The sequence below is a fragment of the Halomonas sp. KAO genome (assembly GCF_015595025.1).
In the GTDB taxonomy this organism is placed as follows: Bacteria; Pseudomonadota; Gammaproteobacteria; order Pseudomonadales; family Halomonadaceae; genus Halomonas.
Genome location: NZ_JADNRL010000010.1, coordinates 92348 through 173701, shown reverse-complemented (window position 1 = coordinate 173701; position 81354 = coordinate 92348). Strand labels below are relative to the sequence as shown.

The following is an 81354-nucleotide window of genomic DNA, read 5'->3' as shown; positions in this document are numbered from 1 at the left end:
TCCCTCAAGCTGGTGTCACCGTGCAAGCACTGCTGTGCCACCAGCAGCTTGAAACACTCGTCGTATCGGTTACTCATAAAAACACCCCGAAGGTTGGATGTGGGTGTCCAACTTTCGGGGTGCAGTTCACTGTCGCGGAGGCGTTTTCATGAAGCGGCGAGGCTTCTTACATATTCGGATAGTTCGGCCCGCCGCCGCCCTCGGGTGCCACCCAGGTGATGTTCTGGGCCGGGTCCTTGATGTCACAGGTCTTGCAGTGCACGCAGTTCTGGAAGTTGATCTGGAACATCGGCTTGCCGTCATCGCCCTCGATCACTTCGTAGACCCCGGCCGGACAGTAGCGCTGAGCCGGCTCGGCATACTCCGGCAGGTTCTCGCGGATCGGCAGCTCCGGGTCGGCCAGCTTCAGGTGACAGGGCTGGTCCTCCTCATGGTTGGTATTGGAGAGAAATACCGAGGAGGGCTTGTCGAAGGAGAGCTTGCCGTCGGGCTTCGGGTATTTGATCTTCTCGAACTCGCCGGCCGGCTTGAGTGCGGCATGGTCCGGGGTGGTGTCGTGAACATTGGGCAACTTGCCACCCAGCAGCTGGTTCATGAAGTTGTAGGCGCCGCCGCCGACGGTGCCGTACTTGTGGATCGCCGGGCCAAAGCTGGCGCTCTCCTTGAGCTCGGCATATGCCCAGCTCGCTTCCCACTTCTCGTTGAAGGCGCTCAGCTCCTGGCCACCCTCGTCGCCCTTGGCGACCGCCTCGAACACCGCCTCGGCGGCTACCAGGCCGGACTTCATGGCGGTGTGCAGCCCCTTGATCTTGGCGAAGTTCAGGGTGCCGGCATCGCAGCCGATCAGCAGGCCGCCGGGGAAGGTCATCTTCGGCAGGCAGTTCAGCCCACCCTTGGTGAGAGCCCGGGCACCGTAGGCGACGCGCTTGCCACCCTCGAGATGCTTGGCCAGCACCGGGTGGTGTTTCATGCGCTGGAATTCATCGAAGGGGGAGAGCCAGGGATTCTGGTAGGAGAGATCCATGATCAGCCCCACCACCACCTGCTGGTTGTCGCCGTGATAGAGGAACCAGCCGCCGTGGGTGTGCTTGTCCAGCGGCCAACCGGAGCCGTGCAGGATCAGGCCGGGTTCGTGCTGCTCGGCGGGCACGTCCCACAGCTCCTTGAGACCGATGCCGTAGTGCTGGGGGTCCTTGCCGGCGTCGAGGTCATACTCCTGGATCAGGCGCTTGCCCAGATGACCGCGGGCGCCTTCGGCAAACAACGTGTACTTGGCGCGCAGCTCCATGCCCGGCATATGGCCATCCTTGGGGGTGCCATCCGCGGCCACTCCCATGTCGCCGATCAGGATGCCCTTGACCACGCCCTCTTCGATGATGGTTTCCTGGGCGGCAAATCCCGGGAAGATCTCCACGCCCAGTGCCTCGGCCTGTTCGGCCAGCCAGCGGCACAGGTTGCCGGCGCTGATCACATAGCGGGTCAGGTCGCCACCGGTGTTATGCATGGTCCGGGGCACCAGGGCATTGGGTAGCTTCTGGCTCTTCTCCGCGTCCTTGAGCAGGTAGAGCTCGTCGCGGCTGGCCGGGGTGGTCAGCGGGGCGCCGCGCTCCTCCCAGTCGGGGAAGAGCTCCTGCAGCGCACGGGGCTCGAAGATGGCGCCGGAGAGGATATGGGCGCCGACCTCGGAGCCCTTCTCCACCACGCACACCGTCAGTTCCTGCTCCGCCTCGTTGGCCTGCTGCATCAGCCGGCACGCGGCGGCCAGCCCCGAAGGGCCGGCGCCCACGATAACGACATCGAACTCCATGGAATCGCGTTCGACTTGTTCTTCCATCTGCTCTCTCCTCACTGCCCGTGTCGACGTTGAGCGCCATTACACTAACATCGATAAGTTCCACTAACGTCGATAAGATTTAAAACGGTCGTTTGCTTCTAGCCTGCCCTCATGATAGGCATAATAGAACAACAAGGTCACCCCCTGCGATCATGCGACTTTGGCGCCATGTTGATCAGGTGTCTCGCCCAAGGGGCGATAATGGGATTGTTGCCCTGTGTATGGGTGTGGCACATTGAGACAGTTTTTTCGATGCGGCACCTATCAAACGCTCGCATGAAATCGACAAGAGCATGCCACGCCGTTCCAAGCGGCCAGTGACAGGAAGGTGCTGACGGCAGTGTCGCACCATTGGATTCAAGACGGTTCAACACCGAGAACCAAGCGAGGAAATCATGAAAGTACTCGTCGCGGTCAAACGCGTCATCGACTACAACGTCAAGATCCGCGTCAAGCCGGATCACTCCGACGTCGACCTCACCAACGTCAAGATGGCCATGAATCCCTTCTGCGAGATCGCCGTGGAAGAGGCGGTACGCCTGAAGGAGAAAGGCGTGGCCAGCGAGGTGGTCGCGGTCACCGTGGGGCCCAAGGCCGCCCAGGAGCAGCTGCGCACCGCCCTGGCGCTGGGCGCCGATCGCGCTATCCATGTCGAGAGCGACGAGCGTGTCGAGTCGCTGGGTGCCGCCAAGGCGCTGGCCAAGCTGGTCGAGGAGGAGCAGCCGGGGCTGGTCATCCTCGGCAAGCAGGCCATCGACACCGACAACAACCAGACCGGCCAGATGCTCGCCGCGCTGACAGGCCTGCCCCAAGGCACCTTCGCCTCCGAAGTGGTGATCAGCGGTGACGGGGCCGATGGAAAGCTGCAGGTAACCCGTGAGATCGACGGCGGCCTGCAGACCGTCGAGCTCAGCCTGCCGGCCATCGTCACCACCGACCTGCGCCTGAACGAGCCGCGCTACGCCAAGCTGCCCGATATCATGAAGGCCAAGAAGAAGCCGCTGGACGTCAAGAGCCCGGCGGATCTCGGCGTCGAGGTGGCGACCCGGACCAAGCTGCTCAGGGTCGAGCCGCCGGCCGAGCGTCAGGGTGGCATCAAGGTGGGCTCCGTGGACGAGCTGGTCGACAAACTGAAGAACGAGGCGAAGGTGATTTCATGAGCATCCTGGTACTTGCCGAACATCATGACGGCGCCTTGGCCGGCGCCACCGCCCATGTGGTCGCGGCCGCCAAGGCCATCGGTGGTGATATCGACGTGCTGGTGGCAGGCGAAGGCGTCGCCGCCATCGCCGAGGCCGCCGCCAAGCTGGACGGCGTCAACAGGGTTCGCGTGGCCGACAACGCCGCCTATGCCCACCAGCTGGCCGAGCCGATGTCGGCGCTGATCAATGAGCTCGCCGGCGACTACAGCCACGTGCTGGCCGCCGCCTCCACCACCGGCAAGAACGTGTTGCCGCGGGTCGCCGCGCTCAGAGACGTGGCGCAGATCTCCGAGATCATCGCGGTGGAGTCGCCCGATACCTTCAAGCGTCCCATCTACGCCGGCAACGCCATCGCCACCGTGCAGAGCGACGATGCCCTGAAGGTGATCACCGTGCGCACCACCGGCTTCGACGCCTGCCCTGATAGAGGGAGCGAGGGCGGCAGCGCCGGCGTGGAAGCGGTCGACTTCGTCGCCGACAACAGCCAGTCCACCTTTATCAAGGAGGAGCTGGCCCAGTCCGACCGTCCGGAGCTGGGGGCCGCCAAGGTGGTCATCTCCGGTGGCCGCGGCATGGGCAACGGCGACAACTTCAAGCTGCTCGAAGGGATCGCCGACAAGCTGGGCGCCGCCGTGGGCGCCTCGCGCGCCGCCGTGGATGCCGGCTTCGTGCCCAATGACATGCAGGTGGGGCAGACCGGCAAGATCGTCGCGCCGGAGCTCTATATCGCCGTGGGCATCTCGGGTGCCATCCAGCACCTGGCGGGCATGAAGGACTCCAAGGTGATCGTGGCGATCAACAAGGACGAGGAGGCGCCGATCTTCCAGGTAGCCGACTATGGCCTGGTGGCTGACCTGTTCGAAGCCCTGCCGGAGCTCGAGCAGAAGCTCTGATAACGATCGTGATCTTCCAGGTCGCGCCCTCAATGAGCTGCGGCCTGGTGGCTGACCTGTTCGAAGCCCTGCCGGAGCTTGAGCAGACGCTATGATAACGATCGTGATCTTCCAGGTCGCGCTCTCGATGAGCTGCGGCCTGGTGAGGGACCTGTTCGACGCCCTGCCGGACCTCGAGCAGAAGCTCTGAGACTCTGCTTGTAGCGACTCGGTAAAACGCCGGCTCCATTAGGAGTCGGCGTTTTGCTACTGGGGCTCCTGCTGGACGGCTTCACATCGTCTAGAGTAGGGTGAGTCGACGTACTGGAGCTGCTGCTCAAGAAAAATCTGGTCGAGGTGGTTGAAGTTACCGACCGATGGCCGCACCTCTAGTCATTGCAGGACAAGAATTGCAGTGTCTGCAAAGCCACCAAAAGGAGATGATCAACATGGCACATACCCTCCCTGACCTTCCGTATGCCTACGATGCGCTCGAGCCGCATATCGATGCGTTGACCATGGAGATCCACCATTCCCGTCACCATCAGACCTACGTCAACAACCTGAACGCTGCCCTCGAGGGCACCGGTCTGGAAGAAGTGCCGGTCGACGAGCTGCTTGCCGATCTGGACAAGGTGCCGGCTGAGAAGCGTCAGGCGGTCATCAACAACGGTGGCGGCCACTCGAACCACTCCATGTTCTGGCAGATGATGTCACCCAATGGTGGCGGTCAGCCCAAGGGCAAGGTAGGCGAGGCCATCGAGAGCGAGCTGGGTGGCTTCGAGGCGTTCAAGGAATCCTTTACTAAGGCTGCCCTGGGTCGCTTCGGCAGCGGCTGGGCATGGCTCAGCGTGACCCCCGCGAAGAAGCTGGTGGTGGAAAATTCCCTCAACCAGGACAGCCCGATCTCCAACGGCAACACGCCGGTGCTGGGGCTGGACGTGTGGGAGCATGCCTACTACCTGAAGTTCCAGAACAAGCGTCCGGACTATATCGCCGCGTTCTTCAACGTGGTGGATTGGGATGAAGTGGAGCGTCGCTACCAGGCTGCCACTGCCTGATCGACCCCTTTCCGGTCTGACAAATAGCGCCGCGGCCCCTGGGGTCGCGGCGCTGTTGTATGGGTACCTTGCCGGGCAGGAGTATCGCCCTGCCTCCCTATCACTCTCATCTCTCTATCTCCTTGAGCCCTTGTGGGCCTTGCTATGCCTCTCGCCCCTCACTCCTCGTCCTTTATTCCTTGCCACCCACTCCTCGTCACCCATTCCTTGCCACCCGAGGCGCTATCGAGTCTGTTAGTCACTTGTGTTTGATATCTCCATATAACACAACATATGGTATTTCAAGGGTGACAGTTTCTATATATGGTGTATCCTTGCCATCGAAATCACCATATATAGTTTCCTTCCTCAGGGAGTGTCGCCATGGAGATCAAGGTCTATACCCGTCCAGCCTGCCCGCAGTGCACGGCCACCTGCCGCACCCTGGAGCGCCGGGGAATCGATTACCGCCTGATCGATCTGGAGCAGAATCCGGAGGCTCGCGATCGCGTCATGGCACTGGGGCACCGCCAGCTGCCGGTCGTGGTAGCCGGCGATGAGCACTGGTCCGGTTTTCGCCCGGACCGACTCGGCGGCCTGACGCCGGCATGAGCGAGGCACCGTTGGAGGGTGTGCCGCCGGAACTGATCTATTTTTCGACACGCTCCGGCAACACCCATCGCTTTATTCAGAAACTGGAGCTGCCGGCCCGGCGCATTCCTCTTGAGCGGGGTGCCCAGGCTCTGTCGGCAACACGTCCCTTCGTGCTGGTGACGCCTACCTATGGCGGTGGTGAGACGAAGGGGGCGGTGCCGGCGCCGGTGATCCGTTTTCTCAACGATTCCGACAACCGGGCGCTGCTGAAGGGCGTGATCGCCGCTGGCAATACCTGTTTTGGCGCCGCCTATGGACTGGCAGGGCGCATCATCGCCGAGAAGTGCGGTGTTCCCCTGCTCTATCGATTCGAGTTGCTGGGCACGGACGATGACGTGACCCGGGTTCGCAAGGGAGTGAGAGAGTTTTGGACACGACAATCCTGACCCAGCCGCCTCGTCAGGCGGAGAGTGATGCGGGGCGCAAGCTGGATTACCACGCCTTGAACGCCATGCTCAACCTCTATGACGATGAGGGACGGCTGCAGCTGGCGCGCGACCGCGAAGCGGTACGCGAGTACTTTCTTCAGCACGTCAATCAGAACACGGTGTTCTTCCACTCGCTGAAGGAGAAGCTCGACTATCTGGTGGAGAACCAGTACTACGAGCCTCAGGTGTTGGCGCAGTACGATGCCGGCTTTATCAAGGCGCTTTTCGAGCAGGCCTATGCCTGGAAGTTTCGCTTCCCGAGTTTTCTCGGCGCCTTCAAGTACTACACCAGTTATACGCTGAAGACCTTCGACGGCCGCCGCTACCTGGAGCGCTTCGAGGATCGGGTCTGCATGGTAGCCCTGGCCCTGGCTCGTGGTGACGAGACGCTGGCCAGGTCGCTGGTGGACGAGATCATTGCCGGCCGCTTCCAGCCGGCCACCCCGACCTTCCTCAATGCCGGCAAGCGCCAACGTGGCGAGCTGGTATCCTGCTTTCTGCTGCGCATCGAGGACAACATGGAGTCCATCGGCCGGGCCATCAATTCGGCCCTGCAGCTCTCCAAGCGTGGGGGAGGGGTGGCGCTGCTGTTGAGCAATATCCGTGAGGCAGGCGCACCGATCAAGCATATCGAGAACCAGTCGTCGGGCATCATCCCGATCATGAAGCTGCTCGAGGATGCCTTCTCCTACGCCAACCAGCTCGGTGCACGCCAGGGGGCCGGGGCGGTCTATCTCAATGCCCACCATCCCGATATCCTGCGCTTTCTCGACACCAAGCGCGAGAATGCCGATGAGAAGATCCGCATCAAGACGCTGTCGTTGGGGGTGACGATCCCCGATATCACCTTCGAGCTGGCCAAGCGCAACGAGCCGATGTACCTCTTCTCGCCCTATGATGTGGAGCGGGTCTATGGCATGCCCTTCGGTGACATTGCCGTGACCGAGAAGTACCGCGAGATGGTCGACGACTCACGGATTCGCAAGACCAAGATCAATGCCCGGGCCTTCTTCCAGACCCTGGCCGAGGTGCAGTTCGAATCCGGCTATCCCTATGTGATGTTCGAGGATAACGTCAACCGCGCCAACCCCATCGCCGGGCGCATCAATATGAGCAACCTCTGCTCGGAGATCCTGCAGGTCAATACGCCCAGCGAGTTCAACGATGACCTCGGCTACCGTCGGGTGGGGGAGGATATCTCCTGCAACCTGGGGTCGTTGAATATCGCCCGGGTGATGGATTCAGGCGATATCGGAGGCAGTGTCGAGGTCGCGGTGCGCGGCCTCACCGCGGTGGCCGAGATGACCGAGATCGCCTCGGTGCCCACGATCGCCAACGGCAACGCCCTGTCCCGGGCGATTGGCCTGGGGCAGATGAACCTGCACGGCTTTCTGGCCCGCGAGCATGTCCATTATGGCACGCCGGAGGCGTTGGACTTTACCAGTGTCTACTTCGCCTGTGTGGCCTATCACGCCCTGCGTGCGTCCAACCGCCTGGCCATTGAGCGCGGTGAAAGCTTCGCCGGTTTCGCGGCGTCGGACTACGCCAGCGGAGTCTTCTTCGACAAGTACACCGAGCGCGACTGGCTGCCGCAGACCGAGCGCGGCCAGGCACTCTTCGCGGATGCCGGCATCGCGCTGCCGACACGCGAAGACTGGGCGGCGCTCAAGGCGTCGGTCATGGCCCACGGGCTCTATAACCGCAATCTTCAGGCGGTGCCGCCCACCGGCTCGATCTCCTACATCAATCATGCCACCTCCAGCATTCACCCGGTGGCCTCGCCCATCGAGATTCGCAAGGAGGGCAAGCTCGGTCGCGTCTACTACCCGGCACCCTATCTCGATGATGACAACCTGGCCTACTACCGGGACGCCTACGAGATCGGCCCCGAGGCGATCATCGATACCTACGCCGCCGCCTCCGAGCACGTTGATCAGGGGTTGTCGCTGACGCTGTTCTTCCCCGATACCGCGACGACCCGGGATATCAACCGGGCCCAGATCACAGCCTGGCGGAAGGGCATCAAGACCCTCTATTACGTGCGCCTGCGCCAGAGTGCCCTGGAGGGCACCGAGGTTGAGGGCTGTGTCTCCTGCACACTCTAAGGGATTGCTTAACATGACGATGACTGCCAAACGACTCACCCGAGTGGATGCCATCAACTGGAATCGCCTGCAGGACGACAAGGACCTGGAGGTATGGAACCGTCTGACCAGCAACTTCTGGCTACCGGAGAAGGTGCCGCTCTCCAACGACATCCCCTCGTGGAACACCCTGACGGAGGCCGAGCGACGGCTTACCATCCGCGTCTTCACCGGCCTGACCCTGCTCGATACCATCCAGAGCAGCGTGGGCGCACCGATGCTGATGCCAGACTCCCGTACCCCCCACGAGGAGGCGGTCTACGCCAATATCACCTTTATGGAGGCGGTGCATGCGCGCTCCTACAGCTCGATCTTCTCCACGCTCTGCACCACCCAGGAGGTAGACGATGCCTTCCGCTGGAGCGAGGAGAATCCGGCGCTGCAGCGCAAGGCGGAACTGGTGCTGGAGCGCTACTGGGCCGAGGACCCGCTGATGCGCAAGGTGGCCAGTGTCTTCCTGGAGTCGTTCCTGTTCTACTCGGGCTTCTACCTGCCGATGTACTGGTCCAGCCATGCCAAGCTGACCAATACCGCCGACCTGATTCGCCTCATCATTCGCGACGAGGCGGTGCACGGCTATTACATCGGTTACAAGTTCCAGCAGGCCATGGCCGAGGCGACGCCGGAGCGCCAGGAAGAGGTCAAGGCCTACGCCTATGAGCTGATGCTGGCGCTCTATGAGAACGAGGTGGCCTATACCGAGCTGCTCTACGATGAGGTCGGACTCACCGAGGACGTCAAGAAGTTCCTCCACTACAACGCCAACAAGGCGCTGATGAACCTGGGCTTCGATGGGCTCTTTCCCCAGGAGGTGTGCGACGTCGACCCGACCATTCTCGCCGCACTCTCTCCCGGCGCCGACGAGAACCACGACTTCTTCTCCGGTTCGGGCTCCTCGTATGTCGTCGGCCGCACCGAGGCCACCGAAGACGAGGATTGGGCCTTCTAGCGCGACTGCCTAGCTCTTCCTGGGTTGGAGGGGTGGGGCTATCTCCCGCGGCTGGCCGGATAACGGTGTGCCTCGGAGGTCTTTCGAGAGCGTGACTTACCCGACGCTGAGCCAGTAGCGCAGCCGCTGCATCGGACCCGGCTGTGAGCGGGCCTGGCGCCCCTCCAGCCTGGCAATGGTCTCCTGCAGCGGCTTTCGGATGGCCTGCAGGTGGTGCTGACAGAGGCGCTTGCCGAGGGCACCCGGGCACTGCGCCATCAGCAGCCCGGCGTGATAGACCGCCGTGCCCAGTGATTCGGCCACGTCGGGAGCCCCCTGGGCATCGCGACGGCAGCGCTCCAGTTCGCTGGTGAGCAGGGTGAGGGTACGGGAATCCAGCCAGCAAGGCGTATCATCACCCTGCGTCTGTGCACTTACCCGCTCCAGGAGTTCCCGAAAGGAGACCTCCAAAAAGATGCAGTGGTAGCGGAGCAGGGAAGAGGCTGACATGATGGACAACTCTTGTTTGATATTAATTATCATTCTCTTTGGGTGTGAGGGTCCTGTCAAGCTGACGTTAGGCTGGGCCGTTTCTTGTGTGAGACTGTCGCAGGCTCCAGCAAGGCCCGCGCTTGCCATTGATATCGGTCCAGCGAAGCGGCGCTAGAGCCGCCGCATCCCCCACATGAAATAGGCGCCGCCAAGCAGTGAGGCGACGATACCGGCGGGAATCTCCTCGGGGAACAGCCATTGACGGCCGATCCAGTCGGCCAGCACCATCAGCAAAGCACCGGCCAGGGCTGCGCCCAGCAGGTGCATGTTCGCCCGGGAAAAGCCCAGCAGGCGGGCCAGGTGGGGAGCGAGCAGGCCGACGAAGGAGAGCGGGCCAACCACCAGGGTGGCGGCGGCGGTGAGCAGGGCTACCAGCAGCAACAGCAGCAGGCGTGAGCGCTTCAGGCCGATGCCGAGTGCCCGGGACGTGGCGGCCCCCAGCGGCAGGATATCCAACCAGCGAGCCAGCGGTGCGGCGACCAGGACCAACAGCAGCGCCGCGGAGGCCACCACTAGCGCGCTGGTCGGGTCGACGTAGTAGGTGGAGCCGGAGAGCCAGGCGATCACCTGCTGGCCGCGGGGGTCGCCGCCGGCCAGCACCACGCCCTTGACCGCCTCGAACAGGGCGGTGATCGCCACGCCGGTCAGCAGCAGTCGTTCCGGCTGGAAGCCGCTCTTGCGGTTGAGGCCCACCAGCACCGCCAGGCTGGCCAGCGCCCCCAGAGTGCCGGCGGCCACCAGGGTCAGGTTGCTCGGGGCGGGCAGCAGGAAGATGGCGCCCATCAGGGCGATGGCGCTGCCGCCGCTGATGCCCAGCACCTCGGGGCTGGCCATGGGGTTGGCGGTCAGACGCTGGATCAGGGTGCCGGCGATAGCCAGCATCACCCCGCAGCCGGCGGCGGCCAGTGCCCGGGGGGCTCGCCACTGCAGCACGTGCCAGTCGCCGGGGGCGGCCCACTGCCAGCCGTTGGCGCCCTGGCCGGCCAGCACCGCGACCGCGCCCACGCCCAGCAGGGCGATGGCGAGCCCGCCGGCCAGTCGAACGGGTGCTGGATGACGCCGACCGAGCGCGCGGGCCTCGCGAGGGGGCGTTTCGCCGGTCAGGCGCAGTCGCGGAATCAGCCACAGCAGCAGCGGTGCGCCCAGGGCCGCGGTGGTGGCGCCGGTGGGAATCAGGGTCGGCAGGTGGCCCGAGACGCGCTGCAGCGCCAGGTCGGTGGCGGCCAGCAGCAGGGCGCCGAGCAGCGTCGACCAGGCGAGCCGAGCGCCCAGGCGCCGTGCCCCGGCCAGGCGCACGATGTTAGGCGCGGCGAGGCCGATGAAGCCGACGATCCCCACCACGCTCACCACGCAGCCGGTAAGAAAGACCGCGAGGCCCAGGCCGGCGAGGCGCAGATGCTTGAGCGAGACGCCGAGGCTGCGCGCGCCGGCCTCGTCGAGGGCGAGCACCGCCAGGGGGCGCAGCAGCAGCCAGGCGAGCAGGCCGCCGGCCGCCAGTCGCGGCGCCAGGAAGGCGACGTCCTGCCAGCCGTTCTGGGAAAGCGACCCCGCCCCCCAGATGAGCAGCCCCTTGAGCTCCTCCTGATGGAAGAGCAGCAGCACCATGGAGAGCGCCCCGAAGTAGAGGTTGACCACCAGGCCGCCGAGCACCACCACCACCGGCGCCAGGCCGCGCCGCCAGGCCAGGGCGAACACCAGGCCCATGGTCAGGCCGCCGCCGGCCAGCGCCACCCACTCCCGCCCCAGCCCCAGCAGGCCCGGGACCATCAGCGAGGCGGCCATCAGCGCCAGGTTGGCGCCGCTGGCCACTCCCAGGGTGGTGGGCGCAGCCAGCGGGTTGCGCAGCACCTGCTGCATCAGTACGCCGGCGAGCGCCAGGCCGCCGCCGGCGAGCAGCGCCATGGCGAGTCGCGGCCACCAGGCGTAGTGCAGGACCAAGCCTGAGGCGGCCTCATCCGTCGCCGCGGGCTCGAGCAGTGCGGCTAACCCGGCACCCACGCCGGGACCGGAGAGCAGATGGTCAAGGGCGAGGGCCAGCACGCCGAGGGCGAGCGGCAGGCAGAGTGCCATCGGCGTCAGCCGGAGGCGCCAGGTGCCGTGGGAGGCGAGGGCATCAGGCGTCATCGTCGGACTCCAGGGCACTCACCAGTTGTTTGGCGAAACGCTCGGCCGAGGGCAGGGCGCCGAAGCTCCAGGTCGGCGGCAGCACGATGGGTACCCTTCGGCTCGCCTCGATAAGGTGATCCCAGAGGCCGCCGTCGTCTAGGCGCTCGCGGACCCCGGCCGGATAGGGCTCCACCACCACCAGCCGGGCATCGAGGCCGGACAAAGCCTCGATGCCCACCAGCGAGAAGCCCCAGGTGTTGGTGGGCCCCTGCCAAGCGTTGTCGAGCGCCAGACGATCGAGCACCGCCTGGTAGAGGCCATTCTCGCCGAACACCCGCACGTGGCGGCTATCCATAAACTGAATGACCACCAGCGGCGGGGTCGTGTCATCGACTCGCTGGCGCAGGGCGTCGAGGCGGGCCTCTGTCTCTTCGATCAGCCGGGTCGCCGCCGCGGGGCGATCGACCAGATGGCCGAGCGAGCGGGTCAACTCGCGCATCTCCGTCCAGGTGTCGCGCCCTGGACGGTAGAGTGGCAGGGTCTCGACCGGGGCGATGCGCTCGAGACGCGGCGCGAGGTTGGCGAACATCGACGAGATCAGGATGCGCTCCGGTGCCAGGCTCGCCAGCAGTTCGAGGTTGGGCTGGCTGCGCAGGCCCAGGTCGACCGTTGCGTCGGGCAGGACGGGTTCGCCCACCCAGGCGTGGTAGGCCTCGACCTGGGCGACCGCCCCGGGCGGCGCGCCGAGGGCGACCAGCGTCTCGGCCAGGGTCCAGTCGAGGGTGGCGAGGCGCGGCGTATCGGCCGGGGCCGCGGCGGCGATAAGCGCGGCAACCAGGCCGGCGAGCCATATCAGGGCGCGTCGAGGGCGGGGCGATCCGGAAAACACGGCGAGCTCCATGGTCAGGGGCAGCGTGACTAGTGGGCGATGGCGACGCGGTGTTCGCCACAGGGGTGGGCCATGACGTGCATGGGAATGCCGTAGATGGCCTGGAGGGTCTGGCCGTTCATTATCTCCTCGGGCGTGCCCTGGGCCAGCAGGCGGCCGCCGTGCAGGGCTACCAGGCGGTCGCAGTAGCGTGACGCCATATTGATATCATGAAGTACGATGACCACCCCGAGGCCGAGCTCCTGGCATAGCCGACGAATCAGCGCCAGTACCTCCACCTGGTGGGCGACATCCAGCGCCGCCAGGGGTTCGTCGAGCAGCAGAAAGCGGCTGCCCTGGGCGAGCAGCATGGCCAGCCAGACCCGCTGGCGCTCGCCGCCCGAGAGAGTATCCACCTGGCGGTCGGCGAAGGGCTCGGTGTGGGTCATCGCCAGGGCTCGGTCGACGGCGGCTTCGTCATCGCGACCGTGGCGGCCCAGCAGACCGCGCCAGGGGTAGCGGCCGAAGCCCACCAGCTCACGCCCCGTGAGGTTATCGGAGGCGGGCAGCTGCTGAGGCAGGTAGGCGACCCGACGGGCGAAGGCGCGATGCCCCCAGGACGGCATCGGCTTGCCGTCCAGCCGAAGCTCGCCCCGAGTGGCGACCTGCTGGCGGGCCAGCAGCTTGAGCAGGGTCGACTTGCCCGAGCCATTGTGGCCGATCAGGCCGTGGATACGACCCTCCGCAAAGGTCAGGTCGAGGGGATGCAGCAGGCACTGGCCGTTGATCTCGAAGGAGGCGGCGCGCGTTTCGATCATGGGAGCATCTCCTCCTCGTTTGGACCGGTGATCGTGAATGAGAGTCGCGGTGGCCGGGTCAGAAGTTGTAGCTGACCGTCGCCTTGACGCTGCGTTCGGCGCCGAAGTAGCAGAAGTTGATGTCGCTGCAGCCGGCGACATAGTCCTCGTCGAGCAGGTTGCTGACGTTGAGCCGCGCGGAGACCCCCTCGAGACCCACCTCGGCCAGGTCGTAGCCCAGGGTGGCGTCGACCAGGGTGTAGTCGGGCACCTTTTCGGTATTGGCCTCGTCGGCGTAGATGTCGGCGTAGTAGCGCACCCCGAGGCCTGCCTCCAGGCCAGTGAGCCCACCCTGCTGGAAGCGGTACCGGCCCCACAGCGAGGCCTGGTGGCGTGGCACCCAGTTGTCGGTATTGCCCTCGTTGGCACCGTCGGTCTTCTCGAGGGTCACGTCGGTGTAGGTATAGCCGGCCTGCAGATACAGGTTCTCGGTCAGCTGGGTATGGCTCTCCAGCTCGACGCCCTGGGACTCGATCTCGCCGGTGGCGCGGAAGAAGGTCTCGCTGGCGCGCTTGGTGGCCAGGTTCTCCTGGGTGATATGGAAGAGGGCCACGCTGTAGCGATCCTGGCTGCCGGCCGGCTGGAACTTCAGGCCCGTTTCCACCTGTTCGCCCTGGGAAGGCTCGATCAAATCGCCGTTCTGGTCGACCGCGGAGTTGGGGCTAAAGGAGGTGGTATAGCTGGCATAAGGCGCCAGGCCATTGTCGAACAGGTAGAGCACCCCGGCGCGGCCGCTGAACTGGGTGTCGTCCAGCGTGCTCTCGATGCCGCTGTCGCGGTCGGTGTTGCTGATATCCACCCAGTCGTGGCGGCCGCCCAGGTTCAACCGCCAGTTGCCCAGCGCCAGCTGGTCCTGGAGGTAGACGCCGGTCTGCTCCAGCTCGCGTTTCTTGCGCACGTCCGGATAGAAGGCGGTGGGCTCGCCGCCGTACTGCGGGTCGAAGGCATCGATGGCGGGAAAGGCTCCGGAGCCCCAGACGACGTCATTATCGCGCTGCTGGTAGTCGACACCGGCCAGCAGGGTATGCTCGGCGGCCCCGGTAGTGAGGCGGCCCTCGAGCTGGTTGTCCACCGCCAGGGCCTCGAGCGACTCGTCGCCGCTTGAGAAGTAGCGGTTGAGCTCGGTGTCGCTGGCCCAGCCGAAGGCATAGACCTGCTCCAGCTCGACATCGGACTCGGTGTAGCGCAGCGTCTGGCGGCTAGTCAGGGCGTCGTTGAAGCGGTGCTCCAGCTCGTAGCCCAGCATGGTCTGCTCGCGCTCGAACGTGTCGAAGTCCTCCTCGCCCTCGAAGAAGGTATTGGTGATGCGACGGCCATTGCGACCTTTCACCGTGCCTTCGAAGGGCAGGCCCGCATGGTAGCCGCCTTCCGGATCCTTGTGCAGGTAGGCGTGCAGGGTGAGGCTGGTGGCGTCGGTGATGTCCCAGCTCAGCTGGGGAGCGAAGGCGTAGCGTTCCTCTTCCACCGGGCTGAACTGGGTGTCGGCGGCCCGGGCCAGGCCGGTCAGGCGGAAGGCGAGGCGACGCTCGTCATCCAGCGGGCCGGTGAGGTCGAAGGCGGCGCTGCGCTGGGCGTTGTTGCCCGCGCCCAGGCGCAGCTCGCCGCTGCGCTCGAATTCGGGGCGCTTGCTGGTCTGGGCCACCAGGCCGCCCGGGGAGGCGCGGCCATAGAGCACCGAGGCCGGGCCCTTGACCACCTCGATGCGCTCGAGGAAATACGGGTCAATGACCAGCGAGCTGAAGGAGCCGCCGTCGCTCATCACCTTGAGACCGTCGAGGAAGGTGTTGCTGACGCTGCCGTCGGTGAAGCCGCGTAGCACCAGGTAGTCGTAGCGGTTGGAGGCGCCGACCTGGTTGGTGTAGACGCCCGGCGTGTAGTCGGCGGCGCGCTGCACCGTCTCGGCACCTCGCGCCTCCCACTCCTCGCTCTCGATAACCGAGATTGACTGCGGCGTCTCGTTGAACGGCGTCTCGGTCTTGGTGGCCGCCTGGGCGGTGACGGTGAGCGGCGCAAGGGTCTCGGTCTGGTCGGCCTGGGCGGTGAGCGCGGTACCTGAGGCAGCAATCGCGACCGCCAGCGCCAGGGGGCGTGGTGTGAGCATGGGAGGTCCTGTGGGATTGAGATATAGCTGAGTAATGAGAATTATTGCTGTTTGTTGGGCGGCATAGGTTTGCGCAATGCGCACGCCGCTATGCGCAGCGCTTAACCTGTTCGATAGAGGGAACTCGGCGCATGGCCGAAGCGACGGCGGAAGGCGGTGGCGAAGTTGCTGGCGTGGCGGTAGCCGCAGAAGTGGGCGGCCTGCTGCACGCTATGGCCCTGGCGCAGATAGTCGTGGGCCAGGCTCAGCCGGCACTCGCGCAGGTAGTCGAACACCGAGCGGCCGTAGGCGGCGCGGAACTTGCGCCTCAGGCTGGCGGGGCTCATGGCGGCCAGTTCGGCCAGCGCCTCCAGACGATGTTCGCCGGCGGGGTCGTGACGCAGGGTGTCGCGGACCCGCTCCAGGCGCTGGTGTTCCTGGGGCGCCAGCGTGGGGGCCGGGGACGGTGTCGGGTCGTCGACACGACCGCCGTGGGCCAGCAGCTGCAGGCTTAGCCCCCCGAGCAGCAGGCGCTGGGCTTGGCCCGGCAGCGGCGCGGTCAGGGCCTGCTCGAGGCCTTGGCGTAGCGGCTCGGGTAGTTGCCAGGCACGCAGGTGGGAGGCGGCAGGCGACGGGGCGCTCATGCCCAGCCGAGCCAGGCAGGCGTCGTCGAGGCTCAGGGTCAGGGCGCGCAGGCGCTGGCCGGCGGGCTGGAAGGCGGCCAGGCCGCGGTCGGCCTCGAGCCGCAGGCTTAGCGCCATGCCGGCGGTGAGGGTGAGCGGGCATTCGTTTTCCAACGCCACCTCGGCCTGGCCCTCCAGCATCACGATAATGGACATCGGCGAGGCCGCCCGGGAGTAGGATTCATAGCGATGCAGCACCTCCACGTCGGAGGCGACCAGCTGCATGCCTGGGTGCGGCGTGAATTCGCGCACCACCCCACGCACCACCGGCGCCTCGGTCCGGGGCGAGAGGCCCGGCACCCGATAGTCGAGCCCGTAGCGCCGGCCGTAGGCGTGGAGGTCTCGCGGGGTGTGCTGGCGCATCTCGGCGGCGGGCAGGCTCATCCGGCTGCCTTCGCCGCCTTGCCGGCGGGCCGGCATGCCAGCGGGCAGTTGGCGCAGTAGCCGAGTTCATCGATCAGGTAGCGGATGCAGCACAGCCGGCGCACCCGGGCGGGCTGGTCCGGCGAGGCGGGCGTGACGTAGCGCACCGGGCGGTAGAGCGGGTTGCGGCGGCCGTCGGGCAAGGTGCGGCGCTCCATCAGCGCCTGGGCGGGCTCAGTCGCGTCCGGTGAGGCCATGGGATGGTCGGCCAGGGCGCTGGCGAAGTATTCGAGGTAGTTGCCCGCGCTGCTCCAGAACACCTTGGGCGAGGCACCGGTGACCGTGGCCAGGGCCTCGATCAGTGGCGTCAGGTGGTTATCGAGCAGGGTAGCGAAGCGCGAATGGGGATCGAGCTCGGCCAACGGCTTGCCGGCATGGCGCAGCACCAGCCCGGTGGTCTGCCCCTCGGGCGACTGCTCGAGGTGCAAGTCGTCCAGCCCCAGCGGTAGGTCGCGTTCGAGAAGCAGGTTAGCGGCCAGGCCGTGGGCCACCAGGGCGCTGAAGTGCCACTTGGACCACAGCGAGGCCACCGCCCGGCGGTCGCCGTGGCCGTACTGGGCGCCAAAACGCGTGAATAGCGCACCCAGGTAGGCCGGGTCGAGCAGATTTCTGGCAGGCAGAGTGCCGGCATCGGGAGCCATTGAGACCCGTGGAGGAGGAAAACTCTTCAACGGGCCAATGTAGAGCGTCAAGAGGGTGCGAGGCATGGTATCCATCGGGAAGGTTGTCGACCATGTCAGGGGTATATCGGCCCTGATAGCCGTAGCGAGACAGCGATACATTTGAGACTTATTATCATTATATTTTAAGGGTTTTCAATGATTGATAACTATTATCACTTGTGAGAGCATCCGTTCGCCATTCGTCACGGAGCCAGGGAGCCTGACGTGAAGAGGATTCGATCCACTCTGTTATTGGGGGCTGCTGGCCTTCTGCTCGTCACCACACCCCTGATGGGGCAGGAGCTGATAGAGGAAGCCAGCGAGGCACAGCGTGTTCAGGCCGAGTTGCAGGTGCGCATCGATGCCGCCGATGACGCCAGTCGCGAGATGCTGGCCGAGCTGCGTCGCCTGGAAGCCGAGACGCGACGCCTTCGGGCGGACAGCGAGAGCCTGACGCCGCGTCTCGAGCGCCAGGCCGAGCGCCTGGCGACCCGCGAAGCGGCCCTGGATGCCCTGGTCGAGACCCGTGAAACCTTGCCGGCGGTTGAGCAGGGGTTGTTGTCGCGGTTGAGGGCCTGGGTGGAGGGTGACCTTCCCTTCCTGAAGCAGGAGCGTCTGGCACGGGTCGAGGGACTCGAGAGTGGCATGGCAGATCCCGACCTTTCCACGGCGCAGCGCCTGGACCGCACCCTGGCCGCCTGGCGCGCCGAGCTGAACTATGGTCGCGAGCTCGATGCCTGGCGCGGCACCCTGGAGGAGGGGGAGGTGCGCCGAGAGGTGGACTTTTTCCGCCTGGGTCGCGTGGGGCTCTATTATCTGACGCCCGATGGACATCAGGGCGCCGTTTGGCGCTCCGACGAGCAGCGCTGGCAGCCACTGGCTGAGGCCGAGCGAGTCGAGCTGCGCCATGGGCTGCGTATCGCCCGCGACCAGCGGGCGCCGGAGTTGCTTACCCTACCGGTCTCCCACCCGGTGACGCCGGTCGACGCGGAGCACGTCTTATGAATACCAGCATCAAGAGCAACCCCAGTCTGAAGCGTGTCGTGGCACTGGTTCTGGGAGCTGTGCTATTGGCGACGATGCTGCCCGCGGCGGCCCAGAGCGATCCGTTGACCACCCTGCGCGCCGAGCGGGAGGCCGCGGAGGCGCGGGATGCCGCGCGGCTGGCCGAGCTGGTCGAGGACCGTGATGCACTGGAAGCGGCCCTGGAGGAGGCGCGGCAGGCTTATGCCGAGGTCGAGTCGCGACATGCCGAGCTCGAATCCCGTCAGGCCGAGCTGCAGTCTCGCCGAGAGGCCCTCGATAGCCGCCAGGCCGAGCAGGGCGACGACCTGACGGCGGTGCTGAAGGTGCTGGCCCGCCATAGCGGAGAGCTGCGTGATGCCCTAGCCGAGAGCTGGCTTACCGTGGGCGGTGCCGAGCTGCCGCCGCGACTGAATGACGTCGAGGTGTTGCGCCCCGAGCACCTCGAGAGTCTCGCCGATTCCCTTATTGCCCTGACGGTCGAGACCGGCCGCATACGCGCCTTCGAGGCTCCGGTGGCTGCCAACAGCGGTGAGATCGCACCCCGCGAGGTCGTGCGGCTGGGGGATCTGGCAGCCTTCGCCGCCGGGGATCTGCTCGAACGTGGCGCCGAAGAGGGCGCACTGGCCACGGTGACGCGTACGCCCAACGAGGTGGCCCAGCAGCTTGCCGCCTTCCAGGCAGGCGAGGGCGAGCGCATCGCCCTGGACCCGACCGGAGGGCAGGTGATCGAGGCCCTGGCACAGCGCCCCAGCCTGCAAGAGCGTTTCCAGCAGGGGGGCGTCGTCGGTTATGTGGTGGTGGGCCTGGGCGCCTTTGGCCTGTTGGTGGCGCTGTTGCAGTATGGCTACCTGCTCAGGGTCAGCGTGGCGCTGCGTCGTCAACTGACGACGCTGGATCAGTTGCGTGATGACAACCCCCTGGGCCGTGTGTTGCTGCGCTTCCGGGCGCTTTCCGATGATCCCATGCCGGAAGCGCTGGAGGCACGTCTCGACGAGGCGGTGCTGGCCGAGCTGCCGCGTCTAGAGAGGGGCCAACCGCTGGTCAAGCTGCTGGCCGCGGTGGCTCCGCTGCTGGGGCTGCTGGGCACCGTCACCGGGATGATCGTGACCTTCCAGGCCATCACCGTCTTCGGCACCGGCGACCCACAGCTAATGGCGGGCGGCATCAGTCAGGCACTGGTGACGACCGTGCTGGGGCTGATCACCGCGGTGCCCCTGCTGTTTGCCCACACCGCCCTGGCCGGCCGCAGTCGTCAGCTGGCCGGCGTGGTGGAGGGGCAGGCCAGTGCCGCCCTGGCCGAGCGACTGGAGCATCGCCGCCCCGCCATTACCGCCAAGGAGAAAGGGCCGCATGCTGCCGCTATGGCTTGAGCCCCTGGCACGGCTGATTGACGCCGGTGGCGTCGTGCTGGTGGGCATCGCCGCCGTGGCGGCGCTGCTGTTCAGCCTGGCGCTGGAGCGGGTGCTGTTCTTTCGACTCACTTATCGGCGTGCTCGGCGCAGGCTGGTCCGGCGCTGGGCACAGCGCGCCGACCACCATAGCTGGAGTGCCCTGACCGTTCGCGAGGTGTGGGCCAGCGAACTGATCGCCCGGCTGCGTCGGCCGCTGCCCTGGCTCAAGCTGCTGGTGGCGCTCTGCCCGCTGTTGGGTCTGCTGGGCACCGTCACCGGGATGATTACCGTCTTCGACAGCCTGGCGCTGAGTGATACCAGCCAGGCACGCGCCATGGCCGATGGCGTGGCTCGGGCCACCCTGCCGACCCTGGCGGGCATGGCGGTGGCGGTGGTGGGGCTGCTGTTTACCACTCGGCTGGAACAGGTCATTCGGCGCGAGGATCAGCGGCTGCATGACCGACTGGCCCGTGCCGTGGAGGAGAACGATGCGTAGACGCCGTACGCTTGCCGGTGACGCCGGGGATAGCGGTGAGATCAATCTGACCCCGATGCTCGACGTGGTCTTTATCATGTTGATCTTCTTTATCGTGACCACCAGCTTTATCAAGGAGAGCGGGGTGGAGATCGACCGCCCCGAGTCGAGTGCCGCCTCGCCCCGGCCGGATGCCCAGCTGATGGTGGCCATCACTCCCGAGGGAGCGGTGTGGGTCGACGGCGAGCCGGTGGATGCCCATCGCGTCGGCGACGCCGTGGCCGGCCTGGTCAGCGATGAGGGGGGCGTGGTGATCCAGGCCGACCGCGAGTCGACCACCGGGCTGCTGATCGAGGTGATGGATCGTATCCGCCAGGCCGGTGTGGACAATGTCGCCGTGGCGGCGACTCGAGGGTCGTCATGAGGCGAGTTCTGCTCTCGGTGCTGGCCGGTGCCGGCATGGCACTGCTGCTGTTCTGGCTGCTGGCGCTGCTGGTCTCTCCCCCTGAGCCGGATATCGAGGTACAGGAGATGCGCCTGACGATGACAGAGCTGGCGCCGGAGCCGGAGCCCGAAGCGGCTGAACCTGTCAGCGAGCCCCCTGCCGTGATGCCGCCTGCCGCCACGCCACCGCCACTGCCGGAGCCGGCACCCGTGCCGAACACCGCTCTGGCCCTGCCCGAGCCGGAGTTGCCGGCCGAGGAGCCGGCGCCAGTCGAGCTGGACAGCTCGCTTCCCGAGCTGGCCGAAGTGTCCCCTGAACCGCCGCCCGAGCCGCGTCAGGAGCCTCGAGCGGAGCCGGCCCCAACTCCGGCCCCCGCGCCTGCCCCCACTTCGACGCCCTCCTCGGCGGCAGCGAGTCCCGCCGAGGCGGTGGCCAAGCCCGTCAGTCGCGAGCCGGTCGACGTGGGCCAGATCGCCCCCACCAGTCGCGTGCCACCCGAGTATCCGTCTCGGGCCCAGCGCCGTGGTCTCGAGGGGTATGTCGAGCTTGCGTTCGTCATTCGGCCCGATGGCAGCGTGGATCCGGGCAGCATCAAGGTGCTCTCGGCGCGACCCACCAGCGTCTTCGACGAGGCGGCGCGCCGGTCGGTGTCGCGCTGGCGCTTCGAGCCGGCCCAGGGGCTTCGGCGGGCACGCCAGCGCCTGGAGTTCAAGCTGAGATGAGTCGCGAGGAGACTCCCATGCGCTACACCCTGCTCTCTTTTTCCGCTTTGCTGTTCTGCTGGCTGGTGGGCGTTCCGCTGGCCCAGGCGGCTCCTCCGCTCAAGGCCAGCTTTATCGACGACCTCCAGCAGCTGGAAGTGGCACTCCAGGAGGGGGAGGCCGCGGCGGTGGAGGCGCGTGCCCTGGCCCAGGCACGGCGCCTGGCCGGGGGCAATGCCGGCGACCGCTGGGCGCAGGCCCTCTACCTGCAGCTAGCCGCCGGCGCGATGATGCAGCAGGAGGAGCCTGTGGCGGCAGCGAACTACCTCGCCGAGGCGCGCGGTGTCGAGGGCATCGAGGCGCAGCAGCACGATCGTTGGCTGCGCGACGAGGCTCGCCTGCGGCTGGCCGCCGGCGATCGCGAACGGGGGAGCGAGCTGTTGGCGGAGTGGCTGGGACGTCACGCGGGCGAGCCGCGCGATTACTGGCAGCTGGCGCGCTCCCTGGCACACCTCGAGCGCTGGGAGGAGGCCGCCGATCGGGTGCAGCAGGCGCGGGAGCTGGCGCCGCAACTCGACGATCGCCAGCGTGCCCTGGCCAGTGTCGTGCTGCGCCGCGCCGGCCGGGACGAGGCGGCGCTTTCCCTGCTCGCTAGCGGGCTGACCGAAAGCCGCGACCCGGCGCGCTGGCGCGAGGCGGCGGCCCTGGCTCAGCGGCTGGGCGATGCCGGGCGAGCGGCCGCCATCTGGGAGGCGGGCTGGCGTGCCGGCCTTCTGAGTGGCGCCGAGGATCTGCGCCGCCTGATCGAGCTGCACCTCGCCGGCGGTACCCCGGCGCGTGCCGCCGAGCACCTCGAGGCGGCACTGGCGTCGGGTGAGCTTGCGGACAGCGAGGCGAATCGACGGCTGCTGGCCCAGGCCTGGGAGCGGGCTCGCGATCGCGAGCGGGCACTGGCCGCCTGGCGGGAAGTGGCGAAGCGCAGTGGCAAGGACGACGACTGGTCGAGGCTCGACCGGCTGGCCCACGCCTGGGGGCATGACGAGGCGGCGGAAGAGTCCTTATGGCTCCTGCCGCACCCCATCGATCTCGCGTACGAAGGGCGGTAGGGAGTCGAGTAGCGCCCGGCCGTAGCGGCGGGTCAGCACGCGACGGTCGAGCAGGGTGATGCGGCCGTGGTCCGATTCCTTGCGGATCAGGCGGCCACAGGCCTGCACCAGCTTGATGGAGGCATCGGGCACGCTGATGCGCATGAAGGAGTTGCCGCCGCGACTCTCGATCCACTCCGCCAGGGTGGCACCCACCGGATCATCGGGCACCGCGAAGGGCAGCCGGGTGATCACCACATGGGTGAGGTAGTCCCCCGGCAGGTCGATGCCCTCGGCGAAACTGGCTAGCCCGAAGATGATGCTGCCTTCACCGGCATCCACCCGCTTGCGATGGCGGTTGATCAGTTCGCGCTTGGGGAGGCGGTCCTGGGCCAGTACCCGTTCGGCCAGATTCTTGGGCAGTGCCTTCTCCACGGCGCGAAGCTGGGCTCGGGACGAGAACAGCATCAGCACCGCCTCCTGGCGTTCGAGACCGTTGACGAAGTCGACGATGGCCCGCTCGTGGCCTTCGCGGTCGGCCGGGTCGACGGCCTCCCTGGGGACGCTGAGCACCGCCTTCGAGTAGTCGAAGGGGCTGGGGAGTCGCTGGTAGCGGTAACGATTGGCGAGGCCGGCGCGCTCCTGCAGACGCTCGAAACGCCCCAGGGCAGTGAGCGTCGCGGACGTGACCACGGCGCCGAAGGTGGTGCCCCACAGGCTCTTGGCCAGGGTATGGGCGGCCGAGACGGGACTCGCCGAGAAGGTCAACTCGGGCTCGCCGCCGAAACGATCGAGGGTCAGCCAGCGGGCCCGCGGCGGTTCACCCTCGGGGTCCACCTCGGTAAAGGCCTGCCACAGGGCGTGGGCCTCCAGGGCGCGTCCATGCAGCAGCGCCACCAGCGGTAGCCACGCCTCGGCCGCCTCCCGCGGCAACCCGGTGTGCTTGTCGGGGTCGAGGCTCTCGCGCAGGATATCGGCCATGCTCTCGAGGGTGCGGGAGAGCTCGGCAAACAGCGTGACCAGTGCCGCGGCATGCTCGCGCAACGCCTCGGGAGCGCGCCCCATCTCGAAACGGTGCTGGTGAAACTCCTCGCCGTCACCAAGCCCCTGAGGGCGTCCGGCCAGCTGGTGGCCCAGGGCGAAGGCCTCCCCCAGCCGTGGTTCGGCGGCATCCATCGCCTGGGGGAGGCTGGCCAGCAGCCGCGCCAGGGTGGCTTGCCCCCCCAGGGCGGCATTGAGCTCGGTGAGCGACTTTCTGAGATTGCGGAGCCAGCGCAGGCCCGCGTTCACGCCGAAGCGATAGGTAAAGTGGTTGAGGGCCTTGTCGGGCAGGTGGTGGCCTTCGTCGAACACATGGATGCAGTCACCCGGGTCGGGCAGCACCACACCGCCCCCCAGGGAGAGGTCGGCCAACACCAGGTCGTGATTGGCGACGATGATGTCGGCCTGCTCCATATCGCGCCGGGCGCGAAAGAAGGCGCAGGCCCCGAAGTGGCCGCAGCGACGGTTGGTGCACTGGCGGTGGTCCACGGTGAGGCGACGCCAGTGCTCGTCCTTGATCGCCTCGGGCCAGCTGTCGCGGTCACCCTCCCAGCGGCCATTGCCGTAGGCATCGCCCATTGCCTTGACCAGCGCCTGGAAGTCGTCGCCACCGCTGTCGAGCGCCTGCTCGAACATCGACAGGGTAGGGTTCTCCTCGCCGCCGTCGAGCGCCTGGTCGAGGCGTGCCACGCACACATAGCGGCCACGCCCCTTGGCCAGGGCGTAGCGGAAGTCGATACCGCTATGGGTCTTGAGTGCCGGCAGATCCTGGTGCAGCACCTGCTCCTGGAGCGCCACGGTGGCGGTGGAGAGCACCAGTCGCTTGCCGCGGGCCTTGGCCACCGGCAGGGCGGCCAGCAGGTAGGCGAGGGTCTTGCCGGTGCCGGTGCCGGCCTCGAGAACACAGACATGCTCGTCGCTGACGCGCTTGCCGGTCTCATCGGCCTCGATGCCCGCCAGGGTGCGGGCGATCTCGGCGATCATCAGTCGCTGACCGTAGCGGGGCGTGAGACCCAGGCCCTCCAGCGCATGGCGGTAGGCGGTCTGGATCTCGCCTTTCAAGGCCTCGTCAAGCATCGTGAGTTACAGAAGCCCTTCGGGCGGATGCTCGCAGGGCAGCTTGTCGTCGATATAGCGCTCGATCTCGGGCAGCGAGAAGGCGTCCTCCTCGCCCACGAAGCTGATGGATACCCCCTTGGCGCCGGCGCGGCCGGTGCGGCCGATGCGGTGGACGTAGTCCTCCGGATCTTCCGGCAGGGTGTAGTTGATCACGTGGCTGACATCCTCGATATGGATGCCACGGCCGGCCACATCGGTGGCCACCAGGACCTGGATCTCGCCGGCACGGAACTTCTCGAGGGTCTCGATGCGCTGGTTCTGGGGGACATCGCCGGAGAGCATGGCCACGTCGATGCCCGCCTTGCGTAGCAGCTCATCGAGCTTGCGCACCAGGTCGCGGCGGTTGCCGAACACCATCACCCGGTCAAAGCTCTCCTGCTGGAGCAGCTTGACCAGCAGGCGCTGCTTCTCCGCATCGCCGACCATATAGACCCGCTGATCGATGTCGGCGGCGTTGTCGACGGTGACGGCGATCTCGACATGGGCCGGCTCATGGGTCCACTGGCTGGCCAGCTGGAGGATATCCTCGGTGAAGGTGGCCGAGAACAGGAAGGTCTGGCGCTCCTCCTTCTTCGGCGTATGGCGGATGATCCGCTTGACGTCGGGGATAAAGCCCATGGAGAGCATGCGGTCGGCTTCATCGAGGACCAGCACCTCGACCTGGGTGAGGTCGACATCGCGCTTCTGATGGAAGTCGAGCAGGCGACCCGGGGTGGCCACCAGGATATCGAGCTTGCCGTCGAGGGCCTCGCGCTGCTTCTGGTAGTCCATGCCGCCCACCACGCTTGCCACCTTGAGGTCGGTAAAGCGTGCCAGGGCCTTGGCGTCCTTCTCGATCTGCAGGGCGAGCTCGCGGGTCGGTGCCACGACCAGCGCGCGGGGTGCGCCCGGCTTCTGGCCATTGGGGCGCTCCTCCTCGAGGAAGTAGGCCAGGATCGAGATCAGGAAGGCGGCGGTCTTGCCGGTGCCGGTCTGGGCCTTGCCGACGATATCACCGCCGAGCAGGGTGTGGCCGAGGACCTCGGCCTGGATCGGGGTGCAGTACTCGAAGCCCAGCGCGTGGATGGCTCGCATCAGCGGCAGGGGCAGGTCGAAGTCGTGAAAGCGCCACTTGCCGGCCACCGGGGTGACCTGGAACTGGCGCAGATCCCAGTTCGACTGGCGACGGCGCGGCTTGCGACGACGACGCTTGGGCTTGCGGTTCTCGGCCGGGGCCGTGGTCTGTTCCGACTCGCTCATAGGCTTGCTGTCTTTCCGTGTCGATAGGGTAGTCATGTCATGCAAACGGGTATTGTACCAGTCTATGCGACGAAGGGCGCGTCTCACCGCGCAGGGCTGATAGAATGCGCGTCACAGCAGAGGAGTATGCCCATGACACGTCGCAAGAAGACCCGTTCGCTGGCCGACAAGGTGCAGATTCGTACCGGTCGGCGCAAGGACTACAAGAAGTGGCGCCACGAGAATCCCGACCAGGTCACCTCGTCGACCCGCTACACCCAGAAGAAGCGTCAGCAGCGCAAGCTTCAGGCCGCCCGCAAGCAGGCTCGCCAGGAGGCCGGTCAGGAGATCGCCATTCACCCCGAGCGCGAAGGCGGCGAGGGGCCGGAGCCGGGAGGAACGTCGAGCTGATGCGTCTGGTATCGTTCAATATCAATGGCATTCGTGCGCGCCTTCATCAGCTGGAGGCATTGGTCATGGCCCAGCGGCCGGCGCTGATCGGTCTGCAGGAGACCAAGGTGCAGGACGCCGAGTTTCCCCGCGAGGCGGTGGAGGCGCTGGGCTATCGAGTCGTCTACCATGGCCAGAAGGGGCACTACGGCGTCGCGATGATGCTCGATACGGCCCAGTGCGGCGAGCCCGAGGCGGTCCACTACGGCTTTCCCGATGACGCTGATGAGGCTCAGCGCCGCATGATCGGCGTGACCCTGCGGCTATCAGACGGTGAGCCGCTGAGGGTATGGAATGGTTACTTCCCCCAGGGCGAGAATATCGAGCACCCGCTGAAGTTCCCCCACAAGCGGGCGTTCTATGCCCAGCTGGGGTCGCTGCTCGAGCGCCACCATCGCCCCGACGAGCGTCTGGCGGTGATGGGCGATTTCAATATTTCGCCCGAGGATATCGATATCGGCATCGGCGAGGCCAATCGCAAGCGCTGGCTGCGCGAAGGCAAGACCAGTTTCCAGCCGGTGGAGCGTGAGTGGCTGGCGGGTATCAAGGCCTGGGGCCTGGTGGACAGCTACCGGCTGCACTATCCCGAGGTGGCCGACCGCTACAGCTGGTTCGACTATCGCTCCAAGGGATTCGATCGCGACCCGAAGCGAGGCCTGCGCATCGACCATATCCTGGTGACCGCGCCGCTGGCGGAGAAGGTGGTCGACGCCGGCATCGACTATGAGCTGCGCGGCATGCAGAAGCCCTCCGATCATGCCCCCGTATGGGCCGAGCTTTCGCTGCCGAAAGCGTGATGGCATAACGAGAAAGCCCACGCCGCGGACGGTCGTGGGCTTTCGTGGTAGGCGCCTGCACCGGGTGAGTGGGCCGGCGCCATCGGCCGTGTCGATCAGCGCTCGATACGCTTGGCCAGGACCGGTGCCAGCTTCTCGTTCATCTCCTTGAATGTCTGCTCGGTGGTCTCCCAGTCGATGCAGGCATCGGTGATGGAAACGCCGTACTGGAGCTGGTCGAGATCCTCCGGCAGCTTCTGGTTGCCCCAGCCGATATTGGACTCGACCATCAGGCCGATGATCGAACGGTTGCCGTCGAGCAGCTGGTTGGTGACGTTCTCCAGCACCAGCGGCTGCAGCGCCGCATCCTTGTTGGAGTTGGCGTGGGAGCAGTCGATCATGATGTTGGGCTTGATGCCGGCCTTGTTGAGCTCCTGCTCTGCCAGTGCCACGCTGACGCTGTCGTAGTTGGGCTTGCCGTTGCCGCCGCGCAGCACCACGTGGCCGTAGGCGTTGCCGCGGGTGCGAATGATGGCCACCCGCCCCTTGTAGTCGATGCCCAGGAAGTTGTGCGGATGGGCCACCGACTGCAGGGCATTGACCGCTACACCCAGGCTGCCGTCGGTGCCGTTCTTGAAACCGACCGGGCAGGAGAGGCCCGAGGACATCTCGCGGTGTGTCTGGGATTCGGTGGTGCGTGCGCCGATGGCCGACCAGCTGATGCAGTCCTGAATGTACTGAGGCGAGATCGGGTCGAGTGCCTCGGTAGCCAGCGGCAGGCCCATCTCGGACAGCTCCACCAGCAGCTTGCGGGCCGTATGCAGGCCCTTCTCGATCTCGAAGGAGCCATTCAGGTTGGGGTCGTTGATCAGCCCCTTCCAGCCGACGGTGGTGCGCGGCTTCTCGAAGTAGACGCGCATCACGATATACAGGCTGTCCTTCACCTCGTCGGCCAGGCGGCGCAGGCGGCGAGCATAGTCGAGGGCGGCATCCACGTCGTGGATGGAGCAGGGGCCCACCACCACCAGCAGGCGCGGGTCTTCGCCGTCCAGGATGCGCTGGATGGTATGGCGCCCTTCGATCACGGTCTGCTCGGCGACGTCGGTAAGCGGAATCTCCTGCTTGAGGGCTTCCGGGGTGATAAGCACGTCCTGGGAGAGGACGTTGAGGTTGCTGACCTGTTGATCTGTCATGCGATTTCCTGTGGGTCGTGTCTGCGCTGAAGGCCTGACGGCATGGTTGTTTTGGCTCTACTATACACCGGCCGGGGTAGGCCGGATCAATCACGGGAACCTGCGAAGGGCTGCCGGTGTCATAGCGGCCGCGTCCGGTGAAGATCCGCGGCTTGATGGATGAACAGGAAAAGGGAACACTTGTGCGACTCTTGATGATGGTCTTTGACCCCCAAACGCCCAGGCTTCAGGTAGACGCTATGCAAGCACGCCGTATTGTTGAAGTTTCCATGCCTTCCGGACGACGCTCCCTTTCCCGTCGTTTGATGACGGGGAGGGGTTAGATGGGCGCCAGGGAAACCGACCAGCAGCTCGTCGAACGGGCCCAGAAGGGGGATACCCGCGCCTTCGACCTGCTGGTGAGGAAGTATCAGCACAAGATCATCGGCCTGATCGGGCGCTATGTGCATGATCATGCCGAGGTGCAGGATGTCGCCCAGGAGGCCTTTATCAAGGCCTATCGTGCCCTTGGCAAGTTTCGTGCCGAGAGCGCCTTCTATACCTGGATGTATCGAATCGCCATCAACACGGCCAAGAATCATCTGGTCTCCAGGGGGCGGCGCCCGCCCGGCAGCGACCTGGATATCGTCGATGCCGAGATCCTCGACCAGAGTGGCCGCCTCTCCGACACCGAGACCCCCGAGTCGGCCATGGCCCGCGACCAGCTGAAGGGGGCCATCTTCGAGGCGATCGAGGGCCTGCCCGATGACCTGCGTACCGCGATCACGTTGCGAGAGCTGGAGGGCCTCTCCTATGAGGATATTGCCACCATCATGGAGTGTCCGGTGGGTACCGTGCGCTCGCGGATCTTTCGGGCACGAGAGGCGGTCGACCAGCATATCCAGCCGCTGGTGACCACCTCGCGCAACCGTGAACCGGTGGGCGAGTGATGCTCGGCAGTAATTTGTCGATTTATTGTCGATTCGCTGAACTGACCGATGCTTTTGGCGTCTCAAGCAGTGTTCGACCCGCCAACGGCGGTTCAGAGTGTCGGCATTCGTGGGGTGGCTACCGTGAATGTCGATATCTGGGTGATAACGGATGCAAGGCCGGGGCCTTGCCAGGTTGAGGTGTAAAGAATGAGTCAGAACGCACGGGAATCGCTTTCTGCCCTGATGGACAACGAGGGCGACGAGCTGGAACTTCGCCGCGTGCTGAAATCGCTGAGTGATGAACCCGATGCCGCCGACGCGTGGCGACGCTACCATCTGATGCGCAGCCTGATGAGGCAGGAGTCGGATGTGGATGTCAGTGTCGACCTGTCGGCGGGCATCCTGGCGCGCCTCGAGAGTGAGCCGGCCCCCGTCCTCGATGAGGGGCATCGCGACGATGAGGTTCGGCCAGCTGCCGTTCGCCGCTCACTGCCGCTGGCACGTAGCGCCGGCATTGCCGCCGCGGTGTCGTTGATGGTGATCACCGGAGTGCAGTTCTACAACGGTGGCGGCCTGCCCGGCGGGGGAAGCCCGTCTGCCGAACTCGCCGGAGGCACCCCGGAGGGCGCCACCCAGGCGTCGCCCGCCAGCCTGGCAGCCACCGGCATGCAGCGTCCGTCATTGGCGGACCTGCCGCTCTTCCAGTTGCCCCAGGGAGGCTCCAGCGGCCTGATGACCGTTGGCGCCGGCATGCAGAGCACGCCGATGTTCCTGGCTCCCAGCCAGCGGCAGTCGTTGATGGCCGATGAGGAGCAGGCGCGCCTGTTGCAATCCTACCTGGATCGTCACGCCGAAGGGACCGCCTACCGCAGCGGTGATGCCTGGATGCCGCTGCTGCGCGCCAGCGGTGGCGACAGCCTCGGTCAGCGCTGACGGGAGGGCGGCGATGCGCGTCTTTCGCAGCTGCGCCATGGTGCTTCTGCCGCTCCTGCTGGCGGCGGCTGCTCCTTCGGTCGTCGCCCTGGAGGCCACTCCCGATGATGACCGTTTCGACTGTCGTCTTCTCGCCACGGAGCCGACCCCGCAGACCGCCCGCGACTGGTACGAGCTCAATCTCTGGGCCGGCCACTGCTACCGCTACGATGCCCACGCGGTGCGCATCGGTTTCGATGGGGTGCGCACCCTCGTGATCAGTCACGACGTCAACGATGGGGTCGAGCGGGGCAGGGCGCGCTTCCTGGATGGTCCCCCCGAGGCGTTCGAGCGGCGCAGTCGCATCGGGCGCCTGGGCTGGTCGGAGGGCGGCTCGGCCCCCACGACCCCGGCCGGCATCGCGGCGAAGATCTCGTCTCACTACCGCTTGAGCCTGGCAGGTGAGGAGCGTATCGCCAACCGGCGGGCCTATCGTCTGGATATCTCGCCGCTCGACAGCTTTCGCTACGGCAAGCGGCTGTGGCTCGATGCCGAGACCGGCCTGACCCTCAAGCAGAGTCTGCTCGATGAGACCGGACGCGCGGTGGAGACCTTTCAGCTGACGGTGCTCGAGCGGCCACGGCTGCACCAGGGCGAGGTGAGCATCGACGCTCCCCGCGAGGCGCCTCGAGATGCCTGGCGCACCGGCTGGCTGCCTGCCGGGTTCAGCCCTCAGCCAGTGGAGACGCACAGTGGGCGTCATGGCAGCGACGTGACCCACCGCCTGTTCAGCGACGGCCTTTCCACCTTCAGTCTCTTCGTCGCGCCACTCGGCGAGATCGAGCCCCTGGCCCCCGGGCTGCACCGGCTCGGCGTCTCTCATGCCGTTGTGCGACACCGCGACCTGGACGGTACCCCGCGTCAGGTGGTGGTCATGGGGGAGATGCCGCCACGGGTGCTGCTGCGGGTTGCCGATGGCTTGAGCTGGACCGCCGCGGACTCCTGATGCGGTGACGCCGTGATATTGTCATTACGCTTTTCGCAGTGCCTATTTCAACCTGGTTCATCCCAACTCGATTCATTCCAACCCTGTTCATCCCAAGCTACGCAGGAGCCAACATGATGCGAACGCTGCGACACTTCTCCCTATGGATGCTGCTGGCCGTGACGCTGATGGCCTGGCAGGGGGCCATGGCCCGTGAGCTGCCCGACTTCACCGAGCTGGTGAAGGAGGCGGCACCCGGTGTGGTGAATATCTCGACGACCCGCATGGTGCAGAGCCGCAATCCCTTCCAGGGATTCGGTGGCGAGGAGGTTCCCGAGATCTTTCGTCACTTCTTCGGCGATCGCTTCCCGATGCCGCCGGACCATGGGTCGGGAAGGCCTCAGGAGCGTCAGTCGCTGGGTTCCGGCTTTATCATCAGCGAGGATGGCTACATCATGACCAATGCCCATGTGGTCGATGGTGCCGACGAGATCCTGGTGCGCCTCAATGATCGCCGTGAGCTGCCCGCCGAGCTGGTGGGCAGCGACGAGCGTACCGATGTGGCGGTGCTCAAGGTCGATACCGAGGACCTGCCCACACTGCGCCTGGGTGACTCCGATGGCCTCCAGGTGGGTGAGTGGGTCGCGGCCATCGGCTCCCCCTTCGGCTTCGATCATTCGGTCACGGCGGGCATCGTCAGCGCCATCGACCGAACCCTGCCGCGGGATGCCTATGTGCCGTTTATCCAGACCGACGTGGCCATCAATCCGGGCAACTCGGGTGGCCCGCTGTTCAACCTCGAGGGTGAAGTGGTGGGGATCAACTCCCAGATCTTTACCCGTAGCGGTGGCTTCATGGGGCTGTCGTTTGCCATCCCCATCAATGTGGCCATGGACGTGGCCGACCAGCTGCGCAGTGACGGTGAAGTGCGGCGCGGCTGGCTGGGCGTGATGATCCAGCCGGTATCGCGCGACCTGGCGGAGTCCTTCGGCATGGACGAGCCCCGCGGTGCGCTGATCGCCGATCTGGACCCCGAGGGCCCGGCGGCCGAGGGCGGCCTCCAGGCCGGCGACGTCATTCTCGAGGTTGACGGCGCCCGGGTGCATGACTCCAGCACCCTGCCGCGGCTGATCGGGCGTACCGCCCCGGGGAGCGATGTCGAGCTCGAGCTGATGCGTGACGGCAAGCGTCGCTCCCTCGAGGTGACGCTGGGGGACTGGCCCGACAGCGGCAGTGCCGCCGAGGAGAAGGGGGGTGACAGCCAGCAGGCACGCCTGGGGATCACCGTGACCGAGCTGGACGACGCCGAGCGCAAGCGTCTCGGGATCAAGGGTGGTGTGCGCATCGCCTCGGTCGACCCCGCCGGGGCCGCTGCAAGAGCGGGAGTGCGGGCCGGTGATATCCTGGTCAGCATCGATCACCGGGACATAACCGACGCCTCACAGCTGGTCTCCCTGGCGCGTGATCTACCCACGGATCGTGCCGTTCCGGTGCGCCTCTATCGTGATGGTCGTTCGCTGTTTGTCGCGCTGCGCCTGGCCGGCGACTGATCCTCTCTCGACGCCAACTCACCAGCAGCCCGACGGTCTTCCCGTCGGGCTGCTGTATCTGGCACCGGCATACCGGTACAATGCGCCTATCCTGGCCGCCGGCCAGCGTTGCTGTGCCCGGCCCCGGCCCGAACTCTATTCAGGTAGAAGTCCCCGATGTCTCAAGACGCCTCCTTCGACAAGCTCAAGCATATCCGTAATTTCTCGATCATCGCCCATATCGATCACGGGAAGTCCACACTGGCCGACCGCTTGATTCAGACTTGCGGCGGCCTGACCGAGCGCGAGCTCAAGGAGCAGGTGCTGGACTCCATGGACCTTGAGCGCGAGCGGGGCATCACCATCAAGGCGCAGTCGGTCACCCTCGACTATCACTCGCCGGACGGGAACACCTACCAGCTCAACTTTATCGACACCCCCGGGCACGTCGACTTCTCCTATGAGGTCTCGCGTTCGCTGTATGCCTGTGAGGGCGCGCTGCTGGTGGTGGATGCCGGGCAGGGGGTCGAGGCACAGTCGGTGGCCAACTGCTACACCGCCATCGAGCAGGGGCTCGAGGTGTTGCCGGTGCTGAACAAGATGGACCTGCCCCAGGCCGATCCCGACAAGGTCTCCCACGAGATCGAGGAGATCATCGGCCTGGACGCCACCGATGCCTGTCAGGTCTCGGCCAAGAGCGGACTGGGCATCGATGCCCTGCTGGAGCGTCTGGTGCGCGATATTCCGCCGCCCAAGGGGGACCCGGGTGGCCAGCTTCAGGCGCTGATCATCGACTCCTGGTTCGACAACTATCTGGGTGTGGTATCGCTGGTGCGGATCTTCGACGGTACCCTGAAGAAGGGCGAAAAGATCCGTATCAAGTCCACCGGTCGCGACTGGCAGGTCAACGAGGTGGGTATCTTCACCCCGCAGCGCCACCAGACCGATGTGCTGCGTGCCGGTGAGGTAGGCTTCATCGTGGCCGGCATCAAGGAGATCCAGGGGGCACCGGTGGGCGATACCATCACCCACACCAAGACGCCGGATGTGGCTCGCCTGCCTGGCTTCCAGAAGGTCAAGCCCCAGGTCTATGCCGGCATGTTCCCGGTCAGTGCCGATGACTACGAGGATTTCCGCGACGCCCTGGAGAAGCTGGCGCTCAACGATGCCTCCCTGGAGTACGAGCCGGAGAACTCCGACGCCCTGGGCTTCGGTTTCCGGGTCGGCTTTCTCGGCACCCTGCACATGGAGATCATTCAGGAGCGTCTCGAGCGCGAGTATGATCTGGACCTGCTGACCACCGCGCCCACCGTGGTCTACGAGCTTGTGCTCAAGGATGGCGAGGTGATCTATGTCGCCAACCCCTCCAAGCTGCCCGATATGGCCGACGTCGAGGAGATGCGCGAGCCTATCGTGCGCGCCAGCATCCTGGTGCCCCAGGAGTTCGTCGGCAATGTCATCACCGAGTGCGAGCAGCGCCGCGGTACCCAGAAGGACATGCAGTTCCTGGGTAGCCAGATCCAGCTTACCTACGAGCTGCCCATGTCAGAGGTGGTGATGGACTTCTTCGACCGCCTCAAGTCGATCTCCAAGGGCTATGCCTCGCTGGAGTACAACTTCGAGCGTTTCGAAGCCGCCAAGCTGGTGCGCCTGGATGTCTTGATCAACGGCGACAAGGTCGATGCCCTGGCGGTGATCATTCACCGCGACCATGCGCACTCCCGCGGGCGCCTGCTGGTGGAGAAGATGAAGGAGCTGATCCCGCGGCAGATGTTCGACGTGGCGATTCAGGCGGCCATCGGCGGCCAGGTGGTGGCCCGCTCCACCGTCAAGGCACTGCGCAAGAACGTGACCGCCAAGTGTTACGGCGGCGATGTGTCCCGCAAGAAGAAGCTGCTCGAGAAGCAGAAGGCGGGCAAGAAACGCATGAAGCAGGTGGGCCGGGTGGAGATTCCCCAGGACGCCTTCCTTGCCGTGCTCAGGGTCAACGACTGATTCCACCAGCTAGGGACAACGAACCGCCATGGACTTCTCACTGCTGTTGGTGATTGCCGTTGCCGTCACCGGCGTGATTACCCTGCTCAACTATTTCTGGTGGCGTCCGGCGCGTCGCCAGTCACTGCAAGCCGCCGAGGCCGGGACCACCGAAGGCCTGCCGTCCAATGCCCGCGAACAGGTGCTGAAAGAGCCCTGGCCGGTGGACTACGCCCGCTCGTTCTTTCCGGTGCTGCTGGTGGTGCTGGTGCTGAGAAGCTTCGTGGTGGAGCCGTTCCAGATCCCGTCAGGCTCCATGCGCCCGACCCTGGAAATCGGTGACTTCATCCTGGTCAACAAGTTCGCCTACGGGCTGCGCCTGCCGGTGGTGCATACCGAGATCGTCGATCTGGGTGAGCCCGAGCGTGGTGATGTAATGGTGTTTCGCTTTCCCAGCGAGCCCTCGGTCAACTTCATCAAGCGAGTCGTCGGCCTCCCCGGTGATCGCATCCGTTACGAGGGCAAGCAGCTTTATGTCAACGGAGAACCGGTGCAAAAGTCGTTGCTGGCCGAAGGGCCGGCCGAGGCGCCGGGAGAGTTGATGTATGCCGAGCAGCTGGGCGAAGTGGAGCACCGCATCTACAATAATCCGCGGGACCTCGGTCCCCAGATGCGCGAGCTGGTCGTGCCGGAGGGGCATTACTTCACCATGGGTGATAATCGCGACCACTCCAACGACAGCCGCTACTGGGGGTTTGTGCCGGAAGACAATGTGGTGGGGCGTGCCTTCGCCGTATGGATGCACTGGGATGACGGCCTGCCGAGCTTCACCAGCATGCGACTCATTCACTAGGCTTTGTCTGAAAAGTCGGCGGGCGAAGGTTAGGCAAGGCAAAAATCGGCGAAAAGACGGAGTTTACGGAGTGTAAATGAGGACTTTGAGTCGATTTTTAACGCCGTATAGCCGAGCGCAGCCAGTTTTCGGACGAGCCTAAGTGCCTCGTTGTACTTTCAGAAGCTGTATTACCAGAATCAGACGACAGAATCGGATAACAGGATTTTCGTGAGCCAAACCCTCAACGCCTTCAGCCGACGTCTCGGCCATGACTTCGGCGACGACACGCTGCTCGAGCTTGCCATGACCCACCGCAGCTATGGTGGCCAGAACAACGAGCGCCTCGAGTTTCTGGGTGACTCCATCGTCAACTTCGTCATCGCCGAGGCCCTGTTCCGTCGCTTCCCCGAGGCGCGAGAGGGACAGCTCTCCCGCCTGCGTGCGCGCCTGGTCAAGGGCCAGACCCTGGCGGAGCTGGCTCGCGAGATGGGGTTCGGAGAGCACTTGCGGCTCGGGTCCGGAGAGATGAAGAGCGGTGGGCATCGCCGTGACTCGATCCTCGCCGATGCCGTCGAGGCGGTGATCGGTGCCATCTATCTCGATGCCGGCATGGAAGCCGTGCGCGCCCGGATACTCTCCTGGTATGCGGGACGCCTGGAAGACACCAGCCTGCAGCATACCCAGAAGGATCCCAAGACACGCCTGCAGGAATTCCTGCAGTCGCGTCAGGAGCCACTGCCCCGCTACGAGGTGGTCAGCGTCGAGGGCGAGGCCCATGCCCAGACCTTTACCGTGGAGTGTCATGTGGAACTGCTGCAGGATCATACCACCGGCATCGGCTCCAGCCGCCGTCACGCCGAGCAGCAGGCCGCCGAGGTGGCCCTGAAGCAGCTTGAGCCAAGAGGAGTCCGGTCATGACCCAGACCTGTGGTTTCGTGGCCATCGTCGGCCGCCCCAACGTCGGCAAGTCCACTCTGATGAACCGTATTCTCGGCCAGAAGGTGTCGATCACGTCGCGGCGGCCCCAGACGACCCGCCATCAGGTGATGGGCATCAAGACCGAGGAGGAGACCCAGTTCATCTACGTCGATACGCCCGGCATCCATATCATGGCCAAGGATCGCAACAAGGCGATCAACCGCTTCATGAATCAGGCGGCCGTGCAGGCGCTGCGCGATGTCGACTGTGTGGTGTTCATCATCGACCGCACTCGCTGGAGCGATGAGGACCAGGTCGTTCTCAAGCGCCTCGAGCATGTCAACGCACCGGTGATTCTGGCCGTCAACAAGGTCGATCGCCTGCAGGACAAGTCCGAGCTGCTGCCCTGGCTCGAGTCGGTCGGCGCGCGCCGGGATTTCGCCGCCATCGTGCCGATCTCCGCGAAGCACGGCACCAACGTGCCGGAGCTCGAGGCCGAGGTGGCCAAGCACCTGCCGGAAAGCGTGCATTTCTTCCCCGAGGATCAGGTCACCGACAAGAGCCAGCGATTCCTGGCGGCCGAGCTGGTGCGCGAAAAGGTCATGCGCCAGCTTGGCGATGAGCTGCCCTACCAGATGACCGTGGAGATCGAGGAGTTCCGCGACGAGGGCAGGGTGGTGCATATCAGCGCCCTGATCCTAGTGGAGCGCCAGGGCCAGAAGAAGATCCTGATCGGCGAGAAGGGCGAGCGCATCAAGAGCATCGGCCGCGAGGCGCGTCTCGATATGGAGCGTGCCCTGGGGGCCAAGGTGATGCTGAATCTGTGGGTCAAGGTCAAGCGTGGCTGGTCCGATGACGAGCGAGCGCTCAAGAGCCTGGGTTACGACCTCGACTGAGGTGACATGACTCCCGAGCCGGCCTTCCTGCTGCACAAGCGCCCCTATCGCGAGACCAGTGCGCTGGTGGAGTTGTTGACGCTTCACCACGGTCGGGTGCGGGCCGTCGCTCAGGGCGTGCAGCGGCCCGGGTCGCGGTCACGTGGCAGGCTGCAGCCCTTCGCTCCACTGCATGTGACCTGGGCCGGCGAAGGCGAGCTCAAGCGCCTGAGGCTGATGGAGAGTCGTGGTGGGGTGGCGCTGCTGGCGGGCGAAGGGTTGCTGTGCGGGCTCTATGCCAACGAACTGCTGACACGCACCCTCCCGGTGGAGTTTCCGGTAACGGAGGTGTTTGCCTTCTATACCTCGCTGCTCGAGGCCCTTCCCAGGCCGGGCTCACGCGCCGGTGCCCTTCGACGCCTGGAGTTCACCCTGCTCGAGTCGCTGGATGCCGCCCCGCGCTTCGTGGCGACCGAGGGTGGCGAGCTCGACCCCCAGGCTCGCTATGTCTACGACGCAGCCAGCCGCGCCTTCCGCCTCGGCCAGCCGGGGATCGATGGTCGTACCCTGCGCCTGCTCGCCGCCGGTGAGTGGAGTGCGCCGGGACTCGCCGGTCCTGCGAAGGCGGTGGCTCGCGCCGCCCTGGCGCCACTGCTGGGCAGCCGCCCGCTGCGCTCCCGGGAGCTGATGCGCGAGCTTGCCGAGTGCCGGCGTGCCGGGCTTCGCTAGGAGCACGGCTGCGCTGAGAGCGATTAAACTTTACGCACCCCTCTGTCGCTAGCCTTGCCGGCTTACGCTAAGCTGGCTACGGCTTATTTCAAGGAGACTCTTATGCATCCCCCGCGTATTCTGCTTGGCGTCAATATCGATCATATCGCCACCCTGCGTCAGGCTCGAGGCACCCGCTACCCGGACCCGCTCCAGGCAGCGCTGCTCGCCGAGGAGGCCGGTGCCGATGGCATCACCATCCACCTTCGTGAGGACCGCCGGCATATCCAGGAGCGTGATGTTCGCCTGCTGGCGGAGGTGCTGAATACCCGCATGAACCTCGAGATCGCGGTGACCGAGGAGATGATGGCCCTGGCCGAGGAGGTGCGCCCGGCCCATGTCTGCCTGGTGCCTGAGAAGCGCGAAGAGCTTACCACCGAGGGAGGGCTCGATGTGGTCGGTGGTTTCGAGACGATTCGCAACGCCTGTCGACGCCTGGCCGCGGCGGGCTGTGAGGTCTCGCTGTTCGTCGACCCTGAGCCGGAGCAGATCGCTGCCGCCGCCAGGGCCGGCGCGCCGGTCATCGAGCTGCACACCGGTGGTTATGCCGAGGCCACCGGAGACGAGGCCGCCCGTGAGCATGCGCGACTCGCCGCGGCCGCCGAAATGGCTCTCGAGCTGGGGCTGGTCGTCAATGCCGGTCATGGTCTGCACTACCATAACGTCGAGGCGGTGGCCGCCATTCCGGGGATCCATGAGCTCAATATCGGTCATGCGATCATCGCCCGGGCACTGTTCGTGGGTCTCAAGGAGGCGGTTGCCGAGATGAAGCGTCTGGCGATCGCCGGGCAGGAGGCAGGCTTCGTCGCCTCCCTCGAGGAGCACGACCACGACCATGACCACGCTGATCACGTGCACTGAGTCATGATTCTGGGGATCGGCACCGATATCGCCCGGGTGGCCCGTTTCGAGGCGGCGCTGTCACGCAGGGGCGAGCGCTTTACCCGTCGTCTGCTGGGGGAAGTGGAGCGCGAGCGTGTCCAGGGACACCCAAGGCCCGCGGCCTTCCTGGCCAAGCGCTTTGCGGCCAAGGAGGCCTTCGTCAAGGCGCTGGGCACCGGGCTGCGTCACGGCATGCGCTGGACCGAGATCCAGGTGGTCAATGATAGCCTCGGTCGGCCCTCGTTGCTGCTGGCCGGCAAGGCCCATGAGCTGGCACGCAGTGCCGGCGTGCGGGCCACTCACCTGACCCTGTCCGATGAGGAGGAGTTCGCGGTCGCCTTCGTGGTACTGGAGGACTGAGTTTCTTCGAGCTGCGCCTTGCGCCACCGGCGCAGCTCCTCCATGGCGTCGGTCAGGTCCCCCATCAGCGGGGCCATGGCCATGCGTCCACGGCTACGCAGGCGTGTTTCCATGGTTTCCGCGAGCAGCCCCAAACGTGGTGCCCCGCAGTAACGACAGGCACCGTTGAGGGCGTGTATGGCGTCCAGTAACGCCTCATCGTCCCGATCCTCATAGGCCTGGTATATCGCCTTCTCGCTCGCGTCGAGAGAGTCGGCGAGCTGGACGAGCAGCTGGTGCGCCAGCTGCTCCCGTCCACCGGCCAGCCGCGCACCCAGAGAGAGGTCCACCGCGGCCAGCTCCGATGACCGGGCGTCCGCCGATGAAGTGTCGGTCGCCATGAGGTGGGCGGGAACACTCCCCAGATGGCGACTCAGCAGGGCCGCCAGGTCCTTGCCTCCCAGCGGCTTGATCAGCACGTCATCCAGGCCGCTGGCCAGCAGCCGACGGCGTTCATCCTCCAGGGCGTGGGCCGTCACGGCGACGATCGGGGTGCGTCGCCACCTCTGGTTCAGGCGGCGCAGCGCTCGGGTCGCCTCGACACCATCCATGCCCGGCATGCGGATATCCATCAGCACCAGATCGAAGTGCTGCTTACGGCCCAGCGAAACGGCCTGTTCGCCACCGCTTGCCAGCGTGACCTCCACCCCGGGGCCGGTCAGCAGCTCGCTCAACAGGCGGCGGTTGGAGTCGTTGTCGTCGACGGCGAGTAGCCGCAGGCCGGTGTCGGGCGTGTCTGCCGAGCGTTCGGTGTCGGCCGCTCCGGCGTGCTGTCCGCTTGCCAGGATGCGTTCGATGGCATCGGCGAATGCGCGCCGGGCCAGTGGCTTGGCCAGCATCTCGCCCCCGGCGGGGAGCATGATGTCGGGCAGCTCGAGGGGGCTGACCGTGCAGAGCACGAGTGCGGGGCACTGCAGCTCGACGATCCGTTCCTGCCAGTGGTGAAGAAGTTCGGGAGCGTAGGGCGGTGCGCCCAGGCTGACGATCAGCAGGCTCGGGAGAGGCGGCGAGGCGGTGTCGGCCGGCAGCGGCGTGGCTCCCCAGCGGCGCAGCAGGTGCAGCAGGGTGTGCCGGCTGGGGGCGTGCGGCTCCTCCAGCAGGATGGTCTCGCCCTTCAGGTGCAACTCGGGCGGTCGTTGCGACTCGGCCTCGCCGGCCAGTGGCAACGTAAACGAGAAGGTGCTGCCGTGGCCCGGTTCGCTCTGCACGTCGATCTCGCCCCCCATCTGTTCCACCAGCTGGCGGCAGATGAAGAGGCCGAGCCCGCTGCCGCCGAACTCCCGACTGTGGCTCGGGGAGGTCTGGTGGAAGGCATCGAAGAGGCGCTGCCTGTGCTCATTCGACAGCCCGATGCCGGTGTCCGTCACGCTGATGCGCAGGGTGACGCGGTCCGCCTCGCTCTCTTCCACCATGACCCGGACCAGAACATCGCCGTGCTCGGTAAATTTCACCGCATTGCCGACCAGATTGGTCAGCACCTGGCGGATGCGCATCGGGTCGCCCTCCAGCAACGATGGCACGTCATCATAGACCATGCCGAGCAGCTCCAGCCCCTTCTGCTGGGCCGTGGGCGCCTGTAGCGCCAGGACCTCGTCGACCAGTTCCACCATCTCCACCGGCATTCGCTCGAGCTCCAGCCTGCCTGCCTCGAGCCTGGAGTAGTCCAGGATATCGTTGACCAGCATCAGCAGGTTGTCACAGGCCCGGTCGACATGTTCCAGCCACTCCCGTTGACGGACATCCAGGGGCGAGCGCCCCAGCAGTCGGCAGAAGCCGATGATACCGTTGAGGGGCGTGCGGATCTCGTGGCTCATGTTGGCGAGGAACTCCGATTTCACCCGGTTGGCTTCCACGGCGCGTCGGTGTGCCATATCGAGCTGCATGTTCTGGATCTCGACGGTCTCCATCGACTCCTCCAGCTCCATGGTGGCCTGAGCGATCTGGCGCTGCATCTCTTCGCGAGACGCCTGCAGGCGCGAGGCCAGCACATTGATATGGGTATCCAGCGGGGGCAGCTCAGGGGGAGAAGGGGGCAGCGGCTGTGCGCTCTCCTCTCGCGCCAGTTGCGACAGCGTGGCATCGATCCGCGCCAGGGGGCGCTGCAGGCGCCGATAGGTGCTGGCGGTGGCAAGCCCCAGGATGGCGGCGCCAAGGACAAGCAGCAGACCGCTGGCACCCAGCTGCCGGTAGTGGCCCAGCAGCAGCCCGCTGGCATCGATATCCATCACCAGGCGTGTGGCGTTGTCGTCCGCAAGAGGATAAGTCATGCGCCAGTGGCCGTTGTTCTGGCGTACGATGGCGCTGGTGTGCGCCCGGGGAACCTCCTGGGTCAGGCGACCGGCCTCAATCAGTGGCATGCCGCTGGCGTCGATGATGGCCGCGGCCGTGACCTCCCGCAGGCCGAGCAGGCTGGCGGTATGCGTCCTCAGAGCCGGCAGATCCTCCGCGCGCAGCGCGGCCAGCAGGCTAGGCTCGACCAGTGCCGTGGCCTGGTACAGCTCGGCCTCCAGCTCCGCGTCATGATCATCACGGTGCAGGGAGAGGGTGATGACCGCCACGGCGAGCATCAGCAGCAAGGGGAGAACCAGTGTGGTCAGCAGCAGTCGCAGCTTCAGAGGCATGGAGGTTTCCGGCGATGAGTGAGATGAGGGCCGTGGCCGAGTGGAGTGCCTGTCCACCCCGGAGTCACACGGATATAATGGTGAAAATACCTTTGGAGAAGGATGCTTGCATGCACTTTCCGACCATCGAGGACGTTGTCGGCCAGACGCCGCTGGTGCGCCTCAAGCGCATCGGGGCCGGTCGCAACAATGTGCTGCTGGCCAAACTCGAGGGTAACAACCCTGCGGGTTCGGTTAAGGACCGGCCTGCCCTGGCCATGCTGGAGCAGGCCGAGGCACGCGGCGAGATCGTTCTGGGCGACACCCTGATCGAGGCGACGTCGGGCAACACCGGCATCGCCCTCGCCATGGCGGCGGCCATCAAGGGCTATCGCATGGTGCTGATCATGCCCGACAACGCCTCGGAGGAGCGCAAGCAGTGCATGGCGGCCTACGGCGCCAGGCTGATCACCGTGAGCCAGGAGGGTGGCATGGAAGAGGCCCGTGACCTGGCAGAGGCCATGCTCGCGCGGGGTGAAGGCAAGCGGCTGGATCAGTTTGCCAACCCCGACAATCCGCTCTCCCACTACCGTGGCACCGGCCCCGAGATCTGGGAGCAGACCGCCGGCAGCGTGACCCACTTCATCAGCTCGATGGGCACTACCGGTACCATCATGGGGGTTTCCCAGGCCCTCAAGGAGCGCAACCCCGACGTCGAGATCATCGGCCTGCAGCCCGAGGACGGCGCCAGTATCGCCGGAATTCGCCGCTGGCCCGAGGCGTACCTGCCAAGCATCTTCGATGCCAGTCGCGTCGATCGGGTGCTCGATATCGGCCAGCACGAGGCCGAGGAGCATATGCGACGCCTGGCTCGGGAGGAGGGCATCCTGGCAGGCGTCAGCTCCGGTGGGGCCCTGGCCGGCGCCCTGCGAGTCGCCGAGCAGGTCGAAGATGCGGTGATCGTGTTTATCGTCTGCGACCGCGGCGACCGTTATCTTTCCACCGGTCTCTACGCCCCGGAGGGCTGAGTCATGGCGATGCTGGGCAAGCGGCGACCGCGTCGCGAGCGGTCGGGTGTTTCCGGCCTGCAGGGTCGACAGCCACACTCGCCGCCATACTCCAATGCCAGGGGGGATGCGTCTTCGAGTGAGGGCGAGGCCCAGGGCCTGATGATCGAGCGCCTGGCCCATGACGGCCGTGGCGTGACCCATGATACCGAGGGCAAGACGCTGTTCGTCGACGGCGCGCTGCCCGGAGAGCGGGTCGAGGTGGCGGTCTATTTGACCCGCAGGCGTTTCGATGAGGCCCATGTGCGCGAGGTGCTCGAGGCCTCGCCGGAGCGCGTCAAGCCGCCCTGCGACTATTACCAGCGCTGTGGCGGCTGCGATCTTCAGCATCTGTCAGTGCCCGCCCAGCGTCGCCACAAGCAGGCGGTCCTCGTCGATCTGCTGGCGCGTCAGGGAGTCGAGATCGCCGGTGAGCCAGAGTTGCTGGCCGGTGCCAGCCAGGGCTATCGGCGCCGTGCCCGGCTGGGAGTGAAGCTGGATGCCGAGGGGCGTCTGTACCTTGGGTTCCGCGCACGCCATAGCCATCGTCTGGTGGATATCGCGCACTGCACCATCCTGATGCCTGAGCTCGATGCCCTGCTGACTCCCCTGCACCGTCAACTGATGGCGCTGCAGGCGCCACGCCAGGTGGGGCATCTGGAGCTGCTGGCCAGCGATCAGGGCAGCACCCTGGTGATCCGCCAGCTCAAGGAGCATGCCGTCGATCGCGAGGCCTGGCGTGTCTTCGCCCACGAGCATGGGATCCACCTGGGCTGGCTGGCAGGGCGTGATGCCCCCGCCCTGGAGTGGCTGACGCCTCCCCCGCGTCTGAGCTACCGAGTGCCCGGGACCCAGGAGGACCTCGAACTGGGCATCGCCCCCGGTGACTTCCTGCAGGCCAATGAGGAGGTCAATCGACAGATGGTTGAGACGGCACTCGGCTGGCTCGATGATCTTGCCGGGACGGTGCTGCTCGACCTGTTTGCCGGTGTCGGCAATTTCAGCCTGCCGCTGGCCTCCGCCGGGGCACGGGTGGTCGCGGTGGAGGGGAGTCCGTCGATGGTCGAGCGCCTGGGCGCCAACGCGCGTGCCAATGCCAGTGCCAACGGTGGGGGGCTGCAGCTGTCGGCTCGCCAGGCCAACCTGGCGAGTCTGGGGACAGTGGCAGCGCTTTTGGAAGAGATCGGCCCCGAGGTGGTGGTGCTCGATCCGCCACGCGAGGGTGCCGAAGGTGCCGCCCGGGCCCTGGCGGCGGCACCGGTGCCCCGCGTGCTCTATATTGCCTGCGACCCGGCGACACTGGCTCGGGATGCCGCACACCTGGCGCAGGGAGGCTATCGGGTCACGCGTATCGCCGTGGCCGATATGTTCGTGCACACCTCTCATCTGGAATCGATGCTGCTGTTCGAACATTCAGGGATGGAAGAGCGGCGGTAAGGAGCCTTGGCCGATGGTTAAAGTACGTGAGGAGCAGCCTCTCACCGCGACGGGAAAGGTGGATATCGAACGCTGGGTGGAGCGCCTGCAGGAGGACGTGAGGCTGCGCGACCCGGCCGAGATGATCGAGGCCTGTCGGCTCGCCGAGCGGCTGGAGAGTGAGTCGGAGCGCCCCCACCGGGCCTGGTTGGCGGAAGGGTCCAGCTTTCGCATGGGCCTGGAGATGGCCGATATCCTGGGTGAGCTCAAGCTCGACCAGGTGGCGCTGGTTGCCGCGGTACTCTATCGCGCGGTGCGCGAGGGTCTGGTCGGCCTCGAGGCCGTCGGCAAGCAGTTTGGCAAGGAGGTGGCCGGACTGATCGATGGCGTGCTGCAGATGGCGGCGATCAGTGCGACCCAGTTGCCCAGCCGCGACATGGGCCAGCATGACCAGCAGGACAATCTGCGCAAGATGCTGGTCAACATGATCGACGATGTTCGCGTGGCACTGATCAAGATCGCCGAGCGCACCTGTGCGCTGCGCCAGGTCAGGGAGGCGCCCCGAGAGAAGCAGCAACGCGTGGCTCGTGAGGTGTTCGATATCTTTGCCCCCCTGGCGCATCGGCTGGGGATCGGTCACCTCAAGTGGGAGCTCGAGGACCTCTCCTTCCGCTATCTCCATGAGGATGACTACAAGGCCATCGCGCGGCAACTGGCGGAAAAGCGCCTGGATCGCGATCGCTATATCACCGAGATCGTCGCCACCCTCAACGGCCTGCTGGATGCCCAGGGCATCCAACGCTACGACGTCGATGGTCGGGCCAAGCACATTTACTCGATCTGGCGGAAGATGAAGCGCAAGCGCATCGACTTCTCCCAGGTCCATGATATCCGGGCGGTGCGCATTCTGGTGCCCGAAGTCACCGACTGCTACACCGTGCTGGGGCTGGTGCACTCGCGCTGGCATCACGTACCCAACGAGTTCGACGACTATATTGCCAATCCCAAGCAGAATGGCTACCAGTCGTTGCACACCGCGGTCCTCGGCCCCGAGAACAAGGTCGTTGAGATCCAGATCCGCACCTTTGCCATGCATGAGGAGGCGGAGCTGGGGGTCTGTGCTCACTGGCGCTACAAGGGGCATGACACCCGGGCCAAGAGTACCAGCTACGAGGACAAGATCGCCTGGCTGCGGCAGGTGCTCGAGTGGCAGGAGGAGGTCGGCGATCTCGGCGACCTGAGTGAAGGACTCAACAGCGACGTGGCCCCGGACCGCATCTACGTTTTCACCCCGGATGGCCATATCATCGACCTGCCGCGTGTCGCGACCCCCATCGACTTCGCCTATCGGGTGCATACCGAGGTGGGGCATCGGTGCCGTGGGGCCAAGGTCAATGGCCGCATCGTGCCGCTTACCTATACGTTGAAGACCGGCCAGCAGGTGGAGATCCTTACCGCCAGCAAGGGTGGGCCGAGTCGCGACTGGCTCAACCCCAGCCTGGCCTATGTGCGTACCTCCCGGGCCCGTTCCAAGATTCAGGCCTGGTTCAAGTACCAGGCCCGTGACCAGAACATCCTGGAGGGGCGCGCCCTGTTCGAGCGCGAGATGAAGCGTCTCGACCTCGAGGACATGGCCCTCGACACCCTGGCTCGCAAGGTCAACTACACAACGCCCGATGACATGTACGCCGCCCTGGGAGCGGGGGACCTGCGCATCGGGCAGGTGCTGAACCAGGCTCAGCAGCTGTTCGGTGAGAACGATGACCAGGAGCAGCTCGACCGCCTGCTGGCCAAGCCCAGGCGCACCACGGGCAAGGGCGAGAAGAGCGATATCACCGTGCTGGGCGTAGGTAACCTCAAGACCAGCATGGCCAACTGCTGTCATCCGGTGCCGGGTGAGCCGATCGTCGGCTTCATTACCCAGGGGCGTGGAGTCACGGTGCACCGCGAGGACTGCCCCAATATCCTGCAGTTGAGTGTGGACGAGCCCCAGCGCATCATCGAGGTGGAGTGGGGCGAGCGGGCGCGAACCCAGTACCCGGTCAATATCGAGGTGCAGGCGTGGGATCGCTCCGGCCTGCTGCGCGACGTCACCGGGGTACTTGGCAACGAGAAGGTCAACGTGCTGGCGGTCAATACCCTCACCGATACCGATGATGGCATCGCGAGGCTGACCATTACCGTCGAAGTGGATGGCCTGGAGTCGCTGGGGCGGCTCTTCTCCCGCATTCAGCAGCTGCCCAACGTTATCGAGGTGAGGCGCCTGCGCAGTGGCGGCAAGCCCGGCAAGCGCAAGGGAAAGGAGAGGAAGACATGAGCCAGCGCCATGGTCTGGATGATCTGCTGACCCTGATGGCGGTGCTGCGTGACCCCGACCAGGGGTGTCCATGGGACCTCAGGCAGGATTGGGACACCATCGTGCCCCACACCCTGGAGGAGGCCTATGAGGTCGCCGACGCCATCGAGCGCCGCGCCTGGGAGGAGCTGCCCGGTGAGCTGGGTGACCTGCTCTTTCAGGTGGTCTACTACGCCCAGTTCGCGAGTGAGGAGGGGCGTTTCGACTTCCACACGGTCGTGGATACCCTGACCACCAAGATGCTGCGTCGCCACCCCCATGTCTTCCCCGATGGCAGCCTGGCCTCGCGGCGCCCACCCGACGTTGATGCCGCGGATAGCGAAGCTCGCCAGCTCCCCGAGCTCGAAGGCATCAATCGCCGCTGGGAGGCCCTAAAGGCCGAGGAGCGAGCGCAGCGGATGCGTGAGACCCACGAGACCCCCGATGCCTCGGGGAGCGACGCCGTTGCGCCCTCGGTTCTGGATGATGTGCCGCGCACACTGCCGGCGCTGTCGCGAGCCGCCAAGCTCTCGAAGCGTGCCGCCCGGGTGGGGTTCGACTGGCCCGACTCCCGCGGGGTGATCGCCAAGATTCGCGAAGAGCTCGACGAGGTCGAGGAGGCGCTGACCGAGGGGAGTCGAGAGCATGCCATCGAGGAGGTGGGTGACCTGCTGTTCGCGGTGACCAATCTCGCCCGGACCCTCAAGGCCGACCCCGAGCAGTGCCTGCGAGCCACCAACAACAAGTTCGAGCGCCGCTTTCGTCACGTGGAAGCGGCCCTGGCGGCGACGGGCAGTAGCCCCGCCGATGCCGACCTCGCGACCATGGAACGCCACTGGCAGGCCGCCAAGCGCAACGAATGCAACGATACTGCCATATCTTCCGGAGACCCCCTGTCATGAGCCATGATCTTCATGAATCCCTGCGTGACAACGTGCGTATCCTTGGCGACAGCCTGGGGCGTACCATTGCCGATGACCTGGGGGGCGACTTCGTCGACAAGATCGAGGCCATCCGCGATTTCGCCAAGCGAGGTCGTCAGGGCGACGAGCAGGCTCAGCGTGAGCTGATCGAGTACCTGCGTCGCTTGCCAGACCGCGACCTGCTGCCGGTGACCCGCGCCTTCAACCAGTTTCTCAACCTGGCCAATATCGCCGAACAGCACTATCGGGCCCGCTTTCGTCGCGTCGAGGATTACCGGCCGGGAACGCAACCGGTGCTCTCCGAGCTGGTGGAGCGGGCGCGCCATGCCGGCCACTCACCACGCAAGCTGGTCGAGAGCCTGGCCGGCATGCGTGTCGAACTGGTATTGACCGCCCACCCCACCGAGGTCATTCGGCGCACCCTGATCCAGAAGTACGACGCCATCGACGACTGCCTGACCGCCATCGAATCATCGGGGGACTATCCCGAGCGCGGCGCCCGGGCCAAGGGGCGTCTCGAGGAGCTGATCAGCCAGGCCTGGCATACCGACGAGATCCGCCACGAGCGGCCCTCGCCGGTGGATGAGGCGAAGTGGGGCTTCGCGGTGATCGAAAACTCGCTGTGGCAGGCGGTGCCCGACTTTCACCGTGACCTGGACAACCTGCTGCTGGAGACCGCCGGCGAGCGGCTGCCTCTGGATGCCGCGCCGATCAGCTTCTCGTCGTGGATGGGGGGCGATCGCGACGGCAATCCCAACGTGACCTCCCGGGTGACCCGCGAGGTGCTGCTGCTGGGGCGCTGGATGGCCGCGGATCTCTACCTGCGCGACCTGGAACAGCTCAAGGCCGAGCTCTCCATGTGGAAGGCCAACAGCGCGCTCAAGGCCGAGGTTGGTGACGCACCGGAGCCCTACCGCGAGCTGCTGCGCCAGCTGCTGGCGCGAGTCGAGGCCACCCGTGACTGGGCCAAGGCGAGCCTCGATGGCAAGCCCTACGACGGGGGACCGATCATCGAGAGCCGTGACCAGCTCTACTCACCGCTGCTTGCCTGCTACCGCTCGCTGTGCGATGTGGGTCTCGACACCATCGCCAACGGTGCACTGCTGGATACCCTGCGGCGGGTGGCGGTGTTCGGTGTCACCCTGACCCGGCTCGATATTCGCCAGGAGGCGAGCCGGCACGCTCAGGTGATGGAGGAGCTCACCGCAGGTCTGGGCCTGGGGCACTATCGTGACTGGAGCGAAGAGCAGCGCCAGGCCTTCCTGCTCGAGGAGCTCGAGTCGCGCCGACCGCTGATACCGCGGCGCTGGGAGTGCTCGACGGAGTCGCGTGAGGTGATCGATACCTTCCGGGTCATCGCCAGCGAACAGGCCGAAGCGCTCGGGACCTATGTCATCTCCATGGCGGCAGAGCCCTCCGATGTGTTGACCGTGGCACTGCTGATGAAGGAGGTGGGGGGCGAGGTCAAGCTGCCGATTGCGCCGCTGTTCGAGACCCTCAACGACCTCAATCATGCCGGCGAGGCGATCGACCGCCTGCTCTCCCTGCCCGGCTATCGCCGTCTGATCGGCGGCCGACAGGAGGTAATGATCGGCTACTCGGATTCGGCCAAGGATGCCGGTCAGCTGGCCGCCGCTTGGGCCCAGTACCGTGCCCAGGAGAGCCTGGTGACGGTGTGTCGTCATCACGCCGTGGACCTGACGCTGTTCCATGGACGCGGTGGGACCGTGGGGCGCGGTGGTGGCCCGGCCCATGCGGCGATTCTCTCTCAACCGCCTGGTTCGGTGAATGGCAGCCTCAGGGTGACCGAGCAGGGCGAGATGATCCGCTTCAAGTTCGGTCAGCCGGAGATCGCCCTGCGTTCCATGGAGATCTACGCCTGCGCGGTGCTGGAGGCAACGCTGCTGCCGCCACCGGACCCGGAACCCCACTGGCGCGATGAGATGGATCGCCTGGCCGAGATCGCCCATGGGGCCTATGTGGGGGTGGTGCGAGAGGATGACGATTTCGTGCCCTACTTCCGTGCGGTGACACCGGAGGGATCGCTCGGGCGCCTGCCGTTGGGCTCGCGGCCTACCAAGCGGCGCCAGGATGGTGGAGTGGAGACACTGCGGGCGATTCCCTGGATCTTTGCCTGGACCCAGGTCCGCCTGATGCTGCCTGCCTGGCTGGGAAGTGGCGAGGCCTTCGCCACCCGTCTCGAAGAGGAGGGGGGGCGTGAGGTGCTTCAGGAGATGCGTGACCGCTGGCCCTTCTTCGGCACCTACCTGGACATGCTGGAAATGCTGCTTTCCAAGGCCGATGTGGGCATCTCTGCCTACTATGAGCATCGCCTGGTCGACGAGCCGACTCTCAAGGCGCTGGGGCAGCGCCTGCGGCAGCGTTTCGAGCGGCTCAATGAGGTGTTGCTGGAGATGCTGGAACAGCAGGAACTGCTGGAGAAGACGCCGTTGATCCACCAGGCAATAGCCGTGCGCAATCCCTATATCGACCCGCTACATGGGCTGCAGGCGGAGCTTTTGCAGCGTAATCGCGACGCCGACGGGGCGATCAGCGCCGATCTGTCGCGAGCGCTGATGGTGACCATGGCGGGTATCGCCGCGGGGCTGCGTAATACTGGATAGGGCCTGCGGCCAGGTACTAGGTGCAAGGATTCCCCTTGTACTGCTGGGGATGAAGCCATTGGGGATGAAGCCATGATATTGCCTTGCGCCTTGCGCCTTGAAACGGTGTAGCCGCGCTCTTTAGAAGGGAATATGGAGCGAGGCGGTCAGCAGATTGAGATGCGCCATATCGGGCGCATCGTACTCCTCGAGCTCGAGGCGGCTGGTAAAGCCCGGGAGCTGCAGGCGGGCGCCGAAACCCCGAACCCTGGTGGTGCCGGTCTCCTCGCCCTCGCCGCGCGGAATCACGGCATCGCCCTCCCAGCCGACCAGGCCTGACTTGGCATAGAGCCCGAAATCTCCCAGGCGTACGCCCGCCACCAGGCTGCCGCCGAGGCTGACGGTATTGACCAGCAGCTGCTGGTTATCGAGACGGGTGGGCATCTCGTCGCGCTGGTGGTAGCTGAACTCGGCACCGAGGTCCAGCTTGGGGAGCCGAAACGGGCTGAAGCCGGCGATCAATCGAAAGCCGGAGGTATAGCCGTCGGGGCTCTCGATGTCCTGGCCGTCGATGACAACACCGTTCTCGAGTCGCATGAGATTGTCGGGCTGGCTGGCGTAGGCGGGGCTGTAGGCGGGATTATGCGGATCGACTTGCCTGACGACCTCTTCGGCGAGGGAGCCTTTTTCGGCGCCGACAGCGGCAAGCGACGTGCCTAGGGCAAGACCAGCCAGTAACGCGGCAATGGTATGACGGGATGACATGGGTCCGTGTCCTAGCTCTTAGGCCTGATTCATTCGGACCAGGCCCCAGGGCGAGTAGCGATGATATCCTTACAGGCTAGCAAGCCCACCCCCGGTTCGCCAGGCATTTGGCCCGGCGATAGCAGGGGCACTCTCGGGCAGTGTCGATGCTGCTGGCGTAATGCATAAAGACTGGCCTGATTGCTCAGCCGGGGACTGTCCCTTGGGCTTTAGCCAGGGTCTTCAGCAATGAATCCAGTCTGGGTGTCGCCAGGTCGTGGCGCCTGGCGGCCTCGCAGAGCGGGCCGAGTATCGCGACATGCTCCGTGGGACGCCCCGCCAGCACGTCCTGGAGCATCGAGGCGCGATTGTTGGCGGTGGCCTCCACCACTCTCCAGACCAGGGTGCGCCAGCCATCGAGCCCGCTGCCTTCAGGCGGTGCGATGCCCTCGGCCTGCATTACCCTCGCCACTTCACCGATCACCGCCTCCACCTCGTCACGAAACGGCGTATCGCGAAGTTCGCCATTGCGAATCCTGTGGTGGGCAACCAGGGGGTTGATGGCGGCGTTGATGGCCAGCTTGTGCCATAGGCGTCGCCGAATGTCCGGCACCGCCCGGGTCGGCAGGCCGCTTGCACTCAGCAGGCTGGCCACTGTTCTCGCCAGATCGCCATGGCCACCCTTCAGGGAGCCGATCAGGGTGTTACCCCGGCCGGCGTGGACGACGCGATCATCCGCGGCAACATAGGCCCCTTCGGTGGTGGTGGCGCACAGCACCGGGCCTGGGTGACGTGTCGCGAGTCGTGGCTGGGTGTGGTAGCCGTTCTGCCACAGCACCAGCGGGAGGTCGGCGGGAAGTCGGGAAGCGAGCTCAAGATAGGCCGCCTCGGCGGCGTAGGCCTTGGTGGTCAGGTGGAGGAGGTCGGGAGAGCCGCCGGGGGGGCGAGTCCGTGTGATCACCTCCAGGCTTAGGACATCACCCTGGGGAGTGACCAGTGTTTGACGGTCGGGAAGGGGACGGCGGCCGAGCAGTGTTATCCGCTGGCCATGTTGGGCCAGACGCAGGGCGAGCAGGCGGCCGATGGCACCTGGTCCCACGATCCAGTGTGTTTGAAGCGCCATCAGCGGCCCTCCTTGCGACGTTGGGGAGTGCGACGCTTGCCGCTCCTGGCCGAGCGTCCGGTGCTGCGGCGGCCGCTGGTGCGACGGGACGCCTTGGCCTCGGCGCCCTCGGCGCTGTGGAGTGCCTGACGCAGGCGTCCGGCATCGGCGGCGCCGAGCAGGGTGCGCAGGTCGGCGACCAGTGACTCGAGGAAGGGCGCGGGGGCGGCGTCCTCTTCGGCGATGGCTCCCAGGCGCTGTTCCCATTGCGCGGTGCGTTCTGGGCGGCTGACCGCTTCGGGCAGTGAGGCGATCAGTGCGCTGCCCAGGCGGGTGGCACGCAGGGCCTTGCCCTCACGGACCAGATACCCGCGCGCAACCAGCGTCTCGAGGATGCCGGCGCGGGTCGCCTCGGTGCCCAGGCCATCGTGTTCACGCAGGGTGCGTCTCACGGCGGGGTCGTCGACATAGCGGCCGATGTTCATCATCGCCTTGATCAGGCTGGCGTCATTGAACGGCTCCGGCGGACGGGTCTCACGATCTTCCACGCCGCCGCTCTGGACGCGACACTCCTCACCCTCGCTGAGCGGCGGCAGTGGCGGTGCCTCGTCGCGGGTGGTGAACAGCGGCTTCCAGCCGGGGTCGAGGATCTCCTGACCCCGGGCACGGAACGTTTCCCCGAGGATCGAGAACTCCGCCTTCACGTCGCGGGTGGAGAGCGGCGGATAGAACTGGGCGATCACGTTGCGGGCGATCAGCCGGAAGACGTTCGCCTCGGTGGCCGTGAGGCGTGCCATGTCCGCCGGTCGTCCGGTGGGCGCCAGGGCGTGGTGTGCGCCCACCTTGCCGTCACTCCATGCTCGCGATCGGCGCGTGAAATCGGCCCCGGCCAACCAGCCGCGCAGGGTGTCATCTTCACGGCAGGCGCCTGCCAGGGTGCCTCGGGCGGCGGCGAAATGCTCCTCGGGCAGATAGCGACAGTCGGAGCGCGGGTAGGTGATCAGCCGGTAGCGCTCATAGAGCGACTGGCAGGTGTCCAGCACGATCTTGGCGGAGATGCCATGGCGCCTGGCGGCATCGACCTGCAGCGCCGAGAGCGAGTAGGGCAGGGGGGCGGGCTGGCGCTTCTGCTGGGTCTCCAGTGCCACCAGTCGGCCCTCGGCCCCGGGCAGGCGTTCGGCGAGGCTGGCCGCGGGCTCCCGGGCCAGCAGGCGTCCCTGGTCGTCGAGCGGATGGTGTTCACCGGGTACCCACCAGGCGCGCAGCTCGCCCCGGGGCACCGCAAGATCGGCCCACAATACGAAGAAGGGCCTGGGCGTGAAACCACGGATCTCGGCGTCCCGGCGCACCACCAGGCCAAGCACCGGGGTCTGTACGCGGCCCACCGAGAGTACACCGTCATGACCGGCCTGACGGCCCGTCAGCGTCCAGGCCCGGGTCAGGTTGATGCCATACAGCCAGTCGGCGCGGGAGCGTGATTCGGCGGCCCGGTAGAGTGGCTGGTAGCGCCGGTTGTCCTCCAGTCGCGACAGGGCCCGCTGAACGGCGGGGCGGTTGAGATCGCTGATCAGCAGTCGTGAGACCCTGCCCTTCCAGCCGAGGTATTCGATCACCTCCTGAACCAGCAGCTGGCCTTCGCGGTCGGGGTCACCGGCATGCACCACCTCGTTGGCGGTCTTGAGCAGCCTGCGAATCGCCGCCAGCTGGCCGCGAGCCTTGGGGCGAGGGGTGAGCTTCCAGTGCTTGGGCAGGATCGGCAGGGTGTCCAGCCGCCACTGTTTGAGGGCCGGGTCATAGGCGTCGGGAGGCGCCTGCTCCAGCAGGTGGCCGAGGCACCAGGTCACGGTGGAGTCGCCCACGACGATCGCTCCCTCCTGCTTGCGGGGGGAGCCGGGCAGGGCGTCGGCGATGGCCCGGGCCAGGCTGGGCTTCTCGGCGATGATCAGGCGCATGGCGGCCTCGCTTGCGGTGAGAGTTGAGGATTCTTCCAGTGTTGCCGACGCTTGGCTAGGTGTTGCATTGCGATTATGGTGTACAGTTGTTGTATCATTATTCTTGTGGAGTCCGGGCGATGCGCGAGCGAGGCAGAACACGCCGGTTGATGGGGCTGGGAGCGCGCACCGGTGGCGCGCTGTTGCGAACTCGCCTGGGCGGGCAGGCGGACTGGCGGGCCCTGGGCGAGGCGCTGTTCGAGGGACTCTCCGAACTCAAGGGGCCGGCCATGAAACTGGCCCAGATCATGTCCCAGTGGGACGACCTGCTGCCTGCGGACCTTGCCGAGGAGTTGGCCAGGTTGCAGCGCCAGGCCGAACCGATGCCCTGGGAGTCGATCCGCCACACCCTGGATGATCACTATGGCGATATCGACAGGGTGTTTCGCGAGGTCGAGACACGTCCCTTCGCCAGCGCCTCCATGGGCCAGGTGCATCGCGCCGTGACGCATGAGGGGGAGACGCTGGTGCTCAAGGTGCAGTACCCGGGGCTGGCCGAGGTGCTGGAGGGAGACCTCGCTCAGGTCCGCCGCCTGATGCGTCTCGGGCGGTGGTTCAAGGTGCCTCAGGCGCGACTCGATGCGCTGTTCGAGGAACTGGCGGCGAGCCTGCGCGGAGAGCTTGACTACTGCGCCGAGGCCGAGGCACTGGCGCGCTATCGACAGCGCTATGTCGACTGGCCGGGCATGGTGATTCCCGAGCCTCTGCCGGCCTACTCCGGTGAGCGCGTGCTGGCCATGCGCCATGTGCCGGGCACCCCGCTGCGTGACCTGGAGACGGCGGATGACGCCACGCGTCAGCGCATCGCCGCCACCCTGGCCGACTGGCTCACCGAGGAGCTCTTCACACATGGCGAGCTGCATGCCGACCCCCATGCCGGCAATTTCGCCGCCGATGACCAGGCTCGGCTGGTGATCTACGACCTGGGGGCGGTGATCCCGGTGCCTGACGAGCGGCTCAAGGCGATGATGCATCTGCTCGACGCCACCCTGCACGGGGATGTCATGGCCATGGATAGTGCCCTGCTCGAGCTGGGTGGCCGTCAGGGGCAGGGCGCGCCGCTGTCGCTTTACCGAGAGGCGGCGGAGGCCGTCTCGGCGCTCTTCGCCCCCGGCGAGCAGGACTTTGGCGATGTGCGCGTGCATCGTCGCCTGCGTGAGCTCTCACCCAAGGTGTGGGCGGCCATGGATCGCCTTCAGCCGCCCGCCGACACCCTTTTGCTGTCACGCACGTTGAACGGCCACTACTGGAACCTGGTACGTCTCGGCGCCCGGCTCGATATGCAGGCCCGCACCGCACCGCTGCTGTCGTGGGCGCGGTAGCAAGCGGCTGCCAAGCCCCCCGGCGGGCTGGTAGACTGTGGCGTTTTCCGGACGGTGGAGTGCGCAATGCTGGCGGTATGGGTGGAACAGCTGCTGGGATTTGCCTCGGGGGCGCTCAAGGCGATTCGCCAGGATGAGCGCTACCCGGCGCTGATGACCTGGGCGCGGGAAGAGGGGCCCCGATTGGTGGGCGGCGATCTGTCACTGGCCCAGGCGCTCGCGCCGGAGCTGTGGTCACAGACGCCCCTGGCGCGCCTAGACTTCCGCTGCGAACCGCTGGCGCGTCCCGGGCGAAACGAGCCCTGTTGGTGTGACTCCGGTCGCAAGACCAAGCACTGCTGTGGCGCGGTGACGCTGCCCGGCTCGGTGCCCGAGCACCTGATGTGGATGCTCTCGCTGCGCGACTGGAAGGGCGACACCCTCAAGGCGGCGCTGGCCAGCGGCCGTGCCCCCGCCCAGGCGCTGCTCGAGGCGGGGCTGATCGCGGCCGAGACCGGCCAGCGCGGCCGCGCCCAGCAGATTCTCGAGTCGCTCTTCGAACGTGGTGACTGGTCTCGGCTGCCTGAGCAGGCCGAGCCCGCCTTCGAGATCCTGATCGACCTCTTCCAGGAGCGCGGCTTTCATCGCAAGCGCGAGGCGCTTCTCGATGCGGTGCTCGAGCATGGCCCGCTATTCCTGCGCGGAGTGGCGCTGGAGCGCCTGTGTCTGATGCATCTCGACAACGACGATCTGGACAGTGCCCGGGCGGCCTTCGTGCGTGCCCAGCAGGCGCTGCCGGACTCGCCGACCCTGGCCTATATCGAGGCCATGTTGCTGCTGCACGAGGGGCATGAGCAGGAGGCCGCCGAGCGGGCGAGTTTCTGGTTCCGGCGTCTGGCACGCCAGGGGGATCTGGCGCCGGAGCAGCTGCAGTTCCTCGCCGACCTGGCCGAGAACCCCGGTGCCACCCTGGCCGAGCAGCTGCTCAATGCCGAGGAAGACCTGGCCGAGCCACTGGCGTCGCTGCAGGCGCTTCTCGAGGAGCTCCCGACCGCCCCGCGCCTGGCCGTGTCATGCAGCGGGGAGGGGCGGCTCGAGTATCACACCACCGCACGCGAGGACACCCTGCATGCCGCCTGGCGACGGGTCTTCCCGGTATCGGGGGTGTCCGACTCCCCACTGGGGCTCGATGATGATCCCTGGCCCGCCGCCGCGGAGTGGCTGCCCGAGCTCTGTCGTCATCCGGAGTGGCTGGATGCGCCGGCGGTCGTCCAGGAGCTGACCCTGGCGCTGACCTCGCGCTTCGGCAGCCTGCCCTGGATGGCACCGAGCCTGTTCGTGCCGCTCGCCGTCCGGCTGGAGCGCTGGCTGGAGCAGGTAGCGGCCGAGGGGCCGGGCACCCTGGCCTGGGAAGATGCCGACAACACGCTGCTGTTGCGGACGGGGCTGGCGTTGGTGGTCGGCATGGAGCGCGGGGCGCGGGAGCGCTCACGACGACTCGCCGAAGACCTGCTGGCCCTGGATCGACATGACAGCCTGGGGCTTCGCGAGCTGGTCCTCGACCAGCTGTTGCGGGACGGACGCGACAGCGAGGCGCTGGCACTCAGTGAGCAGCCACCGGAAGCCGAGGCCGAGGGGCCGGTGCTGGGCGTGCTGATGGGCCGCGCCCTGGCACTCTATCGCCTCGACCGACTCGAAGAGGCGGCCCAGGCGCTGGACGAGTCTCATGCCCACAATGCTCACGCGGTGAAGCTGATGTGCGGCGACAGCTCGGCGCCGCCGACGCCGGTGGGCGATGATGGCCCGGTCGAGCCGGGCAGTCGGGCCGAAGCCTGGCAGTATCGCACCCTGATGCGCGATCAATGGCGGGCCACGCCCGGGGCCCTGGCGTGGCTGCAGGAGTGGCTTGCCCGGCGCTGAGCCACAGTGCCAGGTAGGCGCCCGGTATTTATGCTCTCGATGCCTCGGGGGCCGGCATCAGCTCACGGTCGCGGCTGATCCAGAGTGCCAGCAGCACCGCCGGAATCCCCATGACGGCGGAGATCAGGAAGAAGGTGGCGTAGCCCTCGACCTCGACGACCAGCCCGCCGAAGCCGCTCAGGAACTTGCCCGGCAGGGTCATCAGCGACGAGAACAGCGCGTACTGTGTCGCGGTATAGGCCCTCGAGGTCAAACTGGAGAGGAAGGCGATAAAGACCGCGCTGGCCAGGCCGTTGGCCAGGTTGTCGCCGACGATGGCCATGACCAGCATGGGCAGGCTCTGGCCGGTCAGCGCCAGGGCGCTGAACAGCAGATTGGTCAGGGCGGCGGCCGTGGCGCCCAGCACCAGGAGCGGCCCGATGCCGTAGCGTGCCACCAGCAGCCCCCCCAGCATGCCTCCACCGATGCTCATGGCGATACCGAACGCATTGGTGACGTTGGCGATCTCCTTGAGCGTGAAGCCCAGGTCGATATAGAGCGGGTTGGCCATGGATGCCATGGCCAGGTCGCTGATGCGAAATACCGCCACGAAGAGCAGCAGCCACAGGGCCTTGTGCCGATAGCGGGTAAAGAAGTCGGTGAAGGGGCAGACGATGGCGCCGATCACCCAGGCACCCAGGCGCCGCAGGGGCTTGGGTCTTCCGCGACTGGCCCTCAGGAAGGCCCGTACCCGCGGCTCGTGTATCAGCTGGGTACCCAGCGAGAGCCGCTCGGGTTCGGGGCGCACCAGTACCGTGATGATGCCGATACCCACCAGCGCCGCCATGGTCAGGTAGGCGGCCTCCCAGGAGAGCCAGGAGGCGACGTAGAGCGCCCCCGCACCGGCCGCCAGCAGGCCGCCCCGGTAGCCGATGATATAGGTGGAGGCCATGGCCGCCTGGATGTCCTCGGGCGCCGATTCGATGCGGAAGGCATCGATGGCGATATCCTGGGTGGCGCTGCCGAAGGCGACCAGCAGGGCGAAGGCGGCCACCAGGGGCAGCTGCCCGAGCGGGTCGATTCCGGCGAGCCCCACCAGCCCGGCGATGATCATCGCCTGAGCTAGCAGCATCCAGCCGCGGCGCTGGCCGAGGCGGCGAGTCAGCAACGGCAGTGGCAGGCGGTCCACCACCGGTGCCCAGAAGAACTTGATCGAATAGAGCATGCCGATCCAGGCGAAGAAGCCGATCGCGGCCACCTCGACGCCGTCACTGCGCAGCCAGGCCGACAGCGTGGAGAACACCAGCAGGAAGGGCAGGCCGGCGGAGAAGCCCAGAAACAGCATGGTGATGACAGGCGCACGCAGATAGATCGCCAGGGCATCTCGCCAGCTTCTCTGCACGGTAGGCGTCGGCATGGGGCTCTCCTTGCAACGGTGTTAGAATCCTTGCCTCTTTCGCCGGGCGCCCGGCCCGCAAGCGGGGCGCACAAGCAACGAGCGATTGTTGCAGAGCCCCGGCAGTGATACCAGCATCCAGAGCGACGGGAGACCCCATGAAGGAGAGCGATACGATCCGCCAGGAAGACGCTGCGGCCGTGCCGCGCTGGTATGTGATCCAGTGCAAGGGGGGCGAATCCTTTCGCGCCACCGAGAATCTGCTCAACCAGGGCTTCGAGGTCTTCCATCCGGTACTCGACGTTCAGAAGAAGCGCCGCGGCAAGCTGACCTGGGTCACCGAGCCGCTGTTTCCCTACTATCTGTTTATTCGCCTCGACCGGCTGGTCAGCAACTGGCGGCCGATCCGCTCCACCCGGGGCGTATTGAAGCTGGTCACCTTCGGCGATACGCCGATCGCCGTGGATGACAGCCTGGTGGCGACCCTGTGCGACAAGGGAGACGAGCGCGACCAGGATGCCAACTTCTACTTCCAGGCCGGCGAGGCGGTACAGATCACCGAGGGGCCCTTTAAGGAGCTGCAGGCGGTGTTCGAGAGCCACAAGGGGGAGGAGCGCGCCATCGTGCTGCTCAACATGCTGCAGCGTCAGCAGCGTCTGGAGATGCCGGTCGCCAATCTACGGCGCGGCTAGGCCGCCCCCGCCCAGTCACGTTATCCCCTCCCACTCAGGAGAAGCCCATGACCATCGCTCCCCAGTGTGTCGTCACGCTGCACTATGTGCTGGTTGATGCCGCCGGCCAGGTCCTCGATGACTCCCGCGCCCGTCAGCAGCCCCTCGAATACCTGCACGGCCATCACAATATCGTCGCCGGGCTGGAGCGTGCCCTGGATGGCCAGGCCAAAGGGGCCGAACTGACCGTGACCCTGATGCCCGCCGAGGCCTACGGTCTGCGTAATGAGGCCCTCAAGCGCGAGGTGGGGCGGGACGCCTTCCCGGTCCCCGAGCTCTCGCCCGGCATGCGTTTCCAGACTCCCGGCGATGATGGCCCCCAGATCGTCACCGTCCTGGAGGTGCGCGACGACAGCGTGCTGATCGACACCAACCACCCCCTGGCCGGTCAAACCCTGCGCTACGAGCTCGAGGTGCTGACGGTACGCGAGGCCACCCGTGCCGAGCTCGCCAAGGGGCACCCGCTACCCCCCGACACGGACCACACCCAGGTCGAGGACAAGAAGTTGCTCTGAAAACTGACCTGAATCAATTGCCTGATGGCTCTCGGCAGGCGCCGGAGCGTAACTTGATTCAGATCAGAATTCCCCCCTCCGTTCCGGCTTACAGTGGACTCAACACATCAGGCGGGGAGGAGATCAACATGTATCTGGATGACGCCGTCGTCTTCGGGTTAGTTACCGTCGCGATGATGATCGCTTTCATGGGTGGCTGGATCGCCTTCATCGTGCGGGACCACCGCAAGAAGCGCTGAAGTCAGTCACGGTACGAGTCGTCAGGGGAGGGGGGAGTCATCCCCCCAGTGGGCCGACCTTCACGGGTCGGCCTTTTTTTGGTATCCGGATTAACTGGTTGAAGGGGGCTGCCAGCCCCTCCAAGTGCTTAGTCCCGCCAGAAGATTGATAGATCAACGCCGAAGTTCTTCTCAGGCCACAGGGATTGGAGCTTCAACCTGAAAGTGGAGATCATGTTCTTCCACCTTGATGCCCAAAACGTGATATTACGACAAGTGGAGTATGTTATCGGGCATGCTGGTCATGCGGTGTTCCCTTTGTGGGGAACAAGCGCTAACGGGGCCGAAGGCATCCGGCTCGCCCGGCCTGGTTCGTTCTGATTCTATCTATAAGATAAGGCGTCAGATCCTGTACTTCGCTCTCGGAGTGGAATTCTGTGAGCGGATGCCTGCCCTCATGGGCATGCTAATGCTATCAGAAGCAGCAAGGGCCGCCCCGGAATCAGTCTACCCCTCAGCTTGGTGCTGAACGGGAGCAGGTGTGGTGCTGCGCTTCCCCGTCTGGATCAGCACCACGCCCCCGAGGATCAGTGCTAGCGCAAGGATGGCGGCACCGGTGATTTCCTCGCCGACCGCAGCGCCAATGATCACGGCCACCACCGGGGCGATGTAGGTCGCACCGGATGCCTGCACGGAACCGAGTTTTTCGATGATGAAGTAATAGCTGAAGAAGGCCCCGCCGGTGCCCAGCACACCTAGGCCAAGGACCGCTCCTAAGAGTGCGCGCGAGTCCGTCGTTATTGCAGCCATGCCGTCGAAGTCGGTCAGTATCACCAGGGTCAGAAGCGCGAGTCCCGTCTGCCAGGTCGCCAATGCCAGCGGGGGCAGTTTCAGCGGCGACAGGAACCGTTGGGCATAGACGAATGACACCCCGAGGCTCAGCGTCCCGGCCAGCATCCAGAAGACCCCGGCCAACGCCACACCACCGGTGCCCTCCCAGGGGCGGGCGCTCAGTGCGATACCGATGAAGCCCAGGGCAACGCCAGCCGCCATCTGGCCGGTCGGGCGATCCTGACGCAGGAACAGGAAGGCGCAGATGAACGTGAAGATGGGAATGGAACCGCTCAGGAGCCCAGCGATGCTCGAAGGAAGCCGGGCCGTGCCGGCCACGAACCCGTAATAGTAGAACGTCGTCGCGATCACCGACATGACCGCGAAGTGCGGCAGATGACGGAGCTGATCGCGAGTCAGAACCTTGGCTCGCCAGGCCACCAGGGCCAGGGGAAGAAAACCGAACAGCACACGCAGAAATACCGTCTGGGTAGGTGAGATCAGGTCGGTAGCCCACTTCATGAAAATGAAGTTCGAGCCCCAGATAATGCCGAGCGCGGCGAGCGCAGCATAAGCACGCAACATGGCGTATCTCCTTCGGGAAAAGCGCAACGAGCGCCTTCCCGGAGGAAAGGCGGCCCGTTGTGGCGGTAGGACAGGCGTCTTCAGATGGAGCGGGTCACGCCGCCATCGACGCGAAGGTTCTGGCCGGTGACGTAGCCCGCGCCTTCCGACAGCAAGAAGGCCACGGTGTCTGCGATTTCCTCGACGGTCCCATAGCGACCCATCGGCACGCTGTCGCGGCGCTCATCGACCTCGGGAAGGCTATCGATCCAGCCGGGCAGCACATTGTTCATGCGGACATTCTTCGCCGCATAGGCATCCGCGAAGAGTTTGGTGAAGCTGGCCAGACCCGCCCGGAATACCACCGAGGTCGGGAATACGCTGGACGGCTCGAAAGCCCAGGTAGTCGAAATGTTGACGATGGCACCACCACCCTGTGCTTCCATGATCGGCGCGACCAGACGGATCGGGCGCACGGCGCTCAGGAAATAGACATCCATGCCCTGGTGCCAGTCCTCGTCAGGGATATCGAGGATCGGTGCGCGCGGACCATGACCTGCGGAATTGACCAACGCGTCGATCCGCCCCCATGTCGCCATCGTCAGATCCACGACCCGCTTCACGTCGTCGGGTGACTGGTTCGAGCCGGTGACACCGGCACCACCCAATTCCTTGGCCAGAGCCTCGCCCTTGCCCGACGAGGAGAGGATGGCGATACGATAGCCATCCTGAGCCAATCTGCGCGCGGCAGCGGCTCCCATACCGGATCCACCGCCCATGATGAGAGCCACTTTTTCTTCAGCCATGACAGCCTCCTTTGGTCAGGTTCTGGAGGCATTGTGTCAAGTGACAGCCGAAGTTTCGCGTGATAAATAAACGTGTAAGACTGTAGAAAAACTATAGGGCACCGCCATGACGCTATCTCGCCGCAAGCTCCCCCCTCTCAATGCCCTGCGTGCCTTCGAGGTCTCAGGCCGCCGACTGAGTTTCCGAGCCGCCGCCGAGGAGTTGGGCGTCACCCAAGGCGCCGTTGCGCAGCAGGTGCGTGCGCTGGAAGAGCACCTGGGCCAGGCCCTGTTCCAGCGCTTGCCGCGCGGCCTCGCCCTGACGCCACAGGGCGCGGCCTACCTGACGGACGTGACCCGCGCCTTCGATACGCTCGGGGACGCCACCGGACGACTCCTGGAGCGACCGGACACTGTCACGATCAGTGTTGCGCCGACCTTCGCCGCGAAGCTGCTGATCCCTCGTCTAGCCGAGCTGAACGCCGCTCTACCCGGAGTGGAATTGCGCACGGTCGCCACCGAAGCGCTCTCCGATTTTGAGCGCGACCAGGTGGATATCGCAGTGCGGCTAACCCGCCCCCCGTTCCCATCCGGACTAGAGGCCAAGCTGCTGTTCCACCAGGAGCTGGTCGCGGTCGCTAGCCCCCATCTGGTCAAAGAGTTACCGCTCCCCCTCTCTACCGAACGGCTTAGGGAGCTTCCGCTCTTGCATGACGCACACGATCACTGGCCGATGTTTCTGCGTGCCGACGGCAAGCTGCCCGGTGCGGTATTCAACCAGACGACACTAGCCCTGGATGCAGCCCTGGCTGGCCAGGGCGTCGCCTTGGCATGCCGAGCGTTTGTGGCGGGGGATCTTAAGGCCGGGCGTCTAGTGGAGGTCACGCATGAGACCATGATCAAAGAGCCCAGCTATTTCCTCGTCCGCAAGCGATCATCCTTACCTCATGCCCCGCGAGATGCGGTATGGGACTGGTGCGTGGCTCGGCTCTCGCTCAGTATCGATTAGCGGGGCTGGCCACCGCCTTCTGGTGACGACTCTGTCAACAGATGGGACAGTCCTCTAACCATCCACCAACCAGCTAGTCCGTTGCGTAGACGGGGTGTTACCTCGACGTGATATCTACGAATCAACCATTTATTCCGGATACCCCTTTTTTTTATTGGTCATCGAGTGTCGCGACTCTGCAACGCTCATGGAAAAAATCGACAACACTCGTCCGACGGCCGCTTCTCGTCTTCTCAATGGTTAGGATGAACAGTGTTCGATTATGGCCTATTGGGTAATCTGGAGGCTGATATGTCACAACAGGATCATGAGAATACGGCTGCTGAGCAGCATCGCCAGCGCCGCCGACGGTTGCTTGCCACTCTGGGGGCAGGAGTGGCCAGTGCCTATGTAGCCCCCACGTTGCTCAGTGTTGGCCAGGCCCATGCCTGGGGCGGGGGACATCGTTCGCGACCCAGCCACTCACGACCCAGCTGGTCGCGTCCCAGCCATTCACGACCCAGTCGTTACGATGAGGGCTACCGGAAGGGGAAGAGGGGCCACCACCATCACCATCGGGATGATGGTCACTACAGAAATGGCGGCCGCTATCATTCGCACCGGCAATATGAGCAAGACCGTCGTCGCCTGCGTGAATATCGCGAGGATCCATTGACGATCGTCGAGGATATCGTCTTTGGTCGGCCCGATTATCGGCGATGATGGACGGTTCATTTGACATTTCGCTCCCTGGTCTCGGTCGCTGCCTGCGTGTAGAGGAGACGCCCGACGTCGTCGAGGCGCTAAGGCAGGCACTATCGCGCTGGCCACTCTCCATCAGGCGAGCCCGGGGATTGGCGCCCGCCATCCGACTGCGGAGAAGCCCCGGGGGCTATCTGCAGCGCTCGCCCCGGCTGCCCCGCGGACTCGAGTTACCGACGTCGACGGCGGCGGTATGCAGCCTGATCGCGGATCTGGGCGGTGATTATCTCGACCGTGAGGTTTCACTGCTGGGGCTGCATTGTGCTTCTGTCGAAGTTGATGGCCGTTTGGTGCTGTTCCCGGAGAGTCATCGGGCCGGCAAGAGCACTCTGGCGGTGGCCTTTTCCGCGGCTGGTTATCGGCTGTTCGGGGACGATGTACTGGGTCTGACACGAGAGGGGGAGGGTGTCGCGCTGGGCATGGCGCCGAGGTTACGTCTGCCGCTTCAGGAGAGCTTCTCGCCGCCATTGGTCGAGTATGCCGAGGCCCATGCCGGCCCCGAGGATTCACGCTACCGCTTCGTATTGCCGCCGGGCAATGGGCTTGCTGAACATGGTGAGCGGTGTGCGGTGGGTGCTCTGGTTCTCCTCGAGCGCGATGACCGGTTAACCAGCCCCGATATCATCCGGCTCCAGCCTGGGGAGGGGTTGCTGCAGCTGCTTGCTCAGAACTTCGCCTACCATGCCCGCCCCGAGGCGTTGATGGCACACCTGCTTCCACTGATGGAGCGTGTCCCCTGTCTGCTGTTGCGCTATGCCGAACCGCTGGCGGCAGCGCGCCATCTGGGAGCCACGCTCGAAGGAGGCATGCAGGAAAATCAAGGCTGTGACATCGGCAGACGCGAGGCGTCTCAACCTGATAGGCGTGGTGCGCCCGGGGTGAATGACCCGGTTCCGGCGCAGCGGCGCTGGGTGACAAGCCGGGAGGTCCGAGCCTATCCGCTTGGCCAGGAGCTTTTCCTGATCCAGTCTGGTCGCGGCGAGATACATCGTCTGAACGAAACGGGCATGATGATCTGGCGTCTGCTGGATCAGGAATCGCTTGCCGGAAAGGAGCTGGGAGAGCTGCTGGCCGAGCACTACGGCGAGCCGCTTGCGTCGGTCACCGAGGATGTCTGTCGCCTGCTGTCAGGTCTTGCCGATGCCGGCCTGGTGACCGCCGCCGAGTAGCTGCGCCGGTCAGCGCTGTACCGTCAGGCGCTCCTCGGCGGGGCGCCAGTGGCGCTGCCAGGCGCGCATCACCCGCTCCGGGTACCAGGTCTTGCCCAGGCTGCCGTTGTAGCGGGCCAGGGCGTCGGTGAGGTCACCGTTCTCCACCGCCAGATAGTGGGCCAGTATCGTGCAGCCATAGCGCAGGTTGCGCCAGGGGTCCTTGAGATCATCGGCAGGCAGGCCCAGCTCGCGGATCCAGAACGGCATGATCTGCATCAGACCAACCGCCCCGGCAGAGGAGACCGCGTCGACTCGAAAGGCGCTTTCCACCTGGATCAGGGCCAGCACCAGCGCGGGAGGCAGGCCCGCCAGGGTCGCCTCGTGATAGACCCGGCGCAGCAGCTCGCGGCGCAGTATCGGCTCCTGGATATAGCGCTCGAGCGAGGGCTCCATGGCGTTGAGCCACTGACGCGCGGCCCACACCTCGGCAGGTGGGCGAGGGCGGGAGAGAGCCTCGTCGAGGGTGGTGCGCAGGGTGTGCGGCGCGGGCGGCAGCGGCTGGACCAGCAATGGCTTGCCCTCGGCCTCGAGCGCGCTCAGGAAACCCTGCTCGTCGGCCGCTGACGCCGTGGCCAACCACCCGCCCATCACCAGGGCGACAAGCGGGCGCTGCGCGTTAACCCAGCTGAACCTTCTGACGCAGGAAGTCGAGGATCTCCCCGGCCGGCACCATGGTGGCATCGCTGTCACGGCGTCCCTTGTACTCCAGTTCACCCTTGTCCAGTCCGCGATCGCCCACCACCAGGCGGTGGGGAAGTCCCATCAGCTCGTGGTCGGCAAACTTCACCCCGGGGCGCAGGTCGCGGTCGTCCAGCAGCACCTCGAAACCGGCGGCGCTCAGCTCGGCATAGAGCTTCTCCGACTCCTCGCGTACGCGCTGGGACTTGTGGGCATTCATGGGCACCAGCGCGATATGGAAGGGGGCGAGGGCGTCGGGCCAGATGATGCCGGCGTCGTCATGGTTCTGCTCGATGGCGGCGGCCACCACGCGGGTGACACCGATGCCGTAGCAGCCCATCCAGGGGTGGATGGCACGGCCTTCGTCACCCAGCACGCTGGCGTTCATGGCCTCGGAGTATTTCTGCCCCAGCTGGAAGACATGGCCTACCTCGATGCCGCGCTTGATGGCGAGCACACCCTTGCCATCCGGAGAGGGGTCGCCCTCGACCACATTGCGGATATCGGCCACCCTGGGCAGCGCCACATCACGCTCCCAGTTGATGCCGAAGTAGTGCTTTCCGTCGATGTTGGCGCCGGCACCGAAGTCGCTCATCAGCGCCACGCTGCGGTCGATGATGATCGGCATCTCGAGGTTGACCGGCCCCAGGGAGCCGGGACCGGCGCCCACCGCGGCGCGGATCTCCTCCTCGCCGGCCATGGTCAGCGGGGCGGCCACCTCGGGCAGGTTCTCGGCCTTCACCTCGTTGAGCTCGTGGTCGCCACGCACCAACAGGGCGATCAGGCCGCCCTCGGCGGCGTGAACCATCAGTGTCTTGATGGTCTTCTCGATGGGCAGGCCGTGCTGCTCCACCAAAGCGGCGATGGTCCTGGCATCCGGGGTGTCGACCAGGCGCAGCTCCTCGCCGGGGGCGGCGCGCCGAACATCGCTGCCCAGCGGCGCCGGCAATGCCTCGGCCTTCTCCATGTTGGCGGCGTAGTCGGAGTCGGTGGAGAAGACGATGTCATCCTCGCCGGATTCGGCCAGCACATGAAACTCGTGGGAGCCGGTACCGCCGATGGCGCCGTTGTCGGCGATCACCGGGCGGAAGTCCAGCCCCAGGCGGGTGAAGATCCGCGTGTAGGCGTCATACATCGCCCGGTAGGTCTCCTTGAGGGAGTCCTCGTCCACATGGAAGGAGTAGGCGTCCTTCATGATGAACTCGCGGGAGCGCATGACCCCGAAGCGCGGGCGAATCTCGTCGCGGAACTTGGTCTGGATCTGATAGAAGTTGGCCGGCAGCTGCTTGTAGCTGGCGATCTCCTTGCGGACCAGGTCGGTGATCACCTCTTCGTGGGTGGGGCCCACGCAGTAGTCGCGGTCGTGGCGATCCTGGAGGCGCAGAAGCTCCGGGCCGTACTGCTCCCAGCGGCCGGACTCCTGCCACAGCTCGGCAGGCTGAACCGCCGGCATCAGCACTTCCTGGGCGCCCGCCCGGTTCATCTCCTCACGCACGATGCGCTCGACCTTGCGCAGGGTCTTCACTCCTAGCGGCAACCAGGTGTACAGGCCGGAGGTGAGGCGGCGGATCATGCCGGCCCGCAGCATCAGCTGGTGGCTGATGACCTCTGCATCGGCGGGGGTTTCCTTCAGGGTGGAAATCAGCATCTGGGTAGCGCGCATGGGTCCGGCGTTTCCTCGGTAGTCAAAGGGGGGGCCGCAAGGGCGGCAATGATGCTGGCATTGTACGGCCAAGCCACGGGCGCGGCAAAAGGCGGCCATTTCCAGGGGTGCACAGAGGCTTGCACAGACAGCTCATGGCCAAGGTTAAATTGACTGTTCTTACAACTAGCGTGCTAAATAAAAGCATGTAAGCATCATGACATGATCCATTCTGTCTTTCGGCCTCCATGCCGACCGTAAAAGGAGATGATCTTGGATAGGAGCGACACAGGTTCGATCGAGGCGCGTTGCCGCTGGGTCGGCTGGCAGGACAAGCGGTGTACCGCGGAGCAGGCCGCGGCCTTGATCGAGGATGGCATGACGGTGGGCATGAGCGGCTTTACCCGGGCCGGTGAGGCCAAGGAGGTGCCGCGTGCCCTGGCCGAGCGTGCCGCACGGAGTCCGCTCTCGATCACCCTGATGACCGGCGCATCGCTGGGCAATGACCTCGACAAGGTGCTGACCGATGCCAAGGTGCTGTCGCGGCGCATGCCGTTTCAGGTCGATGCCACCCTGCGCCGGGCCATCAATGCCGGCGAGGTGATGTTTATCGACCAACACCTCTCCGAGACCGTGGAGCTGCTGCGCAATCGTCAGCTGGCCGAGATCGACGTGGCGGTGGTGGAGGCCTGTGCCATCACCGAAGAGGGCGGCATCGTGCCCACCTCCTCGGTGGGCAACTCCGCCAGCTATGCGATCCTCGCCGACAAGGTGATCATCGAGCTCAATCTCGACGCTCCCGCCGAGCTCGAGGGGCTTCACGATATCTATATCCCCCAGATGCGGCCCACGCGCACGCCGATTCCCGTGGTGGCGCCGGACTCGCGCATCGGCACCCCCTATATCCCGATCGACCCGCAGAAGATCGCCGCCATCGTGGTGACGAAGGGCAAGGACAGTCCCTCCACGGTGCTGCCGCCGGATGTCGATACGCAGAGAATCGCCGATCATCTGATCAGCTTCTTCTCCGACGAGGTCAGGATCGGACGACTGACGCCCTCGCTGCTGCCCCTGCAGGCCGGCATCGGCACCATGGCCAATGCGGTGATGACCGGGCTGGCCGAGGGGCCCTTCGAGCATCTGACCATGTACTCCGAGGTGCTTCAGGACTCGACCTTCGACCTGCTCGACTCGGGCAAGCTCGATTACGCCTCCGGCTGCTCCATCACCCTCTCCGAGGCCTGTGGCGAGCGAGTGTGGCCTCGCCTGGATGACTATCGCGACCGCCTGATCCTGCGCCCCCAGGAGCTCTCCAACCATCCGGGGATCGTGCGTCGTCTGGGCATCATCGCGATCAACACCGCCCTCGAGGTGGATATCTACGGCAACGTCAACTCCACCCATGTGGGGGGGACGAAGATGATGAACGGCATCGGCGGCTCCGGCGACTTCGCCCGCAACGCCCAGCTCTCGATCTTCGTCACCAAGTCGGTGGCCAAGGGGGGTGATCTCTCCAGCGTGGTCCCCTTCGCCAGCCATGTGGACCATACCGAGCACGACGTCGATATCCTGGTGACCGAGCATGGTTTGGCCGATTTGCGTGGGCTGGCGCCCAGGGAGCGTGCGGTCAGGGTGATCGAGCAGTGCGTCGACCCGCTCTATCGTCCGGCGCTGCGGCGTTACTTCGAGGAGGCCTGCCGACGCGGTGGCCATACGCCGCACTGCCTGGAGCAGGCGCTGTCATGGCATATGGCGGTGGAGCGTGATGGTCATATGCGCAGCCTTCAGGAGGAGGAGGCCGGCGCCCTGAGTGCCTGATTGGCGATGGCGGTAATCTCAATGCCATCGTCGAATCGCACTCCCTATGTGGGGCTGGATAGCAGAAGTCGCAGCGTCAGGCCCAGCACCAGCGTCGTGGCAACGCTGACCAGGGTGCCCAGCAGCACGTATTCGGTCAGTTTGCGATCCCCCGCCTCACGCAGGTCGCCGTAGCGCAATACCGACTTGGCCGCGAGCAGAAAGCCCACGGCGGCGAGCTGATCCAGCAGCACCAGGGAGAGCACCAGCAGGCGCTCGAGCATGCCGATATGTGCCCCGGCCTGGTCCAGCGTGCCCGCCTCCTCGACCTGGCGGCTCCAGGGCGTCAACACCATGGCAATGGCAAACGACAGGGGGCGCGTCACGATCAGGTAGGCCGCCGCCACGCCCAGAACCCCGGGCGAGAGCAGCCAGGCACCGAGGGCTTCCAGCGGCGCCATGCTGCCGAGCCAGGCCAGCCAGATCAGGATGAGCACGCCCAGGTGCAGCGCCTGATCGAGCAGGAACCAGCGCAAGGTGCCGGGTAGCCGGGCCTTCACCAGATCGATTATCCAGTGGCTGACTCCCACCCCCAAGACGCCGACGAGTACCCCTGCCGGCCCCGGCGAGTCGGGCAGCAACAGGATCGCGACAAGCAGCACCAGGGCGGTGAGTCCCCCATGCACGACACTGTGATAGTAGAGGCGGCGTGAGCGGTGGCGTAGTCGAAAACGCTCTTCGACCCAGTGACGCGGCTGCAGCAGGAAGTCGCCGACCAGATGGGCAAGCACCAGGCCCAGCAGCAGCGAGAGTTCGTTCGGTGTCATGATGAGCCAGCGTCCTTGTCGGCCAGGCGGGTCTCGAGATAGGCGAGGGTATCGCTGAGCAGGGGCCAGCGTGCCGCCTTCAGGCGTTTGTAGACGCTGGGCTGGCTGATGCCGAGATGCGTCGCCATGGCTTGCTGGGACAGGGTCCGCTCGAGGCTCAGCTGGACCACCTCCGCCGAATAGGGGGACCAGCCAGCGAGCAGGTCATCGAGGAAGCGCATCAGCAACGCCAGGCTGCCATCGTCAGGGTCGTCGAGCAGTGTCAGCGCGAGATGCGCGTCGCCTTCTCCCAGGCGATCCAGTCGGCGCCCCGAGGCGACGAAGGGGGCGTCATCGGCCTCGGCGATGCGCAGGTCGGCGTGCCATCTGGCCGGCCCCACGGCCACCGCGATACGGGCATCCCAGCGTTGATCGGGTTCGGAGTGTTCGATCAACGCCGCACGCAGGGCGATGGCCGTCGTCATGGCATGCCGAGCCTGGGGCAGAGCGATCTGGAACCCATCGCCGCGAAAGCGTTCGGCATGACCCTGATGGTGGCTTGCCAGGCGCTGCAGGCTGTCGTCCAGGAGGCGATAGAGGCGACGGCGGTCGCTCACCTTGCGTGAGTCGACCACGTCGCCGGTCAGCACGGCGATGCGTTGGGTCGGGGCGGTCTTCTCGAACACGCAGTCACTCCTTGAGCATGCGTTTCAGTATAGCCGCCTGTGGCTATGTTGCCATTTTATAGCCTGTGAAGGCTATTAAATGGGTTTATAGCCCTTAAAGGCTATTTAGCCAGCTCCCGCATGGCGCCCTCCAGCCCCTCGAGGGTCATGGGGTACATGCGATCCTCGAGCAGCTGACGGATCAGCCGGGTGGAGTGGGTAAAGTCCCAGGTGTGACGTGGCATGGGGTTGAGCCATACCAGGCGCGGGAACTTGTCGATCACGCGCTTCAGCCACACCGCGCCGGCCTCGTCATTGAAGTGCTCCACGCTTCCGCCGGGATGGGTGATCTCGTAGGGCGACATGGCCGCATCGCCGACGATCACCACCTGATAGTCATCGCCATAGGTGTGCAGCAACTCCATGGTCGGGATGCGTTCGGCATGACGGCGAGTCTGGGTGCCGGCACTGCTGCGCCACACCCCCTCATAGATGCAGTTATGGAAGTAGTAGGCTTCCAGATGCTTGAACTCCGAACGGGCCGCCGAGAACAGCTCCTCGCAGGTGCGGATATGGTCGTCCATGGAGCCGCCCACATCGAGCAGCAGCAACACCTTCACCGCGTTATGGCGCTCGGGGCGCATCTGCACGTTGAGCAGGCCGGCATCCCGCGCGGTTTCGCGTATGGTGGCATCGACATCGAACTCCTCCGCTGCCCCCTGGCGCGCGAACTTCCTGAGCCGGCGCAGCGCCATCTTGGTGTTGCGCGTGCCAAGCTCCAGGGAGTCGTCATAGTCGCGGAAGCGGCGCTCATCCCACACCTTGGCCGCACGCCGGTGGCGGGAGCCATCCTGGCCGATGCGAATCCCCTCCGGGTTATAGCCGTAGGCGCCGAAGGGGCTGGTGCCGCGGGTACCGATCCACTTGTTGCCCCCCGCATGGCGCTCCTGTTGCTCCTCGAGACGCTTCTTGAAGGTCTCGATCAGTTGCTCGAGGCCGCCCAGGGATTCGATCCGGGCCTTCTCCTCATCGGAGAGCTGCTTCTCGAACTCGCGGCGCAGCCAGTCATCGGGGATCAGCGCCTCGATGGCGGCGTCGAGGTTCTCGAGACCTTCGAACCAGGCGGCGAAGGCGCGATCGAAGCGGTCGAAGTGGCGCTCATCCTTGACCATCACGGTGCGGGCAATCTGGTAGAACGCCTCCATGTCGGCGAAGACCACGCCGCGTTCCACCACCGCATGGAGGTCGAGCAATTCGCGCAGCGATACCGGGACGCCGGCACGCTTGAGGGTCTCGAACAGGCCGATAAACATGGTTCAGCGCCTCTGGTTGCCCTGGCGGCGCATCATGAAGGCCAACCGCTCCAGTAACTGGGTATCCTGTTCGTTCTTGACCAGCGCGCCTGCCAGCGGCGGGATCGCCTTGACCGGGTCACGCTGATAGAGCGCCTCGCGGGCCAGCTCGTCGCTCATCAGCAGCTTCAGCCAGTCGACCAGCTCCGAGGTGGAGGGCTTCTTCTTGAGGCCCGGGGCCTGACGCAGGTCGAAGAACACCTCCAGCGCCTCGCTGACCAGCTTCGGGGCGATATCGGGGAAGTGCACATCGACGATCGCCTGCATGGTGTCGCGGTCGGGAAACTCGATGTAGTGGAAGAAGCAGCGGCGCAGGAAGGCGTCGGGCAGCTCCTTCTCGTTGTTGGAGGTGATGATGATGATCGGGCGGTGGCGGGCGGTGATGGTCTCGCCGGTCTCATAGACATGGAACTCCATGCGATCCAGCTCCTGGAGCAGATCGTTGGGGAACTCGATATCCGCCTTGTCGATCTCGTCGATCAGCAGTACCACCCGCTTGTCGGCGGTAAAGGCGTCCCACAGCTTGCCGGGCTTGATGTAGTTGGCGACGTTCTCCACGCCCTCGACGCCCAGCTGGGAGTCACGCAGGCGGCTTACCGCATCGTACTCGTAGAGCCCCTGGGCGGCCTTGGTGGAGGACTTGATATGCCAGGTGTGCAGCTCGGTGCCCAGCGAGGCCGCCAGCTCCTCGGCGAGCAGGGTCTTGCCGGTGCCGGGCTCTCCCTTGATCAGCAGCGGGCGCTCCAGGGTCACCGCGGCGTTGACCGCCTGCTTGAGGGCCTCGGTGGCTACATAGGTGGAAGTGGAATCAAACGCCATGAGTCATGCCTCGGCTAGTCTTCAGAGGGGTAGAGGGATCAAACAAGTGTACGGAAGGGCGTCAACCGGGACAAATTTCCTCTTGCCCATATTGGATAGAAAGAGGATAGAAAGTGAGAGCATGGAAGTGGGGTAGATGGAGGATGGATACTGCCGGCTAATGAGAAATCGAGTGTGGCACCTCAAAAGGAGAGCATGGCATGTTGGAAAATCTGTTCGCGTCGATATCGGACACAATGCAGGAAGAGCAGTTCGATGAGCTGGCCGCCGGCCAGGGGGTGCGCATCGAGCGCATCGTCTCGCGCGGTCACAGTTCGCCTGAAGAGGGATGGTACGATCAGCCCCAGCACGAGTGGGTAGCGGTGCTGCAGGGGCGTGCGGTGCTGGCCTTCGCGACGGGCGAGGAGCGAGAGCTCGGCCCGGGCGATCATCTGGTGATTCCGGCACACTGCCGACACCGCGTGACGTGGTCGGATCCGGAGCAGACGACCATCTGGCTGGCGGTGCACTATGACGGATAGCCTTCGTCTGGGCGCATAGCCTTCTCTAGAAGTCTTCATCACACTGTCACCAATGGCTTGCCGTAAAGGGATCTGAACCATGCGATTGAGGATACTCTCCGATCTGCACCTCGAGTGCTTCGATGAAGGGCGAGAGCTGCCGGATGTGGAGTGCGACGCGGTGATTCTGGCCGGTGATATCTCGCGCAGGACCCGAGGGCTCGAGTGGGCGGCCGAGCGCTTCGCCGGCACGCCGATTCTCTATGTCCCCGGCAACCATGAGTTCTACCGGACCCGCATGCCGGTGCTTCGCCAGGAGCTGGCCGACGAGGCGACCAGGCTCGGCATCCACCTGCTCGACAACCGCTCACTGACCCTGGACGGCGTGCGCTTCTATGGCACCACCCTGTGGACCGACTTCGACCTCTACGCCGGCGAGCCCGATCACGACCCGGCGCTTACCGAGGAGAGGGTACTGGCCTTTATGCCGGACTTTCGCATCGTTGAGCAGCCGAACGGAGTGGTGTTCACCCCGGCGGAGAGCCGCCGCCTGCATGCCAAGGCGCGGGGTTGGCTGGAGTCGGCGCTCGCCGAGCCCTTCGGCGGCCCCCGGGTGGTGATCAGCCACCATGCGCCGCTGGCCGAGTGCATTCCGCCCGGCTATCGGGGCGATGCGGCCTCACCGGCCTTCGCGTCTCATCTGCCCGAGCTGATGGGGCGCATGGACCTCTGGATCCACGGCCACGTCCACGAGCCGGTCGATGTCGAAATCGCGGGGACTCGCGTTATCGCCAACCCAGGCGGCTACCCGGGAGAGTTCGACCCGCCGCTCTTTACTCCCGACCTTGTCGTTTTGGTGCCAACCTCATGACGCCGCAGTTATGGGGCTACATCCTGGCCAGTCTGCTGGCCCTGTGTCTCTATGGGATCGACAAGGTCGCGGCGCGCCGGAACTGGCGGCGAATCCGTGAGTCGACGCTGCACCTCGTTGCCCTGGTGGGCGGTTGGCCGGGTGCCTTGCTGGGGCGTCACTGGTTTCGACACAAGACCCGTAAGCAACCCTTCGGTCGCATTCTGTGGGCATGTGTCGCGGCGAATATCGCTGTCTCGGGCTGGCTGATACTGGCCGATTCGGCGGCAGGCGTGCGCCAGCTGAGCGGACTGGGGTAGGGCCCTTGTCGACCCATCAAGGCTTTATTCTCAGCCGCCACTGGCAGGACACCCCCGAGGGAATAGACGTATGGCTGTGGCTGGCCACGGATGAGGGCCCGCTGCGGGTCTCGCTGCCGCGCCAGACGGCGGTGGCCTTCCTGCCGAAGGAGCATATGACCCTTGCCGAGCGTGTCGTGGGGCGGGAGAAGGGCGTGCAGCTGCGTGAGCTCAAGCTCAAGGACTTCCAGCACCGCCCGGTGGTTGGCCTCTACGCTCGGCAGTATCGTCGGCTGCTGGCGCTGGTACGTCGCCTGGAGGAGGCCGGTGTCAGTGTGTACGAGGCGGACATTCTTCCGTCCGAGCGTTATCTGATGGAGCGCTTCATTACCGCACCGGTGGAGGTTGGCGGCGTGACCGACGGGGAGGGAGGGTGGGTCGAGGCACGGCTGCGTCCGTCGCCACACTATCGTCCCCGGCTGCGTACGGTCTCGCTGGATATCGAGACCAGTGGCCAGGGTGAGCTCTACTCCATTGCTCTCGAAGGGTGTGGGCAGCGTCAGGTCTTCATGTTGGGCCCCCCCAGTGGAACGACGGGAGAGCTCGACTTCCGGCTCGACTACTGTGAATCTCGGCGCGAGCTTCTCCAGTGTCTCAATGCCTGGTTTGCCGAGCATGACCCCGACGCCATCATCGGCTGGAATCTGGTGCAGTTCGATCTGCGGGTGCTGCGTGAGCATGCCGAGCGGCTGGGTGTGCCGCTAAGGCTCGGGCGAGGTGGCAGCGAGATGGCATGGCGAGCGCCCGGCTATCGGCCTCACCACTTCTTCGCCTCCGTCGAGGGGCGCCTGATCATCGATGGCATCGAGGCGCTGCGCTCGGCCACCTGGAGCTTCCCTTCATTCAGCCTGGAGAGCGTGGCGCAGACGCTGCTCGGTGAGGGCAAGGCGATCGAGGATCCCTACCGGCGGCTGGAGGGGATTCTACGGATGTTCGCCGAGGACAAGCCCGCCCTTGCCCGCTATAACCTCAAGGACTGTGAGCTGGTCACGCGTATTTTTGAGAGAACCGAGCTGCTGGACTTCCTGCTCGAGCGAGCGTCGGTAACCGGGCTTTCTGCCGACCGTAGCGGGGGCTCGGTAGCGGCCTTCACCCATCTCTATCTGCCACGCCTGCATCGCCTGGGGTGGGTGGCCCCCAATCTTGGCGAGGGAGACGTGGCCGAGAGTCCCGGGGGATTTGTCATGGATTCACGCCCCGGGCTCTACGATTCGGTACTGGTGCTGGATTTCAAGAGCCTCTATCCGTCGATTATCCGCAGCTTTCTGATCGACCCGGCGGGGCTGGTCGAGGGACTGGCCGAGCCGACAGACGCTGCTTCCGTGCCCGGCTTTCGAGGGGCGCGTTTCTCTCGTACCCAGCATGCGCTGCCGGCCATCGTCGAGGGAGTATGGGCCGGCCGAGAAGAGGCCAAGGCGGGGGGGGAATGCACCGCTCTCCCAGGCACTCAAGATCATCATGAACAGCTTCTACGGTGTGCTGGGTTCGAAGGGCTGTCGTTTCTTCGATAGGCGCCTCGCCTCGTCGATCACCATGCGCGGCCACGCCATCATGCTCCGCACCCGGGAGCTGATCGAGGCCGAGGGGTATCGCGTGATCTATGGGGACACCGACTCCACCTTCGTATGGCTCGGGCGGCCCCATGAAGAAGAGGAAGCGGCAGAAATCGGTCGACGACTCGCTGCCCATATCAACGCCTGGTGGCGGGAACATCTGCGGGTCGAGCATGGCCTGACCAGTGCGCTGGAGCTTCAGCTTGAGGCACACTTTCGACGCTTTCTGATGCCCAGGATCCGCGGGGCCGAGATGGGCAGCAAGAAGCGCTACGCCGGCCTGGTACGTGAGCCATCGGGCGAGGAGCGGGTGATCTTCAAGGGGATGGAGACGGTGCGCAGCGACTGGACGCCCCTGGCCCAGCAGTTCCAGCGTGAGCTCTACCGGCGTGTCTTTCGGCGGGAACCCTACCGGGACTATCTGCGCGACTACGTGAACACCTTTATCGAAAAGGCCCAGGGGGAGTCACTGGACGAGCGGCTGGTCTATCGCAAGCGCTTGCGTCGACGTCTCGATGAGTACCAGCGCAATGTGCCGCCCCATGTCAGGGCGGCACGTCTGGCCGATGAAGCCAACGATCGGCTGGGCCGGCCGCGTCGTTATCAGCGCGGTGGCTGGATACGCTATGTGATGACGGTGGCGGGCCCCGAGCCGTTGGAGGCGTGGTACTCGCCGATCGATGTCGACCACTACCTGAGTCGTCAGCTGCAGCCGGTGGCGGATGCCATCCTCGCCTTCGTCGGCGATGACTTCAGCACACTGATCGATCGTCAGCTCGGCCTGTTTGGCTAGACCTGCAAGAGCGGCACGTCACTGCCGGGCTGCCTGCCGCCCGAACTGCAGCTCGGCCAGGCGGCGATAGAGTGGGCTCGTGTCGAGCAGCTGGTCATGGCTACCGGCGGCCACCAGGTGTCCCTCGTCGATCACCAGGAGTCGGTCGGCGGCGACCACCGTGGCCAGGCGATGAGCGATCACCAGGCTCGTGCGTCCCACCATCAGCCGGTCCAGGGCCTGCTGTACCAGCCGCTCGCTCTCGGCATCCAGGGCGCTGGTCGCCTCGTCCAGCAACAGCACCCGAGGGTCCTTGAGCAGCGCCCGGGCAATCGCCAGGCGCTGGCGCTGGCCGCCGGAGAGCTGCACGCCCCCGGGACCCAGCGGGGTGTCGAAGCCCCTGGGTAGCGCCTCGATAAAGGCCAGGGCATTGGCCGCCTCGGTCGCCTTGCGCAGGGCCTGGTTAGAGGCATCGGGGTCCCCGTAACGCAGGTTGTCGGCCACGCTGCCGGTAAACAGCACCGGCTCCTGGGCCACCAGGCCCAGGGCCGAACGCAGCTCGAAGGGGGCCAGGTCGCGAAGGTCGATGCCGTCGAGGCGCAGGGTGCCGCGGTCCGGGTCATGGAAGCGCAGCAGCAGCGCGAGCAGGGTGCTCTTGCCGGCGCCCGAGGGGCCGACCAGCGCCACCCGCTCGCCCGGGCGGATGGTCAGGTCGATGGCCTCGAGCGCCGGGGTCTCCCGGCCCGGATAGGTGAAGCTCACTCCCTCCAGGCGAATCTCCCCGGCCAGTGGCCGAGGCAGGGGTGTCGGCCGACTCGGTGGTGCGATGCCAGGGCGGGTGTCGAGCAGCTCCAGCAGTCGCTCGGCGGCCCCCGCCGCGCGCTGCACATCGCCGGCCACCTCGGCGAGTGTGGCCACGGCGCCGGCCGCCAGGACGGCATAGAAGACGAAGGCCGAGAGCTCGCCGGCGCTCATCTCACCGGCGAGCACCGCCAGCCCGCCCTGCCATAGCATGATGCCCACCGCCGCGAAGACCACCAGCATGGCGATGCCGGTCAGCCAGGCGCGTTGGCGGGTGCGCGCGATGGCGCTGGCAAAGGCCTCTTCGACGCGGCCCGCATAGTCGCGCCGATCGAGCCGCTCATGGGTGAAGGCCTGGATGGTACGGATGCCGGAGAGCGCCTCGTCGGCATAGCGGCCGAGTTCGGCCACCCGGTCCTGGCTGGCCCGCGAGAGCCCCCGCACCCGCCTGCCGAACCATAGGATCGGCAGCACCGTGGCCGGGATGCCCACCAACACGATGGCCGACAGCCATGGCTGGGTCGCCAGCATCAGCAAGACGGCACCGATCAGCATCAGCAGGTTGCGCAGGGCCAGGGAGATCGAGGAGCCGAACAGGCTCTGCAGCACGCTGGTATCGGCGGTGAGTCGCGAGGTGATCTCGCCGGCGGCCTGGCCGGGCGCCTGGGCACTCTCGAAGAAGCCGGGCTCCAGGGTCAACAGGTGGTCGAAGACCCGACGGCGCAGGTCCGCGGCCAGCCGCTCACCGATCCAGGACACCAGGTAGTAGCGTAGTGCCGAGGCCATCGCCAGCACCGTGACCACGACCAGCATCATGCCCAGGGTGCGTCCCAGGGCGGCGCTGTCGGCATCCATGAAGCCGCGGTCGATCACCAGGCGCAGCCCCTGGCCCAGCAGCAGCACGCTGCCCGAGGCCAGCAGCAGGGCCAGGGCGGCGAGCAGCAGGCGCCATCGGTAGGGGGCCAGCAGGCCCAGCAGGCGCAGCAGTACGCGAGGATCGGGACGTGATGACATCACAGCCTCCCTAGCCCTGACCCTTGAGCTGCTCCTTGAGCTGCTTGGGCACCTGCTTGATGATCAGACGGTCGCCTGTCTCGTCGTACTCGACGCTGGAGCCCAGCAGATGGGAGTCGAAGCTGATCGAGACGCCGCCGGCGCGCCCGGTAAAGCGCTTGAACTGGTTCAGGGTCTTGCGATCCGGGGGGATCTCCGGCGACAGCCCGTAGTCGGCGTTGCGGATATGGTCGTAGAAGGCCTTCGGCTGCTGCTCGTCGAGCAGCCCCGAGAGCTCCTCCAGGGTGATCGGCTCGCCCCGGCTGGCCTGCTCGCTGGCATAGTCCACCAGGGTCTCGGTCTTCTCACGGCTGCTCTCTTCGGGCAGGTCCTCCTGCTCCACATAGTCGCTGAAGGCCTTGAGCAGGGTGCGGGTTTCTCCCGGGGCATCGACGCCCTCCACGGCACCCAGCAGGGCCGCGAAGCCCTCGGCCAGCGCCTTGCCGCCGCGCTCGCGGGTCCAGGAGAGGTACTGTCGGGAGTCGCCGCGCTGCCACTGGCTGATATCGAGCCGGGCGGCCAAGCTCATATGGGTCAGGTTGAGCTGGCGCGCCGGCGTCGGCTGCAGGTCGTCGTCGATGGCGAACCCCTCGCGATGGTGCAGCAGGGCCAGGGTCAGGAAGCGAGCATCGCCGTAGCGTGTGTCCAGCACCATCAGGTCACCGGAAACGGAGAGGTGCGCATCCAGCAGCCTGGCGAGGCGTTCGACGAGGTCTCGTGTCAAGGCAACGAAGTCGCGCTGCTCCTCGAGGTAGGCGGTGAGCTCCGCCGCCAGCGCTGAGGCGCCGGCATCACCCTCGTCGTCCTGGCCGCTCTCCGCGAAGTGGCCCCACGCCTTGTTCTTGGCGTGATAGGCGCGGGTCAGCCCCTCGAGCATGGCCTCCAGGGCCTCGGACTCGGGCAGGGGGGCGCTTGCCGGCAGCAGGCGGGCCGGGGTGTCACCGCTCTTCTCGATGCGATGAACGATGGCGTTGAGGATGGGCATGGGACCTCCCGCGATGGTGGACGAGGGCAGGCATGATACCCGCCGTTGCCTTCTGCCGATAGGCGACCACCCGCCAGCGTCCGTCGAGGCAGGCGATCATCGAGTCGGGGGTGAGCTACCCTCAATATCGACAGCATGGGCCCCGCATAGACGAGGAAACCAAAATGAAACGCAGCATGACACTCTTTGCAGCAGGTGTGCTGAGCCTGAGTGGCTGGGCGACACAGGCCCTGGCCGATGAGGTCACGGAGCAGATCGAGCTGGGCCTGGAGCTCTACCAGGGAGAGGAGTACGGCGCGGCGATCACCGAGCTGGAGTTCGCCATCAGCGATATCCGCAAGCTGATGTCGGCGCGAATCGCCGAGACCTTTCCCGACCCTCCCGAAGGGTGGAGCGCCGCCGAGGTCAGCACCAGTGGCGGTGGCGGGGCGGCGATGTTCGGGGGCAGAGGCAGCATGCTGGAGCGGGAGTATCGGCAGGAGGGGGGAGAGGGTCGGCTGACCGCTCAACTGATGATCGACAATCCGATGATTCAGGCCATGTCGGCGATGTTCAGCAATCCGGCGCTGATCGCCGCCCAGCCCGATATGGAGCGTATTCGCATCGGGCGTGAGTCGGCCATCCTCAAGTGGGACGCCGATAACGGCAGCGCCGAGGCCTCCTTCCTGATGGATGGGCGCATTCTGATGCAGGTCAACGGCAGCGGGCTGGCGTCGGAAGAGCCGGCGGTGTCATTGCTCAAGGCGTGGGATCTCGACGCCGTGCGCGAGCAGTCCGCGCGCTAGCTGTGTAAACCCACCAGGTTGTTCACGGAAAGCCCCAGCCGGCTCACCGGAGGCTGATAATTCAGGCTGGCATGTGGTCGATGCCAGTTGTACTGATGGAGCCAGGCGAGCAGATGCTGGCCTCGCTCCTTCGAGCTCTTGTACGACCGGGCATAGGCCCATTCGCGCAGAGCGGTTTGAATGAATCGTTCTGCTTTGCCGTTGGTGCGGGGCGTATAGGGGCGAGTACGCTTGTGCTTCAGCCCCAGTCGCCGGCACAGGCGGTGAAACGCTCTGGATCGGTAGCAGGCGCCATTGTCGGTGAGCACCCGCGTGAAGCGAGTCCCCAGCCCTCGGTAATAGCGTATGGCCTCCAACAGCGCGTAACACGCGCTCCAGCCGGTTTCATCTGGATAGCGGGTGCCGAAGGCCACCCGCGAGTGATCGTCGATGGCGATGTGGACATACTCCCACCCTGCGCCACGCGTGGCCTGTTGGCGATCGCCGGTGACCCGATGGCCCGGGCGCTCGAAGCGGCAGAGCTTCTTGATATCCAGATGCAGGAGATCCCCGGGTGCGGCGTGCTCATAGCGATTATCGGGCCTTGGCGGCGTCAGCGTCGCCAGACGATTCAGCCCTTTACGCTTGAGAATGCGCGCCACCGTGCTCTGGCCAACTCCCAGCGCCTGGGCAATCTGGCGATAGGTCTGGCGTCGCTGACGACGCTCGACGATCTGCTCCACCGTCGTTGCGTCT

73 protein-coding genes are annotated in these 81354 nt (G+C 65.7%); 45 read left to right on the top strand and 28 right to left on the bottom strand.

Going from position 1 to position 81354, the window contains the following annotated elements:
• Positions 1-166 precede the first annotated feature (166 nt).
• Positions 167-1849: an electron transfer flavoprotein-ubiquinone oxidoreductase gene (locus tag IOC61_RS04755; protein ID WP_324254684.1), complete on the bottom strand. Its 1683-nt coding sequence runs from the start codon at positions 1847-1849 to the stop codon at positions 167-169.
• Positions 1850-2229: 380 nt separating this feature from the next.
• Here IOC61_RS04755 and IOC61_RS04750 point away from each other — a divergent pair, with 380 nt between their 5' ends.
• From IOC61_RS04750 to nrdF, 7 genes are all read left to right on the top strand, one after another.
• Positions 2230-2994 carry an electron transfer flavoprotein subunit beta/FixA family protein gene (locus IOC61_RS04750; RefSeq protein ID WP_195687720.1) on the top strand — a complete coding sequence of 255 codons (765 nt, stop codon included), beginning with the start codon at positions 2230-2232 and terminating at the stop codon, positions 2992-2994.
• Complete coding sequence (locus tag IOC61_RS04745; RefSeq protein WP_195687719.1) at positions 2991-3929, top strand: electron transfer flavoprotein subunit alpha/FixB family protein; 939 nt, start codon at positions 2991-2993, stop codon at positions 3927-3929. Before IOC61_RS04750 ends, IOC61_RS04745 begins: the two co-directional genes overlap by 4 nt.
• A 428-nt stretch (positions 3930-4357) precedes the next feature.
• The gene (locus IOC61_RS04740; protein ID WP_195687718.1) at positions 4358-4969 is read left to right on the top strand and encodes a superoxide dismutase; all 612 of its coding nucleotides are present in this window, start codon (positions 4358-4360) and stop codon (positions 4967-4969) included.
• 363 nt (positions 4970-5332) lie between these two features.
• A complete protein-coding gene (gene nrdH, locus IOC61_RS04735) occupies positions 5333-5560 on the top strand; it encodes a glutaredoxin-like protein NrdH (protein ID WP_195687717.1) in 228 nt (75 codons plus the stop codon).
• On the top strand, positions 5557-5988 hold the full coding sequence (gene nrdI, locus IOC61_RS04730; protein WP_195687716.1) for a class Ib ribonucleoside-diphosphate reductase assembly flavoprotein NrdI: 432 nt from the start codon (positions 5557-5559) through the stop codon (positions 5986-5988). The genes nrdH and nrdI overlap by 4 nt, the downstream gene beginning before the upstream one ends.
• Positions 5970-8135 carry a class 1b ribonucleoside-diphosphate reductase subunit alpha gene (gene nrdE / locus IOC61_RS04725; protein ID WP_195687715.1) on the top strand — a complete coding sequence of 722 codons (2166 nt, stop codon included), beginning with the start codon at positions 5970-5972 and terminating at the stop codon, positions 8133-8135. Before nrdI ends, nrdE begins: the two co-directional genes overlap by 19 nt.
• A 13-nt stretch (positions 8136-8148) precedes the next feature.
• Positions 8149-9123, top strand: coding sequence for a class 1b ribonucleoside-diphosphate reductase subunit beta (gene nrdF / locus IOC61_RS04720; RefSeq protein WP_229332923.1), 975 nt, complete (start codon positions 8149-8151; stop codon positions 9121-9123).
• A 96-nt stretch (positions 9124-9219) separates the two neighbouring features.
• Here the strand turns inward: nrdF and IOC61_RS04715 are convergent, their stop codons facing one another.
• From IOC61_RS04715 to fhuF, 7 genes are all read right to left on the bottom strand, one after another.
• Positions 9220-9612, bottom strand: coding sequence for a hypothetical protein (locus IOC61_RS04715; RefSeq protein WP_195687714.1), 393 nt, complete (start codon positions 9610-9612; stop codon positions 9220-9222).
• A gap of 153 nt (positions 9613-9765) precedes the next feature.
• Complete coding sequence (fhuB, locus tag IOC61_RS04710; RefSeq protein ID WP_195687713.1) at positions 9766-11778, bottom strand: Fe(3+)-hydroxamate ABC transporter permease FhuB; 2013 nt, start codon at positions 11776-11778, stop codon at positions 9766-9768.
• Positions 11768-12649 (bottom strand): ABC transporter substrate-binding protein, encoded by an 882-nt coding sequence (locus IOC61_RS04705; RefSeq protein WP_324254683.1) that lies wholly within the window; start codon positions 12647-12649, stop codon positions 11768-11770. Before IOC61_RS04705 ends, fhuB begins: the two co-directional genes overlap by 11 nt.
• Before the next feature lie 29 nt (positions 12650-12678).
• The gene (locus tag IOC61_RS04700; protein ID WP_195687711.1) at positions 12679-13446 is read right to left on the bottom strand and encodes an ATP-binding cassette domain-containing protein; all 768 of its coding nucleotides are present in this window, start codon (positions 13444-13446) and stop codon (positions 12679-12681) included.
• A 58-nt stretch (positions 13447-13504) separates the two neighbouring features.
• Positions 13505-15586, bottom strand: a complete 2082-nt coding sequence (locus IOC61_RS04695; RefSeq protein ID WP_195687710.1) for a TonB-dependent siderophore receptor — start codon at positions 15584-15586, stop codon at positions 13505-13507.
• A gap of 101 nt (positions 15587-15687) precedes the next feature.
• Complete coding sequence (locus tag IOC61_RS04690; protein WP_195687709.1) at positions 15688-16632, bottom strand: helix-turn-helix transcriptional regulator; 945 nt, start codon at positions 16630-16632, stop codon at positions 15688-15690.
• Positions 16629-17312: a siderophore-iron reductase FhuF gene (gene fhuF / locus IOC61_RS04685; protein ID WP_229332922.1), complete on the bottom strand. Its 684-nt coding sequence runs from the start codon at positions 17310-17312 to the stop codon at positions 16629-16631. The genes IOC61_RS04690 and fhuF overlap by 4 nt, the downstream gene beginning before the upstream one ends.
• 246 nt (positions 17313-17558) lie before the next feature.
• Here fhuF and IOC61_RS04680 point away from each other — a divergent pair, with 246 nt between their 5' ends.
• The 6 genes from IOC61_RS04680 to IOC61_RS04655 are packed head-to-tail and all read left to right on the top strand — an operon-like array spanning position 17559 to position 22477.
• On the top strand, positions 17559-18338 hold the full coding sequence (locus IOC61_RS04680; RefSeq protein WP_324254682.1) for a DUF3450 domain-containing protein: 780 nt from the start codon (positions 17559-17561) through the stop codon (positions 18336-18338).
• Complete coding sequence (locus tag IOC61_RS04675; RefSeq protein WP_195687707.1) at positions 18335-19729, top strand: MotA/TolQ/ExbB proton channel family protein; 1395 nt, start codon at positions 18335-18337, stop codon at positions 19727-19729. Before IOC61_RS04680 ends, IOC61_RS04675 begins: the two co-directional genes overlap by 4 nt.
• Positions 19710-20246 carry a MotA/TolQ/ExbB proton channel family protein gene (locus IOC61_RS04670; RefSeq protein ID WP_195687706.1) on the top strand — a complete coding sequence of 179 codons (537 nt, stop codon included), beginning with the start codon at positions 19710-19712 and terminating at the stop codon, positions 20244-20246. The genes IOC61_RS04675 and IOC61_RS04670 overlap by 20 nt, the downstream gene beginning before the upstream one ends.
• Complete coding sequence (locus tag IOC61_RS04665; protein ID WP_195687705.1) at positions 20239-20649, top strand: ExbD/TolR family protein; 411 nt, start codon at positions 20239-20241, stop codon at positions 20647-20649. Before IOC61_RS04670 ends, IOC61_RS04665 begins: the two co-directional genes overlap by 8 nt.
• Entirely contained in the window at positions 20646-21392 is a 747-nt protein-coding gene (locus tag IOC61_RS04660; protein WP_195687704.1) for an energy transducer TonB, read from the top strand. Before IOC61_RS04665 ends, IOC61_RS04660 begins: the two co-directional genes overlap by 4 nt.
• 17 nt (positions 21393-21409) lie before the next feature.
• The gene (locus IOC61_RS04655) at positions 21410-22477 is read left to right on the top strand and encodes a hypothetical protein (protein ID WP_195687703.1); all 1068 of its coding nucleotides are present in this window, start codon (positions 21410-21412) and stop codon (positions 22475-22477) included.
• Here the strand turns inward: IOC61_RS04655 and dinG are convergent.
• Together dinG and rhlB are read right to left on the bottom strand one after the other, a co-directional pair.
• Entirely contained in the window at positions 22430-24574 is a 2145-nt protein-coding gene (dinG, locus tag IOC61_RS04650) for an ATP-dependent DNA helicase DinG (RefSeq protein ID WP_195687702.1), read from the bottom strand. The two genes, IOC61_RS04655 and dinG, sit on opposite strands and share 48 nt — an antisense overlap.
• Before the next feature lie 6 nt (positions 24575-24580).
• Positions 24581-25855 carry an ATP-dependent RNA helicase RhlB gene (rhlB, locus tag IOC61_RS04645; RefSeq protein ID WP_229332921.1) on the bottom strand — a complete coding sequence of 425 codons (1275 nt, stop codon included), beginning with the start codon at positions 25853-25855 and terminating at the stop codon, positions 24581-24583.
• 132 nt (positions 25856-25987) lie between these two features.
• Between rhlB and IOC61_RS04640 the strand changes: the two genes are divergently transcribed.
• Positions 25988-26245: a hypothetical protein gene (locus IOC61_RS04640; RefSeq protein WP_195687700.1), complete on the top strand. Its 258-nt coding sequence runs from the start codon at positions 25988-25990 to the stop codon at positions 26243-26245.
• Positions 26245-27081 (top strand): exodeoxyribonuclease III, encoded by an 837-nt coding sequence (gene xthA, locus IOC61_RS04635; RefSeq protein ID WP_195687699.1) that lies wholly within the window; start codon positions 26245-26247, stop codon positions 27079-27081. The genes IOC61_RS04640 and xthA overlap by 1 nt, the downstream gene beginning before the upstream one ends.
• A 95-nt stretch (positions 27082-27176) precedes the next feature.
• On the opposite strand, the gene IOC61_RS04630 is transcribed toward xthA, so the two are convergent.
• Complete coding sequence (locus IOC61_RS04630) at positions 27177-28253, bottom strand: 3-deoxy-7-phosphoheptulonate synthase (RefSeq protein WP_195687698.1); 1077 nt, start codon at positions 28251-28253, stop codon at positions 27177-27179.
• A 323-nt stretch (positions 28254-28576) separates the two neighbouring features.
• Between IOC61_RS04630 and rpoE the strand changes: the two genes are divergently transcribed.
• The 11 genes from rpoE (at position 28577) to acpS (ending at position 39202) form a co-directional block, all read left to right on the top strand.
• Positions 28577-29182, top strand: a complete 606-nt coding sequence (gene rpoE, locus IOC61_RS04625; protein ID WP_195687697.1) for an RNA polymerase sigma factor RpoE — start codon at positions 28577-28579, stop codon at positions 29180-29182.
• 189 nt (positions 29183-29371) lie between these two features.
• Entirely contained in the window at positions 29372-30097 is a 726-nt protein-coding gene (locus IOC61_RS04620; RefSeq protein WP_195687696.1) for a sigma-E factor negative regulatory protein, read from the top strand.
• 13 nt (positions 30098-30110) lie between these two features.
• Entirely contained in the window at positions 30111-31082 is a 972-nt protein-coding gene (locus tag IOC61_RS04615) for a MucB/RseB C-terminal domain-containing protein (protein ID WP_195687695.1), read from the top strand.
• 113 nt (positions 31083-31195) lie between these two features.
• On the top strand, positions 31196-32611 hold the full coding sequence (locus tag IOC61_RS04610; protein WP_195687694.1) for a DegQ family serine endoprotease: 1416 nt from the start codon (positions 31196-31198) through the stop codon (positions 32609-32611).
• Positions 32612-32767: 156 nt separating this feature from the next.
• Positions 32768-34585: a translation elongation factor 4 gene (lepA, locus tag IOC61_RS04605; protein WP_195687693.1), complete on the top strand. Its 1818-nt coding sequence runs from the start codon at positions 32768-32770 to the stop codon at positions 34583-34585.
• Positions 34586-34613: 28 nt separating this feature from the next.
• Positions 34614-35417, top strand: a complete 804-nt coding sequence (lepB, locus tag IOC61_RS04600; RefSeq protein ID WP_195687692.1) for a signal peptidase I — start codon at positions 34614-34616, stop codon at positions 35415-35417.
• 210 nt (positions 35418-35627) lie between these two features.
• Positions 35628-36317 (top strand): ribonuclease III, encoded by a 690-nt coding sequence (gene rnc / locus IOC61_RS04595; protein ID WP_195687691.1) that lies wholly within the window; start codon positions 35628-35630, stop codon positions 36315-36317.
• Positions 36314-37213 (top strand): GTPase Era, encoded by a 900-nt coding sequence (gene era, locus IOC61_RS04590; RefSeq protein ID WP_195687690.1) that lies wholly within the window; start codon positions 36314-36316, stop codon positions 37211-37213. The genes rnc and era overlap by 4 nt, the downstream gene beginning before the upstream one ends.
• A 6-nt stretch (positions 37214-37219) precedes the next feature.
• Positions 37220-37921 (top strand): DNA repair protein RecO, encoded by a 702-nt coding sequence (gene recO / locus IOC61_RS04585; RefSeq protein WP_195687689.1) that lies wholly within the window; start codon positions 37220-37222, stop codon positions 37919-37921.
• A gap of 102 nt (positions 37922-38023) precedes the next feature.
• Entirely contained in the window at positions 38024-38821 is a 798-nt protein-coding gene (pdxJ, locus tag IOC61_RS04580; protein WP_195687688.1) for a pyridoxine 5'-phosphate synthase, read from the top strand.
• A gap of 3 nt (positions 38822-38824) precedes the next feature.
• Positions 38825-39202, top strand: coding sequence for a holo-ACP synthase (acpS, locus tag IOC61_RS04575; RefSeq protein ID WP_195687687.1), 378 nt, complete (start codon positions 38825-38827; stop codon positions 39200-39202).
• Here acpS and IOC61_RS04570 read toward each other — a convergent pair.
• Positions 39142-41862, bottom strand: a complete 2721-nt coding sequence (locus IOC61_RS04570; protein ID WP_195687686.1) for an ATP-binding protein — start codon at positions 41860-41862, stop codon at positions 39142-39144. The two genes, acpS and IOC61_RS04570, sit on opposite strands and share 61 nt — an antisense overlap.
• A 110-nt stretch (positions 41863-41972) precedes the next feature.
• Here IOC61_RS04570 and cysM point away from each other — a divergent pair, with 110 nt between their 5' ends.
• From cysM to ppc, 5 genes are read left to right on the top strand one after another with little or no spacing between them, the layout of a single operon-like run.
• Positions 41973-42869 carry a cysteine synthase CysM gene (gene cysM / locus IOC61_RS04565; RefSeq protein ID WP_195687685.1) on the top strand — a complete coding sequence of 299 codons (897 nt, stop codon included), beginning with the start codon at positions 41973-41975 and terminating at the stop codon, positions 42867-42869.
• A 3-nt stretch (positions 42870-42872) separates the two neighbouring features.
• Complete coding sequence (locus tag IOC61_RS04560) at positions 42873-44324, top strand: TRAM domain-containing protein (protein WP_195687684.1); 1452 nt, start codon at positions 42873-42875, stop codon at positions 44322-44324.
• A 13-nt stretch (positions 44325-44337) separates the two neighbouring features.
• Positions 44338-46620: a GTP diphosphokinase gene (gene relA, locus IOC61_RS04555; protein WP_195687683.1), complete on the top strand. Its 2283-nt coding sequence runs from the start codon at positions 44338-44340 to the stop codon at positions 46618-46620.
• Positions 46617-47540 (top strand): nucleoside triphosphate pyrophosphohydrolase, encoded by a 924-nt coding sequence (gene mazG / locus IOC61_RS04550; protein WP_195687682.1) that lies wholly within the window; start codon positions 46617-46619, stop codon positions 47538-47540. The genes relA and mazG overlap by 4 nt, the downstream gene beginning before the upstream one ends.
• Complete coding sequence (gene ppc / locus IOC61_RS04545) at positions 47537-50185, top strand: phosphoenolpyruvate carboxylase (protein WP_195687681.1); 2649 nt, start codon at positions 47537-47539, stop codon at positions 50183-50185. Before mazG ends, ppc begins: the two co-directional genes overlap by 4 nt.
• A 120-nt stretch (positions 50186-50305) precedes the next feature.
• Here ppc and IOC61_RS04540 read toward each other — a convergent pair whose 3' ends face one another.
• From IOC61_RS04540 to IOC61_RS04530, 3 genes are all read right to left on the bottom strand, one after another.
• The gene (locus IOC61_RS04540) at positions 50306-50929 is read right to left on the bottom strand and encodes a hypothetical protein (protein WP_195687680.1); all 624 of its coding nucleotides are present in this window, start codon (positions 50927-50929) and stop codon (positions 50306-50308) included.
• A 184-nt stretch (positions 50930-51113) separates the two neighbouring features.
• A complete protein-coding gene (locus tag IOC61_RS04535) occupies positions 51114-52031 on the bottom strand; it encodes a ketopantoate reductase family protein (RefSeq protein WP_195687679.1) in 918 nt (305 codons plus the stop codon).
• Entirely contained in the window at positions 52031-53962 is a 1932-nt protein-coding gene (locus tag IOC61_RS04530; RefSeq protein ID WP_195687678.1) for a DNA topoisomerase III, read from the bottom strand. The genes IOC61_RS04535 and IOC61_RS04530 overlap by 1 nt, the downstream gene beginning before the upstream one ends.
• Before the next feature lie 119 nt (positions 53963-54081).
• Between IOC61_RS04530 and IOC61_RS04525 the strand changes: the two genes are divergently transcribed.
• Both IOC61_RS04525 and IOC61_RS04520 read left to right on the top strand, forming a co-directional pair.
• Complete coding sequence (locus IOC61_RS04525; protein ID WP_195687677.1) at positions 54082-55323, top strand: ABC1 kinase family protein; 1242 nt, start codon at positions 54082-54084, stop codon at positions 55321-55323.
• 66 nt (positions 55324-55389) lie between these two features.
• Positions 55390-57222, top strand: a complete 1833-nt coding sequence (locus IOC61_RS04520) for an SEC-C domain-containing protein (protein WP_195687676.1) — start codon at positions 55390-55392, stop codon at positions 57220-57222.
• A gap of 28 nt (positions 57223-57250) precedes the next feature.
• Here the strand turns inward: IOC61_RS04520 and IOC61_RS04515 are convergent, their stop codons facing one another.
• Positions 57251-58618 (bottom strand): AmpG family muropeptide MFS transporter, encoded by a 1368-nt coding sequence (locus IOC61_RS04515; RefSeq protein ID WP_195687675.1) that lies wholly within the window; start codon positions 58616-58618, stop codon positions 57251-57253.
• Positions 58619-58755: 137 nt separating this feature from the next.
• On the opposite strand from IOC61_RS04515, the gene rfaH reads away from it, so the two are divergent.
• From rfaH to ccoM, 3 genes are all read left to right on the top strand, one after another.
• Positions 58756-59289: a transcription/translation regulatory transformer protein RfaH gene (gene rfaH, locus IOC61_RS04510; RefSeq protein WP_195687674.1), complete on the top strand. Its 534-nt coding sequence runs from the start codon at positions 58756-58758 to the stop codon at positions 59287-59289.
• A gap of 47 nt (positions 59290-59336) precedes the next feature.
• Positions 59337-59843, top strand: a complete 507-nt coding sequence (locus tag IOC61_RS04505; protein WP_195687673.1) for an FKBP-type peptidyl-prolyl cis-trans isomerase — start codon at positions 59337-59339, stop codon at positions 59841-59843.
• Between the two features lie 128 nt (positions 59844-59971).
• Positions 59972-60082 (top strand): cytochrome c oxidase subunit CcoM, encoded by a 111-nt coding sequence (gene ccoM / locus IOC61_RS17885; RefSeq protein ID WP_311429394.1) that lies wholly within the window; start codon positions 59972-59974, stop codon positions 60080-60082.
• A gap of 486 nt (positions 60083-60568) precedes the next feature.
• On the opposite strand, the gene IOC61_RS04500 is transcribed toward ccoM, so the two are convergent.
• Together IOC61_RS04500 and IOC61_RS04495 are read right to left on the bottom strand one after the other, a co-directional pair.
• Complete coding sequence (locus IOC61_RS04500; protein ID WP_195687672.1) at positions 60569-61477, bottom strand: DMT family transporter; 909 nt, start codon at positions 61475-61477, stop codon at positions 60569-60571.
• An 80-nt stretch (positions 61478-61557) separates the two neighbouring features.
• Positions 61558-62262 carry an SDR family oxidoreductase gene (locus IOC61_RS04495; RefSeq protein ID WP_195687671.1) on the bottom strand — a complete coding sequence of 235 codons (705 nt, stop codon included), beginning with the start codon at positions 62260-62262 and terminating at the stop codon, positions 61558-61560.
• 106 nt (positions 62263-62368) lie between these two features.
• On the opposite strand from IOC61_RS04495, the gene IOC61_RS04490 reads away from it, so the two are divergent.
• Positions 62369-63250 (top strand): LysR substrate-binding domain-containing protein, encoded by an 882-nt coding sequence (locus tag IOC61_RS04490; protein ID WP_195687670.1) that lies wholly within the window; start codon positions 62369-62371, stop codon positions 63248-63250.
• Between the two features lie 492 nt (positions 63251-63742).
• On the opposite strand, the gene IOC61_RS04485 is transcribed toward IOC61_RS04490, so the two are convergent.
• A complete protein-coding gene (locus tag IOC61_RS04485; protein WP_195687669.1) occupies positions 63743-63964 on the bottom strand; it encodes a hypothetical protein in 222 nt (73 codons plus the stop codon).
• Positions 63965-64083: 119 nt separating this feature from the next.
• Here IOC61_RS04485 and IOC61_RS04480 point away from each other — a divergent pair, with 119 nt between their 5' ends.
• A complete protein-coding gene (locus IOC61_RS04480; RefSeq protein ID WP_229332920.1) occupies positions 64084-65160 on the top strand; it encodes a PqqD family protein in 1077 nt (358 codons plus the stop codon).
• 9 nt (positions 65161-65169) lie between these two features.
• Here the strand turns inward: IOC61_RS04480 and IOC61_RS04475 are convergent, their stop codons facing one another.
• Both IOC61_RS04475 and IOC61_RS04470 read right to left on the bottom strand, forming a co-directional pair.
• On the bottom strand, positions 65170-65778 hold the full coding sequence (locus tag IOC61_RS04475; protein WP_420706329.1) for a lytic transglycosylase domain-containing protein: 609 nt from the start codon (positions 65776-65778) through the stop codon (positions 65170-65172).
• A gap of 40 nt (positions 65779-65818) precedes the next feature.
• Positions 65819-67543, bottom strand: a complete 1725-nt coding sequence (locus IOC61_RS04470; protein WP_195687666.1) for a proline--tRNA ligase — start codon at positions 67541-67543, stop codon at positions 65819-65821.
• Between the two features lie 252 nt (positions 67544-67795).
• On the opposite strand from IOC61_RS04470, the gene IOC61_RS04465 reads away from it, so the two are divergent.
• Positions 67796-69340: an acetyl-CoA hydrolase/transferase family protein gene (locus tag IOC61_RS04465; protein ID WP_229332919.1), complete on the top strand. Its 1545-nt coding sequence runs from the start codon at positions 67796-67798 to the stop codon at positions 69338-69340.
• Positions 69341-69384: 44 nt separating this feature from the next.
• Here IOC61_RS04465 and IOC61_RS04460 read toward each other — a convergent pair whose 3' ends face one another.
• From IOC61_RS04460 to IOC61_RS04445, 4 genes are all read right to left on the bottom strand, one after another.
• Complete coding sequence (locus tag IOC61_RS04460) at positions 69385-70146, bottom strand: DUF3307 domain-containing protein (RefSeq protein WP_195687664.1); 762 nt, start codon at positions 70144-70146, stop codon at positions 69385-69387.
• Positions 70143-70811, bottom strand: a complete 669-nt coding sequence (locus tag IOC61_RS04455; RefSeq protein WP_195687663.1) for an adenylate/guanylate cyclase domain-containing protein — start codon at positions 70809-70811, stop codon at positions 70143-70145. Before IOC61_RS04455 ends, IOC61_RS04460 begins: the two co-directional genes overlap by 4 nt.
• Positions 70812-70912: 101 nt before the next feature.
• Positions 70913-72103 (bottom strand): vWA domain-containing protein, encoded by a 1191-nt coding sequence (locus tag IOC61_RS04450; RefSeq protein WP_195687662.1) that lies wholly within the window; start codon positions 72101-72103, stop codon positions 70913-70915.
• 3 nt (positions 72104-72106) lie between these two features.
• Complete coding sequence (locus tag IOC61_RS04445) at positions 72107-72961, bottom strand: AAA family ATPase (protein WP_195687661.1); 855 nt, start codon at positions 72959-72961, stop codon at positions 72107-72109.
• A 200-nt stretch (positions 72962-73161) separates the two neighbouring features.
• Between IOC61_RS04445 and IOC61_RS04440 the strand changes: the two genes are divergently transcribed.
• The 5 genes from IOC61_RS04440 (at position 73162) to IOC61_RS17620 (ending at position 77016) form a co-directional block, all read left to right on the top strand.
• Complete coding sequence (locus IOC61_RS04440) at positions 73162-73482, top strand: cupin domain-containing protein (RefSeq protein WP_195687660.1); 321 nt, start codon at positions 73162-73164, stop codon at positions 73480-73482.
• Positions 73483-73561: 79 nt separating this feature from the next.
• Entirely contained in the window at positions 73562-74332 is a 771-nt protein-coding gene (locus IOC61_RS04435) for a metallophosphoesterase family protein (protein ID WP_195687659.1), read from the top strand.
• Positions 74329-74631, top strand: coding sequence for a DUF1294 domain-containing protein (locus tag IOC61_RS04430; protein WP_195687658.1), 303 nt, complete (start codon positions 74329-74331; stop codon positions 74629-74631). Before IOC61_RS04435 ends, IOC61_RS04430 begins: the two co-directional genes overlap by 4 nt.
• Positions 74632-74636: 5 nt before the next feature.
• The gene (locus IOC61_RS17625) at positions 74637-76181 is read left to right on the top strand and encodes a DNA polymerase II (RefSeq protein ID WP_229332918.1); all 1545 of its coding nucleotides are present in this window, start codon (positions 74637-74639) and stop codon (positions 76179-76181) included.
• Positions 76129-77016 (top strand): DNA polymerase domain-containing protein, encoded by an 888-nt coding sequence (locus IOC61_RS17620; protein WP_229332917.1) that lies wholly within the window; start codon positions 76129-76131, stop codon positions 77014-77016. Before IOC61_RS17625 ends, IOC61_RS17620 begins: the two co-directional genes overlap by 53 nt.
• Before the next feature lie 18 nt (positions 77017-77034).
• On the opposite strand, the gene IOC61_RS04420 is transcribed toward IOC61_RS17620, so the two are convergent.
• Together IOC61_RS04420 and yejK are read right to left on the bottom strand one after the other, a co-directional pair.
• Positions 77035-78810, bottom strand: a complete 1776-nt coding sequence (locus IOC61_RS04420) for an ABC transporter transmembrane domain-containing protein (protein WP_195687657.1) — start codon at positions 78808-78810, stop codon at positions 77035-77037.
• A gap of 10 nt (positions 78811-78820) precedes the next feature.
• Positions 78821-79834 (bottom strand): nucleoid-associated protein YejK, encoded by a 1014-nt coding sequence (gene yejK / locus IOC61_RS04415; protein WP_195687656.1) that lies wholly within the window; start codon positions 79832-79834, stop codon positions 78821-78823.
• Between the two features lie 164 nt (positions 79835-79998).
• Here yejK and IOC61_RS04410 point away from each other — a divergent pair, with 164 nt between their 5' ends.
• Positions 79999-80619, top strand: coding sequence for a hypothetical protein (locus tag IOC61_RS04410; protein WP_229332916.1), 621 nt, complete (start codon positions 79999-80001; stop codon positions 80617-80619).
• Here the strand turns inward: IOC61_RS04410 and IOC61_RS04405 are convergent.
• Positions 80616-81354: IS481 family transposase (locus tag IOC61_RS04405; RefSeq protein WP_195687654.1), on the bottom strand; the 739-nt coding region annotated here is incomplete at its 5' end. The genes IOC61_RS04410 and IOC61_RS04405 overlap by 4 nt on opposite strands.

Coding starts and splice junctions, on each gene's coding strand:
- IOC61_RS04750 (WP_195687720.1), top strand. CDS start 2,230: ATGAAAGTACTCGTCGCGGTCAAACGCGTCATCGACTACAACGTCAAG.
- IOC61_RS04745 (WP_195687719.1), top strand. CDS start 2,991: ATGAGCATCCTGGTACTTGCCGAACATCATGACGGCGCCTTGGCCGGC.
- IOC61_RS04740 (WP_195687718.1), top strand. CDS start 4,358: ATGGCACATACCCTCCCTGACCTTCCGTATGCCTACGATGCGCTCGAG.
- nrdH (WP_195687717.1), top strand. CDS start 5,333: ATGGAGATCAAGGTCTATACCCGTCCAGCCTGCCCGCAGTGCACGGCC.
- nrdI (WP_195687716.1), top strand. CDS start 5,557: ATGAGCGAGGCACCGTTGGAGGGTGTGCCGCCGGAACTGATCTATTTT.
- nrdF (WP_229332923.1), top strand. CDS start 8,149: ATGACGATGACTGCCAAACGACTCACCCGAGTGGATGCCATCAACTGG.
- IOC61_RS04715 (WP_195687714.1), bottom strand. CDS start 9,612: ATGTCAGCCTCTTCCCTGCTCCGCTACCACTGCATCTTTTTGGAGGTC.
- fhuB (WP_195687713.1), bottom strand. CDS start 11,778: ATGACGCCTGATGCCCTCGCCTCCCACGGCACCTGGCGCCTCCGGCTG.
- IOC61_RS04700 (WP_195687711.1), bottom strand. CDS start 13,446: ATGATCGAAACGCGCGCCGCCTCCTTCGAGATCAACGGCCAGTGCCTG.
- IOC61_RS04695 (WP_195687710.1), bottom strand. CDS start 15,586: ATGCTCACACCACGCCCCCTGGCGCTGGCGGTCGCGATTGCTGCCTCA.
- IOC61_RS04690 (WP_195687709.1), bottom strand. CDS start 16,632: ATGAGCCTGCCCGCCGCCGAGATGCGCCAGCACACCCCGCGAGACCTC.
- fhuF (WP_229332922.1), bottom strand. CDS start 17,312: ATGGCTCCCGATGCCGGCACTCTGCCTGCCAGAAATCTGCTCGACCCG.
- IOC61_RS04675 (WP_195687707.1), top strand. CDS start 18,335: ATGAATACCAGCATCAAGAGCAACCCCAGTCTGAAGCGTGTCGTGGCA.
- IOC61_RS04670 (WP_195687706.1), top strand. CDS start 19,710: ATGCTGCCGCTATGGCTTGAGCCCCTGGCACGGCTGATTGACGCCGGT.
- IOC61_RS04665 (WP_195687705.1), top strand. CDS start 20,239: ATGCGTAGACGCCGTACGCTTGCCGGTGACGCCGGGGATAGCGGTGAG.
- IOC61_RS04660 (WP_195687704.1), top strand. CDS start 20,646: ATGAGGCGAGTTCTGCTCTCGGTGCTGGCCGGTGCCGGCATGGCACTG.
- IOC61_RS04655 (WP_195687703.1), top strand. CDS start 21,410: ATGCGCTACACCCTGCTCTCTTTTTCCGCTTTGCTGTTCTGCTGGCTG.
- dinG (WP_195687702.1), bottom strand. CDS start 24,574: ATGCTTGACGAGGCCTTGAAAGGCGAGATCCAGACCGCCTACCGCCAT.
- rhlB (WP_229332921.1), bottom strand. CDS start 25,855: ATGAGCGAGTCGGAACAGACCACGGCCCCGGCCGAGAACCGCAAGCCC.
- IOC61_RS04640 (WP_195687700.1), top strand. CDS start 25,988: ATGACACGTCGCAAGAAGACCCGTTCGCTGGCCGACAAGGTGCAGATT.
- xthA (WP_195687699.1), top strand. CDS start 26,245: ATGCGTCTGGTATCGTTCAATATCAATGGCATTCGTGCGCGCCTTCAT.
- IOC61_RS04630 (WP_195687698.1), bottom strand. CDS start 28,253: ATGACAGATCAACAGGTCAGCAACCTCAACGTCCTCTCCCAGGACGTG.
- rpoE (WP_195687697.1), top strand. CDS start 28,577: ATGGGCGCCAGGGAAACCGACCAGCAGCTCGTCGAACGGGCCCAGAAG.
- IOC61_RS04620 (WP_195687696.1), top strand. CDS start 29,372: ATGAGTCAGAACGCACGGGAATCGCTTTCTGCCCTGATGGACAACGAG.
- IOC61_RS04615 (WP_195687695.1), top strand. CDS start 30,111: ATGCGCGTCTTTCGCAGCTGCGCCATGGTGCTTCTGCCGCTCCTGCTG.
- IOC61_RS04610 (WP_195687694.1), top strand. CDS start 31,196: ATGATGCGAACGCTGCGACACTTCTCCCTATGGATGCTGCTGGCCGTG.
- lepA (WP_195687693.1), top strand. CDS start 32,768: ATGTCTCAAGACGCCTCCTTCGACAAGCTCAAGCATATCCGTAATTTC.
- lepB (WP_195687692.1), top strand. CDS start 34,614: ATGGACTTCTCACTGCTGTTGGTGATTGCCGTTGCCGTCACCGGCGTG.
- era (WP_195687690.1), top strand. CDS start 36,314: ATGACCCAGACCTGTGGTTTCGTGGCCATCGTCGGCCGCCCCAACGTC.
- recO (WP_195687689.1), top strand. CDS start 37,220: ATGACTCCCGAGCCGGCCTTCCTGCTGCACAAGCGCCCCTATCGCGAG.
- pdxJ (WP_195687688.1), top strand. CDS start 38,024: ATGCATCCCCCGCGTATTCTGCTTGGCGTCAATATCGATCATATCGCC.
- acpS (WP_195687687.1), top strand. CDS start 38,825: ATGATTCTGGGGATCGGCACCGATATCGCCCGGGTGGCCCGTTTCGAG.
- IOC61_RS04570 (WP_195687686.1), bottom strand. CDS start 41,862: ATGCCTCTGAAGCTGCGACTGCTGCTGACCACACTGGTTCTCCCCTTG.
- cysM (WP_195687685.1), top strand. CDS start 41,973: ATGCACTTTCCGACCATCGAGGACGTTGTCGGCCAGACGCCGCTGGTG.
- IOC61_RS04560 (WP_195687684.1), top strand. CDS start 42,873: ATGGCGATGCTGGGCAAGCGGCGACCGCGTCGCGAGCGGTCGGGTGTT.
- relA (WP_195687683.1), top strand. CDS start 44,338: ATGGTTAAAGTACGTGAGGAGCAGCCTCTCACCGCGACGGGAAAGGTG.
- mazG (WP_195687682.1), top strand. CDS start 46,617: ATGAGCCAGCGCCATGGTCTGGATGATCTGCTGACCCTGATGGCGGTG.
- ppc (WP_195687681.1), top strand. CDS start 47,537: ATGAGCCATGATCTTCATGAATCCCTGCGTGACAACGTGCGTATCCTT.
- IOC61_RS04540 (WP_195687680.1), bottom strand. CDS start 50,929: ATGTCATCCCGTCATACCATTGCCGCGTTACTGGCTGGTCTTGCCCTA.
- IOC61_RS04535 (WP_195687679.1), bottom strand. CDS start 52,031: ATGGCGCTTCAAACACACTGGATCGTGGGACCAGGTGCCATCGGCCGC.
- IOC61_RS04530 (WP_195687678.1), bottom strand. CDS start 53,962: ATGCGCCTGATCATCGCCGAGAAGCCCAGCCTGGCCCGGGCCATCGCC.
- IOC61_RS04525 (WP_195687677.1), top strand. CDS start 54,082: ATGCGCGAGCGAGGCAGAACACGCCGGTTGATGGGGCTGGGAGCGCGC.
- IOC61_RS04520 (WP_195687676.1), top strand. CDS start 55,390: ATGCTGGCGGTATGGGTGGAACAGCTGCTGGGATTTGCCTCGGGGGCG.
- IOC61_RS04515 (WP_195687675.1), bottom strand. CDS start 58,618: ATGCCGACGCCTACCGTGCAGAGAAGCTGGCGAGATGCCCTGGCGATC.
- rfaH (WP_195687674.1), top strand. CDS start 58,756: ATGAAGGAGAGCGATACGATCCGCCAGGAAGACGCTGCGGCCGTGCCG.
- IOC61_RS04505 (WP_195687673.1), top strand. CDS start 59,337: ATGACCATCGCTCCCCAGTGTGTCGTCACGCTGCACTATGTGCTGGTT.
- ccoM (WP_311429394.1), top strand. CDS start 59,972: ATGTATCTGGATGACGCCGTCGTCTTCGGGTTAGTTACCGTCGCGATG.
- IOC61_RS04500 (WP_195687672.1), bottom strand. CDS start 61,477: ATGTTGCGTGCTTATGCTGCGCTCGCCGCGCTCGGCATTATCTGGGGC.
- IOC61_RS04495 (WP_195687671.1), bottom strand. CDS start 62,262: ATGGCTGAAGAAAAAGTGGCTCTCATCATGGGCGGTGGATCCGGTATG.
- IOC61_RS04490 (WP_195687670.1), top strand. CDS start 62,369: ATGACGCTATCTCGCCGCAAGCTCCCCCCTCTCAATGCCCTGCGTGCC.
- IOC61_RS04485 (WP_195687669.1), bottom strand. CDS start 63,964: ATGAACCGTCCATCATCGCCGATAATCGGGCCGACCAAAGACGATATC.
- IOC61_RS04470 (WP_195687666.1), bottom strand. CDS start 67,543: ATGCGCGCTACCCAGATGCTGATTTCCACCCTGAAGGAAACCCCCGCC.
- IOC61_RS04460 (WP_195687664.1), bottom strand. CDS start 70,146: ATGACACCGAACGAACTCTCGCTGCTGCTGGGCCTGGTGCTTGCCCAT.
- IOC61_RS04450 (WP_195687662.1), bottom strand. CDS start 72,103: ATGTTTATCGGCCTGTTCGAGACCCTCAAGCGTGCCGGCGTCCCGGTA.
- IOC61_RS04445 (WP_195687661.1), bottom strand. CDS start 72,961: ATGGCGTTTGATTCCACTTCCACCTATGTAGCCACCGAGGCCCTCAAG.
- IOC61_RS04440 (WP_195687660.1), top strand. CDS start 73,162: ATGTTGGAAAATCTGTTCGCGTCGATATCGGACACAATGCAGGAAGAG.
- IOC61_RS04435 (WP_195687659.1), top strand. CDS start 73,562: ATGCGATTGAGGATACTCTCCGATCTGCACCTCGAGTGCTTCGATGAA.
- IOC61_RS04430 (WP_195687658.1), top strand. CDS start 74,329: ATGACGCCGCAGTTATGGGGCTACATCCTGGCCAGTCTGCTGGCCCTG.
- IOC61_RS17620 (WP_229332917.1), top strand. CDS start 76,129: ATGAACAGCTTCTACGGTGTGCTGGGTTCGAAGGGCTGTCGTTTCTTC.
- IOC61_RS04420 (WP_195687657.1), bottom strand. CDS start 78,810: ATGTCATCACGTCCCGATCCTCGCGTACTGCTGCGCCTGCTGGGCCTG.
- yejK (WP_195687656.1), bottom strand. CDS start 79,834: ATGCCCATCCTCAACGCCATCGTTCATCGCATCGAGAAGAGCGGTGAC.
- IOC61_RS04410 (WP_229332916.1), top strand. CDS start 79,999: ATGAAACGCAGCATGACACTCTTTGCAGCAGGTGTGCTGAGCCTGAGT.